This window comes from Leisingera aquaemixtae (genome assembly GCF_019801145.1).
In the GTDB taxonomy this organism is placed as follows: domain Bacteria; phylum Pseudomonadota; class Alphaproteobacteria; order Rhodobacterales; family Rhodobacteraceae; genus Leisingera; species Leisingera aquaemixtae_A.
Window position 1 is genome coordinate 56,313 of record NZ_JAHVJQ010000006.1, and the last position, 108,990, is coordinate 165,302.

The window sequence follows — 108,990 nt, forward strand, 5'->3', positions numbered from 1 at the left end:
GCGGTTCATGTCGGAATATGTGAACCAGGGCGTCTTCCCGGAGGATCCGTTCCATGTTCTGGACACTGACGGGGTCGGCGAGCTCCTGAAACTGGGGGTTCAGCGGGGCCGGGCGGAGAACGGTGACATCACGCTTTCGATCTGCGGCGAGCATGGCGGCAACCCCGAATCGATTGCTTTCTGCCGTGATGCGGGCTTTGATTACGTTTCCTGTTCGCCGTTTCGTGTGCCGGTTGCGCGGTTAGCCGCCGCCCAGCTGGCGATTGGCAGTAAAACCGGGCAAGTTGCGCCAACTTACACTAAATATTAGGAAAATTCAGGGAAATCCTCCGCCGGATGCCGCGATGGCCCAGTGAGTGCGTTAACCATGCTGTCGCAGCTTGGGGCGGCAAGCTGGACGTTTGGGGTCAATTCCATTAAGGGATGCGATCGCATGTGCCCGGGGAAACCGGGCATGGGCTGCTAGGACGGGGGAACCCTGAATGAAATTGTTGACTATGATTGCCGTGATGGCTGCCACCATCACGATGGGTAAGAGTGTTGCTGCCGAAACCGGTTTGGATGCGCTGATCGAGCGTGAGCAGGCCAGTCTCAACGCGGTACCTGCGCGGAAGTTCAGCGGATTTTTCGGATTCCGCTCCAATCCGTTCAAGAGCCGCAAATCCGGCACGCAACAGGTGGAGTACTCAAAAGCCTGGCTGGACGCCCAGCCCAAAGCGACCGGTGGCGAACAGTTCGCCTGCCTGGCCGAGGCGCTGTACTTCGAGGCGCGCGGCGAGACCGTGAAGGGCCAGTTCGCGGTGGCCGAGGTGATCCTGAACCGGGTCGAGAGCGAACAGTTCCCGAACACGCCTTGCGGGGTGATCAACCAGGGGACCGGGCGCAAGTACCAGTGCCAGTTCACCTACACTTGCGACGGCTACGAGGAAGTGATCCGCGAGAAGAAGGCGTATCAGCGGGTGGCCAAGGTGGCGCGTGCGGCGCTGGACGGGCTGAAGTCGGAACTGACCGCAGGCGCGACCTACTATCACACCACCGCAGTGCGCCCGCGCTGGAGTCGGACCTTCACAAACACTACGCGCATCGGTGTGCATCTGTTCTACCGAGACGATCGCTACCAGACTGCGATGAGCAACTGATGGCCTGAAGGCGGCATCAAGGTGCCGCTTTCTGCTACTGGCATGGCGTATGCGGGACTGTTAAGAAGGCGCCGAAAGTCTATTGTTAGGTCCCGTTACCCGACACAGCCAGCCAAAGGCCCGTTTCCCATGCCCTCAGAAATCCGCCTTGCCTTTGCGCACCCGTCAGAGCGTTCCATGGCCACAGCCGCACCGGGTCCGCTGGACCGTATTTCCCTGCGCGACCATACCGTAGAGGTGGAGATCGGCGCCTTTCAGGCGGAGCGCGGCACAACCCAGCGCATCTGTTTCAATGTGGTGGTCGAAGTGGCGCCGCTGCCCAAGGATCTGGATGACGACGTCGACCGGATCCTGTCCTACGACAAGGTGACCGAGGCCATCGCTCATGAACTGGCGGCGGAGCGGCTGAACCTGCTGGAGACACTGGCGGAGCGCGTTGCCGAGCGGATCCTGCTGGAGCACCAGGCCGTGCGCGCCTTTGTGCGGATCGAGAAACTGGACCGCGGCCCTGGCGCGCTTGGCGTCGAGGTGGTGCGCTCCAAGGATCAGATATCCCATCTGGCGGAAGAGCAGGACCGGCCGCATCCCCGGCTGATGTATCTGTCCAACGATGCCATCGACAGCGCCAACCTGACCGGTTGGATCGACCAGATGGAATGCCGCAAGCGGCCGCTGATCCTGTGCGTTGGAACCCATCCGCTGGCGGTGCCCACGACGGGCCACAAATGGACCCAGCGCCGGATCGATCTGTTGGCAATCGAACAGAACGCCTGGCGCCTTGCGGCCAAGGATGACCGCTGCGTGGTGGTCTCGACGCGTACCGAACTGGACTGGGCGATGAAGAATGGCCAGATCTGCGTCTGGGCGCCTTCGAAGATCGTGCTGGATGCAGTGGACGGGCCGTCGGCGCCGCCCTCGAACTCGGTTGCGCTGGCCGCCTGGTTCGCGGCAACCTTCCAGGCGGGGGAGATGATTGTGCTTGGCGGGGATTTGCCTGATAATCCCGGCGTCCCCCTGCGGGGCGTCAGCGTGGAGCAAGCACAACTGTGATTTATTACCGGCCGTTGGTTCAGCACGGAGAAGCGCGCCCTGAAGGCGCGCTCCCGCTGGCAGGCAGCGCCCTTTGGTTCACCGAAGTGGAAATTCTCAGCCGCGATGCGCCGCCGCGGATTGCGCCTGCGGGGCTGGTGCCTGAAATGGAGCGCCGCCGGCTGAGCGCGCGCCGCGCCTCGATCGCCGGTCTGGACATGACCCAGCCGCAGATCATGGGCGTCCTGAACGTGACCCCGGACAGTTTCTCGGACGGCGGGCGGCATGCTGGTATTGAGGCTGGCAAGGCCGCAGCGCTGCAGATGGCGGCAGACGGTGCCACCATCATCGACGTGGGGGGCGAATCCACCCGCCCCGGCGCCGAAGAGGTTGACGAAGCCGAAGAAATCGACCGCACCGCGCCGGTGATCGAGGCGATCCGAACCGAAAGCCTGGTGCCGATTTCGATCGATACCCGCAAGGCCAATGTGGGGATGGAGGCGCTGGAAGCCGGAGCGAACTTGCTGAACGATGTTTCCGGTTTCACCTTTGACCCGGCGCTGGCGCCGCTGGCGGCGCAGGCCAGCGTGCCGGTCTGCATCATGCATGCCCAGGGCGACCCGGCGACCATGCAGGCCGATCCTAAATACGCAAACGTGCTGCTGGACGTTTATGATTTCCTTAGCGATCAGATCGACCGGCTGGAAGCCATCGGTGTGGTGCGGGAGCAGATCGTCATTGATCCGGGCATCGGTTTCGGCAAGACGCAGGAGCACAACCTGACGCTCTTGCGCAATCTCAGCCTGTTCCACGGGCTCGGCTGCCCTATCTTGCTGGGAGTGTCCCGCAAGGGGTTCATCGGCAAGATCGGCGGGGAGCCGCGCGCCGAGGCCCGCGCGCCGGGTTCGATTGCGGTGGGGCTTGCAGCCCTGGCGCAAGGCGTGCAATTCCTGCGGGTGCATGACGTGGCTGAGACGGTTCAGGCCCTGCGTCTTTGGCAGGCCGTCCGTTAAGGCCTTATTGGCAGGAAAAGCATAATGCGGAAACTCTTTGGTACCGATGGCGTGCGCGGCACCGCCAATATTCACCCCATGACCGCCGAAATGGCGCTGCGCATCGGCGCTGCCGTCGGATGCTATTTCCGGCGTGACGGAACCGGGGTGCACCGGGTGGTGATCGGCAAAGACACCCGGCTGTCGGGCTACATGTTCGAAAACGCGCTGACGGCGGGCCTCACTTCGACGGGCATGAACGTGCTGCTGCTTGGCCCGGTGCCGACTCCGGCGGTCGGGCTGATGACCCGTTCGATGCGGGCGGATCTCGGTGTGATGATCTCTGCCAGCCACAACCCCTCCGAGGACAATGGCATCAAATTCTTTGGCCCGGACGGTTTCAAACTGTCGGACGGGGCCGAAATGGAGATTGAGGCGCTTGTCGAGGCCGGTGTCGAGTCGGCGCAGGCCGCCAACATCGGCCGAGCAAAGCGGATCGACGACGCCCGCTTCCGCTATGGCGAGCGGGTCAAGAGCTCGCTGCCGCGCAACCTTGGCCTCAATGGCCTGAAAGTGGTGATCGACTGCGCCAATGGCGCGGCGCACCGGACCGCGCCCGAGGTCCTGTGGGAACTGGGTGCCGAGGTGATCCCGGTGGGGGTGGCGCCGGACGGGCTGAACATCAACCGCGGCTGCGGGTCGACCCATCCGCAGACGGCAGCCGAAGCGGTTGTGGCGCATGGTGCCCATGTGGGTATCTGTCTGGATGGCGACGCCGACCGAGTGATCCTGATCGACGAGACCGGCACAGTGGCCGATGGCGACCAGCTGATGGCCTTGCTGGCCAGCCGCTGGGCGGAGGAGGGCCTCCTGACCGGCGGCGCGCTTGTCGCGACGGTGATGTCGAACCTCGGACTGGAACGTTTTCTGGAAAGCAAGGGCCTGGGTCTGGAGCGCACTGCCGTCGGCGACCGCTATGTGGTGGAGCGGATGCGCGAAGGCGGGTTCAACCTGGGTGGCGAGCAGTCGGGCCACATTGTGATGAGCGATTACGCCACCACCGGCGACGGGCTGATGGCGGGGCTGCACTTCCTGGCTGCAATGGTGCAGTCCGGCACAAAGGCGTCTGAGCTGGCGCATCAGTTCGCGACCGTGCCGCAGCGGCTGCGCAATGTGCGGTTCCAGGCAGGCCAGGCGCCGCTGGAGAGCGACCGGGTGCAAGAAGCAATTGCCGCGGCTGAGAAGATGCTGGACGGCCAGGGGCGGCTCTTGATCCGCAAGTCCGGCACCGAACCGCTGGTGCGGGTGATGGCGGAAAGCGAGGATGCCGGGCTGATGACACTGGCGGTCGACAGCGTGGTGGCCGCGGTCGAGGCGGCCGTCGCGGAGTGACGGGGAGGGGGCGTTCAGCCCCCTTTGCGGAACAGGCGGCTGAGCCTGCCGAACTGGCTGAGGCCAAGACCGCCCAGAATCATCGTCATTGCGAGAAGCATCGAGGGTGGCAGCTCCTCGCCCAGGAAAACGGCGCCCAAGACCACAGCCCAGACCGGCACCTGGTAATTGGTGAGGGTCATGAACGTGGGGCCTGCTTCGCGCACCACGATGACTCGCAGCAGGTTGGCGGCGGCTGTCGGGATCAGGCCGAGGATGGCGGCAATCAGCAGCGTTTTTGTGTCGGGCATCGCCGGCGGGCCTTCGGTTGCCCAGGCGGCCGGGAAGATGATGAAGCAGCCGATCATCAGCAGGACGGCGGCCAGCCCCACGGGGTCCACTGGCGGCAGGCGGCGGGTCAGGATGGAACTGACCGAGTAGCAGGCCGCGGCAGACAGGCAGGCGGCGCGGCCATAAGCCTCCAGCTCTGCGCCGCTTGTCTCAAACGCCTTGCCGCCGATCAGCAGCGCGACACCGGCAAAGCCGATGCAGAAGCCGATGAAGCGGCGCAGGGTCATCTGCTCTCCCGGCACAAAGACATGCGCCAAGGGCAGCACCATCAGCGGGATTGCCGCCATGCTGACGCCGGTAAAGCCGGAGGATACATGCTGCTGTCCCCAGGAGATCAACATGAAAGGCAGGGCGGTGCTGAGGATGCCGATGAGGATCAGCGAGGGCCAGTTTGTCTCAGCCTTGAACAGCTTGAACCCGCGCCAGCCCCAGACCGCGCCTAAGAGCAGCGCGGCAAAGCCGATCCGCCCAGCGGCCAGCCAGAACGGGGTGATGCCATTGAGCGCCAGCTTGATCAGCAGAAAGGTCGCGCCCCAGACAAAGCCCAGGGTGGCAATCATCAGCCAGTAGCGCGGTGCGATATCGGGCATAGGTCCCTCGTGCCGGTTCACCGCGCGACAAGACCCCGCCGGGCGGGCGGGGTCAATGGCAATTGCTTTGTTATGGAACGAAGCGATTATCAACTGTCCATCGCCCGGCGTTTCCGCCCGGAGACGGGCACTGCCCTCGGTGAACACGGGGCGGATGAAGGGAGTTTGCGGTTCGGTTCACACCACGCGCGGGCGGCGGCTGCGGCTGAGCAGGAGGCCGCCGAGGATCAGCGCCAGTGCGGCAAACAGCTGCGGCGGCAGGGTTTCCCCTAAAAGGGCCGCGCCGAAGATCACCGACCAGACCGGCACCTGGTAGTTCACGGTGGACAGGAATGCCGGGCCTGCGCTGCGGGCCACCTGCACCAGAAGTACCTGGGCGAGGGCTGTCGGCAGCAGGCCGAGGTAGATAACGGCACCCAGCGGCAGGGCGGCGGGCAGGTCCGGCACGCCCTCGGCCCAGAGCGCTGCCGGGGTCATCATGGCGGCGCCGCAGAGGAGAGCGGCGGCAGAGAGCGACAGCATGTTCACCTGCGGGCAAAGCCGGGTGATGATCGAGCCGATGGCGTAGCACAGCGACGCGCCGAGGCAGGCGAGGCGGGCGAGGGATTCAAAATCCGTTCCGACGGAGCGGAAAGCGTCGAGGCCGATCAGCACCACGACACCTGCAAAGCCGATCAGGAAGCTGATGGTGCGGCGCAGGGTCATATGCTCACCCGGCACCAGCAGATGCGCCAGCGGCAGCACAAACAGCGGCACCACTGCCATGCAAACCCCGGCAAAGCCGCTGGCCACGTAAGTCTGCCCCCAGCTAAGCAGGGTGAAGGGCAGCGCGTTGGTGAAGAACCCCATGCCGATGGCGCAGGCCCAGATGATGCGGCCCTCGCGGGAGCGCAAGGAGGGCAGGCCGATCCCCATCGCATAGACTGCCCCCAGCAGGCAGACCGCGCCGATCGAGATCCTGAGCGCGGCAATGGTCATCGGCGGGTGTCCCCTGAGTGCCAGCGACACCGCCATGAAGGAGGCGCCCCAGATCACGCCGAGGAACAGAAGCTTGGCCCAATTGGCAGCGCCGGGGGAAGTGGTCATTTCGCGTCCCTCATTCAAATTGCGGATCGTTGCCGTTGCGCAAGCTGCTGAGGGCAGCGGCCGACCCTGGGTGGGCGTGAAGCGCCCTCCCGTGGGGAGGGTCGGGCGCTGCCCGGCCTATCGGCCGAGTGAAAGGGCATCTAACAAAACCGAATAATTGAAAAGGGCGCCCCAAATCGGAGCGCCCTGCAGAGGTAAGGTCAGCGGAGGGTTCCGCGGGCGCCTTAGTTCTTCTCTTTGTCGACCATCTTGCCGGCCGAGATCCACGGCATCATGCCGCGCAGCTTGGCGCCGGTTTCTTCGATCAGGTGCTCGTCGTTGGCACGGCGGGAGGCTTTCAGCGTCGGCTGGCCAACCTGGTTTTCCAGCATGAAGTCGCGGACGAATTTGCCCTGCTGGATGTCTTCCAGAACCGCTTTCATGCGGGCTTTGGTTTCGTCGTACTTCAGGATGCGCGGGCCGGTGACGTACTGGCCGTACTCGGCGGTGTTGGAGATCGAGTAATCCATGTTGGCGATGCCGCCTTCATAGATCAGGTCAACGATCAGCTTCACTTCGTGCAGGCACTCGAAGTAGGCCATTTCCGGTGCATAGCCGGCTTCGACCAGGGTCTCGAAACCGCAGCGGATCAGCTCAACCAGGCCGCCGCAGAGAACCGCCTGCTCGCCGAACAGGTCGGTTTCGCATTCTTCGCGGAAGTTGGTTTCGATGATGCCGGAGCGGCCGCCGCCGATGGCGGAGCAGTAGGACAGGCCGGTTTCCAGCGCTTTGCCGGTGGCGTCGGTGTGAACCGCAACCAGGCAGGGCACGCCGCCGCCTTTGGTGTATTCGCCGCGCACGGTGTGGCCCGGGCCCTTGGGCGCCATCATGATGACGTCGACGCCTTCTTTCGGCTCGATCAGGCCGAAGTGCACGTTCAGGCCGTGGGCGAATGCGATGGCTGCGCCCGGCTTGATGTTGTCGTGGACGTATTTCTTGTAGGTCTCAGCCTGCAGTTCGTCGGGCATGGTGAACATGATCACGTCGCACCAGGCGGCAGCTTCTGCGATGCCCATGACCTGCAGGCCTTCGCCTTCGGCTTTCTTGGCGGAGGGGGAACCTTCGCGCAGCGCAACGACAAGGTTCTTGGCGCCGGAGTCGCGCAGGTTCAGCGCGTGGGCGTGGCCCTGGGAGCCATAGCCCAGGATGGCCACTTTCTTGTCCTTGATCAGGTTCACATCGCAATCGCGGTCGTAATAAACGCGCATGATCCACGTCCTTTCGTTTGGTGTTTGAGGGCATCATAGGCATGTGGGCAGGGAAGGCGATTGCTATTGCGCATGAATTTCGCAGTTTCTTTGCGGTAGTCATTCGTCATTTTGCCTGATAGTGATTAAATCATGCTTGATGATCTCGACCGGCGCATTCTGCGCTATATGCAAAGCGACCCGGAGCAATCGATTCCGGATCTGGCCGAACGGCTGGGGCTTTCGGCTTCGCGCCTGTCGCGGCGGCTGGAGAAGCTGCGTGAAGGCGGCGTAATCCTCGGCCAGCGCGCGGTGATCGACTGGCGGGCCCTGGGGTATGAGGTCGAGGTCTCGCTGCGGGTTACGCTCGACAAGACCAATCCGCGCGCCTTTGACGAGTTTATCGAGGCCGCCCGCGGTATTGCCGAGGTGATCGAGATCCAGACCTTTCTGGGGCAGGTGGATGTGCGGCTTTCGGTGATTGCGCGGGACATGCCGCACTACCAGCAGATCTACCGCGCGGCCATTTTGAACCTGCCGCATATCACCGATATCGAAGCGCTGATGCATGTGGCGCGGATCAAGTCGGACGAGGTGCTGCCGGTATGATTGGAGAAAGTTTCCGCGACGATTGGAAAATGATCTATCCGGACGTCCCTCCGCTCGGCCATATGCTTCGCGCCTTTCGCTTGGAAATGTGGACAAGGTTTCACGCGCTTCCTGAGTCCAAGCGCTATGCCGAGACGCAAGCCGAAGGCCAGACCATCCTGGATCGAGCAAATGCAATTGCCGGGTTTCTGTTTGAGCCGGGGCAGGAAGTTTGGTTGGCGAATTGCGACATACATTATGAGGATGAGCCAAGGCGCACCTCGAAAGCCCTACCGGGAATAGCCTCCCCATTGCGTTTTGAGTTCTCCAGCGATGAAAGCGTGTATTTCGAAGAGCAAACAAGAGTCGAAGTATTCGCTGCTAAAACAGTATGGAAGCCTGGCCGATTTGATGAGCTTCTGAGCGAAATTGCAGAAGACAGGGAAAGGGCGGTTTGGTTCGACCCCGTTTCCGGGCGCGTATTTGCGCCCTACGATGGCGGCTTTGACATTGTTTTAGAAGACAGCCGTTTGGTGCCTGAAGTCGAAGCAGAGTTTAGGCAATGGATGTCGGCATCGGACAGTAAGTTATGAGCGCGCTGGACGAACTGGACTTTGCCATCCTGGGGGCGCTGTCGGAGGATGCCACCCTGTCAGCGGGGGCGCTGGGGCGGCAGCTGGGCCTTAGCCAGCCTGCCACCTGGCGGCGGATCAAGAGGCTGCAGGAGACGGGCATCATTGCGGGTCGCAAGCTTGAACTCGACAAGGAGAAGCTGGGGTTTGGCGTCACTGTCTTTCTGGGGGTGAAGCTGGCCACCAAGGGGCGGGTGTCCTTGGAGGATTTCGAGCGCGCGGTTTCCGCCATTCCCGAGGTGCAAACGGTGGAGCATGTGCTGGGCATGTATGACTACCGCCTGCGGGTGACGGCGCGGGACATTTCCGACTTTGAGCGCGTCTTGCGCCGCCGGGTGATGACCCTGCCGGGGGTGGGGAATGTTGAGGCCAATGTGCTCTTGAGCGAGGAGCGGCGGCCGGGGCCGCTGGGGTGATGGGGAGACCGGACCTGCATGGCAAGAACGGAAAGCCGGTGAAGGCAAAGCTTCCGGAGGATCATGAGTTCGCGGAGCTGATTGCGGAGGCCTACAGGGTTTTTACAGCGCCCAAGCCTGCGGAGACAGGCGTCTGCAAAGGCTGCTGCATGGAACCGGCCATCGAGGCGGATTTCCTTGTGCCGGATATTGAGGGTCTGCCACTTCACTACCTGCATGACTGGTATTTTGCAGCTGTTTCCGATGCCTTCGATCAGAACATCTGGCGGTATCTCCTGCCGCGCGTTTTGGAGGTGCTCGCTAGCGGAGAGGAGCTGGCCTATGTCGGGCTTGAGGTCAGCCTGAGCCGTTTTCCAACCGGAGATGCCGCGCGCTGGAAGGCAGAGGAGTGGGCGGTGCTCGACCGGTTTCAACGGATGTATCTGGACCGGGTTGTCCGGCAGGGCGAGGACTGCCTGGATGATGTGCTGTGCATGTTTGGGATCGCCGGATGGCAGCTAGAGGATTTGTTTGAGCAGGTGCTGGACGTTCCGGCAGATACGCTTGCGGAGATGCTGTGGCGGGACTGGTGCATCGGGCGCGGGTCGATCTGGATCACCGCTTTCTGGGACAACGGCGGCAATTCTGAAGTCTTTGCCTTTTACACTTCGCCGGAGCTTTACAAGCGCATGGCGGATCTGGCCTTGGATGGCCAAACCCCGCCAGAGATCGCTGAAAAGGCGCTGGCGGTGGCCGGGGTGATCGAGCAGGCGGTCGCCTGGGACGCTGGGAACTGATGCCTGGGCGGCCGGTGGTAGGGTCGCAGCAGGGTGTTTGTTGCCGATCCGAAACCCGCTTGGCGCAAATCCGGGTGTTTTCTGTCGTGCTTGGGCTGTCTTTTCCCCTCCGTTCCGCCAGTATCACCCTTCGGAGAACGGCGGCGGCACTGTATGCCAAGGTAGGCTTTGCCAAAGCCTGCGGCACCGGCTAGCCGTTTTATGAGGAATACAAGGGAGGCCCAGATGGCACTGCTCGACACCGTGGACCCGCAGGGTCTGGATGAATTCTCGGTGGTTTTCACCGACCGCTCGCTCAATCACATGTCCAAGGCCTTTCAGCAGGTGATGCTGGACATCAACGCGATGCTGAAAGAGGTCTATAACGCCGAAGCGGTGGCGCTGGTGCCCGGCGGCGGGACCTATGCGATGGAGGCGGTGGCGCGCCAGTATGCCCGCGGGGCAAATGCGCTGGTGGTGCGCAACGGCTGGTTCTCCTACCGCTGGAGCCAGATCTTTGAGGCGGGCGGCTTCACCGCGTCCTCCAACGTGATGAAGGCGCGCCGCACCGGCAATGAATCGGCGTCGCCGTTTGAGCCCGCGCCGATTGCGGATGTGGTGGCTGCGATCAAGGAGCAGAAGCCGGACATCGTCTTTGCCCCGCATGTGGAAACCGCTGCCGGTGTGATCTTGCCGGATGATTATGTGACCGCCATGGCCGCAGCCGCGCATGAGGTCGGCGCGCTGATGGTTCTGGACTGCATCGCTTCCGGCTGCGCCTGGGTTGATATGAAGGCGACCGGCGTCGACGTGCTGATTTCCGCCCCGCAAAAGGGCTGGAGCGCCTCGCCCTCGGCTGGTCTGGTGATGTTCTCAGAGCGTGCGCTGGCGCGGCTGGAAGAGACAACTTCGGACAGCTTTGCCATCAACCTGAAGCAGTGGCGCACCATCATGAAGGCCTATGAGGACGGCGGTCATGCCTATCACGCCACCATGCCCACCGATGCGCTGAAGGCTTTCCGCGACACCATGCTGGAGACCAAGGAATATGGGTTCGAGAAACTGCGCGATGCGCAATGGGCGTTGGGCAACGGCGTGCGGGCAATGCTGAAGGAAAAGGGCATCACTTCGGTTGCTGCTGACGGTTTCGGCGCGCCGGGCGTGGTGGTGAGCTATACCAGCGATCCGGACGTGCAGAACGGCAAGAAGTTCCTGGCGCTGGGCACGCAGATCGCGGCCGGCGTGCCGCTGCAGTGCGACGAGCCTGCGGATTTCCGCACCTTCCGCCTGGGCCTGTTCGGCCTCGATAAGCTTTATGACGTGGACGCCACCATCGCGCGGCTGAAAACCGTCGCGGACCAGGTGCTTTAACGCAAAATCCGGATTGGGCTGCGCAAGGGGATATTGCTTGTGCGGCCCAGCCCGTGGCGCAGGGTGAGCCAGATCACCCCGAGGCTGATTGCCAGCCATATCCCGCCCCACAGCATGGTCGCGCCGCCGAATTCCTCGGCCATCATCCGCGCATCGGAGCGCAGGTAAGAACGCGCAATGGTGTCGTCCCAGATGTCTATGGGCGCATAGATTATGCTGCTGACCCCAATCATCCGCAGGATCATGTCGTTGATATTGAGGCTGAGGTAGCGGGACGCGGCGAGCATCAACGCGCCGGTGGCAAGGGTGAAGCCAAGCGCGAAGAGGTCGCGGACATAGAAGGCGGCAACGGCCAGGGTGAGAACGCCAAAGACGGCAAGAACCCTGCGGTCCCAGTCGGTGCGCAGGGCAATCACGAACAGGGCGGACCCGATCAGCAGCGAGCCGGTGTAGCCTGCCGTGAGCGTCAGGAACCGGCTGCCGCCGCGCGAGACCACCATGCCGCCCTCATAGGGGTCGACGGTGAGGCTGACCACATCGCCGCCGGTCAGCAAGGTCATGGCAGCATGGGATAACTCATGCAGGAACACGGTCAGGATCCGCAAGGGCAGCAGCGCCGGGGTCTGCCAGAGGGCGGCAATCAGCAGGGTCAGGCAGAGGAGCTGCCAGTGGCCTTTGAGGAAGCGTCCGGCAGCCCGCATGTTATTTCACGCCCATCATTTGACACCCAATCCCATCTGCATCAGCGTCTTGCGCACCGGCGCCAGGGAATACAGCGCATTGAGGCCGAAGGCGCGCAGGTCGCGCAGCGGGCGCGGCGCCAGCATGGAAGTGCGATTGAGCAGGTCGATTCCCTTCACACGCAGCAAAATCTCATTATGGCGGGCCTTGTGATAGGCGGTCAGCATCTGGGCATCACCCAGGCCTTCGGGGCGGGCTTCGGCCAGTTCCAGCAGGCTGCGCAGATCGCCCAAGGACATGTTAAGGCCTTGCGCGCCGATCGGCGGCACCACATGGGCGGCTTCGGCCATCAGCGCCAGCCGCTCGCCGTTCAGCCGCTCCGCCGACTGGCTGATGATCGGCCAGATGGTGCGGCGCGAGGCCAGTTTCAGATCGCCGAACAATCCGCAGCTGCGCTCGGTCATCGCGGCCTCAAAGGCTTCGGGCGCCAGGTTCTGCAGTTCCTGTGCCCTGGGGCCGCGCTCCATCCAGACAATCGCGGAGGACGGCTGGCCCTGGTAGTCGGGCAGCGGCACCAGCGTGAACGGCCCGCCGGAGCGGTGGATCTCGGTGGAGACGTTGTCATGCGGCACCGGGTGTGTAACGGCAAAGGCCAGCGCCTTTTGCCCGTAGCGGGTGGTTTTCACCGGAATATTCGCGGCCTCCCGCATCGGCGAATTGCGGCCGTCGCAGGCGACCACTAGTTTTGCGGTGACCTGGCTGCCGTCGCTGAGGCTGACGCGCGCCTCATCCGTGCGGGTGAACAGGCCTGTGGTGCCGGTGCCAAAGCGCAGGTCGACGTTCGGCAGTTTCGCCAGCCGGGCAATCATCTCGCGCCGCAACAGCCAGTTGGGCAGGTTCCAGCCAAACGGCTGGTTGGAGATGTCTGCGGCGTTGAAGTCCTTCACCACCCGCGGTTCGGGCCGGGCGCCGCCCGCATCGACAATGCGCATGATCTGCAAGGGGGCGGCGTGGTCCGCCAGCCGCGCCCATATCCCGCAGCGCTCCAGCAGGGCTTGTGCGGGTTGCAGAAAGGCGGTGGTGCGCAGGTCGGAGCCTTCGGCGTCGCGTTCGGTGACCGGCGGGGCGGGGTCGGCGCAGATCACGCGGAAGCCGCTGGACGCAAACGCGGCGGCTGCGGTCAGTCCCGCAATGCCGCCGCCGGAAATCAGGATGTCGCAGGTCTCGGCCATGGTCTCAGCCCTCCGTTGTTGCCCTGAAATAGGCCCGGACGGAGGGGGAAGACAAGCGGCAACCTGCTGCGCGGGGAATTAGCCGCGGGTGATGGAGAGCAGAACCAGAAACATCACCGGCACCATGCACAGCGCCGGGATATAGAGGCCCGGAATGCCGAACAGCATGATCGAGCAGCCCCACAGGCTGACGAAGGTTGCGAGAGCGTAATAAATGTTTTCCTCGGGGCCATAGACGACCTCCTTGATCAACCGCCCCAGGATCGGCAGGGCAAACAGGATTCGCTGCCACAGGGTCAGGCGGGCGGGAAGGGCATATGCGCTCATCGGTCGGGCTCCTTAAGGTCGTTTCGCGGCGCATATAAGGAGGAAAAGATGCGGCAAACAGGTATATTTTGCCGCAGTTGCAAAGAATTGCCGGAATGCCGTTGTACACAGTCTGTTATGCGGCAAAGGGCGCTCGATTGCGCCTTTCGCAGCGGGAGGAAATTAGTTCAAAGCGGCCAGAAAACCCGCCAGATCATCGGAATGATGATGGATATGCGCGGCGCTGACCGGCTCCGGCGCCACATGCACAGTGCGCATGCCCATCTCATGCGGGGCCGCCAGGTTTCGCGCGTCATCCTCGAACATCGCAGCCTGCTGCGGCACCACACCCGCGCGGGCAAACACGCGGTCAAAGGCGCGGCGTTCCGGCTTGGGGTGGTAGTCGGCGTGTTCGACGCCGTAGACCGCGTCAAACAGCCCCGACAGCCCGCGCGCGGCCAGAACCCGTTCTGCATAGGGGGCGGAGCCGTTGGTGTAGACGATCTTCTTTCCCGGCAGGTTGCGGATCGCAGCTGCCAGCGGCGCGTCCTCCTCCAGATGGTCCATCGAGATGTCGTGCACCGCCACCAGATAGGGTTCCGGGTCCAGGTCATGCTCGCGCATCAGACCGGCCAGGGTGGTGCCATGCTCGCGCCAGTAATGGCTGCGCAGGCGGTCGGCCTCTGCCTTGTCCACCTTGAGCGCGTCCATAACATAGGCTGTCATCTTGACCTCGATCTGGTCGAACAGCCGCGCGGACGGATGATAGAGGGTGTTGTCCAGATCGAACACCCATTGGCAGACGTGGGAAAAGGCTTGTTTGGGCATGACGCCCAAGTAGGCGCCCTTTGCCGCTTTTGCAATGAAAAGCGCATTTTGCCTGCGGGTTTTCAGCACATTAGCGCCATCAGGGTTGATTGCTGAGGGATGCGCTGTAGAGATTGTCGGATCGGAACAGACGAGGGGCGACCATGAGCCAGAGCCGCAGCAACCAGAAAGATGCCTATGCGCTGATCCTCGAGGCGATCGACTCCGGGATCTACAAGCCGGGCGACCGGCTGGTGGAAAGCGATCTGGCGGAACGCTTTGGCGTCTCGCGCACCCCGATCCGCGAAGCGCTGCAGCGGCTGGAAACGCAGTCCCTGCTGGAACGCGACGGGCGGTCGCTGATCGTGGCCTCGCTGGATCACAACCAGATGGCGGAGCTGTACGTGGTGCGGCGCGAACTGGAGGGGCTGGCGGCGCAGCTAGCGGCGCGCCACGCCACCGAAGAAGAGATCAAGGTGCTGAAGGAGATGGTGGAGTCCGACGACAAACTGGTCGGTGATCCGGCAGCATTGTCCAAGGCTAACCGCCGGTTCCATGAGCAGATCCATCTGGCCTCGCACAACCGCTATCTGGTGCAGCAGCTTGACCTGGTGCACCGCACCATGGCGCTGATGGCGACCACCTCGCTGGCGGCGGAGGGCCGCAGCGAGATTGCACAGTCGGAGCACAAGGGCATTGTTGATGCCATCAGCCGCCGCGACGAGGCGGCGGCGGGCGCAGCGCTGAAGGAGCACATCTCGATTGCCTTCATGACCCGGCTGAAGCAGGACGCCAGCGGGCGGGGATAACCCGCCAGCGGCGGCGCTTGGCGGCGGGTTTGATGCCATGCGCCGTCTTGTCCCAGAAGAAAGGGCAGGCAAGCAGCTCATAAGCCGCCTTGGCCACGGCTATGCCCCCCATCGGGAAGTAGAGGATCATGGCGGGCGCCCAGACTGCCAGCCAGGGCCGTCCCATGGCGCGGGCCGCGGTCGCGCTGATGACAAGGCCGAGCAGTTCGAAGAACACCAGTGCCGCCGCCGCCAGGGTCAGCAGCGGAGACGGCACAATCCCCGCGCTGGGATGCGCAAGGCCCAGGGTGAACAGCCAGAACGACCACAGCACCGGGGCAAACAGGAATTGCCCGATGGTGCCCAGAAAGAATGCCTGAAAACCCAGGAAGCGCTTCCAGCCCAGCTCTGCCCGCAGCCGCAGCGGCTGCCGCATGTGCACCAGATAGGTGACCATGAAGCCCTTGAGCCAGCGCGAGCGCTGCTTGATCCAGGGCCAGGGGCGCCAGTTCGCCTCCTCATAGGTGGTGCTGGGCAGCATTTGCGTGCGGTAGCCCGCGCGGTAGAGCCTGACGCCCAGATCGGCGTCTTCAGTGACGTTGTGGGCATCCCAGCCGCCCAGTTCCTCCAGCACCTCGCGGCGGATAAACATGGTGGTGCCGCCCAGGGGCACCACCAGGCCAAGCCGTGCGATCCCGTTCAGGACAACGCGAAACCAGCTTGCATATTCCAGCGTGAAGCAGCGGGAAATCCAGTTGGTGCCCGGGTTGTAATAGTCGAGCACCCCCTGAAAACACGCCGTGCGGGCGTCTGCCCCGGCAAAGGCTCGCGCCGCCTGATCGAGCTGATCCGCCTGCGGAGCGTCCTCGGCGTCCCAGACACCGATGATGCTGCCGCGGCAAAAGTTCAGAGCATAGTTCATCGCCCGCGGTTTTGTGGTTAGCCCGCCAAAGGCCGGAGCTTCAATCACCCGGACCCAGGGTGGAAGGCGGGTCCTGGCAAGGGCGGCACGGGTGACGCTGTCATGCTCCTCCAGCACCAGCAGCACATCGGTGAGCGCCCGGGGATAGCTGAGCTTGCGGATGCGGGTGAGCAGCGCGCGGCTGATCTCCGCCTCCTTGTAGAGCGGCACCAGCACCGAAATGACCGGCCGCTCGCGCGGGTTTTCCTGGCCGGGCGGCGGCGCTTGGCGGCCCTGGCGGGCGCGGCCGCTCCAATAGGCGGCGAGGCCGCAGAGTTTCAGGGCGGAGAACAGCAGCACCGAGAGCAGTGCCATCAGGCTGAGGGTGGTGAACACCGCCGCGGGCGCTGTCCAGAACAAGTACAGAGCAGGCAGCGCACAAGCGCTGAGCAGGGCGCGGCCCCGGGCGGGCTGCAGTGTGCGGCAACTGTGCTGCGGAGCAACGCTGCAGCTGGCCTGGCGCGCCAAGGCGGGGCGGAAATGAGAGGCCAGCAATGCGGTAATCTGCGCCTCGCTGGCCAGAACCGGGGTCACGCTCTCGAAGCTGTCCTGCAGTTCGCGCTGCAGCGCCTCGAACCGGTCGGGATGGGCAATGGCGATGGTGACGGTCTGGCCCAGCTGCATCCAGGGGGCTGCGCAATGGCGCAGCCAGAACCGGGCGGGTTTGCGCGCGAGCAGCCGGGCGCTGGGCGTTTGTCCGGACAGATCGGCCCTGGGCATCCGGTACTGCCGGGACAGGGTGTCCTGCACTTGGTCTTCGCTGACCAGCCCTTCGGCCACCAGCACCCGCCCCAGCGCCGCCTTCTGATGCTGGCGCAGCACCAGCGCCTTCATCATGCTGCGGCCGTCCGCTGGCGGCGGCCCTGCCGCGGGCTGGCCGCGGCGCGGCGGTGCTCCGTTCTGCGGCGGCCGGAACTGCCGCAGCGGCTGTGACACTATACCCATCATACGCCTGCAACACTGAAACCAGAGGCGCTCAGGCTGGCGGCGGGGGTTTAAGAATTGGTAAACGCGGCATTAACCATGCCGCCGGGCGGCATGGTTAACCGGATATTTTACGCAGATTTGCGCTCGGCCATTGCTTCGGCAAAACGTTCGAACAGGTAGTAGCTGTCCTGCGGGCCGGGGCTGGCCTCGGGGTGGTGCTGCACCGAATAGACCGGGCGGCCGGAAATGCGGATGCCGCAGTTGGAGCCGTCAAACAGCGACACATGGGTCTCTTCCACACCTTCCGGCAGGGTTTGCGCATCCACCGCAAAGCCGTGGTTCATCGAGGTGATCTCCACCTTGCCGGTGGAATGCTCCTTGACCGGGTGGTTGGCGCCGTGGTGGCCGTGGTTCATCTTGACGGTCTTGGCGCCCAGCGCCAGCGCCAGCATCTGGTGGCCCAGGCAGATGCCGAACACCGGCAGGTCGGCCTTCAGCACTTGCTGGATCATCGGCACCGCGTATTCGCCGGTGGCAGCCGGGTCGCCGGGGCCGTTGGACAGGAAAACGCCGTCGGGATTGTGCGCCAGCACTTCCTCGGCGGTGGCGGTGGCGGGCAGCACGGTGACGTCGCAGCCGGCAGAGGCGAGGCAGCGCAGGATGTTGCGCTTGGCTCCGTAATCAACGGCCACAACCTTGTGCTTGGGCGCTTCCTGGCGGGCATAGCCGTCGGGCCAGGCCCAGCGCATCTCGTCCCAGCGGTAGCTTTGCGCGCAGGTGACGTCCTTGGCCAGGTCCAGGCCGACCAGGCCGGACCAGCCGCGCGCCTTGGCGACCAGCGCCTCGACGTCGAAGTTGCCTTCGGGGTCGTGGGCAAGCGCCACATGCGGCGCGCCCTGCTGGCGGATCGCGCGGGTCAGGCGGCGGGTGTCGACACCGCCGATGGCGATGCGGCCGGTGCGGGTGAGCCAGTCCTTCAGCTCTTCTGTCGCGCGCCAGTTGGATGCCAGGGTCGGGTCCCATTTCACGACCATCCCGGCCGCAACCGGATCGCCGGTTTCGTCATCCTCGGGGGTGACGCCGGTGTTGCCGATATGCGGGAAGGTGAAGGTCACGATCTGGCCGGCATAGGAGGGGTCGGTCATGATCTCCTGGTAGCCGGTCATCGCGGTGTTGAAGCAGAGCTCGGCCACGGTGTCGCCGGTGGCGCCGAAGCCGGTGCCGTAAAAGACGGTGCCATCAGCGAGCGCCAGGCATGCGGTGGGCTTGGTCGGGGCGGAAGCGGCCATTGCGCGAGTCTCCATGCGGGTGAAATTCATGGGCTTGTAAGGGGGGCGCGGCAGCGGGTCAAGCCTGCAAGGGGCGGGCAGGCTGACGCGGGGTCCGGAATTGAAAGTTTACTGTAAACTTGCACAGAAGCACCAGAATGGATAACCATCGGTGTCCGGCAACCATGGGGATGCTTTTGAATATGGATACGCGCACACGGGTCAATCAGGCCCTGAAGCAGGCGATGAAAGACAAGGCCGCCGACCGGCTGGCCACGCTGCGGCTGATCAATGCTGCCATCAAGGACCGCGAGATCGCTGCCCGCGCCGATGGCGAGGAAACCAGCATCGGCGACGGCGAAATCCTTGCCATCCTGGGCAAGATGACCAAGCAGCGCAAAGAAAGCGCCCGCGCCTACGAGGAAGGCGGGCGGCTGGATCTGGCGGAGCGGGAACTGGGCGAAATCAGTGTCATCGAAGAATTCCTGCCGCAGCAGCTGAGCGACGAGGAAGCCGCTGATGCTGTGAAGGCCGCGGTGGCTGAAACCGGCGCCGAATCGATTCGCGACATGGGCAAGGTGATGGCCGCGCTGAAGGCGAAGTACACCGGCCAGATGGATTTCGGCAAAGCCGGCCCGATGGTCAAGGATCAGCTCTGCAGCAAGGGCGACTGCTGATCTGCAGCAGCCGGGCTGATACCGCGCTGGCGCGCGGTGCCTGCGGCGCGGGTATTTGGCCAAGGAAGAAGTGGAGAGGCCCGCATTGCGGGCCTTTTTCATGTTTGCTTAGCTAGACAAAGCGGATTTCAGATCGCCGTAGAGCGCTACCCGTTCCTCTTCCGACAGAAAGGCGCCGATCTCCACCTCGCGGCCGCCGCCCTGCAAGGTGACGTAATGGGGCACCGGGCCGTCATGGTCGTGCATCTCGACCCGGGCCCAGTAACGGTTGCAGTGCCAGCTTTGCCGCCTGCCATCAGGGTTGATCCGCTCCAGATGGGCGTCGTCGCGGCTGATGGTCAGCACCTCCAGGATCTGGTGATCGCGGCGGCTGCGGTCCAATGCCCATTTCATGCCGAACAGTGCCAGCAGCAGGAAAGGCAGCAGCCCCCACAAGAGGACCGAGCCCAGCACCGGGATCAGCGGCACGCAGATCAGCACGGCAGTGAGGCCCAGGAACCGGACATAGCCCCGCGGCGGCAGCGATTGATGCGGCCAGAGGTGCAGCTCGCGCTCGGCGCCGGCGTGCGGTCGGGTCCAGTTGTAGGGCATCTGCGGGTGCCTGCTGACGTGAAGGATTCTCTATTAAACATGTGCCGGAAAGGCAGAATTTCCACTGCGGTTTTGTACCGCAGCGCGGGCCCATGAAAAAGGCCCCGGAGCATCAGCGCCGGGGCCTTTTGTATTTCGGGGTTTCAGCCGCTTAGTGCGAATGCGAGCGGTCCCATTCCTCCTGCTTGGGCAGGATTTCGAAGGTGTGCTCCGGCGGCGGGGAGGGCAGGGTCCACTCCAGGGTGTCCGCGTATTCGTTCCAGTAGTTGTTCTGGGTGACGCGGGCGCCGCGCAGCAGCGAGTAGATCACCACGCCGAAGAACAGGATGAACGAAGCAAAGGACAGGAACGCGCCATAGGACGAGATCTTGTTCCAGTAGGCGAACCCTTCCGGGTAGTCGATGTACCGGCGCGGCATGCCCTGACGGCCCAGGAAGTGCTGCGGGAAGAAGGTCAGGTTGGCGCCGATGAAGAACAGCCAGAAGTGGATCTGGGCGCCCAGCTCGTTGTACTGGCGGCCGGTCATCTTGCCGAAGTAGAAGTAGATGCCTGCGAAGATCGCGAACACCGCACCAAGCGACATCACGTAGTGGAAGTGTGCCACCACATAGTAGGTGTCGTGATAGGCGCGGTCGACGGAAGCCTGCGACAGCACCACACCGGTCACACCGCCGACGGTGAACAGGAACAGGAAGCCGAAGGCGAACATCATCGGTGCCTTGAACTCGATGGAGCCGCCCCACATGGTGGCGATCCAGGAGAACACCTTCACGCCGGTCGGAACCGCGATCACCATGGTGGCCAGCATGAAGTAGGCCTGCTGGTTCAGCGACATGCCGACGGTGTACATGTGGTGCGCCCACACGACAAAGCCGAGGACGCCGATCGCGATGATCGCCCAGACCATCGGCAGGTAGCCGAACACCGGCTTGCGCGCGAAGGTGGCGATGACGTGGGAGATGATGCCGAAGCCCGGCAGGATCACGATGTACACTTCCGGGTGGCCGAAGAACCAAAGGATGTGCTGGTACAGGATCGGGTCGCCGCCGCCTGCCGCGTCAAAGAAGGTGAAGCCGAAGTTGCGGTCCATCAGCAGCATGGTGATGGCGCCTGCCAGAACCGGCAAGCTCAGCAGGATCAGCCAGGAGGTGACGAAAATCGACCAGGAGAACAGCGGCACCTTGAACAGGGTCATGCCCGGGGCGCGCATGTTCAGGAAGGTGGTGATCATGTTGATCGCACCAAGGATCGAGGAGGCGCCGGAGACGTGCACGGCAAAGATCGCCAGGTCCATCGAGTAGCCGCCTTCGTTCACGGACAGCGGCGGGTACAGAACCCAGCCCACACCGGAGCCCAGCTGGTCATTGCCGCCCGGGGAGACAACCGAGAGAACCGCCAGCGAGGTGCCTGCGACATACATCCAGAACGACAGGTTGTTCATCCGCGGGAACGCCATGTCCGGCGCGCCGATCTGCAGCGGCATGAAGTAGTTGCCGAAACCGCCGAACAGCGCCGGAATCACCACGAAGAACATCATCAGGATGCCGTGGGCGGTGATCATCACGTTCCAGAGGTGGCCGTTCGGAGTACATTCCGCAGAGGCGTCTGCGAACATGCGCGCACCCTCCAGGCACATGTACTGAACGCCGGGATCCATCAGCTCAAGCCGCATGTAGACGGTGAAGATGACAGAGATGAGACCTGCGATCGCCGAGACGATCAGGTAGAGAATGCCGATATCCTTATGGTTCGTGCTCATGAACCAGCGGGTGAAAAAGCTCCGCTCGTCCTCGTGGCCGTGACCATGAATGGCTGCGTCTGCCATTTAAGGTGCCTCCTGTTGCATAACGAAAGGCCCCCGGAGACGGACTCCGGGCGGCCTGGATTCCTTGCGAGTTTTAGTGTGGCCCGCCGGGGCCTTCAATGGCGGAGTTTGATCTGGATCAAGATTTATTGCCGCAGGGGCTTGAATGCACAACGGAATGCCCAGCCCCGCGGTGCTTGACCTGGCTCGCGGGCGGGCGCACAACCAGAGCAGCAGAACAAGGAGGCCAGATGCATGCCCGCTTATGATCCAGACAACATCTTTGCCAAGCTCCTGCGGGGCGAGATCCCCTCCACCCGCGTTTTCGAGGATGACGATACCCTGGCCTTCATGGATATCATGCCGCGCGCGGATGGCCATTTGCTGGTGATCCCCAAAAGCGCCTGCCGCAACATTCTGGATGCCAGCCCGGCGCAGCTGGCGGCGGTGATGCAGACCGTTCAGAAACTGTCGCAGGCGGTGATCAAGGCGCTTGGTGCGGATGGTGTGACCGTGCAGCAGTTCAACGAAGCAGCCGGCGGGCAGGAGGTGTTCCACCTGCACATGCATGTGCTGCCGCGCTTTGAAAGCGACCGGCTGCGGCCGCCGGGAAAAATGGGCGACATGGACCTGATCCAGGCCCAGGCGGAAAAGATCCGCGCGGCGTTGGCGGACAGCTGACAATCTCCGCGGCCTTGCTTTTTGAAATACGAAAACACCGCGGCGGTTTCTGCGGTGTTTTTTGATGCAAATTTGTGCATTTGAAATAAATGTTGAATTTTAGTTGAATTTGATCATAGCTGTTTCGCAAATTGGTTGAAGGTCAGAGAGGGCGCACGCGCCCAGGCGTATGGGAACCCAAGAATTGGGGTAGGCCGGCGCGGTATGCCAGCCCCGCACAGGGCGGCATCAGCCGGGCATTTTCAGTTTACAGGCAGGCTGCCTGAAACCTGCGGGCCAGAAGGCCTGCAGCCACTCGTGTGATTGCGGCATATTTGCCGGGCGCTGGGGCTCATTGACGCTGAAAGCTGTATTGGAGGGGCGGGGGTGACGCTCTTGAGCCGTATTCAGGCCTTGTCGCAAGACCAGGTGGTGGCCGCAATTTATGAAACTATGATCCGGCCGGAGCAGTTCGACCGGTTTACTGCCGCGCCGCAGGACAGGGCGGGTGAAGCGGCGGTACAGGAGGGCTGGGGCCAGCGGGACCGGCTGCAGGCGGCACCGGTGTTTCAGGCGCATTTTTCCAGGGCCGCAGACATCCAGGAGCAGCAGTGGGTCCGCGCGGGGCGGCCGCATCCTGGCGGCTATTCCGGCGATTGCAGCCGGTTCTGGCTGCTGGCGGAAGCTGCGCCGGGCGGCAGCGTGCTGAATGCCTCGCAACGGGCGGCGCGCCAACTGACCGGCGGCACGGGGCTGCCTGCCGCGATGGGCCTGACGGCAGCGGCGGCTGAACGCTGGCAATGCTATCTGGCGCAGGCGGGGGCGGGAGATTTCTCCTGGAGCGACGTGCTGCTTCTGGGCGCCTGTGCAGGCGGCGAGCAGTATCTTTGCCGCCCGGTCCCGATGAAGGGCGGCGGTGGAGCGCATGTGGCGGTGATGGCCGAACGTCTTGAAGGGGCATGGAACGGCGAGGCCGCGGGCCCTGTCGCGGCAGCCCTGGGCCTGCAGGAGCAGGATTTCGAGCCGTTGAAGGAGGCCATGAATGGCGCTGGCGGCAAGGTGGATCGCAGCCTGCAGCAAATCGCCTGGAGGACAGGTGTGCCGGGCATCGCCGAACTTGTCCGGCTGACTTCCTTCCTGATGAACGAGCACAGCCGCGATCTGGCGATTGCCCGCGGCGACCGGCTGCCCGCGTCAGAGACGTTTGAAGATGGCAGCGGCCAATGCAGCCAGTTCTTCCGGCTGGGGGCGGAAACCGGCCAGCCGGTGATATTCGTGCACGGGATGCTGGACGGGATAGCGCCGTTGCAGCGTCTTCAGCCGCAGCTGCGGACGCTGGGTTTCAGGGTCTATGCTCCGATGCGCCGCGGGTATGGCAGCTCCTCCGCGCTGCAGCGCGGCCAGGATCCGGCCGATGCCTTTGTGTGGCAGCTGGAGGCGCTGATGGCGCGTGAAAACCTGCAGCGGCCGGTGCTGCTGAGCCACCGCGGCGGGGCGCTGTACGGCCGTGTTGCGGCCAGCCGCCTTCAAAGCAAGATCGCTGGGTTGGTGTCGGTAGCCTCCAACTGCGCAATCAGCTCACCGCGGCAGTTTTCCGGCCTCAGCGGCTATGCCTGGCTGGTTGCGCTTGGCGCTGCGCGGGCCAACTGGATGCTGCCCGCGCTGATGCGGGGCTGGGCGGCGGCCCTGCACTGGTACGGCCACAAGACGCTGCTGCAGATGCAGACCCGCCGCGGCAGCAGGGAGCGGGCCATGCTGCACCAGCTGGAATTGCTGCCGCTGCTGCAGCAGAGCCAGATGCTGTTCCGGCAGCAGGGCGGGGCCGGTTTCCTGGCGGATGTGCAGATGCTGCGGCAAGGGGGGCAGGATGCGGCGCTGGCACGCAGCGCGCGGGTTGTGTTCGTGCATGGCGCCGAAGACCGCGTTGCGCCGCTCGAGACTATCCGTGATGCGGCCGGCAGCGCGCCTGACGCCCGGCTCTGCGTCAGCCAGGAGGCAGGCGCGCTGCTGTTCTATATGTTCCCGGAGCTGGTGTTGACCGCGCTGCAGGATCTCGCAGGTACTGCGGATCCCTGGTCCTAGCCACTGAAAACCTGCTCAAAGCTGCGCCTGAGGGCGACATCCACATCCGCCAGCGTGACCGGCAGGCCCAGGTCCACCAGGCTGGTCACCCCGTATTCGGTGATGCCGCAGGGCACGATGCCGGTGAAATGCTCCAGCTCCGGCTCGACGTTGATCGAAATGCCGTGGAAGCTTACCCATTTGCGCAGCCGGATGCCGATGGCAGCGATCTTGTCCTCGGCCATGGCGCCCGAGATGGTGCGAGGCTTGTCCGGCCGCTCGACCCAGACGCCGACCCGGCCGTCGCGGATGTGGCCCTTGATGTTGAATTCTTCCAGCGCCGCGATCACCCAGGTTTCCAGCTGCTGCACGAAGCGGCGCACGTCATGGCCGCGCTGGCCGACATTCAGCATCACATAGACCACCCGCTGGCCCGGCCCGTGGTAGGTGTACTGGCCGCCGCGCTTGCTTTCATAAACTGGAAAGCGGTCCGGGTCGGTCAGGTCTTCGCGCCTGGCCGAAGTGCCGGCAGTGTAAAGCGGCGGATGTTCGACCAGCCAGATGCATTCCTCCGCCGATCCGGCTGCAATCGCCGCCGCGCGCTCCTCCATGAAGGCAACCGCTTGATCGTAATCGACTAAACCGTCCGATGTGATCCACTCAACCATGGCTGTAGCCGTCCTTTTCCATCACGTGCGCGGTTTCCAGGAAAATTTGACCTGAAAACCCTAGGTGCCAGCGCTCCCTGTGGAGTATCCTGATTCCGTAACCAGTATCCATAGGGGGCGAGTATCATGTTTACCAAGCCGCTCAAGCCGGCCCTGACAGCCGCTTTTCTGGCAACCTCCGCCACCGGTCCCGCAATTGCAGATGAGCTCGGCGCTGCAATTGCCGGCGCTGTGATCGGCGGCGTCATTGTCAATGAGGTTCATAAGAACAAGCAGCGCCAGCGCAATGCCGCGACCACCTACCGGCGTGCGCCCGTTTATTCCGCGGCGAGGGCGGAAAACCGCGAAACGCAGGTGGCTCTCAACTATTTCGGGTTCAACGCGGGTTCGCCGGACGGGGTGCTGGGGCGGCGGTCGCGGGCGGCCATCACCCAGTACCAGATCCACATGGGCTATCCGGCCACAGGCCACCTGACGCCGTATGAACGGAATTTCCTGGTCAGTTCCTACAACCGCGCGCAAGTGGGCGGCCCGGAAGTGATCAGGGCGATGCAAGGGCCGAATGGCGTGCGCGCAGTGCTGCATACCTGGCGGGATGAGGCCGCGGGCATCCGCTCGGCAGGCAGCAGCTATGCCGGCGGCGGCTACGGCGGGCTTCCGCCCGAGGTCAGCCATGCGGTGGACGAGATTGCGGCAAGCTCCGAGCCGACGGGCGAGCAGTTGCTGCAGCGCACCGGCTTCCTGCAGCTGGCAGACCTGAATGGCGACGGCCGCAACGACTATGTGCTGGATACATCGGTCTCCGGCAGTTCCTTCTGGTGCGGTGCATCGAATTGCTCGGTGATGGTCTTTGCCTCGACCCCGCAGGGTTATCAGCGCAATGATTTCCTGGCCCGCGGCGTGACCCCGGCCAGCTTTGCCTGCCATCAGGGCAACTGCCGGATGACGGATACCGGCGCAGAGGCCCCGGTTCAGGCGGCGCAGCAGACCCGCAGCACCGTCACGGCCTTTGCCGGGCAGGAAAATGCGTCGCTGGGCGGCATCACCCTGTTCGATGAGCCTGAGCAAAGCGCTTCTCTCACCAGCTATTGCAGCAAGGTGAGCCTGCTGACCAGCTCCAACGGCGGCTTCACGACGGTGGACAGCATGAACGACCCGGAACTGGCGCTGGGCGAGCAGTTCTGCTTGGCGCGCACTTATGCCATCAACGCAGGCGAAGCCCGCGCGACCAAGGTCGCAGGGGCCTCGCAGGCGCAGATCGACAGCCAGTGCGACGCCTTCGGGCCTGCCTTGAAACCCTATCTTGCCAAGCTGGGCATCTCTGGCAGCGGCGAAGTGATGGGCGACGTGCAGAAATTTGTCCTGCAATCCGGCATGTCGCTGGAGCAGCTCTCCAATACCGCGGGGATCTGCCTGTTTTCCGGCTACCGGCGCGACGACATGGATGTTGCGCTGGGCGCGGCACTGATCCTGACCGGCACCGGCCAGCGGCCCTATGCGGAACTGATCGGCCATCATCTGGCGCTGGGCTTCGGCGCACCGAACGCGGTGAAGAAGGCGCAGGAATGGTACAGCATGGCGGTGATTGCGCTTGAAAGCGGCGCCGAACCCGTCTTTGCGCCGGGCCAGTCCGGGCGGGCCGAGCTGATCAAGACGGCGTCGAGAGAGCTGGCGGGCGGCCGGGTGCAGCCGGTGCAGGCCTCCGGCGGCGCAGCGTCGCTGCCGACCTTCGGCACCGACTGAAGCTTTCGCGGAAGCAGCAGAAATCAGGCGGCCGGCAGCATTGCCGGCCGTTTTCCACAGCGTATCTCAGCGCTGGACCGGACCTGACAGCAAGTGCCTCAGCCGGAATCCCCCTCTGTTTTCCTGCGCTTAGAAGCGGGCGGGCGGCAGCCGGAACATTCTGCGCAAAAAAGATGATTTTCGGCTTCACATCGCAACCGCGCTGGTCTATACGCCGCTACACCAAGCCTAAGACAGTGCGGTCGTGGCGGAATTGGTAGACGCGCAGCGTTGAGGTCGCTGTTCCTTAACCGGAGTGGAAGTTCGAGTCTTCTCGACCGCACCAACTTTTCCCAAAATCACCCGAAGATCTGTGCACCGTATCCTCCAGGGCGATGCCGTTCCTGTTGCGGGAATATCAACTGGCAGCGGCCTTGCGGGTCGTCTGCGGCGTTTCCCGGTTTCTGCAAGTACAGGCGTCAGCTATAAGGTTGCTGCTCCAGGTTTCAGCAGGCCCGGGGCCAAAAATGCCTAACGTGATGCAGCAGTATGCCGACTTCAGACCCCGGGGCTTGCAGCAGCAGGATCCTTGAACGCGAACTGAGCGCGCTGACCCTGGCGGGGAGGCGCCTGCTCGACGCCGTGGAGATGACCGCGCCGGAAGGCCGGTTTGCCCGGCTGTTCTTCCGGTCCGGCACCGCGCCTGCGGGCATCAGTGTCCCCAAGGGCAGCAAGGCGGTTCTGCACAATTTCGGCGGGGCGCCAGTCCTGGATACCGGGATCGGGACGGCAGGCGCGCCGGCCGCGGTGGTGTTGGATGGCACCTTGCACAAGGTTGCAGTGCATCTGGATGAAACGGCGCTTTTTGCCGGGCTGAATGTTCTGGCCGCGGTCCGCAATGGCGAGACGGCGGAAACTGCGGCTGACTGGCTGCGCTTTCACGTTCAGCAGCACGGCATGCAGGGGGCAGTCATCTTTGACCGGGCGCCGCCGGAAGACAGCCGCAGCTTCATCCGAAGCTTGCGGGCGCAGGCTGAAAACTTGGACGGTCTGGAACGTGTAGTGGTGGTGCACGCCGGGCTGCCTCTGGGCAAGGAGGGGCTGCCGGAGGAAGCGCATCCTTTCAACGTGCCGGGCGCGCCGGGCAAGGACCGGATGGAGATCCCGCCCGCCGATCCCTGGCGGGCGCCGCTGGGCGAGGTTCTGATCTACGAGATCCTGCGCGCCCGCTTCCTGGCGCGCGCGCGTGCGGCGGCCAATATCGACCTGTTCGATCTGCTGGCCCCGGGGGAGGGGCCGAATGTATTTGACCGCGCGGTCGCCGCGCCCTCGGGCTGCGTCCGCCTCGGCGGGGTGCAGGCCTATCCCTGGCGGGTGCGCAAGGGCGATACGCCAGCCTTTGCGGATCACATTTGCACCCAGTTCGACGCATCTGGCGAGCGCCCGCGCTGGTGCCTTGCGCCTGCCAAGGCCGGGCCGGACTGCATCTGGCGGCTGATCCGGGTGGTGGGCGCGGAGCCTGATCCCGGCCAGGACGTGCGCTTTTACCGCTGCATGGCGCTGCGGCATCCGGCCGATACCGTTTCCAAGCTGGTGCCGAAAACCAGCCTGGTGGAAACCCCGGAGCTGCTGAAACTGGCCACCGGCCACTTCAACGCCAAGCCCGTGCGCATTCCCGAGGAGAAGGCCGTCAAGCCCGGCTGCGACAAACAAAAAACCACCGTGGTTACCACGATGAAGAACGAAGGCCCCTTTATCCTGGAATGGCTGGCCTATCACCGGATGATCGGGGTGGATGACTTTCTGGTCTACACCAACGACTGCACCGATGGCACCGACACCATGCTGCAACTGCTGCAGCGCAAGGGACTGGTGCAGCACCGCGAAAACCCCTTTCGCAATACCGGTCTGAAGCCGCAGCACGCGGCGCTGCAGGCGGCTGATAACGAACCGGTCATCCAGAATGCCGACTGGGTGGTCTGCATGGACGTGGATGAGTTCATCAACATCAAATGCGGCGAAGGACGGCTGGCGGATCTGTTCGAGGCTGTAGGCGACGCCAACATGATCTCAATGACCTGGCGGCTGTTCGGCAATAACGATGTGCGCGACTTCAGCGGCGATCTGATCCTGCGCGACTTCACCCGCTGCGCCCACGAAGTCACCCGCAAGCCGCATCAGGCCTGGGGCTTCAAGACGCTGTACCGCAACACCGGCATCTTCAAGAAGCTGGGGGTGCACCGCCCCAAAGGGCTTAAGCCGCAGCTGTGGGAGGACATCCGCTGGGTCAACGGCTCCGGCCGGGACATGCCGCGGGAGATGTTTCGCAACGGCTGGCGCTCGTCGATGAGCACCTACGGCTATGACTTGGTGCAGCTCAACCATTACGCCGTGCGCAGCGCCGAAAGCTTCCTGGTCAAGCGCGACCGGGGGCGGGTCAACCATGTCGACCGCGACCAGGGCCTGTCCTACTGGTTCCGGATGAACAACAACGCCGAGGAGGAGCGCTCGATCCAGCGCATGATCCCGGCGCTGGAGGCCGAGATGGCGCAGTTGCTGGCGGACCCGGACATCGCTGCCGCGCATGAACATTCCTGCCGCAAGCACCGGGAAAAGATCGAAGAGCTGAAGACCCGCGATGACATGATTGCGCTATTCAGCGAACTGACCAGCGGCAAACTGAGAAAGCTGTCCCGGATGCACGCGCATTTCGGCGCCAACGTGTTCCTCAGCGGCCCGGGCGTGGTCCCGGACGAGATCGCCGAAAAGGAGCCAGGCGACGATTTCTGGTTCACGGTGGCGCGCGGCGAAACCACACATTGAGCCTTCCAATCCTGGGCAGATTGACAGGCTTTCTGACGGCGGGCTAAATTTCGGTAACAAAAAGGCCGCTTAAGCGGCTTCTGTATTGAGTGCAACAAGGGGCAGAAATCATGGCGCTTCCGGCCATTGCGTCACTATGGGTGGGCGCCGAACTCAGCTGGCTGGAACAGCTCTGCCTGAAGTCCTTTCTCGACAACGGACACGAGGTGGTCCTGTTTACCTACGGCGAGGTCAAGGGCGTGCCCGATGGCGTGCAAGTGGCTGATGCCAATGAGATCCTGCCTGCCGACAACATCATCCGCCATGCCAAAACCGGCAGTCCGGCCTATCATGCGGATGTGTTCCGCCTCCATATGCTGCGCCAGACCAATTATGTCTGGGCCGATACCGATGCTTATTGCTGCCAGCCCTGGGACATCCGGGGCAAACACTTCCATGGCTGGATCTCGGACGACAAGCCGATGGTCAACAACGGGGTGCTGCGGCTGCCCAAGACTTCCAGGACGCTGAAGGCGATGCTGCGGTTCACCAGCGATGAATACCCCATCCCGCCGTGGTACTCTGCAGAGAAGCAGGCGGAGCTTCAGGCGCTGAAGGACCGGGGCGAAGGGGTGCATGTCTCGCTGCTGCCCTGGGGGGTGTGGGGGCCTGATGCGCTGACGTGGTTCCTGCAGGAAACCGGCGAGATATCCCGCTCGCAGCCCGGCCATGTGATTTACCCTGTGCCGTTTAAGAACGCAGGCGTTGTGCTCAACCCGAACCGGCCTGTTCAGGCGGCCAGGCTGATCCGCGACGACACTTTGTCGATCCACTTCTGGGGCCGCCGCTTTCGCAATATCGCCGCCAAATACGGCGGCGTACCGGCCGAAGGCTGCTATGTCCACGGACTGCTGGCCAAACATGGCATCGATGCGGAAAAGACCCGGCACCTGCTGGCGCCGCCGCCGCAAGCGGAACCTGCGACAGCAGACCCGGTCGATCCGGCCTCGCTGGATTTCTCGATGTTCACGGATCAGGACGTGGCCAATATCCTGCTGCAGCGCTCTGAACTGGCAAGCTCCGGCCAGACCATCAGGGACTGGCTGGCGGGCGATGAACAGCTTCTGCTGGATGAAGCCCGCGGGCAGCGGGAACATATTCTTCGCGGGGCGGTGGGCATCGCCGGGCGGGAATGCGGTTTCTTCCTGAATTCCACGGACAGCATCGCCCCCGAACGGGCCGCAGATATCGGTTGCGGATATGCTTTTGCCAGCCTGCTGCTGCACCGCCGCTACGGCTGCAGCATCTTGCTGATTGATATCGAAGAGGGCAACGAACGCCATTTCGGCTTTGAGGGGGAGGGCGCGGGTTACAGCAGCCTGAAAACCGCCCGCGCCTTTCTGGAGCAGAACGGCGTGCCGTCCGAGAAAATCACGACGGTCAATCCGAAGACGGACGATACCGCCGCGCTGGGCGCCTTTGACCTGGTCATCAGCCTGGCGTCCTGCGGCTTCCATTACCCGGTCAGCACTTACGAGGATCTGTTCCGCAGCCAGATCAGCGGCGGCGGCGGCATTGTCCTGGACATCCGCAAGGGGTCGGGCGGTATCGGCGCCATGAAGAGTTTTGGCACTGTCGAAGTCCTGGCCAAGCATGGCAAATACTCCACCGTTCTAACCCGCAAGGGACAGCAGAAATGACGGAAATCCTCGAAACCCACGGGGTGAAGATCCCGCTGAACCCGGATGTCATCACCTCTAAGATCGAACGCGCAATCCGCAAGGACCGCTATGAGCTGGACGAGGTCTCCGGCACGCCGAAGTTTCTCGAAAAAGACGACCGGGTGATCGAGCTGGGAGCCGGGATCGGGTTCATTTCCTCGTTTCTGGGCGTCAATCTGGGGGTCGAAAACGTGCTGTGCGTCGAGGCAGACCCATCGCTCTGCGCTTTCATCCGGAATGTCCACGAATTGAACGGCTTGTCCGCGGCACAGGTGCGCAATTGCGTCGCCCTGAATGATGCCGGGTCCGAAGGCCCGGTTTCATTCTATGTCCGCGAGCAGTTTTGGTCTTCTTCCCTTGATGGGGAGGAGCCTTTTGAAAAAGCCATCGAAGTGCCGGGCGTCCGTCTGTCGAAAATGATCCGGGATTTCAACGCCAACACCCTGATCGTGGACATCGAGGGCGGAGAGCGCGATCTGTTCGCGCCTGCGGATCTGAGCGGGATCGACAAGATCTTCTTGGAGATCCATACGCGAAAAATTAAGAAAATTGGGATAAAACAATGTTTTGACGCGCTGTCACAGAGCGGCTTTTGCTACGACCAGCAAGTCAGCCGCGGCGGATCTGTTCTGTTCCGGCGCATCCCAAGATGGCAGCTAAAGCAATATGCTGGGTAACAGCTTCGACTTCCAAACGGTTCTGCCCGCACTGGATGCGGATGAGGTCAGCACTATTGCGGATGTGAACGGCCAGGCACCCGGGCTGGCGGCGCTGCTGCACCAGCGCTACGGCTGCGGGATCGACGTTATCTGCCTGGACAGCACGGGGGGCTTCGCGCCCTTGCCGGAGGCGCAGCTGGCGGAATACATGTCAGCGCTGGACCGCGGCGGGGTCGACCGGGAGGCCGTCCGCGTGGTGGCCCGTCCGCGCCGCCTTGGCCAATATGATGTGCTGATTTCGCTGAACGGCTTTGGCGCCGTTCACAAGCCCCAGAACCTCAAATACGTGCTGGACCGTGCGCTGCATCCGCTCAGCCGGGCGGTAATCGAGATCCGCAAGGGCTCCGGCAGCTATCCGTTTCTGAAATCCTACGGCGGCTGCAACACGCTGAAGCTGCCGGAGGAAGGCGCCAACGGGCTTGCGGTGCTTTCTGTCGAGCCGCAGGAGGATGCAAAGCCGGCTGAGGGCTGGGCGCAGACGGCACAGGCGCTGGCGGGCGAGGAGGGGTTCTTTTCCGAGCTCAGCGAGCATTCCTTCCTGTTCGTTCCCCGCGGCGGCACCCTTGTCGTGACCTTTGACAACCTCGACATCGCAATGACCAAGCGCGCGGAGCGGCGGCCCTGGGGGTATGGCTTCATCGAGGCGCAAGGCTGGTCGATGCTAGGGGTCATGGCCAACGGCTGGACCTGGTTCCGCCACCAGGAGGTTATCCGCAAGTTCGAGGAGCTGCGCGACAGCGGATTCTTCGCGCAGTTTTCCCGGGTGGTGTTCTACGGCGCGTCGATGGGCGGCTATGCGGCGGCGGCCTTTGCCGCGGCGGCGCCAGGGTCAACGGTGTTCGCGATCAGCCCGCAATCCACCCTCGACAAATCTCTGGTGCCCTGGGAAACGCGCTACAGAAAAGTCTGGGAGCGGGATTTTTCCGGCCCCTTCGGCAATGCGGCGCTGGCCAGCCGCGGGGCTGGGGATGTGCATATCATGTACGATCCTTATGTGGCGCTGGACGCTGCCCATGCGGCCCGGTTCACCGGCGCCAATGTCACCTTGTGGCGCTGCCCGCTGCTGGGGCACCGGCTTGGGTCCTCGCTGCAGCAGATGGGGGTTCTGCAGGAAATCGCCTGCGGCGCCATCGCCGGCGATCTGACGCCGCAGCGTTTCCACCAGTTGCTGCGCAAGCGCCGCGGCTTTCCCCGGTTCCAGCGGGAGCTGGCGAACCTGGCACTGGACCGCGGCCATCCGGGGCTTGCGAAACAGGTCTGCACGTATATTTTGCGCCAGCGGGACGACCGGTTCTTCCGCCGGTTGAAGGACCGTCTGTGATCTGTGCAGAGGGCCGCGCGGCAGGCTGCGATCACGCCGCCAGGATTAACCCGGACAGGGGCTGGACAGAACGATGAGCCAGGCAGGCACTGACATGCAGGACATCACGCTCGCCTTTCACGTCGGGGCGCCCAATACCGACAACGGCCAGCTGACATGGTCGCTGCGCAAGGACGCGCAGCAACTGCTGGAGCGCGGCGTCATGATCCGGCGCCCGGGCACCTACATGGGGGCGCTTACCCAGGCGCTGCGCAAGCAGGACCAGGAATTCGTGACGGAGCAGGAGCGCGAGATGCTGCTGGCGGGCCTCGTCAAGGATCAGGCCGTCTCACGCATCATTCTGACCAACTCAAGCTTTCTGGGGGTGCCGGGCTGGATGCTGAGCGGCGGGCGGTTGTATCGCAACGCCGGTAAGAACACCGCGGCCTTGCGGGGCCTGTTTCCCGGCAATCCTTGCGAGTTCTTCCTTGGCCTGCGAAACCCGGCCACCCTGATCGGGCCGGTGTTCAAATCGCAGACTGGCCGGGCCTGGGAACAGTTCGCCGCGGATACGGATTTTCTGAGCCTGCGCTGGTCCGAGGTGGTGGAAGACATTCAGGTCCGAAACCCCGGCTGCCGCATCACCGTCTGGTGCAACGAGGAAACACCGGTGATCTGGCCCAGCATCCTGGGTCATGTATCCGGCCTTGGGGACAGCTTCCGGTTCAGCGGTGAGCTGGACATCACCCGCGGCATCATTTCGGAGGCAGGTTATGAGCGGCTGGAGTCCTATCTGGCAGGTCGCCCCGGGCTGTCCGAGGACCAGCGGGAGCGGGTGCGAGCCCTGTTCCTGAGCTACTTCCACGACGAGGAGGAGATCGAGGAGGAGATCGATCTTCCCGGCTGGTCGCAGGCGCTGGTGGACGACATGAGCGAAACATACATGGCCGACGCCGAGCTGATCCGGCATATGCCGGGTGTCACCTTCCTGTCCTGAGCGTCGCGCGGCTAAAAAGCGGCTTCATCAGGATGGCGGTCAGATACATCGGGATTTGGTAGCAGCCGAGGAAGATCAGCAGCGGGTCGGTGGTGGCCGCGGGCAGGGCGATCAGGAAAAGCGCGAAGTTCCGGTTTCCGGCGACCACGGATACGGGCACCACGCCGCTGCCCGCGCGGTGGCGCAATACTGTGAACACCATCACCTGCAGGCCCAGGTTGGCAGCCAGCGCAAATCCCAGCCATTGCAGAACCAGCACTGGGTCGGTCCGCAGCGCAGGCCCCAGCGCGGCCATCAGCCCCACCACAATCACCGCCAGCGCAATCACGGTCAGCCCGTCTATGGCCCTGGCCTGGTCGTCCCGCATCTGCGGCAGGGTCAGGCGGCGCAGCAGGAAGGCTGCCACCACGGTGAGGCCGATCGCGCCTATCAGCCGCCCGGCGGCGCGCAGCACCTCGCCCAGATCACCCAGGCTGGGTGCCAGCAGGAACACCGGGATCACCGTCAGCGGCATCAGCGCAGTCCCGGTGATCAGCAGGCGGAAGGCAGGTTCCGGCGCGTGCCCCATAAGCGCGGTGATATTGGGGCTGCCGGTCACCGAGGGCGCGCTCAGCATCAGGATCAGTGCGATGGCGGCCGGGGTCTGCGCAACGCCGAACAGCGCGGCGATCCCCAGCGCCAGCAGCGGCAAGGCGACTTGCAGGAGGGCGATGGCCTTCAGTGTGCCGATGCCATCTGCCAGCCCGCCTGCGGCTTTGCGGAGGCCGATCCGGTAGGCGTTCAAAAACAAAAGCCCGGCCACCATCTGAGGCAGCCAGGGCTGAAGGGAAGCGGCGAGGCCGGGCAGCAAAAGCCCGGCCGCAAGCCCCAGGACCAAAGCGGCCCGCCCATGCCGGGCGGCAAAGGCGAGCGCGCGAAGCATAGGTCTAGACCGGCCCCGGCCTGAGGTTATTGGGCAGGTAAGTTGCCAGTTCCGGGAAGGCGATCAGCACAAACACCATCAACACCATGATCAGGAACATCGGGATCGCGGCACGGGCGATATAGCTCATCTCGTGGTGGGTCATGCCCTGCATCACAAACAGGTTGAAGCCGATCGGCGGGGTGATCTGCGCCATCTCGACAACCACTACGATGAAGATGCCGAACCAGATCAGGTCAATGCCTGCCTGGCGGATCATTGGCTCCACCACCGCCATCGTCAGCACCACCGAGGAAATACCGTCGAGGAAGCAGCCGAGCACGACGTAGAAGACCAGCAGCACCATCAGCAGCTCGAACCGGCTCAGCTCCCATCCCGCAATCAGATCTGCCAGCCCGCGCGGCAGGCCGGTGAAGCCCATCGACAGGGACAGAAAGGCGGCGCCCGCCAGGATCAGCGCAATCATCGCGCTGGTGCGGGTGGCGCCCATCAGGCTTTCGGTGAAGGTTTTCCAATTCAGCGAACCTTGCGACAGCGCCAGCAGCAGCGAGCCGATGACGCCGAACGCCGCCGCTTCGGTTGCGGTGGCAAAGCCCAGGTACATCGAGCCGATCACCACGATAATCAGCGCAATCACCGGCGCCAGGAAGCGGGAGTTCTTCACTTTCTCGGCAAAGCTAAGCTTGGCCTCCGGCGACGGGTTCCAATCCTTGCCGACCTTGGAATAGATCGCCACGTAGCCCATGAACATTGCCGCCAGCACCAGGCCGGGGAGAATGCCCGCAAAGAACAGCTTGGTGATCGATTCATTGATGGTGACGCCATAGACGATCAGTGTCAGCGACGGCGGGATCATCAGGCCCAGGGTGGCCGCTCCGGTCAGGGTGCCGATCACCATCCGCTCCGGGTAGTTGCGCTTGCGCAGTTCCGGGATCGACATCTTGCCCACCGTGGTCAGCGTCGCGGCGGAGGAGCCGGAGACCGCGGCAAACACCGTGCAGCCGACGATATTGGTGTGCACCAGCCCACCGGGCAGGGGCGCCATCCAGGGGCTGAGGCCCTTGAACATGTCCTCCGATAATCGCGTCCGGTAAAGGATTTCGCCCATCCAGATGAACATCGGCAGCGCCGTCAGGGTCCAGCTGGAGGATGCTGACCAGACCGTGGTCAGCATCACATCGCCCACTGGCCTTGTGGTGAACAGCTCCATGCCGACCCAGGCCACACCCATCAGCGCCAGGCCGACCCAGACGCCGGTGCCCAGAAGGGTGAACAGCACGAAGAGGAAGAGGATGATGACTGAGATGTTTTCCATGGGCCCTTACTCCGCGTGGCTCTGATCTTCGAGATCCCGGGTGATGCGGTGGTCGCCGCGGAAAATCACGTGGATCAGGTGGTCGGTGAGGGCGATGGCCAGGATGACCGCGCCGATCAGCATGGCGCTTTGCGGCATCCACAGCGGTGTGCGGTCTTGGCCCTGGCTCACGTCGTTGAACTTCCAACTCCAGTAGACAAAGCGGTAGGCGTAAAAGCAGAAATACCACATCACCGCGGTGCCGATGCCAAAGCACCAGATCTCCAGCACCCGGCGGAAACCTTCGGGCACGACGTTCAGCAGGATCGACACCCGGATATGGCTGCCGCGGTTCAGCGCATTGGCGAAGGCCAGGAATGACGCCGCCGCCATCGCATAGCCTGCGTAATCCGGCGCGCCGGGGAAGACTTCACCGGTCCAGCGGGCCAGCATCTGGACAACGATCAGCCCCAGAATGGCAATCAGGCAGAGGGCGGCCAGCACCCCTGCCGCAAGGTATAGAAAATCCAGTCCGGAGCGCAGCCCCCTGAGCACAGTCATAGCATCCCCATCGGCATTATTCTTATGAGAATACGGGCGGCACCAGCCGCGCCGCCCGCATCACCTTGTCTGATTACTCGGCGCGGAAGGCTTCGACGATGGCCTTGCCTTCTTCGCCGGCCGCTTCCAGCCACTCATTGGTCATGGTGACGCCGATTTCCTTCAGCTCGCCCACCATCTGATCGGACGCCGGACCAACGGTCATGCCGCCATCGCGCAGGCCCTGCAGGGTGAAACCGGTGTATTCCTTGGCGCGCCAGTTGCCCGCGTATTCGGCCAGCTTGGCGCAGCCCTTGATCACGTTCTGGTTGGCCTCGGAGGTGCCGTTCCAGACATCGGAGTTCACGAACACATAGTTGCGCGGCAGCCAGGCATCCACTTCGTAGAAATAGTTCAGGCTTTCCCAGACCTTGCGGTCATACCCGGTGGAGCCGGAGGAGACCATCGACTCCGCCACGCCGGTGGCAAAGGCCTGGCTGATCTCGGCCGCCTCGATGGTCACCGGCAGCATGCCGGTCAGCTCCGCCAGGCGGGATGTGGCGTTGTTGTAGGAGCGGAACTTGATGCCCTTCATCTCGGCCACCGAGTTCACCTCGTTCTTGAAATACAGGCCCTGCGGCGGCCACGGCACCGCATAAAGCAGGGTCAGGTTCTGTTCCGCCAGCAGCTTCTCAATCGCGGGCTTGGCCGCCTTCCACAGCTTGTCGCTGTCGTCAAAAGAGGTCGCCAGGAACGGGATCGAGTCAAATCCGAACAGGGCGTTTTCGTTCTGGTGGCCGGACAGCAGGCGCTCGCCGATCGGCGCCTGGCCGGTCTGCACCGCGCGCTTGATGTCGGCGCCCTTGAAAAGCGAGCCCGACGGATGCGTCTTGACCTCGATCTCGCCGCCGGTGCCGGTGGTCACGCATTCGGCAAACTCCGCGCCGGTGGCGGAGTGGAAGTTAGACGCCGAATAGGCCATCGGCATGTCCCAGGTCTCCGCTGCAGCCGGCAGGGCGGCAGCCGCGGTCAGCGCGGTGGCAGCCAGCAGTCTGGTCAGTTTCTTCATGGTCTTCTCCCTGTTTTGTTAGCGGCCCCTTCAGGGGCACTGGTTGGTTTCAAATCGCATAGCGCGCCGGGTCATAGGCGCTCATGTCCATGTTCGGGGTGCGGCCCGAAATCATCTGCGCCAGCAGGCGCCCTGTCTTCGGCCCGCCGGTGAGGCCGATGTGATGGTGGCCAAAGCCGGTATAGGCGCCGCTGAGGCCCGGCACTTCGCCAATGACCGGGATCGAATCCGCCGGGGCAGGCCGGGAACCCTGCCAGTCCTCCTCGTGCTTCCAGGTGACACCGGGCAGGATGCGCCGCGCGTTCTTGCGCAGCAGCTCAAGCGGCCCCTTTGACGGCCCGGCCTCCAGCCCGCCGAATTCCACAATGCCCGCAATCCGGATCCGTCCCTCCATCGGGGTCACCACGCACTTGGCTGCTGCCACCATGACAGGCGCCTTGGGCATCGCCGAAGGCTCCCATAATTCAAGATGATAGCCGCGTTCTGCTTCCAGTGGTACGGAAATTCCCAGTTTCTCAGCCAGCGGCTTGGACCAGACACCGGTGGCCGCCAAAACGGCGTCGCAAGGGATGGTCTCGCCGCCGGCCCTGACACCGGTCACCTTGCCGTTTTCGCGCGCCACATCCTCCGCAAAGGCCTGGATCAGCCGGCCGCCATTTGCAACCACATGGGCCGCCAGGTCCTTCACGTATTGGCCGGGGTCGGTAATGATCCCGTGGTCTCTCAGCCGGGCGGCAAAGCCGAATTCTTTGGCATAGATATCGTCATAGGCCCGGAAATCCGCGCCCTCCAGTTCATCCCAGCGGAAGCCGTGCTTGCGGCGCAGGCCCCAGCCGAATGCGTCCTCGCCGAAATGCGCACGGTCATTGTAGAGGAACAGGTAGTCCGAGGGCCTCAGGTGCCGCTCCGCTCCGGTCCCGGCCGCCAGCGCCTGATGATCCGCCAGAGAATCCCCAACAATGGGCGCCAGCGCAGCGGCAATGCGGGCGGTATCCGCTGCATTGGCATGGCCCATGTATTTCATCAGCCAGGGCGCCAGTTTCGGCAGGTACCCCCAGCGCATGAACAGCGGCTGCTCCGGGTCCAGCAGCATCTTCGGCGCCCTCTTCCACAGCCCCGGCCCTGTGACGGGCACGATGGAGCAGGAGGCCAGAATGCCGCCGTTGCCGTGGCTGGTGCCTTCACCCGGCCCCTTGCCGTCAATCAGGATCACCTGATGCCCGTCGCGCTGCAGCTCAACCGCTGCCGAGACACCGACAATGCCGGCGCCGATAATGGCAACGGTTTTCTTCCCTGCCGTCATGCCGCAACCTTTTTGGACATCGCGTAACGGTCCAGCTTTTCAACATCCGGCTTGATCCCCAGCCCCGGCCCGTCCGGCACCACCACTTGGCCGTCCCTGACCTGGAAGGGCGTCTCCAGGATGTCCTCCTTCAGGAAGTAGCTCGCCTGGTAGAACTCGCAGCCCAGCCGGATCTCGGGCGTTGCCGCAATCATATGGGTGCCCGCCAGATGCGCCACCCCGGCCTCGAACATGTCGCCGCCATAGGCCGACAGCCCGTTGGCCGCAGCAATGCGCGCCACTGTCTGACCGCGGCTGAGGCCGCCGGATTTCATGATCTTGACCGAAACGCCATCGCAGATGCCCTCGCGCGCGGCGCGCACCATGTCCTCCGGGCCAAAGACGCTTTCGTCTGCCAAGAGCGGCACATCAATCATCTGGCGCAGCCTGGCCATCATGCCAAAGTGATGGAACCGCACCGGCTGTTCTATGAAATCCGGCTTGAATTCCGCCGCATCGCGCACCTGCGCGGGCGCGTCCTCGATGCTCAGGCCCTGATTATAATCCACCCGCACCCGGAACTCGGGGAAGTCCTTGGCGATCCGCTCCAGCCGCATGATGTCAAAGGCATGATCCTTGAACCCGGTCTTCAGCTTAATCAGCCCCACCTTGTCGGCGCGCAACCGGTGCAGGAGGTCCACGTCCTTCTCGAAATCCGGATCGGCAATCGAACAGCTGAGCGGGATGGTATCGCGGCATTTGCCGCCCAGCAGCGCCCAGACAGGAACCCCGGTGATGCGCCCGGTCAGATCCAGCAGGGCGGTTTCCAGTGCGGCCTTGGCCTCGGTGCAATGGGCCACCGCCTTGGCCGCATCTTCCATGATCGCTGCCCTGTCCGCCACCCGGCGGCCTTCCACCAGCGGGCGGATGTAGCGGTCCAAGGCCGCCAGACTGGCTTCAGGCGTGCCGGTGAACACCGACCAGGTCGAAGCCTCGCCAAACCCTTCGGCGCCGCCTTCGCTGCTCAGCCGGACAATCACAACTTCGCAGGAGCCCTCAACAGACCCGATCCCGTGGTCGCGGCGCGACAAGACGGGCAGCGCGAGATGCCAAAGGTCCATCCCGGCAATCTTTTGTTCCAGCACTTCGATCTTCCTCCCAGGTGCGGGAAAAGCCTGCCTTGACTGGATCATCATTGCCAATACAAAGAATTGGGCAAGGTATCATGAAAAGTGATGATCTGACATGTCTCTCCGCTTCCGCCAGCTGCAAGCCTTCCACGCTATTGTCGAAACCGGCACCGTCACCGGCGCGGCAGAGCAGCTCGGCATCTCCCAGCCCGGCATCTCCAATCTGCTCTACCAGCTGGAGCGCCAGACCCGCCTCAAGCTGTTCGAGCGCAGCAAGGGCCGGCTGATCCCGACACCGGAGGCAGGGGTGCTGTTTCAGGAGGTCGACACGGTGGTGCGCGGTCTAGACCACGTGGCGCAGGCGGTGACGGATCTGCAGAACAAGCAGGCGGGCCAGTTGCAAGTTGCGTCTCAGCACTCCATGTCCTTTGGCTTCATGCCCGCCCTGATCGCCCGTTTCGCCCGCACGCGCCCGGACATGTCGATATCATTCCAGGCGCAGTATTCGCTGAAGATCCAGGAATGGGTGATCGCAGGCCTGTTTGAGATCGGCGTCTGCGAGATGCCGCTGATCCACGACGGGCTGGAGGTATATCCGGTCAGCGTCGAAACACGGCTGGCGATGCCTGCGGACAGTCCGCTGGCGGAACACAAGGTGCTGACACCGGAGCTGCTGGAGGGTGTGCCCTTCATCGTCATGGGGCCGGAGCACATGACCCACCGCCGCACTCGTGAAGTCTTTCAGCAGGCAGGGATCCCGCTGAAAACCCGCGTGCATTCGCATATGTTCAAGAACCTCCTGAGTTTTGTGCAGGAGGGAATGGGTGTTTCGCTCCTCGACCCCTTCGTACTGGGTTTCGAGAGCGGCGGCGGGTTTGTTTCCCGCCCGTTCCGGCCGCGGATTATGATGGATATGGCGGTGATCACTTCCAAGTCGCGGCCGCTGTCAGCGGTAGGACAGGAGTTTCTGGCGCTGCTAAAACAGGAGCTGGCACCTTATTCCGTATCTGTAGAGGCGTCCTGAAATTCTTGCCGGAACTGTATTGCCCGGCCGATAGGCCGGGCAGCGCCCGACCCTCCCCACGGGAGGGCGCTTGTGCGCCCACCCAGGGTCAGGCGCTGCCCTTTGCATCTTGGGACCAATTGGTCATGGGGCAGGGAGCTGAAGAGGTGCCCTCGGCGGCCTTGGAATATTGTATGCAGTTTCGAATTCAATCTTGTCAAGAACCGGGCGCGGCCGTAACGTGCACCGCGGATTGAACGATCGGCGGGAACATGGCCAAACGTGAAAGCAATGTGGACAGGGTTTATGAGGCGCTGCGCCGGATGGCGGCGGATTTTGCCTTCAAACCCGACCAGCGGATCAACGAAAGCGCTCTGTCCGAGGTGCTTGGCGCCAGCCGCACGCCGCTGCGCGAAGCGCTGAACCGGCTGGTGGCCGAGGGGTTCCTGACCTTCCAGAACAACCGCGGCTTCTTCTGCCGCCCGCTGACGCCCAGCTACATCATGGACCTTTACGAGGCCAGGGTTGCGGTGGAATGCGAAGCCGTGCGGCTGGCCTGCACCCGCGCCGCAGATGAGGACATCGCAGCGCTGGCGGATTACCTGAACCGGATGGAACCGGAATACGAAAGCGCCACCGACCCGGAAGAACTGCTGGCGATGGACGAAAGCTTTCACGCCCGGCTTGCGCAGCTGTCGGGCAACAGCGAATTGCAGCGCATCCTGAACAACCTCAACGGCCGGATCCGCTATATCCGGCTCATTGACCTCAAACGGATGCGCGACCGGGCAGGGGGCAAGGCGCCGGGCGACATCTCGGCCCACCGCCAGATCGTCGAAGGCATTGCCGCCCGCAACACGGAGGCTGCCGTATCGGCCATGCGCAGCCATATCGAGAAACGCCGGGAGGAGGCGACCGAGGCGGTCCGCATTGCCTTTTCCCAGCTCTACGTTCCTGACGAGTAGGGGAGTCTCATGGAACACGGCGGCAAGACAGTCTTTGGCGCGGCGGTTGGCATCCTGATGTTGGAAACGCGCTTTCCCCGCATTTATGGCGATATGGGCAACGCGATGACCTGGGACTTCCCGGTTCACTACAAGGTGGTGCGCGGGGCCAACCCTGAAAACGTGGTTCGCGGCAACCCCAAGGAACTGGTGGACCTGTTTGTCGAGGCCGGCCGCGATCTGGTCGCCATGGGGGCGGATGGCATCACCACCAACTGCGGCTTCCTTGCGCTCATTCAGGATGAGGTGAAGCAGGCGCTGGGCGTGCCAGTGGCGACGTCCTCGCTGATGCAGGTGCCGATGGTGCAAAACCTGCTGCCCGCGGGCAAGCGTTGCGGCATCCTGACGATCTCCAAGGCGACGCTGACGCCCGCGCATCTTGCGGCCGCAGGTGTTGCGCCGGATTCGCCCATTGCCGGCACCGACGGCGGCCGCGCCTTTACCCGCGACATCCTGGGCGACGCACCCTCGATCGACTTCGAGGCCTGCCGTCTGGACATGATCGACGCCGCCCGCGCGATGGTTGCGGATATCCCGGACCTTGGCGCCATCGTGCTGGAATGCACCAATATGGTGCCCTACGCCCGTGACGTGCGGAAGGTGACCGGGCTGCCGGTGTTCTCGATCTACTCCTTCATCAACTGGTTTCAGGCCGGTCTGCTGCCCAAGGGGTTTCCGCTGGAATTGGATGATCCCCGGCTTTGACGGCGGTAACCATCTGGTGGAAAATTGCTAATAAAATATGAAGGATAAGGCCACGCCCGCTGTCCAAATGTATCCTGTGCGAAACATTGCGGCAGAAGCGCTGACCCTTTTCTTCAGCTCAAAACCAGCAGCCAGAACCACACGGTCAGGATGCTTGACCCGGTGGCGATCAGCACCGACGACGCCGCCACCCGTTTGGCCCGCCCGTACATATTGGCAAAAATATAGCCGTTGAACCCGGTCGCCATCGCGGCGTTCAGAACGCCGGAGCGGAACAGGTCCTGCGGCAACTCCAGCGCCGATCCCAAGGTCCAGACAATCGCCGGATGGATCATCAGCGAGGTAAAGCAGACAAACAGGATCGCCCGCATATCGCCTTCGGGGCGGTACTTCACCAGCACACCACCGAGGGCAAACAGCGCCGCAGGCAGCGCCGCGCGGATCAGCAGCGACAGCGCCTCATTTATCACCAGCGGAATTGCGAGCCCCGACAGGTTGACCGCAAACCCCAGTGTAATCCCAAGGATCAGCACATTACGGAACATCGCGTTCAGAACGGATGTGACAGTCTTGATGCCGCCCGCCCCGCGGTTGCGCACGATCTCCATCGCGGTGATGCCGACGCCGTAGCAGAACGGCGAATGGAAGGCGATGATCGCATAGTTGCCGGTCAGGTTGTCCGGGCCAAAGGCGCGTTCGGTGATCGGCAGCCCCAGCAGGACCGAGTTGGAGAACAGGCAGCAGAAGCCGATGGCGATGCAGTCTTCCCACTCCCGCTTGAACAGCAGCCGGGCGCCAAACAGTCCGATCAGAAAGCAGGTGAAGGCGCCGGTGTAGAAGCTTGCCAGCAGCTGCGGGTTGAAACTGGCGGAGAGATCCAGTTCCGCCATCGCCTTGAACAGCAGGCAGGGGATCGCGAACCCTTGGGAGAACTTCATCACGCCGTCGACATGCGCCTGATCCAGCACGCCCCGCGCGGTGGCGGCATAGCCCGCGCCGACAACCAGGAACACCGGCAGGATGACGTCAATCAGGCTCTGAAACAAATTCCGTCCTCAAACCGCGCGAATGAAAAAGGGCGCTAATGCGCGCCCCTCAGATCTCCATCCGGATCACCATCCCGTCATAGGCCGGGGTGATGTGGTCCGGTGTCTCAGCCTCGATCGTGGCGTAATCCATGTCGATGTGCATGTTGGTGATGATGCCGCGTTTGGGGGCCATCTTTTCGAACCACTCCAGCGCGTCCTGATAGCTGAAATGGGTCGGGTGCGGCGTCCGGCGCAGACCATCCAGGATCCAGATGTCCAGCCCCTCCAGTTCCGGCAATGCGGCGTCCGGGATTTCCTTCACGTCCGGCAGATAGGCCAGCCCGCCGATACGGAAGCCAAGCGCGTCGATGGAGCCGTGGTTCACCTCAAACGGACGGAAGCTGATACCGCCGCCGGGGCCGCTGATGGTGAACGGCCCGCCAATGGTCTTCAGGTCCAGGATCGGCGGGTAGGGGGAGCCTTCGGGCTGGGCAAAGGCATAGCCGAAGCGGTTCAGCAGGGCGTCCTGGGTGGCGCCGTCAGCGTAGACCGGAATGCGCTGGCGCATGTTGAAATAGACCATGCGCAGGTCGTCGATCCCGTGCAGGTGATCGGCATGTGAATGTGTGTAGACTACTGCGTCCAGCCGCGTGACTTCGGCATCCAGCAGCTGGTTGCGCATGTCCGGCGGGGTGTCGATCAGCACCGAAGTGGTGCCGCCCTCATCCACGCGCTCCACCAGCATCGAGCAGCGGCCGCGGCGATTCTTCGGGTTCGCCGGGTCGCAGTCGCCCCAATAGCCGCCAATCCGCGGCACGCCGCCGGACGAGCCCGAGCCGAGAATGGTAAAGCGCATCTCAGCCATCAGGCGGCGGCCTCATACTGCGCGGCCTTCCAGAACAGCCGGTCGAAATTTGCCTGGGTCTGGGCCGCGAAACCGGCGTAGTCCATGCCGAACACTTCTGCGCCCACCTTGGCGGTAAAGGCGGTGTAGGCCGGCTCGTTGCGCTTGCCGCGGTAGGGCGGCGGCGCCAGGTAGGGGGCGTCGGTCTCGACCAGGATGCGCTCCACCGGGGCGGCGGCGAAAATGTCGCGCAGCTCCTGGCTCTTGGGGAAGGCGGCTATGCCGGACATCGACAGGTAGAACCCCAGATCCAGGGCAGCCTTGGCCAGCTCTGCGGAAGACGAGAAGCAGTGCATCACGCAGGAATAGGCGCCGTTCTTCATCTCCTCGCCCAGGATGCGCGCCATATCGTCGTCCGCAGCGCGGGCATGGATGATCAACGGCAGGCCGGTTTCGCGTGCAGCGGCGATGTGGATGCGCAGGGATTCCTTCTGCACCGCGGCGCTGTCGGCAGTGTAGTGGTAGTCCAGCCCGGTCTCGCCGATGCCGACAAACTTCGGGTGCTTTGCCAGCGCCACCAGTTCGTCAACGCTGACCAGCGGCTCGTCCGCGGCGCTCATCGGGTGGGTGCCTGCGGCGTAGAACACCGGCGCGTGGGCCTCGGCGATGGCGCGCACGGCGGGTTCGTTCTTCATCTTGGTGCAGATCGTCACCATCCGGGTCACGCCGGCCTCCGCCGCGCTGGCGATCACCTCGTCCAAGCGGCCTTCGAAGTCCGGAAAGTCCAGGTGGCAGTGGCTGTCCGTAATCTGGGGGGGCGTCTCGGTCATGAATCCTCTGGTGCCGCTTGCGCCGCGCCAAAACCCTAGCGCGACGCGGTTTCCTGCATCTTGAAAACCGTATCTAGGACAAGCGCGGCGGGGTCAAGGTTCACCGCCTGCCCGTGGCGGGTCCGGGCGGTCACTTCTGCCGCGAGGTCGGCCCAGGCGCGCGCCTTGCGCGGATCGGGCGACAGGCGCTGCAGCATCGCCGCTTCCTGCGGCGCCGCTTCCGGCGCTGGCGGAGCGCCGGTGGCGCCGGTGCGCGCCAGCCGGGCCAGCGCCATCTCGGTCAGCGACAAAAGCAGCTCAAAACGCTCCGCCGCACCGCGCTGGGCGGCGGCCTCGGCCAGGGCCATCGCCCGCTGCCGGTCCAGCCGCGGCATCGAATCGAGGATCTGCACCAGCTCGGCATAAATCTTGAGCCCGCCCAGATTGATCAGCCGCAAAGCGGCGCCGACGGAGCCGCCTGCCAGGGCCGCGAGATTGTCCATGTTCTGGGGCAGCTCGACACCCGACTGCGCCAGCGCCGCTTCCATGTCCGGCGCGCTGAGCGGCCCCAGCCGCAAGGTGCGGCAGCGCGAGCGGATGGTCGGCAAGAGGCGCGATGGCTGGTGCGAGATCAAGAGGATCGTGGTGCGCGCAGGCGGCTCCTCCAGCATCTTCAGGAGCGCATTGGCGGCGCTCACGTTCATGTCGTCGGCGGCGTCCACGATCACCACCCGCCGCCCGCCGTCGGTGGCAGACAGGCCAAAGAAGCGGTTGAGCTTGCGGATGTCGTCGACCACGATCTGGCTGCGCAACTTGCCCTTGTCGTCGTAGGAGCGGGTGATCGGTGCCAGACCAGGTTCGGCCAGCGCCTGAATGCGGTGTGAGACCGGGTGCTCCGGGTCAATGTCCAGCGTCTGCGGCGGGGGCGGGGCACCAAACAGGCCGTCCTCGGCCGGAGGGGTGGCCAGCAGGAAACGGGCGATCCGCCAGGCCAGCGTTGCCTTGCCCACGCCCTGCGGGCCGGTCAGCAGCCAGCCGTGGTGCAAACGGTCGGAATTGTAGGCGGTCAGGAAATCCTGCTCTGCCGCGTCCTGGCCGATGAGGCGCAGGGTTTCGCGCGGGTGCGGCGCGCCCTCGGCCTGATCGGCGCGGGGCAGCTCGTCGTCAGCGCTCATACCCCGGTTCCTTTCAGGGCCGTTTCCGCCAGTTCCCGGACATCTGCGGCGACCTCCTCCACCGGGCGGGCGCCATCGACCACGCGGAAGCGGTTTGCAAATTCCTGCGCCAGAGCCAGGAAACCCGCGCGCATCTTCTCTTGCAGCTCGACGCCGAAATCCTCGAAACGCTCTTCCTTGCCCTGCCGCCCCTTGGCGCGGGCCAGGCCCTCTGCCGGGTCCATGTCAATGAGCAGGGTCAGATCCGGCTCGCGGCCGATCATCAGCTTGTGCATCTGGTCCACTGCGGCGCGCAGATCGCCGCGCGACAGCCCCTGGTACATCCGGGTGCTGTCGGCGAACCGGTCGCAAATCACCACCTTGCCGGCCGCCAGGGCAGGCTCGATGGTGCGTTCCAGGTGGTCGCGCCGCGCTGCCATGAACAAGAGCAGCTCTGTCTCAGCCGACCAGCGGTCGGGATCGCCCTCCAGCACCAGGCGGCGGATCTCCTCGGCGCCGGGGGAGCCGCCCGGCTCCCGCGTCAGCACCACATCGCGGCCCTCTGCCTGCAGCGCTTCGGCCAACAGGCGGCATTGGGTGGACTTGCCGGACCCGTCGATGCCTTCAAAGGTGATGAACAGGCCGCGCCCCGTGCCAGCTGTCACAGCGCCCCCTCGGGACCGGTCAGGAATTGCTTGATCAGCACCTGCGCCGCGGTTTTCACGCGCACCACAAAGCCGCCCGCAGGCACATCGCTTTCCGCCACCAGCGGCAGCCGCACCTCCGGCAATTCCTCCGGCTGCAGCACCAGCTCCGCCAGGCGCTGGCCCTGTTTGACCGGTGCTTCAATCGGGCCGCTGTAGACAACTTCGCCCTCGATGGTGCCGCCCGACAGCGACGGCAGCAGGATTTCCAGATCCTCGGCCGGCACCAGGCCTACCGATCGCTCGGCCCCCCGCCAGATTTCGGCTTCGGCGATGGGGATGCCCTCCTTGGCAACGGTTTTCTTGGTAAATTGGCGAAACGACCAGTTAACGAGGGCTTCTGCCTCCTCTGCGCGCGCACGCTCGCTGTCGAGGCCCGAGACCACGAAAATCACCCGCCGGTCGCCCTGCTTGGCAGAGCCGACCAGCCCATAGCCCGCTTCCTCAGTGTGGCCGGTCTTCAGCCCGTCAGCACCAATGCCCAGCTTCAGCAGCGGGTTGCGGTTGCGGACATTGGAGGGCGCGCGGCCGTCGAATTCGAACTTGGTCTCGGCAAACAGCGGGTAGTATTCCGGGAAATCCTCGATCAGCCGCTCGGCCAGGACCGCCAGGTCATGCACCGACATCCGGTGACCGGCGGCGGGCCAGCCGTTGGAATTGGCAAAGGTGGAGGCGGTCATGCCCAGCTCTTGGCCGCGCTTGGTCATGTAGCGGGCAAACCCTGCCTCGGTCCCATCCGGACTCAGCGCTTCGGCGAGCACCACGCAGGCGTCGTTGCCCGACAACACGATGATGCCGCGCAGCAGATCCTCAACCCGCACCCGGTCCAGCGTGTCCAGGAACATGGTCGAGCCCTTGTAGCTCATCGCGTGCTCGCTGACTGGCAGTTCCTCGTCCAGGGTCAGCCGACCGTCGCGCAGGGCCTCGAACGCGACATACAGCGTCATCAGCTTGGACATCGAGGCCGGCGGCAGCGGCACATCGGCGTTCTTGGACAACAGCACGGTGTCAGTGCCCGAATCCAGCACATAGGCTGCGCGCGCCTTGGTATCAAAGGCGGCGGCGGACAGCGCCGAAAGGCTGACCGCCAGCCCGGCAGCCAGGCCCATGCGCAGCGATGATTTCAGGGCACGCGCCAGGCGTGCGGTTCGGGGGTCAGTTTGAGACTGCATAGGCATCCGCGAATCCGGTTTCCTTCACGCTCTGCAGCAGTTGGCTGCGTTCGGATTTGTTCTGTGCGGGGCCGACCAGCACGCGCCAGAAGGTCTTGCCGCTGGCCGACTGCTCGCGCAGTTCCGGAACCATGCCGGCACTGCGCATCATGTTGGCGGTGCGTTTGGCGTTGGCCTCGACGCTGAAGATGCCGATCTGGATGAACGGCTTGCTCAGCGAAGATTTCTGCGGTTTGGGCGCAGGGGCGGCGGCAGGTTCAGCCTTGGCGGGTTCTGCTGCGGGTGGTGCGGACGGGGCAGAGGCCTCAATTGCGGCAGCAGCACCGGCAATCGGGTCCAGCGGGGTTTCAGAAATCTCGCTGGCTGCCAGGGCGGTTTCGGTGGCTTCCGTGCTGTCCGGCGGGGCACCGTCTTCGGCGGCTGCCTCTTCCGGCTGCGGCGCCGGATCAACTTCCTCGCGCCGCAGGGCGGTCACGTTCAGCTCCGCCGGGGCGCCTGCCAGCAACCCGAGGGCCGCCGCCGCGTCAGAGGAGACCTGCAGCCGCGGTCCCGGGATCTCGCGCTCGCGCCGGAACAGGGCGCCGATCACGAACTGGCCGTTGGCATTGTTGCGGATGATCACCCGTTCGGGATCCTTGGTATCGGGGTGCGCCACCCAGACGCCGCCGATCGAGGGGCGGCCGTCCCACAGGCCCGCTTCGGTCACCTGGAACACATCCGGCGCTTCCACGTCCCGTTCGACCAGTTTGGTGCTGCTGGAGGCCTTGACCTCTCCCTCGGCCTTCGGTTTCGGCGCCAGAAATCCCAGTTTCTGCCCGTCCTCGCACGCCGCCAGAACCAGCAGGCCCAAGGCCGCCACGGCGATCCGCGGGGCCTTTCTTGCTCTCGCCAGGGTATCTTTCATGCTCTCATCCTTGCCTGTGCCCGCGGCGCTTCTGCGCCCCCGCCGGAATGCCCGGTCTTCTTGATTTGGCGGCATGATAGCCTGCGCTTCCGGCCATGAAAACCCTGCCGGTCCGCGGCACAAGGGAAAGCCGCAGCGGCGGCGTAATTCCGCGCGTTTGGCGCAGGCCTGCGCTTTTCTCTTGCCGCACGGATTTCCCCTTGCCTCGCACCGCGTTGCATCCTAAACCGCTGACGGACCGGGGAGGTGGCAGAGTGGTCGAATGCGGCGGTCTTGAAAACCGTTGAACGTGAGAGCGTTCCCAGGGTTCGAATCCCTGTCTCCCCGCCACTCAATCACCCCGCAGGCTGCAACGACCGGACGTGCCGAGGGCAGGCTTGCCCTCAGCCCTTGCGCAGCAGATAGATATCCATGATCCAGCCATGTTCCGCGCGCGCCTTGGCGCGGGTTGCGATGATCTGCTCCGTGACCTCTGCCAGCGGGCCGGACAGGGAAATCTGGTTTTCCATCCCCGCGTAAGCGGTCCAGAAGATTTCCACCCCCTCTGGCTCGACGGACTGAAAGGAACACTCCCCGTCCAGCATGATCACCAGCGTATCGGCGCTGTCCGGCCAGCCGTTCTCGCGCAGCTGCCGCCCGGTGGTGATGGTGAAGGGGGCGCCGATCTCGTTGACCGGAATGCCGTGCGCCGCGGTCAGCGCCTGGATCGAAGTGATGCCGGGGATCACCGTCAGCCTGATCTCGGCCAGCGTCTTCAGCCGCTCGGCAATCCGCATGGTGCTGTCGTAAAGCGACGGATCGCCCCAGACCAGGAACCCGGCCTTGCCGCCCTCTGGCAGGTTCTCGGTGATGTTTTGCCACCAGATTTCCGCGATGGCGTCGTGCCAGTCGTCGACCCGCTTGCGGTAGCTCTTGGTGGCCTCGTCGCGCACCGGCAGGGCAAATTCCACGATCTTCGGGCCGTCGTCCCGGATCGCCCGATTGCAGATCTCGCGCCTGAGTCCCGCCAGGTCGTCCTTGCCCGCCCCCTTGTTGGGGATCAGGATCAGATCCTGCGCGTTCAGCGCCTCGATCGCCTGCAGCGTCATGTGCTGCGGGTTGCCGGTGCCGATTCCGATCAGGGAAAGCTCAATCATGACGGGGCCTTTCACATGAAAACACGGCCCCCTATGGGGCCGTGCCGAGGGTCTTGCAAGGGGGCTGTTGCGCTCAGGAGCCTTCGCCGCCTGCCGGCACGGTGAGTTTTGCCTCCACCGGCTGGCCTTCCACCAGCAGCGCGCTGTGGCTGTTGGCGTTGAGCGAGACCTTGACCTCAGCTCCTTCGGGCAGGGCAGGGATATGCATCCAGTTGGCGTAGAGCCGGGCGAGTTTCTCGCCGTTCACATAGACATGCGCATGACCTTCGCCTTCCACGTCTGCGGCAGAGGCGTGCTGCGGGGCAAAGCGGAAATTCTGCGGTGTCACCTGCAGGTTCCAGCCCGCCATCGGGTCCTCGTGCAGCTGGATGGCGACGCTGGGCGCATCGGGGCCTGCTGCCAGGCTGACGGCCTGGGAGTGATCATGGGCGGCCATTTCGCCGTGACCGCCGCCGTGGTGCGCCGGGTCGCCATGATCATGGCCTTCGAAGGTGACGCCGTTGCCGGCCGCAATCACGAAACCGGCACCGCCGCCGAACACCAGGCCGATCGCAAACAGGGCAAGAGAGCGGGACATCTGTTCATCCTCTGAAAAAAGAAATTCCCCGCCGGATGCGGCCGGCGGGGAGGGTCAGGGAGCCGGATCAGGCTGCGGCTTCCGCGCGCTTGCCTTCGGCCTGCCAGAAGTATCCGGCAAAGCTGCCGAGAAGCACCCAGGCCGCCATGCCGATGCCGAACGCACGGGCGGCAAACAGCGCGCCGATCTCGGTCGGCACCGGTCCGGAGAAGCTCTCCGGTTCAGGCGCGCCGACGATATGCGGGGCCAACAGCAAGAGGGCCGCGATCAGGATACTCACCAGGTTGCCGCCAAAAGCGATCAGCCACATGGCAACGCCTGCGGCGGCCACGGTGATGGTCCACCAGATCTGGCGCGCGCCCACGTCGGCGGCAGCAACACCCGGCACCTCGGGCGCCAGCGACAGGCCGGGCGCGAAGTGGAAGGTGATGAAACCCGCCAGGCCCCACAACAGCCCAGTGCGCGCGTTGATCTCATGGCCCTGGCGTTCGGCCACCGACATCAGCGCCGCCATCACCAGCGCATAACCGGTGTAGGTCAGCATGGTGAAGATGATGCTGAGGCCATCGCGCATCGGCTCGGCGAACATGCCGGGCAGGTCGGGGTGCGCGGTTACGGGATCAGCGCCGAAATGCACCAGCTCGCCGCCCTCGTAAAGTTCGGCGTGGAGCAGCACGGGCTGCACGAAATACAGCTGCAGCAGGGCGGTAATCAGCCCTGCTGCAGCGCCAGCGAACAGGCCGCTGGTCAGAATGCGACTGAACATGGCCTTAGTGGCAGGGGAAGCCGGTTGCGTGGCGCACGTCATGAGCAGCGTCGTGCAGGGCAGATGCCTGAACATGGCCAGTCAGCGTGATGATCCCCAGCCCCAGAACCACTGCAAACAGTGCCGGAAGAACACTGGTGCCAGCGGCGGAAGCCTTAAGCGTCTTGGTCGTCATTTCTAGTCCTCCTAACCGTCACACCCGACGGCATAAGTTGCGTTTCCACACGGCCGGTCTCCTGACTCGCGGGTCGCTGCTGCCTTCCTCCTTCCCGGCTCGCGCCAGTGGTTTTTGGAAGGCCGCTCGCCGCTCACAGTCGCGGGGGCGGTTGAGGCTTCGGTGCCGCGATTTGGTCCACCGTCCTCATTCCCGTTTCAGTCCCAGTGCTTAGGCACCATCAGACACCGTATCAGACGGTAATGCCCCGCGCGGCTGAGTCCGGTCAAGGAAGAATCCGCCAATCTGGAGCGCTTCAGCGTCATGGGGATAGCTAATGCAAGTCAGGCGGCTGCGATCAGGGAAGCCTGAGAGTTGCAAAATTTGCCCGAAAATACGCGCGGAAATTCGCGACTACCTGCCGCAGGCTGATCACGCCGGATCAGCCGGGATGCGGGCAATCGCCTTGAACCGCAGCTGGCCCAAGGGCCGGGCATCGGCGAAATCGCCGTTGGCGCTGTCTTGGTACATGCGCAGAAAGGTGAGGATGTCCGGCAGATCCTTGGCAGTGATTTCCCCGAACAGATAGGCGGTCTTGCCGCTTTGCCGCACCGCCAGCGTCTGCGGCCGCTTGCAGCCGGACATGCAGTCCACCTGCTGCAGTCGCGCCGCCACCCCGGCCTCCTCCAGCGCCGCGGCGACCTGCCCGAACAGGGCAGGGTCCGCGTCGCGGCAGGTGCGGCACAGGGTGAGGGTCGGCAGGCTCATGCGTTCGGCAGGTCTTGATCGGCCAGCGGCCCGTAAAGGATCAGCACCGGCGCCTTGGTCTCCATCGCGCGCAGAACTGCGGGCAGCTCGCCCACGTTGTGGCAGAACAGTTTCTGTTCCGGGGTGGAGACGCCAAGCGCCACCAGCGCGTGGGTGTCCGCGGGCAGGCCCGCTTCCATCAGCTTCTCCGCCAAGTCGGCAAAGGTGCGCTTGCCCATATAGACCACGGTGGTGGCATGCGGGTCGGCCAGCGCCGCCATGTTCAGGTCGTCCGGCAGCCCGCCGGTCACGTCGTGGCCGGTGATGAACTGCAGCCGCCGCGCCGTCAGTCGCCGGGTCAGCGGAATGTTGGCTGCCGCCGCCGCAGCCGAGGCCGCGGTGACGCCGGGCACGATCTCAAACCCGATGCCCGCCTCGCGCAGTGCGGTCATCTCTTCTTCCAGCCGTCCAAAGACGCCGGAATCCCCGGACTTCAGCCGCACCACGTTGAGGCCGCTCTGGGCGTAGTCGACCAGCAGCTGGCTCACATGGTCCTGCTTGGGCGAGGGGCGGCCGGCGCGTTTGCCCACCCCCACCAGGTCGGCATCGGCGCGGGCATGGCTCAGGATCGGGCCGGAGGACAGGTCGTCGAACAGGATCGCATCCGCCGCTTCCAGCCGTTTCACCGCCTTGACGGTCAACAGCTCCGGATCGCCGGGGCCGGAGGAGACAAAGCTCACAAAACCGCTCATGCCTGTTCTCCCGTGATCAGGTGGAAGAAGGTGCCAGTGACGTGGCCCTTGATGGAGCCGGTCTCCGGCACCGGGCCGCCGTCGGCGTCCATCACTTGCGCCAGCGGCGCGTCGGGTTCTTCCAGAATGGTGGAGTAGTGGAACTCATGCCCGCGCAGCGCAGTGCCTGCGTCAAAGCCAGGCATCCCTGCCTGCAGAATGGCGCGGCGGTAGCCGAGGTGGAACTTGCGTTTCTCGTAAGACGTCACAAGGCCCAAGAGGCCCAGCATTTGGTGGCGGTTGCCCTCCTTGTCGATCAGCGCCTCGCCCAGGGCCATGTAGCCGCCGCATTCGCCATGCACCGGCTTGGTCTCGGCGTGCTTCCGGACACCGGCGCGGAAGGTCTCCGCCGCCGCCAGCGTGCCGCCATGCAGCTCCGGGTAGCCGCCGGGCAACCAGACCAGATCGGCATCTGCCGCCGGGGCTTCATCGGCCAGCGGCGAGAACGGCAGGATTTCTGCCCCCGCCGCGCGCCAGCCGGTCAGCAGATGCGGGTAGGTAAAGGAAAACGCCGCATCCCGGGCCAGCGCAATCCGCTGCGCAGGCGGCTTGGGCAGGCTGGCCGGGGCGGGTGCCTGGCCCGCCAGTGCCGCGGCCTTGATTGCCTCCAGATCCACATGCTCGCGCAGGAAGGCGGCATAGCCTGCAATGGCGGCTTCCAGATCGGGATGCTCCACCGCCTGGATCAGGCCCAGATGCCGCTCCGGCAGGGTCAGGTCGCCGCGCCGCGGCAGGGAGCCCAGCACCTTGATGCCTGCCTTCTCCATTCCCAACCGGGTCAGCCGCTCATGCCGCGGGCTGGCAACCCGGTTCAGGATGACGCCTGCAAAGGGTAGCTCAGGGTCATAATTCTTGAACCCCAGCGCGGTGGCCGCCGCCGATTGCGCCTGGCCGCCGACATCAACCACCAACACCACCGGCCAGCCCATCCGCTTGGCGGTCTCGGCGGAGGAGCCGAAGCCCGACTGCCCGCGTGTCGCCACGCCATCGTACAGTCCCATCGAGCCTTCGCCGACGCAGATTTCCGCGCCCACCGACTGGCCCGCGACCGCATCCAGCAGACCGCCGTCCATTGCCCAGGTGTCCAGGTTGAAGGATGCACGTCCAGCCGCCGCCAGGTGGAAGGCCGGGTCGATGTAATCCGGCCCGCTCTTGTAGGGCTGCACGGTCAGCCCGTCCTCGGCCAGCGCCCGCAAAAGGCCCAGCATCACGGTGGTTTTGCCGGTGCCCGAGGAAGGCGCCGAGATCATCAGTCCGGGAGGGTTCATGCTTGTCATGGCCTTAGTCGTCCCCATGGCTCCAGCTCGACCACGGGCTGTCGGCGCTTTGCGGCCGGTAGCGGCGGTCGTAGTCGGTGGAATAGAGGCAGCTTTCGTCAAAGCCTTCGCCCTTCAGCACCGGCCCCACCAGGATCAGCGCAGTGCGGGAGATCTTCTCGTCCAGCGACTCTTTCAGCGTTTCCAAAGTGGCGCGGATGATCTGCTGGTCCGGCCAGCTGGCGCGGTAGACCACCGCCACCGGGCAGTCCGCGCCGTAATGCGGCGTCAGGCTGTCGACCACATGGTCCAGATTGCCGATCGACAGGTGGATCGCCAGCGTGGTGCCGGTTTTGGCGAAATTCTCCAGCGACTCGCCTGCAGGCATCGAGGACGCGCGGCCCGGGGTGCGGGTCAGCACCACCGACTGGCCAAGGCCCGGCAGGGTCAGCTCGGTCCCCAGCGCGGCAGCGGCAGCGGCAAAGGACGGCACGCCCGGGGTGACGCTCACCGGGATGCCCTCGGCCTTCAGGCGGCGGATCTGCTCGCCCATCGCCGACCACACCGACAGGTCGCCGGAATGCAGCCGCGCCACGTCCTGGCCTGCCTCATGCGCCGCCTTGATCTCTGTCACGATGGCATCCAGGTCCATCGCCGCGGTGTTCACGATCTTTGCATCTGCCGGGCAATGGCTCAGGATTTCCTCCGGCACCAGCGAGCCCGCGTAGAGGCACACCGGACAGGATGCGATGATGTCGCGCCCGCGCAGGGTCAGAAGATCGGCAGCGCCCGGTCCGGCGCCAATGAAGTGAACGGTCATGGCTCAAGTCTTTCTGCTATGGCCGCGGTGGCAAGCCCATCCGCGGTGACAACTCTGGGGGCGAGAAGGCGCGCCCTGGCGCCCGGCACCCCGTGGCGCGCCCCAGCCAGCGCCGCGGCTTCCGCCAGCGACCCGGTGCCGAACCGCGCCTTGATCCGGGGTGAACAGGTCAAAGTCTGCTCCCCGGCAATATCCTGATTTTCAAGCGCAATCACCGGCAGGCCGATGCTGCGCGCAAACTCCTGCATGGCGGACGCCCCGGCCTTCTCCGCGATGGAAGCAACGGCATCCACCCTTTCGCCGGTCAGCGCCAGCGCCGCCTGCAAATCTGCCACCGTGGCAGCGCTGCGAAATCCGATGCCCGCCACCTTCATCGCGTGACGCTCCACTGGATTACGGGTCGCGCCCGGCGCCAGTCGCGCATGGAGCCCAGCGGCCCGGCCTCGGCAATTTCCGCTTTCAACAGATGCCCACCGCGGTCCGAATGGGCCTGCATCAGCAGGGTCTCGGTTTCCAGCGTGACGCCATTGGCTACCAGCCGGGTGCCTGCGGGCAGGATGTCCCACAGGTGGTCCAAAAGCTCTTGCGAGCCGCCGCCGCCGATGAAGACGCAATCGGGCAGGGGCTGGCCGTCCAGCACTGCCGGCGCCTTGCCGAGCACCGCTGTCATCCGGTGGTCCAGGCCAAACGCCGCCGCGTTGGCGCGGATGTTCTCCAGCCGGCTCTCGCGCGGCTCAAAGGTAATGGCCTGTGCGCCGGGGGCGGCCAGGCACCATTCTACCGAGACCGAGCCGGAGCCGCCGCCGATATCCCACAGCAGCTCACCTGTGCGCGGTGCCAGGGCCGACAGGGTCAACGCCCGGATCGGCCGCTTGGTGATCTGCCCGTCGCTTGAAAAGAGATCATCCGCGAGGCCGGAGGCTTGCGGCAGGCCCTTGTGGCCTGCGGCCTCAACGGCCACCGCCACAGGGGCCTGAACATCCTGCAGTTCAAACCCTTCAGCGGCGGCAGAGCGCACCCGCTGCCGCGGCCCGCCCAGGCACTCCATCACCGTGAGGTGCGAGGCGCCGAATCCCTCTGCCGTCAGCCATCCCGCCAGCTCTGCAGGCGCCGCGCCGTCGCGCATGGTGCAGATCACACGGGCACCAGACCCCAGCAACGGCCGCAGCCGCGCATAAGGCGCCGCATGCAGGCCGATGCACAGCACCTCTTCCAGCTTCCACGCCAGATGGTTGGCCGCCAGCGCAAAGGTGGATGGCACAGGGCAGGAGACCCATTCGCCATCTTCCAGATGCCGCGCCAAGGAGCCGCCGGCGCCATGCCAGAACGGATCGCCGGAGGCCAGGACAACAACGCGCTGCCCCCGCGCCGCCAGCACCGGCCCGATGGAGAACGGCACCGGCCAGGGCTGGCCCTTGCTGCCGGCCGCCGCCAGCTCCAGATGCCGCGGGCCGCCAAAGATCACCTCGGCCTGCTCCAGCGCCTTCCGGCTTGCATCGCTGAGGCCTTCCAGTCCATTTTCGCCCAGACCAACGATTGTGAGCCACGGATCAGACATGACACGCATTCTCCTGCTGGGCGGCACCACCGAAGCCTCGACGCTGGCCAAGACCCTGGCCGAAACAGATATGGATGCGGTGTTTTCCTACGCGGGCCGCACGGCCAAACCGGTCAGCCAGCCGCTGCCCACACGCATTGGCGGCTTTGGCGGCGTGCAAGGGCTGGCGGCCTATCTGCAGGCTGAAGGCATCACCCATGTTGTCGATGCCACCCACCCGTTCGCAGCGCAGATGAGCCGCAATGCGGCGCACGCCTGCGAATTGGCGGATGTGCCGGTTTGCGCTTTTGAACGCCCGGTCTGGCAGGCGGGCGAAGGCGATCAATGGGTGCACGTGGACAGCATCGAAGAGGCTGTGGAAGTTCTTCCCAGCCCTCCGGTGCGGGTGTTTCTGGCGATCGGCAAGCAGAACCTCAGCCAATTCGCGGCCAAGCCGCAGCACCACTACCTGCTGCGCCTTGTGGACGAACCCGAGGCGCCCCTGCCGCTGCCGCACACAACGGTCGAAATCGCCCGCGGGCCGTTTGATGCGGCGGGCGACACCGCGCTTATGCAGCGCCACGGCATCACCCATGTGGTCGCCAAGAACGCAGGCGGCGCGGGGGCCGCGGCCAAGCTCTCTGCCGCGCGCGACCTTGGCCTGCCGGTCATCATGATCGGCAGACCGCAGGTGCCCGAACGGCCCGTCCTGGGCAGCGTGGCAGAGGTTATGGCCTGGCTGTCCCATTCCCCGGCTTAGGCCTCGGCTGCGTAGCGGGGCGTGTAGACGTAATTGCCCACCCGGCGGGTGTCGTGGTTGCCAACGATCACCACTGTGCGCATGTCCGCCATCTCGGGCGTTGCGTCCTTCAGCGGCACGGTCAGCAGTTCCTGCCCGGGCTTGGTCACGTCGCGGGCAAAGGTGATCAGCGTGTCCGCGCCGCAGGCCTCGCGCAGGATATCAAGCGCGCGGGCAAACTGATGCGGCCGCGACTTGGAGCGCGGGTTGTAGAACGCCATCGCCAAGCCGGCCTCGCCGACCAGCTGCAGGCGCTTTTCGATCAGGCTCCAGGGCTTCAGGTTGTCGCTGAGGTTGATGGCCGCGAAATCATGCCCCAGCGGCGCGCCGATGGCGGCAGCGGCGGCCAGCATCGCGGTGATGCCGGGCAGCACCCTGATGTCCAGATCCAGCCAGTCCGGGCGGTTTTCCGCGTTGGTTTCCAGCGCTTCGAACACGGCAGAGGCCATCGCGAACACACCTGGATCGCCGGAGGACACCACGACAACCCGTTTGCCCTCGGCGGCCATTTCCAGCGCATGGGTGGCGCGGTCCACTTCGACCCGGTTGTCGGTGGCGTGCAGGGTCAGGCCCTCGCGCGGCTCGATGCGCTTTACATAGGGGATATAGCCAACGATATCAGTTGCTTCTCCGATGGCGTCACGCACTTCCTGCGTCACCAGAGCCTCATTGCCGGGGCCAAGCCCGGCGATCACCACCCAGCCGTTTTGCGATGGTTTCATGGCCGGCGCCCCTGTCCGTGGATCAGCACGATGGAGAAATACGGGACCTCGCCGTCGATTTCGGTCAGTTTCTGAACCGTTTGCCGGGGCATGGTGCCGCGCTCGACCAGCCAAGCGTCTTCCAGCCGGCCGGCGCGTTCCAGCGCGCGCAGCAGTTTCGGCAGGTTGCGGCCGATCTTCATCACCACCAGCGCGTCCGTGTTGGCGGCGCGGGCGGCCAATTCATCCTCGCTGAGGGTGGCCATGGCGACCGTCAGCACATCATCGCCCCATGTGATCGGCTGGCCGGAGGCATGCCAGCAGCCGGACATGCCGGTGATGCCGGGCACGATCTCCTGCTCGGCGCGGCCCTGCAGACGGGTGTAGAGATGCATGTAGGAGCCGTAGAAGAACGGATCGCCTTCGCAGAGCACAACCACATCTTCGCTTTGGGCGATTTCCGCCAGCGTGTTGGCCCAGCGTTCATAAAATTCCGCAAGGATCCGGTTGTATTCGGGATCCGACAACGGAATTTCGGTCGTGACCGGATATTCCATCGCGTGCTCGGTCACACCCTCGGCCAGCATGCCTTCCACGATCGAGCGGGCCTGCCCCTTGCGGCCGGCCTTGCGGAAATAGGCCACATGGCGTGCTTTCGAGATCAGCCGGTGCGAGCGGACGCTCATCAGGTCGGGATCGCCGGGGCCAAGCCCTGTGCAGATGACTTTACCCATGGTTACTCTTTCCAGCTCGCCAGCGCGTTCACCGCCGCAACGGTGATGGCGGAGCCGCCCAGGCGGCCTTTCACGATCATTGACGGCACCGGCAGGTCTTCCATCAGCGCTTCCTTCGATTCCATCGCGCCGACAAAACCCACCGGGCAGCCGATGATGGCGGCGGGGCGGGGGCAGGACGGGTCTTTCAGCATGTTCAACAGGTGGAACAGCGCGGTGGGCGCGTTGCCGATGGCGACCACGGCGCCCTCCAGTTTCGGGCGCCACAGTTCCAGCGCGGCGGCAGAGCGGGTGTTGGACATTTCCTTGGCCATCTCCGGCACCTTCGGGTCGCGCAGGGTGCAGATCACCTCGTTGTCCGCAGGCAGGCGCGGGCGGGTGATGCCTTCGGACACCATATAGGCGTCGCAGAGGATCGGCGCGCCGTTTGCAAGCGCTGCGCGGGCGGTTTCGGCCATGCCCTCGGAAAAGCGCACGTGCTCTTCCAGCCCCACCATGCCGGCGGCATGGATCATGCGGACGACGACGCTTTCCTCGTCCTTATTGAAGCGCGCCAGGTCGGCCTCGCGGCGGATGGTGGCAAAGCTTTCGGCGTAGATCGCGGCGCCGTCGGTTTCATAGGTGTGGAGCATGTCAGCTGCCCTCTGTCAGAAGTTCGGGAGCGGCGCGCAACGCGTCGGCGCTCAGGTGGGTCTTTAGCGGCTGATCCGCGGCAGTGCCATTGCGGATCAGGGAGAATTCATCGTCGCCGGTCGCGGTCAGGGTCAGGGGTGCGGCGCCCGGGCAGGCGCAGCCCTTGGCGCAGCCGGAAACATGCAGGCGGGTTCCCGCGGGGACATGCGGCGCCAATTGCCTTGCCAGGTCGCGGGTGGCGGAAAGCGCCTGCAGGCAGCCGGGGGCTCCGGTGCAGGCGACCACTTGCAGGCGCGGATCCGCGGCGTCCAGGATCAGGCCGGGCAGGGGCGGCAGGCTTTCAGCACCTTCCACCAGCAGCATGCGCCACGGGGTGAGGCGGATGTCTCCGCAGTCTGCCAGCTGCGCGAGCGCAGCGGCGGGCATCTGGCCGAACTCCAAGGCGGCGAGTGTCCCCGCGGGGACAGGTCCAGGTTTTGCGGTGAAGTTGGCGCTTATTGTTAGGGTTGTGTGGTGCGCGGGCAGCGGGATGCCTTTTGCAACATGCGGCTTCATCCGGCCGCGGCCATTGGCGGCACCGCCGGTTTCTACGAACCAGCGGGCGAGGGCGAGGGCTTCGGGCACGGCGGATTCACGTGTGACGGGCTTGCCGGTCTCAGAACCGTCCGCGCGCAGGATCAGGCTGCTGCCAGAGCGTTCGATGCGGATATCGGCAGCAATGTCCTGCAGCACCGGAGCCGCGCCGCAGTCGACGGCGAAGCCGAATTTCCCGGGCAGGGTGAGGTCCGTTGCCGCCGTCAGCGCGGCGCTCAGGTCGGTGGCGATCGTGTGGGTGTCATCGCCCTCAGCCCAGAACGGGGCGAGCAGGACATTGCGGCGGGCTTCGGCGTTTGCGTCCGGGTCGATCAGCCCCAGTTCGCGCAGGCCTGCAATCAGGTCCTCATGCGCGTCTTCTCGGATGCCGCGCATCTGCAGGTTGGCACGGGCGGAGATATCCAGCAGGCCATTGCCGAATTCCTGCGAAAGTCTTGCAACACCGCGCGCTTGGTTAACGGACAGTTTACCAAGCGGCGCGCGCACGCGGACAACCAGCCCGTCGCCGGACATCATCGGGCGCAAAGCACCCGGACACCAGCCGTAGACCTTGGGTTCAGCGGCGCTGCTCATGCCGCGCCCTCCAGCTCTGCCATGATCGAGTTGCGTCGGGTGCTCCAGAGGCCTGCATCGTACAAGGCGCGGAAGCGGTCGCGCATGGCCTGCAGCGCCTCCGGGTTTTCGCGCTCCATGAACTCCACCAGATCGTCGCGGCCCAGGGTGGCCTCAAAATAGAGGTCAAACAGATGCGGCTGCACCACCTGCGCCAGATGCGCAAAGGCAGCCATGTGATCGAGCGTGGCGGCGATCTCGGCTGCGCCGCGGAAACCGTGGGACATCATCGAGGTGGCCCAGTCCGGATTGGCGGCGCGGGCGCGGGTGACGCGGGCGATCTCCTCGCCCAGGGAACGCGCCTGCGGCTTGTCGGGGCGGGTCGCGTCGAGGTGGTAGAGCACCGGTGCGGTCTGGCCGATGCGGGCCATGGCTGCGGCAAAGCCTGCCTCATGCGCGGCGTAATCGGACGCGATCAGCAGGTCGGTTTCAGGCAGGTCCTGCAGGTGGACAAAGCTGTCGGCCCCCTGCAGGCGGGATTCCAGTGCCTCGCGGGCGTCGCTGATAGTGCCCTTGGCGTCGATGGCATGGGAGGAGGCGTTGAGCCAGGCCTCGCCCGCCGCCTGGCGCGCCGCGTCGGTGTAGTCGTCCAGATGCGGGTTCATCGAGAGACCGTACTGGCCCGGCTTGGGGCCGAAGACGCGCGGGGTCTCGGTGAGATAGGGGTTGTCGGCCTGGGTCTCCTCGCGGGTAGCCAGTGCGGCGGCGGCACTTTCAAACATCTGGGCAAGGCCCGGGAAGACATCGCGGAACAGGCCGGAGACGCGCAGGGTCACGTCGATGCGCGGGCGGTTCAGCATCGACAGCGGCAGCACCTCAAAGCCTGAAACGCGTTCGGAGCCTTCGTCCCACTGAGGCGCGAGGCCTGCGAGGTGCAGCGCCATGGCAAATTCCTCGCCCGCGGTGCGCATGGTGGCGGAGCCCCAGAGGTCGATCACCAGCCCCTTGGGCCAGTCGCCGTGGTCCTGAAGGTGGCGGCGCAGCAGCTCTTCCGCCAGCTTGACCCCTTGCGCATGCGCCGCCCGCGACGGCACCGCCCGCGGGTCGGTGGTAAAGAGGTTGCGGCCGGTGGGAATCACATCGGCGCGGCCGCGGAACGGCGAGCCGGAGGGGCCGGGGGGGACGATTTTCCCGTCCAGCGCGGCAATCAGCCCGGCGCGTTCCTCCGCTCCGCATTGGCCGGTGCCGAAGATATGCAGGCCTTCGCCGTACTGGCTTTCCTTGATGTCGCAGACAAAAGCGTCGATGCGGGTGATCGCCTCAGCCGGGGAGGTGTCGGGGGTGAGGCCGAGGTCGGCTTCGACGCCGGTGCCCTGCGCCTCGGCGCGGATGTCATTGATCAGCCGGTCGCGGCGGGCGGGATCAAGGCCGTCGGCAGTGGAATATTCGTCGAGAAGGCTTTCGAGCCGCGCCATGCCCTCGGGCAGGTTTGTCTGCGCCAGCGGAGGGGGCAGGTGGCCGATGGTCACGGCACCGATGCGGCGCTTGGCCTGGGCGGCTTCGCCGGGGTCGTTGACGATGAAGGGGTAGGCGACCGGCAGCGGGCCGGTCAGAACTTCGGGCCAGCAGGCGCCGGAGAGCGCCACCGCCTTGCCCGGCAGCCATTCAAGGGTGCCGTGGGCGCCGATGTGGATGAGGGCGTCGTTTTGGCTGCGCAGCCACAGGTAAAAGGCCACATAGGCGTGGCGCGGGGTGCGGTCGAGGTCGTGGTAGTCATCGACCCGCGTTTTTACTTCGCCGCGTTCCGGCTGCAGCGCGACCAGGGCGTTGCCCGCGCGTAAGGCGCTGAAATGAAAAGCGCCATCGCGGCAGTCGGTGTCTTCTTCCGGGGCGCCCCAGGCCGCAGCCAGGGTGTCCTGCAGGTCTTGCGGCAGGGTGGCGAGGGCCTGGCGGTAGTCCTCCAGCGGGATGCTGAGCGTCTCTTCCATCAGCCGCAGGCCGGTGTTTTCCAGCGCTTCGACGGCGTAGCCTTGGGCGGAGAGTTCGCGCAGGATCTCGTCGCAGGAGGCCAGCGCGTCCAGCCCGACGGCATGGGCAAGGTTGTGGTCGCGGCCGGGGTAGGTGGAGAGGATCAGCGCCAGACGCTTGTCTGCATTCGGCAGCTTGGCGAGGCGCAGCCAGCCCTCCACACGGTCCACAGCAGCCTTGATGCGGTCCGTATCGGCGCGGTGGGCAAAGCGGGAGTACTGCAGATCCGGGTCCTTCTTGCCCGGCGATTTGAAGCTGACGACACCGGCGAAGATGCGGCCGTCAACCTCCGGCAGGACGACGTGCATGGCGAGGTCGGCGGGCGACAGCCCGCGGTCGGCCTCACGCCAGTCTTTTTTGCGGGCTGTCGAGAGGGCGACCTGGAACACCGGACAGCCGGTGGAGCTAAGCGGCGAGGCGCTGCCGTCGGTGCCTTGGGCGGAAAACGCGGTGGCATTGATGATGGCGGCCGGGGCCAGTTCCGGAAGCTTTTCGCGCAGCCAATCGGCGGCTGCAGGCGCCTTGAGGCTGGCGGCAAAGACGCCAAAGGCCGCGTAGCCGCGGGCGCGCAGCTCTTCGATCAGCGCATCCACCGGGGCGGTGTCGGCGGCGGTGAGGTAGGAGCGATAGAAGCTCACCAGCACCAGCGGTTTGTCCTGCGGCGGCAGGTCCGCGAGCACGCCCTTGGCCGGGTCGTAGAAGCCGTGCTCGGGCATCGTCTTGAGGCCGAGGACGGGGCCAGCGTAGAGGCCTGCTGCCAGCGACAGCTGCGCAAGCGCAGCCTGGGCCGCGACAGCGCCGCCGGCGTCGCACAGGGATTGCAGGCGGCGCAGGGTGGAGACGGGCAGGGTGGAGAGCTCATCGAGCCGCGCATCCTCGCGCCCGTCGGCCGGCAGGATTGCCAGCGCGATGCCCTTGCGGCGGGCAAGGTCCTGCAGGGTGGCAAGGCCGTAGGACCAGTAGCTTTCGCCGCCGATCAGGCGGACGAGGACGCCTTTGGCGCCTTCCAGCGTCTGTTCCGCGTAGACGTCGACCGACAGCGGGTGCTTGAGCGCCACCAGGTTGGCGAGACGCAGGGAGGGCAGTTTGCCGTCCGCGCGGTGCCAGCCCGCCGCGAAGGCGCCGAGATCGCTGTCGGAGAACGACAGCACCACCAGATCGCCGGGCGTCTGCCCGAGGTCCTGCGGGGTGTCGGTCTCGTCAAGGCCGTGGCTTTCGCGGAAGACGACGTGCATGGGTCAGGCTCCTTGCCTGAAGGGGCGTATGGAAACGGGGAGGGCAGCGCCCGGCCCGGCGGGGCAGGAAGCGAAGCGCCCGCCCCGTGGGGGGCGGGACGGGCGCTGCCCGGCCTTCGGCCAGGCGGTGCCGTCAAAAAATTGACGCTTCGCTACCATTGGCTTCAGGCCCCCAGCTCGGCGCGGATGGCCTGTTCGTCGATGTCGTCATGCTCCGCGATGACCACCAGCGCGGTCTTGCGCGGCTGCGCGCCCCAGGGCTGATCATACTGGGCGCGCAGGCGCTCGCCCACGGCCTGAACCAGCATCCGCATCGGTTTCCCCTCCACCGCGACATAGCCTTTGACGCGCAGGATGTTGCGCTCGCGGGCGAGTTTCACGATGGCATTCTGCAGCGCTTCCGGGTCAGAGACTTCGCCCATTTCGACAACGATGCTTTCAAAATCGTCATGCTCGTGGTCGTGGTGGCCGTCATGGTGGCTGGGACGGGCTTCCAGATCATCCTCGGCAGCGGCGTTCAGGCCCAGGATGATGCGCGGGTCGATGACCCCCTCGCTCATCGGCAGGATCGGCAGCTTGCGCGGCGCCTCGGCCTCGATCACCGCGCGGGCTTTCTCGACACCTGCATCGCCGGCCAGGTCGGCCTTGGACAGCAGAACGATGTCGGCGCAGGAGATCTGATCCTCGAACACTTCGCTGAGCGGGGTTTCGTGGTCGATGCTGTCATCGGCCTCGCGCTGGGCCTGCACGGCGTCCAGGTCGGGGGCGAACTGGCCCTTGGCGACCGCCTCGGCATCGGCCAGCGCAATCACGCCGTCGACGGTGATGCGGGAGCGGATCGCCGGCCAGTCGAAGGCCTTCAGGAGCGGCTTGGGCAGCGCCAGGCCGGAGGTTTCGATCACGATGTGATCCGGCTTTTCCGGCAGCTCCATCAGCTGTTCGATGGTGGGGATGAAGTCATCGGCAACGGTGCAGCAGATGCAGCCATTTGCCAGCTCCATGATGTTCTCCGCCGGGCAATTCTCGTCCGCGCAGGACTTCAGGATGTCGCCGTCGACGCCGGCGGTGCCGAATTCATTGACCACTACCGCCAGCCGTTTGCCCTGCGGGTTCTGCATCAGGTGGCGGATCAGCGTGGTTTTGCCCGCACCGAGGAAGCCGGTGATGACGGTGACGGGGATCTTGTTGAGGTCGCTCATGTTTACTCCTCGGAAAAGAACTTGGCCGGCGGGATGCGGGCAACGGATTGCTTGCGGAAAGTCTGCGGGCGCTCGCGCCAGGGCACGACGCCGTCCGCAGTGGCGGCATAGGCGGCAGCGCCTTCCAGGATCTCGGGGACATGCTGGTCCGGGTCGAGGTCGCCGTAGACATAGGTCCAGCGCTCCTCGCCGCCGACCAAGGCAACAGCACAGCCTCGTTTGCAGGAGGACAGGCATTCCACGCCCCGCAGGCGGACGCCTTCGGGCATCCCGGCCTCTGCCAGCGCGGCGTGCAGGATGGCGCCGGGGCGGGCACCTTCCGGGTCAGCGCCCTCGCGGCGGCAGGTGAGGCATACGGTCAGCGTGACCGGTCCTGGGGGGTTGGCAGCTTTGCCTACCAAATCGTCAGCCATCGGCGCGTCTCCTGTCGCGGCAGGCTTGCGGGATGGCCAGACAGGGGCCAATCGTGCAAGCCCCTTACCCGGTCGCAGAACACCCCGTCTGCCCGTTGATCTCTCTCTCGCTGGCAGGTCTCCCGGCTTGCGGATGCCAAGGCCTGGGCCTTGCCGGCCATCCTGCCTTCCCGGGATCTCTCCCAGTGGCATGGCGGCCTCATCCGGTCACGGTCGCGGGGGCGGCTGTGCTTGAGCTTTTTGAAAGCCTTCACATTCCCTCTTCGCCTGTTTTCACAGGAACCAGCGGAACCCCCTTGCGCTATGGCGGGCTTCTTTGTCAAGACATGGGGTCAAACAGCTGGAGAGCCCCCATGAGCGAAAAGTCCGAAACCGGCATTTCAGAAGAAGAAGCCGCCCGCCACGCGTCCAAAATGGCCAAGAAGAAGGCGGCACGCGACCGGATGATGAAGACCAAGGAAGGCGAGAAAGGCCTGATCATCGTCCACACCGGTCCGGGCAAGGGCAAATCCTCCTCGGGGTTCGGCATGATCATGCGCTGCATCGCTCACAAGATGCCCTGCGCCGTGGTGCAGTTCATCAAGGGCGCTTGGCAGACCGGCGAGCGTACCCTGATCGAGGAGAACTTCAGCGATCTGTGCCAGTTCTATGCGATGGGCGAGGGCTTTACCTGGGAGACCCAGGACAAGGCGCGCGATATCGCTGCCGCGCAGAAGGGCTGGGAGAAGGCCAAGGAGATGATCCTGGACGAGAAGAACACCATGGTGCTGCTCGACGAGATCAACATCGCGCTGCGTTATGAGTATCTGGATCTGGAGGAGGTGCTGGAGTTCCTGGTCGAGCAGAAGCCGCCGATGACCCATGTGGTGCTGACGGGCAGGAACGCCAAGGAAGAGCTGATCGAGATCGCCGATCTGGTGACCGAGATGGGGCAGATCAAACACCCGTTCCGCGCCGGCGTGAAAGCGCAGAAGGGCGTCGAGTTTTAACGCTCAGGGCTGCGTCCGAGCCTGGGTGGGCGCAAAGCGCCCTCCCGTTTTGCTGAAAGCAAACCTCCGGTTTGACGGGGAGGGGCGGGCGCGGCCCGGCCTATCAGCCGGGCAAGGCGGTCAAGGCGGTCAAGCCGCGAGCTGAGCCGCTTTTCCCTGAATGTAGTCATCCACTGCGGCGCGCTGGGCTTCATCCAGACGCAAGCCCAGCTTGGTGCGCCGCCACAGGTAATCCTCACCAGTGCGCGCCCATTCGCGGGCAATGGCCCAATCCAGCTCCTGCGCGGTGATCGTCGCGCCGAAGTCCTGGCCGAGGTCTTCTGCGGATTTGGCCTCGCCCAGCACCTCCCAGGCCTCGGTGCCGTAGGCGCGGATCAGGCGGCGGGTCCCGTAGGGCGATAGGAAGGGGTAGTCCGCCGCCAGTTTGGCGCGCAGCATTTCCACGTCCGCCACCGCGAAGTCACCGCCAGGCAGGGCAACGCCTGCGGTCCAGTCTGCGGGCAGCTGCGGAAATACTTCGCCGATCTTGGCCAGCGCGGCCTCGGCCAGCTTGCGGTAAGTGGTGATCTTGCCGCCGAAGACATTCAAGAGCGGCGCCTGCGCCTGATCCAGCGTCAGCACGTATTCGCGTGTGGCCGCGGTGGCAGAGCTGGCGCCGTCGTCATAAAGCGGGCGCACCCCGGAATAGGTCCAGACGATATCCTCGCGCTTGAGCGGCTGATTGAAGTACCCGGATGCGAAATCAATCAGATAGTCCTGCTCGGCCGCGGTGCATTCGGGCGCGGTCTCCGGGTTTGGGTGGTCGGCGTCTGTGGTGCCGATCAGGGTGAAATCCTCCTCGTAGGGGATGGCGAAGATGATCCGCCCGTCCGTTCCCTGGAAGAAATAGCAGCGGCCGTGATCAAACAGTTTCGGCACCACGATATGGCTGCCGCGCACCAGGCGGACGTTTTCACGGCTGTTCTGGCCCAGCTTCTGGTGCAGCACGTCGGCAACCCAGGGGCCGCCCGCGTTGACCAGCATTTTTGCGCGGCGCTGATGGGTGTCGCCGGTGGCCTGGTCCTGCAGGGTGATCACCCAGTGGTCCGCGTGGCGTTCGGCGGCCAGCACCTTGGTCCGGGTCAGGATCTCGGCGCCGCGGGTCTCGGCGTCGCGGGCATTCAGCACCACTAGGCGGGCGTCCTCGATCCAGCAGTCGGAATACTCGAACGCGGTGTTGAACTTGTCCTTCAGGGGGCGGCCTGCCGGGTCGGCGGCCAGGTCCAGTTTCGCTGTGCCGGGCAGGATGCCGCGTTTGCCGAGCGAGTCGTACAGGAACAGCCCCAGCCGGATTAGCCAGGCCGGGCGGCGGCCCTTCATCCACGGCATGAAGGCAGTGAGCAGTTTCGATGTCGGCGTCTCGCTGTCGAACCGCATGTCCTTGTGGAACGGCAGCACAAATCGCATCGGCCAGGAAATATGCGGCATCGCCTTCAGCAGCACCTCGCGCTCGATCAGCGCCTCACGCACCAGCCGGAACTCGAAATATTCGAGGTACCGCAGGCCGCCGTGGAACAGTTTGGTGGAGGCGGAGGAGGTGGCGGAAGCGAGGTCGTTCATCTCTGCCAGCGTCACCGACAAGCCGCGGCCGGCCGCATCGCGGGCGATGCCGCAGCCGTTGATGCCGCCGCCGATGATGAAAAGGTCCGTTACAGGCGTGTCAGTCATTTTCGCTGCTTTCGTTTTGTCCTGCGGTCAGGATACGGGTGCCGGCGGCCTGCGCGGCCTCGGCAAATTCTGCGGGGACCGGGCGGTCAGTGATCACCACGTCCAGGTCTGCCACGTCGCAAATGCGAACCGGGGCGGAGCGGTCGAACTTGCTGCCGTCGCAGACCAGAACCTTCTGCCGGGCGTTTTTCAGGATGGCGCGGGCGACCGAAACCTCGCGGGCGTCGTGGTCCATCACCGCGCCGTCGGTGTCCAGCGCGGAGGCGCCAATGACGGCAAAATCCACCTTGTAGCGGGAAAAGAAGTCAACCGCGTCCTCGCCCACAATGGCGCCGTCGCTTTGCCGCACGGTGCCGCCTGCCAGGATCAGTTCCTTGGCCTGCCCGCCCATCATCATGTTGATAATGTTAATGTTGTTGGACATCACCGTCAGGCCGCTGTGGCCGGACAGCGCCCTGGCGACCTGTTCGGTGGAGGTGCCGATGTTAAGCGAAAGCGAGCAGTTGTCGGGGATCAGCTCTGCCGCCAGGGCGGCCATCGCCAGTTTGTTGCCGGCGTTCAGCTTGCGCCGGTCGTCGTAGCCCTGGCTGGCGGCGGAGCTCACGCGGACGGCACCGCCATGCACACGGGACAGCGCGCCACGCGCCGACAAGTCGCGCAGGTCTGCGCGCACGGTCTGCAGGGACACGCCGAAGCGGCGGGAGAGATCCTCGACCTCGACCCGGTCCTGCCGGTTCAAGAGGGAGATGATTTCGTTCTGACGGCCGGTGGCATCCATTTGCTTTCCTTTCGCTGCGATTCTGTAGCGCATCACACGGAGGAAGTCACTATTCGTTTTCGTATTGGTTTCGTTTGATTTGAAAACGAAAAGGGCGCGCCGTGGCAGGCGCGCCTTGTGAAATGCCTGGCTGTTTTGCTTCAGTAGAGCGGGATCAGGTGATTGTCCCAGGCCAGGTCCGTGCGGTTCAGCGGCTGCTGTCCGGTGTCAGAGACCGCAATGAACTGGCCGGTGCCGGTGCTGGCAGTGAAGCCGTCGGCGGAGGGCGCCAGCCCGCAGACGTCACTCATTATGTGCTCTGCCAGCAGCGCGCCGCTGACTGTATCCATCACCTGCAGCACCCCGCCGCGCGGCGAAGTAACGCCAAGCCGGCTGCCATCGGCGCAGAAGGTGATGGAGCCGCCGTAGCCCTGCATGTTCAGCACCCGCGCGTCATCTTCGGCCAGCAGGAACGGCACGGCGCCGGGGCGGTGAAGCCCGGCAGTGGGGACCTGTTCGCCCAGATCGCCCTGCCATTGCATGGCGAAACCAACGGTGCCGTCGGCGCGCATGGCAAGGTGGCGGATCGAATTCAGGCGAAGTTCCTGCGGCAGTTCCATCTGGTCCTGCAATTCGCCGTCTAAGCTCAGGTAGCTGAGGTTGGGGCGCATGTCCGGCAAATTCAGCTTGGCGCGGCCGCTGTCGGGGTGGGTCTCGATGCCGCCATTGGCCACCGCCAGCCCCGGCGCGCCGCGGCGCAGGAGCATATCATGCGGGCCGATGCCGCCGGAGGAGAAGGCATTGATGCGGCGGTAGCCGTCTGCGGCGTCCCAGACACCGATCACACCGCGGGCGTTCTCATAGTCGTTTTCGGTGGTGAACAGGCGGCTGCCGTCCGGGGAAAAGGTGCCGTGGCCATAGAAATGGTGCCCTGCGGGCGGCTCCAGCCGGGCGAGGGCGGCACCGGTCCGGCAGTCGATCACATCGGCAAACCGGCCTGGGCGGCGGGCAAAGGCGACGGCCTCTGGCCGCATGGGATGAGCCGCTGCCGCGTGGCCGCGGCCGGGCAGGGGATGGCGGAACAGGACCCCGCCCGTTTCGGAGAGGCCTGCCAGCAGGAAGGCACCGCTGGCGTCCTTGCCAGCAGACAGGAAGGCGGGGCTGCCCGCAGCGGCCCAGCTGGCCTGCGGGGCAAGGGCGGAGGCCATCAAGCCTGCCAGAAATCCGCGGCGGGAGGTCATGGCGGGTCCTTTCCGTTAGTCGCCGTCGAGCGAATTGAAACCTGTCGCCACGCCGAGAGCCGGGCCAAGGCGTTCAGAGACAAGCGCGCGCGATTCCTTCACCTGCTGGCGCAGGGCCTCGATCCGGATGCGGGCGGCGGGGTCGGCGATGCCTGCAAAGACAGGGTCGTCTAGGGCTTCGGCGCGGCTGCGGACGGTTTCAAACCCGCGGGAAAGGTCCGCCTTCAGAGCGGCGTCAGCCTGCGCCAAGGCCAGCGCCAGCGGCTCCATCGCGTTCAGCGACAGCAGCACATGATGCAGGCTGCGCCCTGACCGGCGGGCCTCGGCACGGTTGGGGCGAGGCTTGTCATAGGTGCCAAGCGGGCGGCCCAGGCGCATGTCGTCCAGCACCTGCAAACCGGTGGTGAGCGCTTTCAGCAGTTCCTGGGTAATTTCCGCCTCGCTGCGGTAGCGGGTTTTCGGCGCGCGCATTTCGGCGGCGTAGCTGTCCGCCCAGTCCCGGCTGATGGCCTCTGCGGTTGCAGCAATATCCGTGCTGATGGCGCGGGTCAGGGCGCAGCGGTAGTCCGCGCTGCCTGCGGCGGTCAGTTCAGGGTCATACAGAAGATATTCCAGCGCATAGAAGCCGCGGGCGGCAATGGAATAGCTGGCGAAAGCCGCCGGGTCGGTGATGCCGGCGTCCTCGCTGCGGATCAGATTGGCCAGCGCCTTGGGCGTCTTGCCGCGGCTGTCGGGCCAGAAGGCCAGCGCAAAGGCGCGGCTGTCCGTTTCCGTCGGCCCGAAACGGAAGTGGCTGGCGGCAATCCAGGCGTCGAAGGCCGCGCCGTAGGCTTCGCGCAGGGCTTCGGATTGCGGGTTGCAGTCGGCCTTGGCTGTGTCCGCCAGCGCTGCCGCATCTGCTGCCAGCTCCGCAAACGCCGGAAGGATCAGCTGATCGGTGATGCTGCTGGAAAGCTCCGACGCTGCGGCGGGGCCGGCCGCGAGGGCGAGGGCCAGGGCAAGAGCGCGCATCAGAGGCTTTCCAGAAAGGTGATGAGGGCGGCGCGGTCCTGCGGTGCGAGGTCCACAACGCTGGTTTTCGCGGCTTCGGCTTCGCCGCCATGCCAGAGGACGGCTTCCAGCAGGGTGCGGGCGCGGCCGTCGTGCAGGAAGCCGGCGCGCGGCGAGACCTGCTGCGTCAGGCCGATCCCCCACAGCGGTGCGGTGCGCCATTCGCGCCCGGTGGCGCGGGCCTCGGGCCGGTTGTCGGCCAGGCCCTCGCCCATGTCGTGCAGCAAGAGGTCGCTGTAGGGCCAGATCAGCTGGAAGCTCTGCTCCGGCCTGTCTGCCAGCCGGTGGGTCACGTATTTCGGCACGTGGCAGGAGGCGCAGCCGCTTTCGTAGAATATCTGCTTGCCGCGCAGCACTTGGCGGTCGTCAGCGTTGCGGCGGGCGGGCACGCCAATGTTGCGGCTGTAGAAGGTGACCAGATCCATATTGGCCTGGTCGATCTCGGTTTCACGGGAATCACCGCCGCCGTGGGGGGCGGACAGGCAGGCGGTCTGCTGACCGGTGCATTCACCCGCATGGGCCGGGAACAGCGGTGTGGAGATGCCGATGTCGCCGGAGAATGCGCCTGCGGATTGTTCGTGCACGGTCGGCATTCCGGCCTTGAGGCCGAAGCGGCCCAGCATGATCCGGTTGAACTCCCGCGACCAGACCAGGTTGGCGCGCCCGGAGATGCCGTCGCCGTCGGCGTCGTCTTCATCCGCATGGGCGAGGATGTCGGCGGCTGGGATTGCCTCCAGGAGGCCCAGGCCGATCATCGGCGGTGCGACGCGGGGGCTGAGCATGGCGCCCTCTGCCAGCGGGCCGTAGCCGAGGTTTGCCGCGGTGTGGCTGGGGCTGCGCAAGGTAGCGGTCTCACCGCCGTTCAGCGCGACCAAGATATCCTCGTAATCCACCTGCAACTTGTACTCCGGCGCAATGCCGGGGGCAGAGAAATCCTGCAGCTGGCTGCCATAGTTCGGATCGGGCGCTGTGCCGATGTAGTCGCTGACCGCTTGCATTTGCGGCGGCACCGGGCCGGGAACGGAGACGCGCAGGAACATCGAGGCGGAGGCATAGTCCGGCTGCTCCGGCACATGGCCGCGGCCGTCCTTCAGGTGGCAGCGCTGGCAGGAGCGGGCGTTGTAAAGGGGGCCAAGGCCGTCAGAGGCCTTGGTGGAGGCGGGCGAAAACACCCAGATCTTCTTGAACAGCCCGTTGCCGAGCTTGAAGCCCATCTCCTGCTCAAAGCTGAGATTGGCTGAATGCTGGGAGAATGCCTCGTCATCCGTGCGGGCGCGTACTGTCGCGGCGCCGGCGGGCAGGTCCTCGAACGACTCCGGTGCGGAAAAACTGGCGGCGGGTGCTGTTACCGCCGCGATCCGCTCACGTTCGGCATCTGTGCGGGGGAGGGGGGAGAGATGCGGCTCAGCCTGGTACTTGCCGGCCAGGTCCAGTGCCGCAAGGGGCGTGGCTGCCGCAAGAGCGGCAGCCAGCGTGATGTTAGTCTTCAACCTCTGCCATCTTGGTGGCGTTGAGCTGGGCATAGTTTTCGGCACCGATCCGGTCGTGCAGTTCAAGCTGCGTTTCGAGGAAGTCGATATGGCCTTCTTCATCCGCCATCAGCTCTTCAAACAGCTTTTGGGAAACATAGTCGCCCGCCTTGTTGCAGGCGTCTCGGGCTTCCTTGTAGAGCGCGCGGGCGTCCACTTCGGCGGCAAGGTCGCATTCGAGGGTTTCTTTTGGCGTCTGGCCGATCCTGAGCGGGTCAAGCTTCTGCAGGTTCGGGTGGCCGCCGAGGAACAAAATCCTTTCAATCAATTTGTCCGCGTGCTGCATCTCCTCGATGCTTTCCTCGCGGCTTTTCTTGGCCATGCTGCCCAGGCCCCAATCGTCCTGCAGCCGGTAGTGCAGCCAGTACTGGCTGACCGCCGTCAGCTCATGCCGCAGAGCCTTGTTCAGATAGTCGATAACCTTGGCGTCGCCCTTCATTATACTTCTCCCGAATTGATCCTGCGCGTAAATTCGCAAGCTGCGCAGGTACTTCCAGCTTACTGCTGGCGCGCATGGTGTCGAGGAAAAGGGGCATGCAGCCGCCGCAATCGGCGGATTTTCCCAGCGCGTGATAGATCTTGCCGGGGGTGATTATCGTTTCAGGGTCGGCGCTTCGCATCCAATCGATGGCAGCGCGGATGTCGTGATCCGAGATCTGTGTGCAGTGGCAAACGATCATGCTGACTGCGTCCTTGCCTGCTGGCCGCAATGGCCAAGTGATTCCGTTGGGAAAATATATCTGACAGAATTACTGGGGAATCAAGGGTTATTCAGAGCAAAACACTTGGGTAATGCGGTGTTGCAAATAAACGGGCCGCAGAAACTGCGGCCCGAAACTGCGTGGTTGCCTGTTTCTTACTGGAAGACTGCCGAGGGGTTGTCGAGGCTGTCGGAGCCTTCGATGGCGACGCCGTCCAGCTTCAGAACGGACACCACGCGCTCGATCGAGCGGGTCTGGTCAATGAGTCCGTTGACGCCGCCCATCACCAGCGCCTCGCCGGCTTCATTGCCCTGCGCCAGCATCTGGTCGTAGGACAGGCCCGCCTCAGCCGCGGTCTTGATGCGGCCAAGCGCCTGCATGGTGGTGGCAAGCTTGCCGCGCATCTCGGTGTCCAGATCCGCATCCTTGGCGGCAACCAGATCCGACAGGGAGGGGCCGGAGACCAGCGCGCCGGTCACCCGCACGTATTCGCCGAGATAGACGTTCTGCACGCCCAGCCCGTCATAGTAGTGGCTGTTGTGGGTGTTGTCGGAGAAGCAGTCGTGCTCTTCCTCCGGGTCGTTCAGCATCAGGCCCAGGCGCATCCGCTCGCCTGCCTGCTCGCCATAAGACAGCGAGCCCATGCCGGTCAGCATGGCGGTGATGCCAGCGTCTTCGTCCGCCAGCAATGCGGTGCGGGCTTCGCCGGCTTCGCCCCATTGCGCGGCGATCCACTCCAGGTCAGAGATCAGCAGATCAGTCGCCGCCTGCAGGTATTCGCTGCGGCGGTCGCAGTTGCCGCCGGAGCATGCATCGCCTTGGGCGTAATCGGTCCACGGGCGGTCGCCCGCGCCATGATCGGTGCCTTTCAGGTCCTGGCCCCAGAGCAGGAATTCGATGGCGTGGTAGCCAGTTGCCACATTGGCCTCGATGCCGTCGGCCTCATGCAGGGCGCCTTCAAGCAGTTCCGGCGTGATCTTGGCTGCGTCGATCGACTTGCCAGACAGCTCAAAACTGGGGTTGGCGATCACATTCAGCGCCGCCAGGGTGTTTTCTTCGGTCGGGCCGCCATAGGAGGCGTCGACATAGTCGATCAGCCCTTCGTCCAGCGGCCAGGCGTTCACCTTGCCTTCCCAGTCATCGACGATGGCGTTGCCGAACCGGAACACCTCGGACTGCTGGTAGGGAACGCGGGCGGCGATCCAGGCGGCGCGGGCGGCTTCCAGGTTTTCTGCGGAGGGATGGCTGATCAGTTCATCCACCGCTGCCTTCAGCACTTGGGCGGTGGCCAGGCTGTCCTGGTATTTTGCCTCTGCAATATTGGCGTAGGTGTTCAGAACAGCGGCTTTGTCGGCAGCAAATGCGGCGGTGGCGCCAAATGCGAGACCGGCGAGGGCGGTGCCCGTGAGAAAGACGGATTTCATCAGCTAAGTCCTTGAGGGTGCTATATGTTCAATGAAGGGTGGCGGTTGCAGGCCGGGCGGATGGCATGGGCGGTTGCACGCCCAGAACTTGCCGCATGAGCAAACCGCAGTCGGATGCGAGTTGCGTGAGTTCCGATGCCTTGCGCGGGGTGACAATCAGCGACGCAAGGATTTGCGCATCGTCCTGCTGGCCTTCGGCGGCCGAAGCCAGCAGGTTAGCAAAGCAGTTCTCGTCCGCGCCCAGGCAGTTGCAGGCCATGCCGTGGCGCACCAGCGGTCGGCGGCTATGGGCGGCGCAGAAATTGCATAGGCAGCCAAAGGCCTCAAAGGCGGCCCCGGCCATTTCGGGTCCGAAGTTCACTTCGAAGTCGCGGCGCATCTGCTCGCGGGTCTCGGCCCCGGAGAACCAGTGGCGCAAATAGATCACCGCGCCGGCTTCCAGCACCGGCAGCTCCGACAGGGTGCCGACAGTGACCCCGCCGCGAGACTGTGGGGCAGCGGCGCTCATTTGGTCAGGATCAGCTTGCCCGCGCGGGTGATGCGCAGCGAATAGATCTGGCCGTTCAGCAGGATACGGGCCTGCGCGCCGCCGCGGGTCAGGTCCTCGGCATGGTAGGTGGGGAAGACCTCGGCGGTGGCCTCAGTGGGGACAGGTTTGGAAGTGATCTGGTTCATGACTTGCGCCCATTGCTGAATTCCGCCCTGTCCAGAAGCCATTCCAGGCAAAAACCGGACAGCGCGCCGGACGGCGCAAAGACCTGCGGCCACAGGTGGCGCATGTCCTCAGAGTCCGGTTCCTTGATTTCAGGGCCGCAAAGGCGGCGCGCACTGGTCGGCATGGGGGCGATCTCGGTTGATACTATGTCACTCGGGCTCGCCCGATCCGAGTCAGGCTGGCTGGAATGCCGTATACCTGATTTATTTACTCACCTATGTCAATCCGAGTTTTTTAGTCGGAATTATTTTTTGTGCCGGGTCAAGAGGATGGCAAAAGAAAAGGCCGCCCTTGAGGCGGCCTTTGCGTCAATCAGTTCCAGAGGGATCAGGCGCGGGTGCCGGAGAAGCGTTCCTGCCATTCCTCGCGCTGCTCGTCGGTGATCTTGGCAAACAGCACTTCCGGCACGGTGAAGCCGTGGCCTGTGGGCAGGGCAGACAGGGCGGCGGCCGCGTCTTCGGGCCAGCTGCGGTCGTCCGAGTTCAGGGCCGCCATCAGCGTGTCCGACGCATGTGGGATGAAGGGGGCCGACAGCACCGCATAGAGCCGGATCAGATTGAGGCCCAGGCGCACCTGCGCAGCGGCGCGCTCGGGGTCTTCCTTGAACACCGACCAGGGCGCCGCGGACTGCAGGTATTCGTTGCCGGCAACCCAGATCGCCCGCAGCTCCTGCGCCGACTTGCGGACATCCATCGCTTCCATGTGGCCCTCATAGGCGCGGATGCGGGTGGTGAGTTCATCGATCAGCGCCAGTTCCTGCGCGCCGTATTCGCCGCCGGCCGGAACCTCTTCGCCGAACTTGGAGCGGCAGAACTTGGTGATGCGGCTGACGAAGTTGCCCAGAACATCCGCCAGATCCTTGTTCACGGACTGCTGGAAGTTTTCCCAGGTGAATTCGGAGTCGGAGCTTTCGGGTGCATGGCTCAGCAGCCACCAGCGCCAGTAGTCGGCGGGCAGGATTTCCAGCGCCTGGTCCATGAACACGCCGCGGCCCTGCGAGGTGGAGAACTGGCCGCCGTCATAGTTCAGGTAGTTGAAGGACTTGAGGTGGTCGACCATCTTCCACGGCTCGCCGGAGCCAAGGATGGTGGCCGGGAACGACAGGGTGTGGAACGGCACGTTGTCCTTGCCCATGAACTGGACGTATTTCACATCCTCCGCGCCCTTGTCGGTGCGCCACCAGCGCTGCCAGTCGGCGTCGCTCTTGCCGTGCTTCTCGGCCCACTCGCCGGCGGCTGCAATGTACTCGATCGGCGCGTCGAACCAGACGTAGAAGACCTTGCCCTCCATGCCCGGCCAATCCTCGCTGCCTTTTTTGACCGGCACGCCCCAGTCCAGGTCGCGGGTGATGCCGCGGTCCTGCAGGCCGTCGCCGTCATGCAGCCATTTCTTGGCGATGGAGGTGGTCAGCACCGGCCAGTCTGTCTTGGTGTCGATCCAGGCGTCGAGCTGATCGCGCATTGCCGACTGGCGCAGGAACAGGTGCTTGGTCTCGCGCACTTCCAGGTCGGTGGAGCCGGAGATGGCCGAACGCGGATTGATCAGGTCTGTGGGGTCCAGCTGCTTGGTGCATTCCTCGCACTGGTCGCCGCGGGCCCGCTCGTAACCGCAGTTGGGGCAGGTGCCTTCGATATAGCGATCGGGCAGGAAGCGGCCGTCGGCATTGGAATAGACCTGCTTTTCGCTGACTTCCGAAATCAGCCCGGCCTCGGCCAGCTTGCCGGCGAAATGCTGGGTCAGCGCATGGTTCTGCGGGCTGGAGGAGCGGCCGTAATGGTCGAACGACAGGCCGAAGCGGTGCGCGATGTCGGTCTGCACTTCGTGCATTTCGGCGCAGTAATCGGCAACCGGCTTGCCGGCTTTGGCCGCCGCCAGTTCCGCCGGTGTGCCGTGTTCGTCGGTGGCGCAAAGGAACAGGACCTCATGCCCGCGGCCGCGGTTGTAGCGGGCGTAAAGGTCAGCGGGCAGCTGGCTGCCTATCAGGTTGCCCAGATGCTTGATCCCGTTGATGTAGGGAAGCGCCGAAGTGATCAGAATGCGTGCCATGCCGTCCATCCAGGTAATGCGTCAGAGGCCCGTCTAGCCTATGCGGCGGGCGGCGGGAACCCCGTGTGCGTATTTCGTTGAAAATTGGGCGGCGGCGGCGCTACCGCCCCTCGCGCGAGCGTTTCAGCAGGCGGCCGATGGTGAAGGAGGTGCGCGGCGCATAGACGTAATGGGTGCGCTCTTCCGGCACCGGGCGGGCGCGCATCCGGTTGAGCCCGAAGACGATCAGCAGCAGGTGGCCGCAGGCGACATAGGCAAACAGCGCAGGCGGGCCGAAGCTGTCGATCAGGGCCGAGGAGACAAAGGGCGAGGCGATGGCGCCAAGCGCGTACCAGAACATCAGCGCCGCCGATAGCTCGACCCGTTCGGCGGAGGTGGCGAAGTCGTTGGCGTGGGCGGCGGAGACCGAGAAGATCGGGAAGGTTGTGAAGCCGAAGAAGCTGGCGGCCAGCATCACGCCGAGGGTGCCGGTGCCGCTGGCGGCGATGGTGACGGTGCTGCTGACGATGGCGGCCACCGACAGCCAGATCAGCACCCAGCGGCGGTCGTACTTGTCGGCGAGCCAGCCGAGCGGGTACTGCGCCAGCGCGCCGCCCAGAACAAAGGCGGCCAGGAAGAAGGCGATCTGGCCGACTTCCAATCCGACTTCCTGGCCGTAGACCGGGCCGACCATCCGGAAGGAGGCGGAGCTGAGCGCCGAAACGATGACGCCCGCCACCGCCAGCGGCGAGCAGCGCCAGGCCAGCTTGGGGCGCAGCCGCGGGGCATCGGGAGTTTCCGGCTGGCTGGACCGGGTCAGGGTCAGCGGCAGCAGCGCGGCGCAGCAGAGGATCGCCAGCAGGTTATAGGAGATATAGGCGGCCGGCGGTAGCACCGCGATGATCAGCTGCGCCGCCAGCGAGGCGCTCATGTCGGCAATCCGGTAGGTGCCCATGGCGCGGCCGCGGGTTTCGTTGGTGACCTTGGCGTTGAGCCAGGCCTCGATCACCGTGTAGCAGCCGGCGACGCAAAGGCCGGAGGCCATCCGCATCGCCGCCCAGGCATAGGGGTTTTCGGTCAGCGTGTGGCCCAAGAGGCCCATGGCGCCAAGCGCGGTGCAGACTGCAAAGGCGCGGGAATGGCCGACGTTGCCCATCAGCCGCGGCGCCCACCAGCAGCCGATGAAGAAGCCGAAGAAATGGCCGGAGCCCAGGAGGCCGATCTGCTCCTTGGTGAAGTTGAGCGTCAGGCCGGAAATGGCATCGAGCGGGCCGACGCCTCCGGTCGACAGCTGCAGCAGGATGACAGAAAGGAACAGGGCGGCAAAGGAGACGATCAGGCGCATAACGGTGCGACCATGACAGGCTGGGACGGCATTGCCAGCCGGTTTCCGCCACCAGCGTGTCGTATTTTTGCGGGGCGGTGTTTTTTGGCACCGGCGCGGCGCGGGCCGGCGCTCAGCCTGCCTGGCGGATGCGGGCCCTGACATTGAGGCTGACCCGGTCGGCCACTAGATCCGCGTAGCCTGAGGCGCCAAAGGCGGCGCGGCTGATCTGGCCGGAGAGATGCACATCCAGTTCCTGCAGGTCGTCCGGGGCGGTGCCGGGGCGGCGGTAGAGCGCGGCCTGCAGGGTGACCGGCCGGGTGGCGCCTCGTAATGTCAGATCACCGGTGATTTGCGCACCGCCGGACAGCCGCCCGTCCGGCCCCAGGCGGACCCGGGTGGAGCGGAAGCGGATCTGCGGGAAGCGGGCGGTGTCCAGCAGGCCGGGGCCTTTGAGCGCTTCGGTGGCAAACACCAGCCCGGTGCGGGCGCGGCGCGCGTCCAGGGTGATATCGGCCTGGCTGCGGGCCAGATTCTGCGGGTCGATGCGGATGCGGGCAGCGGAGACGGGGACCCGGCCGTGCTGCGGCTGGCCGCCAAGCAGGAAGGTGAAGCGCACATCCGTGGCCTCGGGGATCAGGCGGTAGGGCAGGAGGGCGGCCAGCAGCGCCTGCGGCGCCAGCAGAGCGGCTCCGAGGTCGGCCAGCAGGGCGCGGCGCGGCATCCTGGAGTTGCCCATGGGTGCGGTTCCTTCCGTGTTTGCTGGCCCGTTTTTCCTGTGCTGCCGGACGAGTTTAACCGGATTTGCCGCTGCGGGCCGCTCACTTTTGCTTGCGCGCCTGTGAAACCGCGGGGGGCTCCCGCCAGGCGCCGGCGTTTGGGGCAAAAGCCTCTGCCTGTTGGGCCGGGAACCGGCCTGCGTCCGGTGCCCGGCCCAAAGCCGCTAAGGCCGCGCTGGCGCAGCCAGCGGTGACGGCGGCTGCGCCAGCGCCGCGGGCAGGCGGGCCGCAGCCGGGCCGCAGGCGGCGGGCGGCAGCGGGGCTGCCTGCAGCGGGCTGCCGGGGCCGGTGCGGGTGATCTGCCAGCTGCGGGGCGGCAGGGTGCGGGCGCGCAGCCGCTGCAGGGTCCAGCAGCCCGGGAAACCGGGGCGGTCGCGGGCGGGGGGCGGGCTGCCGCCGGGCCGGGGCGCATGGGCCGGGGCCAGGTGCCAGCGGCTTTCGATGCCCTGGGCGCCGCCTGTGCCGGGGGTCAGCAGCAGGCCCAGCGGCGCCGGGCCGAAGCGCCCGCCAGCCTCTGCCGCCAGATGCAGCCGCCGCACCGGGGTCATGGCGGGCGGCTCTGCCAGCTCTGCCACCACCAGCGGTGCCGCGCCGCTGCGCAGGGCTTCCTCCATGGACCAGAGCAGATCTTCTGTCCGGGCGGCCTGCACGAACAGAAAACGGGCAGGGCTGGCGAATTCCGCCATCCCGCCGGGGTTCAGCCGGGGGCCGCCCTGGGCCGCAGACAGCCACAGGACGGATCCCGGGGCGGCGGCCTGTGCGGCGGCGGCCAGCCAGAGGGCAAAGCTGTGGCGGGCCGGGCCGCAGGCCTCATGCACACGGGCTTGCTCCAGCGCGATCCCCTCCATCAGGGGCAGCGCCGGACGGGGTTTGTGGCTGCGGCGGGTAAGCAGGTGAGTCGGCATGCCGTCAAAGTAGCATGTTCGCTATTTGTTCTCAATCGGGTGCTGCGGCGGGCAGTGCCGCCGGCCTGCAGGATTGGCCGGGCCGCGCGTGATGCGCGGTGCGGCTGGCCTCAGCTCTCGCGCGGGACCACCGGGCCGCCCTGTTTGGCCCATTCGCTGAAGCCGCCTTCCAGATGCACCACCGGTTTCAGCCCCATCTCCATCGCCGCCCTGGCACTGAGCGCCGAGCGCCAGGCGCTGGCGCAGTAGAACACATAGGTCTTGTCCTGGTTGAACACCGGCTTGTGATAGGGGCTGTCCGGGTCGATCCAGAATTCCAGCATGCCGCGCGGGCAGGAGAAGGCGCCGGGGATCATGCCGCTGCGCTGCAGCTCGCGGATGTCGCGCAGATCGATGAAAACATAGCCCTCATCCAGCACCTTCTGCTTGGCTTCTTCGACGGTCATGGTTTCGACAAGGCTGTTTGCCTCGGCCAGCAGCGCCTTGACGCCTTTGGTGATCTGTTGCGGCATTCTGCGCCCTCCTCAAGTAACACGGGAGGCAGGCTGCAGCGTTTTGCGCCGGGGTGCAAGCGGCTGGGGGCAGCTCAATGAACCTGCTGCTGATCAAGCGCCGCCACGCTGCCGCCGCCGGCAAGCCAGGCATCCATGCCGCCGTCCAGGACGAAGACCTGCCGCAGGCCCATATGCCGTGCGCTTTGGGCGGCCTGGGGTGCGTGCAAGCCATTGCCGCAGCAGAATACAAAAATCTTCTCATCGGCAGGACTGGTGCTGCTGACGGGGCTGCCGGGGCCGATCCAGAGATCCGTGAGCCCGTGGGGGCAGGGAAAAGCCCCCGGAATGATCCCGGTTCTTTTCATTTCCTGCGCCATGCGCAGATCAACGAACACGGCGCGGCCGCGGGCATGGGCCAAGCGTGCCTGGGACGGCGGCAATCGCAGTACAGGCGCTTCTACTTCGATAGCGCGATCTTCACCTATTTCATGCACCGCGAATGTCATGGGCCACTCCTTGTAATTCAATTTGCGACAAATTTGAGCGTATCACATTTTAGGCGAATCGCTTTCAGGTTGTTCTTGGATGGTTAACGCCGGTCTACCGGTGTGCTGCCGCGGCTTGCACTTGCCGTGCTGCCGGCTAGGGTCGCAGGCAAATCCGGAACAAGGGAGCGCGAGATGAAAATGAACCCGTTGGGCCGCACCGGCATGAGGGTGTCCGAACTGTGCCTGGGCACGATGACCTTTGGCACCCAGACGCCGGAGGACGAGGCCCATGCGCAGATTGATATGGCGCTGGCGGCTGGCGTGAACTTTGTCGACACCGCCGAGATGTATCCGGTCAATCCGGTCAGTGCTGAAACCCTGGGCAACAGCGAGAGAATCATCGGCAACTGGAACGAAAGGACCGGACGGCGAGGCGACTACATCCTGGCGACCAAACATTCCGGTGAAGGGATGCGGCATGTGCGCGGCGGGGCGCCGATCTCGTCCAAGACCATCGCGCCCACCATCGAGGCTTCGCTGAAGCGGCTGAAGACGGATTATATCGACCTCTACCAGTTTCACTGGCCGAACCGGGGCAGCTACATGTTCCGGCAGAACTGGACTTATGATCCTTCCGGCCAGAACCGCGAGGAGGTGCTGGCCAACATGGAGGACTGCCTGGAGGCGCTGCAGCGCGAGGTGGAGCGCGGCACCATCCGCGCCTTTGGCCTGTCCAATGAGAGCGCCTGGGGCACCGCGCAATGGCTGCGCATCGCCGAGGTGCGCGGCTGGCCGCGGGTGGCCTCGATCCAGAACGAATACTCGCTGGTCTGCCGGATGTATGACACCGACCTGGCCGAGCTGAGCGTCAATGAAGATGTCGGGCTGATGGCGTTCTCGCCGCTGGGCACCGGATTGCTGACCGGGAAGTACCAGGACGGGGCGGTGCCGGAAGGCTCGCGCAAGTCGATCAACCCGGAACTGGGCGGGCGCCACAGCCCGCGGGTCTATGATGCGGTGGCGGCCTATCTGAAGATCGCAGAACGCCACGGGCTGGATCCGGTGCATATGGCGCTGGCCTGGTGCCGGGCCCGGCCGTTCATGGCGTCGGCGATCTTTGGCGCCACCCATCTGCCGCAGCTGGAGCATTTGCTGAAGTCGGTGGAGCTGGAGCTGAGCCAGGAGGTGCTGGACGAGATCAACGCTGCCCACCGGGCGCATCCGATGCCGTATTGATCCAAGGGGCGGAGGCTCTCCCGCCCGGCCTGCGGGCATGGACATGCCCTAGGCCGGTTGGGCCGGGCGCTGCTGGCGCAGCGCGGAGAAGGGTTTGCTCAGAAGCGTTCAGGGGCAGGTCTGCCCCTGAAGCGCCTTTGCAATTCTGTACAAGGGTTGCGCGTCAAGGGTGAACGGTGCTGCGCACCGCCGCTGCGCGGCCCTTGACCCGCGTTGTGTCAGTGAGCCGTCGGGCGTGCCTGTTCCTGGCGCAGGTCGCGGGCTGAGGTGCCATGCGCGGTGCGGAAGGCGCGGGCAAAGCTCGATTGCGAGGTGAAGCCGGTGGCCATTGCCACCTCCATCAGCGGCATTGCGGTGTCGGTGACCAGGCGGCGGGCCTCGGCCAGGCGCAGCTGAAGGTAGTGGTCCTGCGGCGTGGTGTTGAGCTTGAGCCGGAACTGCTGCTGCAGGCTGCGCGGGCTGGTGCCCAGCGTCTCGGCGATCTGCGCCAGCGGCAGCGGCTCATCCAGCGAGGCTTCCATCAGCGCGTTTGCCTTGGCGGTCAGGGCACTGTGGGCGCGGCCGCCCAGTCGGCTTTGCGGGCGCGGCAGGGCAGAGGGCCCGTCGAACAGGAACAGCCCCGCCACGCGGGAGGCAAAGCCTGCGCCATGGCGGCAGCTGATGATGTGCAGCATCATTTCAATTGCCGGCGTCGCGCCGCCGGAGGTCATACGGGCCTCAGACACGGTGAAGCGGTCGTTGCGGGCGTCCACGTCGGGGAAGCGGGCGGCGAAGTTTTCCAGGTCTTCCCAGTGGGTGGTGGCGGGGTGGCCGTCCAGCAGCCCTGCCTCGGCCATCAGCCAGGGCCCGCCGTCGATGCCTGCGATGGTGGCGCCGGTGGCGGCGATGCGGCGCAGGCCGGCCAGCAGGCTGGGGGTGGCATGACGCGCCAGCTGGAAGCCCGCGACGATGATCAGCAGTTCGCAGCCCTGCAGCCGGGCCAGCGGAAAGCTCGGCACGGTGAGGCCGCTGGTCAGCATCGGCGGCTCTGCCGTGGCGCTGACATAATCCCAGTCGAATGCCGCCCGCCCGGCCAGCCGGTTGGCGGCGCGCATGGGGTCCACTGCAGCGGCAAAGGACAGCGTGTTGCATTCATCCAGAACCAGCACCGCTGTCTTCAGCGGCCGGTTCTCGGGCTGCAGGATGTTTTTTGCGGATTTCATCAACTTCGATTCGCCTGGTGTAAACTGTGCCGTAAAAGGCTGCGGCAGAGTCGCTGTCAGCGCAAATCAGAATCTGGGGAGGAGCCTGGGGATAACCCGTGGCAAAACCCTGTACATCGAAGGGAAAAGAAAAATGCCTCTGGAAATGAACCGGGAAGTCTTCATCACCTGTGCCGTGACCGGCTCCGGCGGCACCCAGGACCGCAGCCCGCATGTGCCGCGCTCGCCCCAGCAGATCGCCGACAGCGCCATCGCCGCGGCCAAGGCCGGCGCCGCAGTGGTGCACTGCCATGTGCGCGATCCTGAGACCGGGGTGCCGTCGCGCCGACTGGATCTTTACCGCGAGGTGACTGACCGGATCCGTGATGCCGAGGTGGATGTGGTGCTGAACCTGACCGCGGGCATGGGCGGTGATATGGTGTTTGGCGACACCGAGAACCCGCTGCCGCTGAAGGAGGCGGGCACCGACATGGTTGGGGCGACGGAGCGCGTTGCCCATGTGGCGGAATGCCTGCCCGAGATCTGCACCCTGGATTGCGGCACCATGAACTTTGCCGAGGCCGACTACGTTATGACCAACACGCCCGGCATGCTGCGGGCGATGGGGCAGATGATGACCGACCTGGGCGTGAAGCCGGAGATCGAGGCGTTTGACACCGGCCACCTGTGGTTTGCCAAGCAACTGGTGAAGGAAGGCGTGCTAGAGCCGAACGCGCTGGTGCAGCTGTGCATGGGGGTGCCGTGGGGCGCGCCGGACGACCTCAACACTTTCATGGCGATGGTCAATAATGTGCCGGACGACTGGACCTTCTCGGCCTTTGCGCTGGGCCGCAACCAGATGGCCTATGCGGCGCAATCGGTGCTGGCGGGCGGCAATGTGCGGGTCGGGCTGGAGGACAACCTGTGGCTCGATAAAGGCGTCCTGGCAGAGAACTGGCAGCTGGTTGAACGTGCGAACACCATCGTGTCGAACATGGGCGCACGGGTGATCGGTCCGCAGGAAGTGCGCGAGAAGCTGGGCCTGACCAAACGCGCGCCGGCGGCGAAGTAAGCGAGTATTCGCGGGGTGCCCTGCGTGCACCCCCTGTACAGTCCTTGTGCACTGGGTGGAGTCAATTCAGGGTTGAAGCCCGAGAGGGGATGGGATTACTTGAGTGAATGATATTCTTTCCGTTCTTCGCGGCTTCGATGCTGTCGCTCACCGCTTTCCTGCAATCAGAAGCGGCTTGGTGGAAAGGGCCGCTTGCGGCGCTGGCGTTGTTCTTCGCCGGGTTTGGAATTGCGCTGGGCCTCTCCGACGCAATGCTGGAGAACACCATTGTTCCACCGGTGATTGGATTAGCGGCCGCAGCTTGGCTTGGCGCCGGGGTCATTGGCCTGGGGGCAGCCCTTGCATTGGTACTGCGGAAGTTTCTGTCTCCGGGCCGGATTGCTGGCGCTGCCTTCCTTTGCGGTTTCATGGTGTTCAGTGTCCTGCCGTTCCTGATCTGAAGCGGAGCGCAGCGCACGCGCGCGCAGCGCGTATTCACTCAATGAAAATAATAGCTGCCCGCTTGCTCGCGGGCGGGGACGTCGTGGGCGCCTAGCCGGCGCTATGTGCTCGTGCTGTTCACGAGCCAATGTGTTTTGGAGAATGAAACGATGAAAACAGCAGCAATCATCGGCGGCGGGGTTATCGGCGGCGGCTGGGCCGCGCGGTTCCTGCTCAATGGCTGGAACGTGCGGGTGTTCGACCCGGACCCGGAAGCGGAGCGCAAGATCGGCGAAGTGCTGGCCAACGCCCGCCGGAGCTTGCCCGGCCTGGGCAATGTGGCATTGCCTGCCGAGGGCAGCCTGACCTTCCATGAGACCATCGCGGAGGCCGTCGAGGGCGCCGAGTGGATCCAGGAGAGCGTGCCGGAGCGGCTGGACCTGAAACAAAAGGTCTATGCAGAGCTGCAGGCGCATTGCGCGCCGGATGCGGTGATCGGCTCCTCCACTTCCGGCTTCAAGCCGTCGCAATTGCAGGACGGACGCGAGAACCCGGGCCAGATCGTGGTCGCGCATCCGTTCAACCCGGTCTATCTGCTGCCGCTGGCCGAGCTGGTCACGACAGAGGCCAACCCGGCGGGCGTCATCGACCGCGCCAAGGAGATCATCACTGCCATCGGCATGTATCCCCTGCACCTTAAGAAAGAGATCGACGCCCATGTGGCCGACCGTTTCCTGGAAGCGGTCTGGCGCGAGGCGCTTTGGCTGGTGAAGGACGGCATCGCCACCACCGAGGAGATCGACAACGCGATCCGCTACGGCTTTGGCATCCGCTGGGCGCAGATGGGTCTGTTTGAAACCTACCGGGTGGCTGGCGGCGAGGCGGGCATGAAGCATTTCATGGCGCAGTTCGGCCCCTGCCTCAGCTGGCCCTGGACCAAGCTGATGGATGTGCCGGAATTCACTGATGAGCTGGTGGAACTGATCGCGGGCCAGTCGGATGAGCAATCCGGCCAGTATTCGATCCGCGAGCTGGAGCGGCACCGGGACGACAACCTGGTCGGCATGATGCGGGCGCTGGGCGCAAACAACTGGGGTGCCGGTGCGCTGCAGAACGCCCATGACCTGAACCGCGAAGGCGAGGCCGGGCTGGTGCGCACGATCGGGGACTTGGAAGACCTGAGCCAGCCGGTGCTGACCCAGAGCCGCGTGGTGCCGCTGGACTGGACCGATTACAACGGCCATATGACCGAGAGCCGCTATCTGGACGCCTTTGCGCAGTCCACCGACCGGCTGATGATGATCATCGGCTGCGATGCGGAGTATATTGCCAACGGCGGCAGCTACTTCACCGCCGAAACCCATATCCGCCATATCGACGAGGTCCATGCGGGCGATCCGATCCAGGTGAAGACCCGGGTGATCATGGGTGCGGGCAAGAAGATGCATCTGTGGCACGAGATGTTCTCCGGCGAGCGGCTGCTGGCGACCGGTGAGCATATGCTGCTGCATGTGGACCTGAAGACCCGCCGTTCGGCGCCGCCTGCGCCGCATATCGAGGCCAACCTGGTGAAGCTGGCAGAAGCCCATGCGGTGCTGGCGGCGCCGGAGGGGCTGGGCCGCGCAGTTGGTGCGCCCAGATGAGCCGGGTTTTGGTCACTGCCGGCGGGTCTGGCATCGGTCGTGCGATGGCCGAGGGCTTTGCCGCCGCCGGCCATCAGGTCTGGGTCACGGATGTGAGCGCCGTAGCGCTGGCGGACGTGCCGGAAGGCTGGCGGACAACGGCGGTGGATGCCACCGATGAGGCGGGCGTCAAGGCGCTGTTTGCGGAAATCGCTGAAGTTTGGGGCGGGCTCGATGTGCTCTGCGCCAATGCGGGCATCGCCGGGCCTACGGCGCTGATCGAGGATATTGCGCTGGAGGACTGGCGCAAATGCGTGAGCGTCAATCTTGAGGGCTGCTTTCTGGCCGCCAAATACGCGGCACCGGTGATGAAGGCGGCCAAGGCGGGATCGATCATCGTGACATCCTCCACCGCAGGGCAGTACGGCTATCCGAACCGGGCGCCTTATGCTTCGGCGAAATGGGCGGTCATCGGGCTGATGAAGACCTTGGCGATGGAGCTTGGCCCCTTTGGCATCCGCGCCAATGCGATCTGTCCCGGCGCGGTGGAAGGGCCGCGGATGGAGGGCGTTTTGGAGCGTGAGGCGGCGGCCAAGGGCATGACCCGGGACGAGGTCTATGCGGGTTATGCCGCGGGCACCTCGATGGGGCGGTTCGTCGAGGCGAGCGACATTGCCAATATGGCGGTGTTCCTCGGCTCGGACGCAGCGCGGCTGGTGTCGGGGCAGGTGATTGCCGTTGATGGCCATACCGAGAACCCGGACCCGAAAGTGTGAGCGCCTAGATCAGGAAGTCAGAGGGCAGCGTTCGGCCCAGCGGGGTGGGAAGCGAAGCGCCCGCCCCGTGGGGGGCGGGACGGGCGCTGCCCGGCCTATCGGCCGGGCGGAAGTTCTGTTTGAAACGATTTAACTGCTGATCGCCGCCCTGAGCGCCCTGAGCCGTCCGGGCAATTGCCGGGCGGTGATGTCGGCTTCGCGCACCAGATTGTCAAAATGATTGGTGAAGGTGGCGATCCGCTCCTTGTCGCGGAAGGCCAGATAATGGGTGCCGGCGTAAAAGACACACAGAAGCGGCCCGAAGATGGTGATCGGTGAGGAATAAAGCCGCTTGGCATCGAACAGGTAGATGCGCAGGCGGGGGTAGAGCTGCTCGCAGAGGCGCTCGAACTGATCAAGCTGTTCCAGCCGCACGTCCAGCGGCAGGCCCTCGTAATAGCCAACCGCATGGGCAAAGCTGTCGAGCTCGTATAGCGGCAGGGCGATTTCGTAATCAGACGGGGACTGGCGCATCCAGGTGAGCCGGTCTTCGGAGGCGCCGATGGCCTGGCCGGCGGTACGGCCCAGATGGGGGGAGTATTCCCATTCCAAGAGCGCGCGGGTTTTCAGCATGTCGGGCAGGGCAGCGGGAACGTGGCGGATCTTGTAGCCCTCGGCCTCCTGGTGCCAGTCGAAGATCCGTTCATCGACCAGCGCGCGGGGGGCCTCGGTAAGGGTGAGGCTGGAGGCCAGCAGTTCGGCGGCGCTTTCGGGCCGGTCAGACAGGCTGAGGAGCCAGTCGGCGGAAACCCCCAGAGCGCCGGCGCAGGCGCCGACCAAATGGGCATTGGGCAGCCGCGCGCCCTCGTCCGTCAAGAGCTGCGAAATGGTGGAGCGGTCGACGCCGACGGCGCGGGCCAGGGCGCTTTGGCTGAGGCCGCTGTCGCGCAAGGCTTTGTTCAGCCTTTGCCGGAACTGCTCTGCGCGCACCCGTTTGTCGATGTTTTCTATCATGTGTTTCCAAATATCACGGTTGATGGATTTTGTTAACTGCATTCGGAATTCTGCACAGTCTGCGGCTGCGGTAGTTTGGAAACAAGCACTTACCAAAGAATTTCAGGAGGAAAGATGGAAACGCGCAGGCGCTCCATAGTTAAGGCAGTGATCTGGAACATCCTCGGGCTGGCGACGATGACGCTGGTGGGGTTGATTGCCACCGGCTCGGCCAAGGCAGGCGGCATGATGGCGCTGGTCAATACAGGGATCGGCTTCACGGTCTACCTTTTCTATGAACGCGCCTGGGCAAAGATCAGCTGGGGGCGCGGCCATGTCTGAGCGCTGCAGTGAATACATGCCGCGGGGCGTGGAATGGGGCACCCTGGCGCTGATCCTGGGCTGTTACGGCGGCTGGCTGGCTGCGCTGTGGCTGCTGCCGCAGGTCAGCCTGTTGCTGACGGTGATGGCGCTGGGCGTGATGGCGGCGCTGCATTCCTCGCTGACCCATGAGGCGCTGCATGGGCATCCGTTCCGCAGCCGCTGGCTGAATGAGGCGCTGATGTTCTTTCCGCTGAGCCTGGCGATCCCTTATGGCCGCTTCCGCGACACCCATCTGGCGCATCACGAGGATGAGGCGCTGACCGACCCCTATGACGATCCGGAAAGCAATTTCCAGGACCCGGGCGTTTGGGCGCGCTTGCCGGGTTGGCGCAAGGCGCTCTTGCGGGTGAACAACACGCTATTGGGCCGGGTGGTGCTGGGGCCGCTGATCGGGCAGCTCTGCTTTATGGCGGGCGACTGGCGGCTGATGCGCAGGGGAGAGCCGGGGATTGCCCGCGACTGGGCGCTGCATGGCCTTGGCCTGGCGGTGGTGATCTGGGTGGTGCTGCAGTCGCCTGCGCCGCTTTGGGCGGCGGTTGCCGGGGCCTATCTGGGGCTGGCGCTTTTGAAGATCCGCACCTTCCTGGAGCACCGCGCGCATGAAACCGCCCGCGGCCGCACCGTGGTGATCGAGGACAAGGGGCCGCTGGCCTTCCTGTTCCTGAACAACAACCTGCACATCGTGCACCACATGCATCCGGGCGTGCCCTGGTACGCGCTGCCGCGGCTTTACCAAACCCGCCGGGCAGAGTTCCTGGCGGCCAACGACGGCTATTTCTACCGCAACTACCTGCAGATTTTCCGCAACTACCTGTTGCGGGCCAAGGATCCGGTGCCGCATCCGCTCTGGCAGCAGGGGGAATAAGGGCGCATAAGCGGGGGCATGTTTGCCTGGATCCCCGTTTCCATAGCCGCTGCCAGCTTTCAGACCGTGCGCTTCATGCTGCAGAAGGTCCTGAGCAGCGTGACGCTGTCGCCGGGCGGAGCCACCTTCGCCCGGTTTGTCTATTCCGCACCCTTCATTCTGGCCGGGCTGGCAGCCTATCTGGCGGTGTCGGGGCGGAGCCTGCCGGAACTGGGGCCGAAGTTCTGGATGTTTGCGGCCATCGGCGGCACCGCGCAGATCCTGGCCACCGTCTGCGTCGTCGCTCTGTTCAAGCAGCGCAATTTTGCGGTCGGCATCACCTTCAAGAAAACCGAAGTAATCCAGACCGCCATCGTCGGGCTGGCGGTGCTGGGCGATCCTGTCAGCCTTGGCGGCTGGGCGGCGATCCTGATCGGGCTGGCCGCCGTTCTGGTGCTGTCCAAGACCCCGGATGCGGCAGGCCCCTGGTGGCGGCATCTGACCAACCGGGCCTCGCAGCTGGGGCTGGGGTCGGGGGTGCTGTTTGCCTTTTCCGCGGTCAGCTACCGCGGCGCGTCGCTGCAGCTGGCGGAGCTGGAGCCGATGTTCCGCGCAGGCGTGACCTTGGCTGCGGTGGTCAGTCTGCAGACGCTGTTCATGCTGGTCTGGCTGGGCCTGCGCGAGAAGGGCGAGATCGCCCGGGTCTGGCAGGCACGCAAAGTTGCGGTTTGGGTGGGGCTGACCAGCATGGGGGGCTCATTCTGCTGGTTCTGGGCCTTCACGCTGCAAAACGCAGCCTATGTGAAGGCGGTGGGGCAGGTGGAGCTGCTGTTGTCGCTGCTGGCGTCGGTGCTGTTCTTCAAGGAGAAGGTCACGCTCCGCGAACTGGTGGGCATGGGGCTGCTGATCGTGTCGATCCTGGTGCTGGTTCTGGCCCTGTAGCCGGAAGCGTCAGCAGATGGGCAGCCGGAATTATGCGATAATTCCGGCCCGGAAAGCACGGGTTTCAAAGGACGTTTCCCGCGCCGGGAAACGTGATCCTTCAGCCGTCGGCGGGCATCGGGTAGCCCTTGAGGCGCAGGAACAGGCTGGCCTCGTCGTTGTTGTGGAAATAGGGCACGCTTTGCGGCGGCTCGGCGTCGCGGACGCGGGCGGTGACTTCGGCCAGCACCACCTCAGTGATGAAGGGCAGGTCGAAGCTGCGCACCTGGCTGAGCGGGATCCATTGCAGATGCGACAGCTCATCCGCGGCGCGGGAGAAATCATCCAGGTCGCCTGTGATCTGATCGGCATCCACCAGAAAGAAGCGCGCGTCGAAGCGGCGCGGGCGGCCCGGCGGGGTCAGGGCTCGGAACACGAACTGCATCGCCCTGGCCGAAGGCACATGGCCGGTGGCGGCAAAACTCTGCCAGTCTTCGGGGATGTCTCCCTGCCATGCGCCGGGCTCGCCCAGGATCAGGCCGGTTTCCTCCCACAACTCTCGCACCGCGGCGACGCTGAGGGCATGGTGCACATCCCCGGGCGCCTTGTCGGCGAGGCGCTCCTGGCAGACTGCGGAAATGGGAGAGGCCAGCGGGACCTGCGCGTCGGCCACATCCACGGCACCGCCGGGAAAGACGAACTTGTTGGGCATGAACGCCGCCTTGGCGCCGCGCTGTCCCATCAGCACCTGCGGGTCGTCTGACATCCGGCCGCGCATGGCGATCACTGTCGCCGCGTTGCGGATTGCGGTCTTGTCGGTGGTGGTCTCGCCGCTGAGATACGTCTCGCTCATGGTGTTACTGCCCTTTTTCCGCCGGGGTGGCCTTGCCGAAGCCGTGCATCCGCCGCGCCCATTGGTAGGCGATGACGATCCCCTTCATCCGCGGCAGAAGATAGAGGGAAGATGCCAGGCAGCCAATCGTGAAAACCGTGAACATCACCAAGGGCTCCGGCCGCCAGGAGAAATAGACCACATGCATCAGGGGCGCCATGATGTGGCCGACGATCAGAATGGTGAGGTAGGCCGGGCCGTCGTCAGCGCGGGCATGGGTGAGGTCGAGGCCGCAGTGGCTGCAGCGCGCGTTCACCTTGAGATAGGAATGCAAAAGGCGCCCCTCGCCGCACTCGGGGCAGCGGCAGCGCCAGCCCTTGGCCAGGGCGGGCATGGTGGGGCGGTCGGTGTCTGCGCCGGGGGCTGCCGCGGCGGGGGACTCGGTCATGGCAATATCCTGTGTGCTGGGTACATCTTTGCGCGCTTCAGGAGGGCGCGAAAGGGGAAAGCAAGGTTCGTGCGCCGGTTTGCCGCAACGGGACGGCGGCAAAAACTTTTTTTGCATTTCTGCGACGGAAGCGCCGGGCTGGGGCGTTTTTCCTGTGCATCGGGCAGCAAGAGGCTGCCGCTGAACAAAGGAAAGACGACATGAAACACGTCAAGTTCATCGCCCTGATCGTGGCCGCCGCAGGCATGACCGCAGGCAGTGCCGCGCTGGCCAAGGGCTTTGGCCTTCATGGGCCGAAGATGTCCTTTGAGGAGATCGACACCGACGGCAGCGGTGAGGTGACCAAGGCGGAAATCCAGGCGATGAAGGATGCCCATTTCGCCAAGGCGGATGCCAATGGCGACGGCAAGCTGACGCTGGAGGAAATGCAGGCGCGGGCGCGGCAGCACGCAGACGAGCGGGCCGCCAATATGCTGGAACGCTTTGACAAGGACGGCGATGGCGCGTTGAGTAAGGACGAGATGCCGCAGCCGCGCCGGGCGGGCAAGATGTTCGACCGGATGGATGCCGATGGCAGCGGCGGAATTTCCAAGGCGGAATTCGAAAATGCCCGGATGCACCGCGGCGGAATGCACGGCCATGGCCAGGGTGCCGGGAAGCAAATGGAGCAGAACTGATCGCTGAGGCGTGCTGCATAACGCGGAAATATCGCGGCGCCGGGCCCTTGGTGCGGGTCCGGCAGCCATGAGCGCGGCGGCGGAGGAGGTCTCCGACGATGCGCTTCTGGTGCTTTATGCCAATGGCGACAGCCGGGCGGCGGCGGAGCTGACCGCGCGGCTGGGGCCGCGGGTCTTTGGCGTGGCGATGCGGGTGATGGGGATCCGCGCCGAGGCCGAGGACGTGACCCAGGAGGCGATGCTTCGCCTGTGGAAGATGGCGCCGGAGTGGCGGCCGGGGGAGGCGCAGGTGTCGACCTGGCTTTACCGGGTGGCGATGAACCTGTGCATCGACCGCAAGCGGCGCGCCCGCGGCGGCCATGTGGATCTGGACGCGGTGCCGGAGCCGCCGGACCCGGGCCGGTCGGCGGCGGAGCAGATGCAGGACGGCGCGCGGCAGGATGCGCTGCAGGCGGCCTTGATGCAATTGCCGGAGCGGCAGCGTCAGGCGGTGGTGCTGCGGCATCTGGAAGAGCTTTCGAACCCGGAGATTGCCGGGATTATGGACATCAGCACCGAGGCGGTGGAGAGTCTCACCGCCCGGGGCAAACGGGCGCTGGCCGCGGCCCTGGCCGGGCGGCGCGAAGAGTTGGGGTATAACGATGGCTGACACAGACAAGGCGAACCAGGAACTGGAAGAGCTGTTTGCCGCGGCGCGCCGCGACCGGCCTGCGCTGCCGGAGCATCTGAGCGCGGCCATCCTGGCGGATGCGGGCCGGGTGCAGCAGGGGCGCCATGCGGCGGGCCCAGCCCGGGCAGCCAGGCAGCCGCTGTGGCGGCAGCTGATCGAGGCGGTGGGCGGCTGGCCTGCCATGGGCGGCCTTGCGGCGGCCAGCGCCGCGGGGCTGTGGATCGGCCTGGCGCCGCCCTCCTTTGTGCCGGACCCGGTGGCACTGGCGGGATATGAGGACAGCGGCAATGCGGTGCCCTACGACAGCTATGACATGGCAATGGTGCTGAGCGAGGACCTGCAATGAGTGCGGAGGGCAAACCCGGAATGAAGCTGTGGCTGAAGCTGCTGCTGGCAGGATCGCTGGCGCTGAACCTGGCCGTGATCGGCATCGCGGCCGGGGCGGCCTGGCGGTACAGCGGCAAGGACCAGCACTGGCGGCGGCCGCCGGACATCGGCGCGATGATGTTCCGGGAACTGGACCGCGACACCCGCAAGGCGCTGCGGCAGGAGGCAGGCGGCAGCCACGGCAGCTATGTCAAGCGCCGCCAGGCGGAAGGCATCGCGGTGATTGCGGCGCTGCGCAGCGAGACCTTTGATGCCGCCGGCATGCTGGCGCTGATGCGGGCGCAGGCGGATGCGCATCATGCGTTTCACACCAAGGTGCAGGCCGCCTGGGTGCGCAAGCTGGAGGCAATGACGCTGGAGGAGCGGGTGGATTTTGCCGACCGACTGGAGGAACGGATGCAGCAGCGCGTCCGGCGCTGGCACGAGCGGCGCGAACAGCGGCAACAGCGCGACTAGGGGTTGCGGCCGGTAGAGCGGCATCTGCTGAAGCGCAAAGGGCAACCGGCGCCGGCTGCCCTTTTTGCTGGTAAACATGCCAGACCGGCTGGGGTCAGGCCGCTTCGGTGCACTCGGCTGACAGGGTGACCTGATTGCGGCCCGCGTTCTTGGCATTGTAGAGCGCCTGGTCGGCTTTCTCGACCAGCGCGGAGGCGCTGCTGTCCTTGCCTGCCCCGCCCATCACCGCGCCGATGCTGATGGTGACCTTGACCGGCTCTGCGGCGCCGGGCACCTGGAACGGCGTGCCGTTGATGGCGTTGCACAGGGCGATCGCGGTCAGGCCTGCCTCTGCCTCGGTGGCGCCCGGCAGGACGGCCATGAATTCCTCGCCGCCGACACGTGCCAGCAGGTCCGCAGGCCGCAGCACCGCCTGCATCCGGCGGGCGGCCTCCACCAGCACGGCGTCGCCTGCAGGGTGGCCATAGAGATCGTTGATCCGCTTGAAATGGTCGAGATCGGCAACCATGACCGCGAATTTCTCGCCGGTTTCCGCCGCCGAATGCGCCACCCGGTCCAGGAAGGGCCTGGCATAGCGGCGGTTGTAGAGGCCTGTCATCGGGTCCAGCACTGCCGCGCGCAGCCCGTTGCGGACGCTGTCGCGGAGCCGGTCCTTGCGAATCTTGTGCTGCAGCTGGCTGTTCAGGCGCAGCTCCAGCTCCTCGACATCGAAACCGGTCTGCAGCACGTCATGGGCGCCGCGGTCCAGCGCTTCGGCCGCGATGTTGGGGTCGGCCGGGTTGGGCACGGCAATCACCACCGATTTGCGGGTGGCGGCGCGGGCGCGCAGATCCGCCAGCAGGCGCAGGCCGGGGCCTGCGGAGGCCTCGTTCAGCTCTATGATGATGGCATCGGCCACCGGCGCCTGCATCAGGCCCTGAATGTCGCTGATGGCGTGGGTGCGAAGCGCATAGGGCAGGCTGGACGAGAGACGGTCGCGCCAGGCCATGGCAGTGCGCGGATCGTCTGCCACCAGCGCAACGGTGGCATTGCGCAGATCCTCGGTGCAGGCGCGGTCGCTGAGCGGCAGGATAAAGCCGTGCGAGGCGTCGCGCTGCAGGTTCAGCTCTTCGTTGGCGCTGCGGGCGCGCAGGAGGCTGCGGATGCGGGCCTGCAGGATCACGTCGTCCACCGGCTGCTGCAGCACATCGTCAATGCCCGCGGCCAGCGCCTGCAGCCGGGCCTTGTGCCCCTCCCAGTCGGAGACCGCGATCACCGGCAGGTCGGCCAGCGCCTCATCCCCTGCCAGCGCGCGCTTGACGTCGGCGGCGGTGCCGTCGGGCAGAGACATCGCGGTGAGCACCAGATCGGGACGGCAGCTGCGCGCGGCCTGCAGCACCTCTGCCACGCTGCCGGCCTGGACCGCATCGTAATAGGCAGCCGCGAGCTGCACCTTCAGCATGATGCGGTTGGTGGAGACGCCGTCGATGACCAGGATAGTGCCTTGCACGCGGTATCCTTTCGCCCCTTGCAAATCCTATGGCTTACAGTTTTTGCTGAGACTGGTTAAAAAACCCTTTCGGATTTTTACTAAATTGGCCGCAATGCGGCAGGAAAGTGGGGAACATGCAGATTTCCGCCGATGGCGCTGAGACCCTGGCGCTGAAAGCCCTGGCCTGGCTGGCCGGGAATGATGAGCTTTTACCGGTGTTTCTGGGTGCCACCGGTGCCAGCGAGGCGGATTTGCGGGCGCGGGCGGCGGAGCCGGAGTTCCTGGGTTCGGTGCTCGATTTCTTAACGATGGATGACGCCTGGGTGATCCAGTTCTGCGATTGCGAGGGGCTGGCCTATGAGATGCCGATGCAGGCCCGGATGTCGCTTCCAGGCGGTTCCCAGGTGAACTGGACTTGAGATTGAACAGGGCTGTGCCTAGGGTCCTGACCGAATCCTGTGGAAAAAGGACCCGCCATGCCCGTTGATGCCTTTCTGTTCGACAAGGACGGAACCCTGTTCAACTTTGCAGCCACCTGGAACGGCTGGGCCGCTGAATTGCTGGAGGTCCTTTCGCAGGGGGACCAGGCTGCCAAGGAGGCGATGGCCGAGGCGATCAGCTTTGACCTGGAACTGGCGGCCTTCAATCCCGACAGCCTGGTGATTGCCAGCTCCAATGACGAGGTGGCAGAGGCGCTTGCGCCCTATGTTGCGCATATGAGCCTTGCGGAGCTGACGGATTACCTCGCCCAGAGCGCATCAGCTGCGGAGCTGGCGCCGGCGGTGCCGCTGGCGGAGTTTTTGGACGGCCTCCTGGCGCGCGGCAAGGTGCTGGGTGTGATGACCAACGACGCCGAATTCTCGGCCAAGAGCCAGCTGCAGCGGGCCGGTGTGCTGGACCGCTTTGCCTTTGTTGCAGGATGTGACAGCGGCCATGGCGCCAAGCCGGATCCGGACCCGCTGCTGGCGTTCTGCAAGGCGGCGGGCGTGGAGCCTGCACGCACAGCAATGGTGGGCGACAGCCGCCACGACCTGGAGGCCGGTGCCGCCGCAGGGATGCAGCGGATCGGTGTTCTGACCGGCATGGCGCTGCGCGAGGAACTGCTGCCGCACGCCGATACAGTGCTGCCGGATATTGGCCATATCCCCGGCTGGCTGGATCGCTGAACAGCTGGCCGGTTCAGGCTGATTCCTGCAGCTGCCGGCAGGCAGGTTTACATGGGCCGGCGCACGGAGCTTGTGCGCCGGCTTTTTTGTGCGGCATACTGGGCATAAGTGTACAGAAATCGGCTGTCCCGGCGCTTGATGCAGGAAAAACGACAGCGGGGGTCGGGAACTGACAGGTTCAGGCAGGCGGGATTGGCACAGTGGTTGACGATCAGCACTTAGGAAACGCGGACCCAGGGGAGGGCGGCATGGCAGACACAGGCGCACGAAAACGGCGGGGCGGGGGCAGGGCAGGCGCGGCGGCCCGGCGCGGCAGCGCGGTGCTGGAGCAGATGCCCTGGCAGATCCCGGTCAACATCGACCGCCCGACGGAACCCCTGAGCGAAGAGGGCATTCAGGCGATCCACGAGGGCGCGATGCGCATCCTGGAAGAGATCGGCGTGGTGTTCCTGAACCCCGAGGCGCTGGAGATCTTCAAACAGGCCGGCGTCAAGGTCGAGGGCGAGCTGGTCAGGATGGACCGCGATTTCGTCATGGAAATGGTGGGCAAGGCGCCGCGCGAATTCTCGATCACCCCGCGCAACCCGGACCGGACCATTCCGCTCGGCGGCAACCACATCCTGTTCGGCAACGTGTCCTCGCCGCCGAATTACTGGGACATGGAGCTGAACAAGAAAGTGGCGGGCAACCGCGAGCAGTGCCGCAACCTTTTGAAGCTGACGCAGTATTTCAACTGCATCCACTTTGCCGGCGGCTACCCGGTGGAGCCGGTGGACATCCACGCCTCGGTCCGCCACCTGGATGTGCTCTATGACAAGCTGACGCTGACCGACAAGGCGATGCACGCCTATTCCCTGGGCAAGGAGCGGGTCGAGGATGTAATGGAGATGGTGCGGATTGCCGGCGGGCTCAGCGATGAGGCGTTCGAGGCCAAGCCGCATATGTACACCAACATCAACTCGACCTCGCCCCTGAAGCACGACTTCCCGATGATCGACGGCTGCCTGCGGCTGGCGCGGCGCGGGCAGGCGATTGTGGTGTCGCCCTTTACCCTGGCCGGTGCAATGGCGCCGGTGACCATGGCGGGCGCGGTGGCACAGTCGATTGCCGAAAGTCTTTGCGCAATTGCGCTGTTCCAGTACGTGCGCCCCGGCACCCCCTGCGTGATCGGCACCTTCACCTCCAACGTCGACATGAAATCCGGAGCGCCGGCCTTCGGCACGCCGGAATACATGCGCTCGACCCAGATGACCGGGCAGATGGCGCGGTTCTACGGGCTGCCGATGCGCTCCTCCGGGGTCTGCGCTGCAAACGTGCCGGACGGGCAGGCGGTCTGGGAAACCTCGAACTCGCTGTGGGCGGCGGTGCAGTCGGGCACCAACATGGTTTACCACGCAGCCGGCTGGCTGGAGGGGGGGCTGATCGCCTCTCCTGAGAAATTCATCATGGACTGCGAGATCCTGCAGCAGATCGAACGCTACATGCAGCCCGAGATCTCTGCGACCGGCCCGGAGGAAATTGCCTTGGACGCGATCCGGGAGGTTGGCAACGACGGCCATTTCTTTGGCATCCAGCACACCCAGGACCGCTATGCCACCGCCTTTTATCAGCCGTTCCTGAGCGACTGGCGCAACTACGAGGCCTGGGAGCAGGCTGGCGCCACCTGGACCGCGGAGCGCGCGCACAAGATGTTCAAGGAGATCATCGGCTCCTTCGAGGCGCCGCCAATGGATGCGGGCATCCGTGACGAACTGGCGGATTTTGTCGCCCGCCGGAAAGCAGAAGGCGGCGCCCCCACTGATTTCTGAATTTCAGAAGCGGCGGAAAAGCGGAGGCAGGGCCTCCGCTTTTTTGTATCCGGGGCTGGCGGGTGACCGGGCGCCGCCGGATTGCGGCCGGTGCATGCCGCGGGCTTGCCTCTGCGGCCGTGACGGGCCACTAGGGGGCAACGGCGGCCGGAGTGGCAGTGATCTGCGGGCCGCGGGCCGGGACAAGGTTCGCCAGAAGTAAGTGGCCAGGGAGCTGGTTGCCATATTATGATCGCATTGCGCACGGGGCCGGTTGCGGACGCTGGGGGTGCAGAATTCGTGCTAAGGTTAAGTAAGGCGGCGGAATTGCTCGCTAATATTTCTGCAAATTTGCTTTGTTGTGCCTTTCTTAACCTGCAGGCGTCAAAACTGCTGCGTAGGCAAAGAGGGGCCATTGCATGCACGGTCTGATCAACAGGGCGATTCAGGCATTTGTGACGAGTACTTACGGCGCAGACCGCTGGGAGGAGGTCATGGAGGAGGCGGGACTCGGATTCTCCGAGTTCGAAGCCATGCTGTTTTACACCGAGGAGCAGTCGGGCCAGATGCTGGCCGCGATGGAGAAGGTTCTGGCGCGCCCCTTGCCGGAGATGCTGGAGGATATGGGCACGTTTCTGGTGTCAAATCCCCAGGTGGAGGCGCTGCGCAGGCTGCTGCGCTTTGGCGGCGTCAATTATGTCGAGTTCCTGCATTCCCTGGATGACCTGCCGGACCGGGCCCGGCTGGCAGTGTCGGATTTGCACCTGCCGGCGCTGGAACTTCTGGAGCAGGCGCCCGACCAGTTCGAGCTGGTCTGCCAGCCGGGCCTGCCCGGCTATGCTCATGTCCTGATGGGTGTTCTCCGGGCCATGGCCGACGACTACGGGGATCTTGTATTTCTGGATCACCGGGGCACGCAGGACGATGCCGAGGTGATCTCGATCACGCTTGTGGAAACGAAATTTGCCGCAGGCCGCGAGTTTGATTTAGGGGCGCATTCGTTATGATGACACTCCAGCAGCTGACCGGGATGGCGGGCGTGATTTGTCCGATGTACGCCATTGTTGACGGCAAGGGCCGCATCGTGTCCGCCGGGCCGACGCTGAAGAAGCTCCGGCCGCAGCTGGATTGGGAAGGGCGGCGGTTCTTCCGGGTGTTCGACCTGTCCCGGCCGCGGTCGGTGCGCTCGGTGGAGGATCTGCTGCGCACCTCGGGCAGCAAGCTGCATCTGCAATTCCGCGACGCTCCCCAGACGGGCCTCAAAGGAGTGTGCACGCCGCTGCCCGAAGGGCAGGGCGCGTTCATCAATCTGTCCTTTGGCATCTCCGTGCTGGAGGCGGTGAGGGACTATGACCTGACCAGCGCCGATTTTTCGCCCACGGACCTGACCATCGAAATGCTCTATCTGGTGGAGGCGAAATCCGCCGCAATGGAGGCCTCGCGCCAGCTGAACCTGCGCCTGCAGGGCGCCAAGATCGCCGCTGAGGAGCAGGCCTTTACCGACACCCTGACGGGGCTGAAGAACCGCCGGGCGATGGACCATGTGCTGGGGCGTCTGATCAGCAGCGGCCGCGAATTTGCGCTGATGCACCTGGATCTGGATTTTTTCAAGCAGGTCAATGACACCCTGGGCCATGCGGCTGGCGATGCGGTGCTGCAGCACGCTGCCAGAGTAATGGTGGAGTGCACCCGCCAGTCGGACACGGTTGCGCGGGTCGGCGGCGACGAGTTCGTCATGATTCTCGAAGGGGTGCTGGACACCGGCAGGCTTGCGGCGATCGCCAAGCGGCTGATTCAGCGCCTGGAGGAGCCGGTTCCCTTTGGCGGCCGGACCTGCCGGATTTCCGCCAGCGCCGGCACCACGCTGTCCACATGGCAGCAAAACCCGGACGCCCAGCAGCTGCTGAACCAGGCGGATCTGGCGCTTTATGCCGCCAAGCGCGCCGGCCGGGCGCAGCATTGCTTCTACCGCGAAGGCATGGAGAAGGCGGACGGCAAGGCGGATACGCCTGCAGCATCTTAACGGCAGGTCTGGCAGGCGTGCCGGTGCCCGCACCGGCGGGCGCCGGGGCTGAACATCATGTCATACTGCCCCAGTACGGCTTGCAGGCAGCGCCTGCGCAAACAGGTCATGGCCGCAGTGCCAAAGACGTGTGGCTTTTGACAGTTTTCCGCTGCTGTCAGCACTGGTGCATTGTCGGGGGAGAAGTGGCAGCCCGTAGGGGAATCGAACCCCTCTTTCCAGGTTGAAAACCTGGCGTCCTAACCGATAGACGAACGGGCCACTCTGTCTGTGAGGCGGTGTTTACTGATTGCGCCGGACGGGCGCAAGGGGATTTTTGCAGAAATGCGAAGTTTTTCCGCCCGCCTCATGTTTTCGCTAAAGGGCTGATGCAAAACAAAAAAATCACGCCAATTCGGCGTGTTCACGGTGCTTGCTGCGATGGGGTAAGTGGCAGCCCGTAGGGGAATCGAACCCCTCTTTCCAGGTTGAAAACCTGGCGTCCTAACCGATAGACGAACGGGCCACTCTGTGCGTGAGCGGGTATTTAGTTGTAAGCGCCGGAACCCGCAAGAGAAAAAATACGCCTTTGTGAAATTTCTTATCCACAGGGCCCAAGCCTTTGAAAACTCAGGCTTCGGCAGCGTCTTCCAGGCGCAGCTGCGGGCTTTGGCGGCCGCCCCAGGTGTTGATTTCCAGCCGTCCGGCAAAATGGAAGCGGGCACCGCCGTGCTCCAGCAGCCGGGGGCCGAGCGCGGTATCAAAGGCGCCAAAGCAGATCGCATCGACACCTCCGCCCATGCCGTCGCTGAGGGAGAGCTTGAGGTGGCTTTCACCCACTTTCTTGGCAAAGCGCACCTGAAGATCCGGCAGCGCATAGCGCGGGGCAGGGGCGCCGGCGCCAAACGGGCCTGCCTGTTCGATCTGCTCGATCAGGTCCACGCTGGTCGCCCCCGGCATCAGCGCGCCGTCGAGCTTCAGGTCGGCCGGGCCGCCCTGGCCTGCGCCCTGTTTGGCCAGCAATTCCGTCAGCCGCGCCATGGCCGGTTCCAGCTTGTCGCGCATCACGGTGAGGCCCGCAGCCATCTTGTGGCCGCCGCCCTTGACCAGCAGCCCTTCGGCCGCCAGCCGCTGGATCGAGGCACCGAGGTCGACGCCGGAAACGGACCGGCCCGAGCCTTTGCCCTCTGCACCGTCAAAGCCGATCACGATGGCGGGCCGGTTGGCGGCTTCCTTCAGGCGGGAGGCGACGATGCCGACCACGCCCGGGTGCCAGCCCTCGCCCGCGGCCCAGACCAGCGGGGCGTCCAGACCGCGCTCCTCTGCCTGTTCCAAAGCGGCGGCGCGCACGGCGTTTTCAATGTCGCGGCGTTCGGTGTTCAGCTCATCCAGCCTTTCTGCGAGTGCAGCCGCCTCATGCGGGTTGTCCGTCGACAACAGGCGTGCGCCGAGGTCAGCCTTGCCGATGCGGCCGCCGGCATTGACCCGCGGGCCCAACAGGAATCCGAGGTGGTACGTAGAGGGCGCTGAATCCATGCGGGAGACGTCGGAGAGCGCTACCAGCCCGGGACGTCTGCGGGCGCCCATCACTTTCAGACCTTGGCGCACCAGCGCCCGGTTGGCACCGATCAGAGGCGCCACATCCGCCACGGTGGCCAGCGCCACCAGGTCCAGCAGCGCCATCAGGTCCGGGCCCTTGGCGCCACCCTCGCGCATCTGGCGGCCTGCCTCGACCAGCATCAGGAACACCACGCCCGCGGCACAGAAATAACCCAGGTCGCCGCTTTCGTCCTGCCGGTTGGGGTTCACCACCGCCACGCAGTCGGGCAGTGTTTCGCCACCCAGGTGGTGGTCCAGCACGATCACGTCGGCACCCTTGGCGGCGGCAATGGGTTCGTGGCTGAGGGTGCCGCAATCGACGCAGATGATCAGGTCATGGGCGGCGGCAAGCTCCTGCATGGCCGGAACATTGGGGCCATAGCCCTCGTCGATGCGGTCGGGGATGTAAAGCGTGGCTTCCAGCCCCATCTGCCGCAGCCAGACCAGCAGCAGCGCTGCCGAGCTGCCGCCATCGACGTCATAATCGGCAAAGACCGCAATCCGCTGCTTGCGCCGCACGGCTTCCAGGAAGCGGGCGGCGGCGGCCTCCATGTCCTTCATCTCGCGCGGGTCGGGCAGCAGTTCTTTCAGCTTTGGTTCAAGAAACCCCTTGGCCTCCATCGCCGGAACACCGCGCCGCGCCAGCACCTGGCAGACAGAGCGGGGCAGGCCGGTCTGCTGCGCCATCATTTCGGAGGCACGGTCCACTTCCACCCCGGGGCCAACCCAGCGGCGGCCGGTCAAGGACTGCTCAACACCCAAAAAGCTCATGCGTCTCACCCGTAAGCAAAGGCCGGACCCAATTGGATCCGGCCCTTTCATCTTTCCTCAAATACTCCCGCCGGAGGCCGCGGCGCAAGCCGCTTCGCGGGCGCAGTGCCGGTTCACTTCTGGTGCGGTTCCAGCGGCGTGCGGTAGGACATGCGGCGCACCGAGCCGGTCTTGGAGCGCATCAGCAGGGTGGTGGTTTCAACCCAGCCCGGGGTCCGTTTGAGCGAGGGCAGCAGCGAGCCGCCGGTCACGCCGGTGGCGGCGAAAATCACATCCTGGGTGACCATCTCGTCGCGGGCATAGATCCGGTCCAGGTCGGTGATGCCGGCCTTGGCGGCGCGGGCTTTCTCGTCGTCATTGCGGAACAGCAGGCGGCCGAAGATCTGGCCGCCCATGCATTTCAGCGCAGCTGCGGCCAGCACGCCCTCGGGTGCGCCGCCCTGGCCCATGTACATGTCGATGCCGGTCACGTCGCTTTCGGCGCAGTGCATGACCCCTGCCACGTCGCCGTCGGTGATCAGGCGGATGGCGGCGCCGGTTTCACGCACTTCGGCGATCATCGCCTCGTGGCGCGGGCGCTCCAGAATGCAGACGGTGATATCGGAGGGCGCGCAGCCCTTGGCCTTGGCCAGCGCCTCGACACGCTCGCGCGGGGACATGTCCAGCGAAACCACGCCGTCCTCGAAACCCGGCCCGATTGCCAGCTTGTCCATGTAGGTGTCCGGCGCGTGCAGCATGGAGCCGCGCGGACCCATGGCGATCACGGTCAGCGCGTTGGGCATGTCCTTGGCGGTCAGCGTGGTGCCTTCCAGCGGGTCCAGCGCGATATCTACGCCGGGGCCTTTGCCGGTGCCGACTTCCTCGCCGATGTACAGCATCGGTGCCTCGTCGCGCTCGCCCTCGCCGATCACCACCACGCCTGCGATGTCCAGCAGGTTCAGCTGCTCGCGCATGGCGTTCACGGCGGCCTGGTCGGCGGCTTTCTCGTCGCCGCGGCCGATCAGCGAGGCAGAGGCCAGGGCGGCCTGTTCGGCAACGCGGGCGAGGCCCAGCGACAGCATGCGGTCATGAAAGGGCGCGTCTGGGGTGTTCGAAGTCATACCGGAAATCCTGTCTCAACGGGTCAGATGTGAATGGGCGTTTCAAGCCGAATAGCGCGGGGCGGGGCAGGCTCGCAAGGGGCGATAGGGGCTGCTGCGGCAGGAAAGCCCTGCCGCAGCGCTTAAAATTGCCGATTTTCACCGGATTGCCCCCGGCTCAGACCTCTTCGATGCGCAGCGCGACAGGAGTGCCGTCGACGACGTCAGTAGCGGTGAGGCCTTCAAGCGCCACGTCCAGGGTGGCGCGGGTGCATTTGTGGGTGACGAACAGCACCGGCGCCACCGGCGCCTTGTGGCTGTACTGGCGCATCCGGTCGATCGACACGCCGGCCTCGCCCAGAATGGCGGCTACTTTGGCCAGCGCGCCCGGTTTGTCGAGAAGCCCCATCCGCAGGTAGAAGGGCGCCGGCAGGCCGGTCTGGGCGGCGGGCGCCTCCTGCAGGGAGCTGGCAGGCTGGCCGAAGGTGGCAATGCGCAGGCCGCGGGCGAGGTCGAGGATATCACCCATCACCGCGCTGGCGGTCGGGCCTTCGCCGGCGCCGGGGCCGCGCAGCACCACCTGCTCAATCGAGTCGCCCTCGATCACCACCATGTTGGTGCCGCCTTCCAGCTGGCCCAGCGGGGAATCGTCGGGCACCAGGCAGGGCGACATGCGCTGTTCCAGCCCGCGGGCGGTGCGCTGCGCCACACCCAAGAGCTTGATGCGGTAGCCCATGTCGGCAGCGGCGCGGATGTCGTCCAGCTGGATGCGCTGGATGCCTTCCAGCTCCACGTTTGCAAAGGCCGGTTTGGTGCCAAAGGCGATGGAGGCCAGAAGCGCCAGCTTGTGGCCCGCGTCGATACCGCCCACATCAAGGTTCGGGTCGGCTTCCAGATAGCCCAGGCGGCCGCATTCCTCAAAGAGGGCGTTGTAGCCCTGGCCGGTGGCCTCCATCTGGGTCAGGATGTAGTTGCAGGTGCCGTTCATCACCCCCATGACGCGGGTGATTTCATTGCCGGCCAGCCCTTCGGTCAGGGACTTGATCACCGGGATGCCGCCGGCCACGGCAGCCTCGAAGCGGATCACCCGGCCCGCAGCCTCGGCCTGTTCCGCCAGTTCCTGACCGTGGATGGCCAGCAGCGCCTTGTTGGCGGTGACCACATCCTTGCCTGCGGCCAGGGCGGCTTCGGTCGCAGCCTTGGCGGCACCGTTATGGCCGCCCATCAGCTCGACGAACACATCAACGTCTTCGCGCACGGCCAGCGCCACGGGATCTGTCTCCCAGACGTAATCCTGCAGCGGCACGCCGCGGTCCTTGTTCGGGTCGCGGGCCGACACGGCGGAAATCACGACAGGGCGTCCGGTCCGCGCCTCCAGCAGCGCTGCGTGGCGGCGGATGATCTTCACCACGCCGATGCCGACGGTGCCCAAGCCTGCAATCCCTAGGCGAAGCGGTTCTGTCATGGCTGGAGGTCCTTTGTCCGAAACTTGTCCGCACCGCCTTAGCGGGTTCGGCGCAAGCGTGCAACGCCGCTGCGGAACAAGGCGGAGCGGTGCGGGCAGGAATGCCGCGGAGGGGTCAGAGTTCGGCGTTTTTGACGGCTTCGGCGCGGCGTTTCAGGCGGTCGCTGCGGGCGTCGAGCTCCTCCTGCAGATCCTCGCCGGCCTGCTGCGGCGGGTCCAGCGGTTCCAGCGCCTCATCCAGCGGCAGGAGGTCGGGGTAGTCCGCACCGCGCAGGTCGGGGGTCAGCCGGTCCTCCAGCTCTGGCACCCGGGTGCAGGCGGCGGCTGCCGTCACGGCCAGAAAAAATGCGATCCGTGTCCAAAACTGCATTGCCCAAACCCCATGCTCTGCTGGACCGGTTTTAGGAGGTCCGGCGGGCTGGCACAATTGAATTTCCGCGGCGGTTTGGGGATGTTGCCGCAGCCGCGGGCTGATAGAGGCATGGGGCGGCGGCATTCGCTCTTTTTTCTGAACATCTGTTCAGTTATTGTCGCCCCATGGCACGCACCCAAGGTTCCCACTCCGATATCACCGGCCCCCGCATCCGCGAGGCGGCCCTGCGGCTGTTTGCGCAGCACGGTTATGCAGCGGTCTCGATGCGCCAGATCGCCAAGGAGGTCGGGGTGCAGGCGGGCGCCCTGTACAATTACACGCCGGACAAGCAGAGCCTGCTGTTCAACCTGATGGCGGGCCATATGGCTGAGCTGCAGGCGGCCTGGGATTCGGTGCCACAGGCGGACAGCGCGCTGGAACGGCTGCGCGCCTTCACCGGCTTTCACATCCGTTTTCACCTGGAGCGCCCGGATGCGGTGTTCATCGCCTATATGGAGCTGCGCAACCTGACCGAGGAGAATTTCACCGTCATCGAATCGCTGCGCCGGGACTACGAGAACGGCGTGGAAGGGATCCTGAAACAAGGGGTCGAGCAGGGCGTGTTCGCCATTCCCGACACCAAGATCGCTACGCTGGCGGTGATTGCGATGCTGAACGGGGTCAACACCTGGTACCGCTCAGAGGGGCGGCTGTCGCTGGACGAGGTGGAGCGGGTCTATTGGGGCATGGTGCAGAAGGCGGTCAGCACATGAGCCTGCTGGATCTGAAAACCGGCCGTCTGCGGGCCGCCCCCTGGCAGGATCTGACGGCGGCGGAGCTGGCGGGCCTGTTTGCGCCGAAGGTGGTGCAATGGCTGCCGGACGGGTTTCAGGCACAGGGCAGCGATCAGAGCCGCCGCGAATTCCTGGCGGCGGTGTCGCAGCAGGCCGAAGTGGCGGCCCTTTGCACTGCGGCGGGCGAAGGTGTCGGGCTGATCATCCTGTCCTTCCCTGAAGAGGGCAGCAGCATCCGGAACCTGGGTTATCTCTTTGCCGAATCCGCCTGGGGGCAGGGGCTGGCCAGCGAACTGATTGGCGGATTGCAGGCGCATTTCCGCGGCAGCGGCGTCACGCTGTCCGGCGGGGTCATGCAGGAAAACGCGGCCTCGGCCCGGGTGCTGCAGAAATCCGGTTTCACGCCGGAGCGCGCGGGGGCGGAGACCGTGTACAGCTGGTATTCCGGCGCCTGACGGCCTGATCAGCTCAGCAGTCCAAGCATGTCGTAGTGGTCGATCTGGCGGCTCAGCACCATCGGGTCCTCTTCGGGCAGCACATGCGGCTGCTCCCAGTCCTCGCCGGCAAAGGCCTGCAGCGCCTCGACGCTTTCCCAGACCATCACCACGCAGAAGGTGGCGGGCGAATCCGGCCGCGGCAGCCCGGCGGTGACCGAAACAAGGCCCGGCTGGCGGCGCACGTGCGGCACAGCAGTATCGGTCAGAAAGGCCTTGAAGTCCTGGATCTTGTCGTCACGGACGGTGGCACGGAACACCCGGATAATCATCACTCCCCCCATCGGTCATTGGACAGGGGGAGTATAGCACATCAGGCGTGGGTTTGGCGGGCCGATCCGGATGGTGCGCGGGCTTGATGCGCCGCGCACAGGGAAAAGCGGGCACCGGTTTTCCCGTCCGGTGCGCGGGCTTGATGCGCCGCGCACAGGGAAAAGTGGGCACCGGTTTTCCCGGTCAGTGCGCGGGCTTGATGAATGTGCCGTTGCGCAAGTCGCGGAAGGCCTGGTG

113 protein-coding genes, 4 tRNA genes and 2 riboswitches (2 of these 119 running past the window's edge) are annotated in these 108,990 nt (G+C 64.9%); of the genes, 46 read left to right on the top strand and 71 right to left on the bottom strand.

Annotation, left to right across the window (positions count from 1 at the left end; all coding sequences use genetic code 11):
- From KUW17_RS15245 to glmM, 5 genes are all read left to right on the top strand, one after another.
- A protein-coding gene (locus KUW17_RS15245) for a putative PEP-binding protein (RefSeq protein WP_222480634.1) crosses the window boundary here: on the top strand, positions 1 to 310 show its 3' end. 2,267 nt of this gene lie to the left of the window's left edge; 310 of the gene's 2,577 nt are visible here — the last part of the coding sequence; the start codon falls outside the window, past its left edge; it ends in the stop codon at positions 308 to 310.
- Positions 311 to 482: 172 nt separating this feature from the next.
- Complete coding sequence (locus KUW17_RS15250; RefSeq protein ID WP_226430028.1) at positions 483 to 1,139, top strand: cell wall hydrolase; 657 nt, start codon at positions 483 to 485, stop codon at positions 1,137 to 1,139.
- 129 nt (positions 1,140 to 1,268) lie between these two features.
- On the top strand, positions 1,269 to 2,189 hold the full coding sequence (locus tag KUW17_RS15255; protein WP_222480635.1) for a dihydroneopterin aldolase: 921 nt from the start codon (positions 1,269 to 1,271) through the stop codon (positions 2,187 to 2,189).
- Complete coding sequence (gene folP, locus KUW17_RS15260) at positions 2,186 to 3,181, top strand: dihydropteroate synthase (protein WP_222480637.1); 996 nt, start codon at positions 2,186 to 2,188, stop codon at positions 3,179 to 3,181. Before KUW17_RS15255 ends, folP begins: the two co-directional genes overlap by 4 nt.
- 24 nt (positions 3,182 to 3,205) lie before the next feature.
- Entirely contained in the window at positions 3,206 to 4,552 is a 1,347-nt protein-coding gene (gene glmM / locus KUW17_RS15265; protein WP_222480639.1) for a phosphoglucosamine mutase, read from the top strand.
- A gap of 14 nt (positions 4,553 to 4,566) precedes the next feature.
- On the opposite strand, the gene KUW17_RS15270 is transcribed toward glmM, so the two are convergent.
- The 3 genes from KUW17_RS15270 to ilvC form a co-directional block, all read right to left on the bottom strand.
- A complete protein-coding gene (locus KUW17_RS15270) occupies positions 4,567 to 5,472 on the bottom strand; it encodes a DMT family transporter (RefSeq protein WP_222480641.1) in 906 nt (301 codons plus the stop codon).
- 177 nt (positions 5,473 to 5,649) lie between these two features.
- Entirely contained in the window at positions 5,650 to 6,558 is a 909-nt protein-coding gene (locus tag KUW17_RS15275; protein WP_222480643.1) for a DMT family transporter, read from the bottom strand.
- 224 nt (positions 6,559 to 6,782) lie between these two features.
- Positions 6,783 to 7,805, bottom strand: a complete 1,023-nt coding sequence (gene ilvC, locus KUW17_RS15280) for a ketol-acid reductoisomerase (protein ID WP_027236799.1) — start codon at positions 7,803 to 7,805, stop codon at positions 6,783 to 6,785.
- Positions 7,806 to 7,937: 132 nt separating this feature from the next.
- On the opposite strand from ilvC, the gene KUW17_RS15285 reads away from it, so the two are divergent.
- The 5 genes from KUW17_RS15285 to KUW17_RS15305 all read left to right on the top strand — a co-directional run bounded on the left by KUW17_RS15285 (position 7,938) and on the right by KUW17_RS15305 (position 11,546).
- A complete protein-coding gene (locus KUW17_RS15285) occupies positions 7,938 to 8,393 on the top strand; it encodes an Lrp/AsnC family transcriptional regulator (protein WP_222480646.1) in 456 nt (151 codons plus the stop codon).
- Positions 8,390 to 8,965 carry a hypothetical protein gene (locus tag KUW17_RS15290; RefSeq protein ID WP_222480648.1) on the top strand — a complete coding sequence of 192 codons (576 nt, stop codon included), beginning with the start codon at positions 8,390 to 8,392 and terminating at the stop codon, positions 8,963 to 8,965. The genes KUW17_RS15285 and KUW17_RS15290 overlap by 4 nt, the downstream gene beginning before the upstream one ends.
- The gene (locus KUW17_RS15295) at positions 8,962 to 9,420 is read left to right on the top strand and encodes an Lrp/AsnC family transcriptional regulator (RefSeq protein WP_222480650.1); all 459 of its coding nucleotides are present in this window, start codon (positions 8,962 to 8,964) and stop codon (positions 9,418 to 9,420) included. The genes KUW17_RS15290 and KUW17_RS15295 overlap by 4 nt, the downstream gene beginning before the upstream one ends.
- Entirely contained in the window at positions 9,420 to 10,196 is a 777-nt protein-coding gene (locus KUW17_RS15300) for a hypothetical protein (protein WP_222480652.1), read from the top strand. Before KUW17_RS15295 ends, KUW17_RS15300 begins: the two co-directional genes overlap by 1 nt.
- A 225-nt stretch (positions 10,197 to 10,421) precedes the next feature.
- Complete coding sequence (locus KUW17_RS15305) at positions 10,422 to 11,546, top strand: aminotransferase class V-fold PLP-dependent enzyme (protein WP_222480654.1); 1,125 nt, start codon at positions 10,422 to 10,424, stop codon at positions 11,544 to 11,546.
- Here the strand turns inward: KUW17_RS15305 and KUW17_RS15310 are convergent.
- The 4 genes from KUW17_RS15310 to KUW17_RS15325 all read right to left on the bottom strand — a co-directional run bounded on the left by KUW17_RS15310 (position 11,543) and on the right by KUW17_RS15325 (position 14,593).
- Entirely contained in the window at positions 11,543 to 12,247 is a 705-nt protein-coding gene (locus KUW17_RS15310) for a M50 family metallopeptidase (RefSeq protein ID WP_222480656.1), read from the bottom strand. The genes KUW17_RS15305 and KUW17_RS15310 overlap by 4 nt on opposite strands.
- Positions 12,248 to 12,262: 15 nt before the next feature.
- The gene (locus tag KUW17_RS15315; RefSeq protein WP_222480658.1) at positions 12,263 to 13,459 is read right to left on the bottom strand and encodes a UbiH/UbiF family hydroxylase; all 1,197 of its coding nucleotides are present in this window, start codon (positions 13,457 to 13,459) and stop codon (positions 12,263 to 12,265) included.
- 78 nt (positions 13,460 to 13,537) lie between these two features.
- Positions 13,538 to 13,786 carry a hypothetical protein gene (locus KUW17_RS15320; RefSeq protein ID WP_222480660.1) on the bottom strand — a complete coding sequence of 83 codons (249 nt, stop codon included), beginning with the start codon at positions 13,784 to 13,786 and terminating at the stop codon, positions 13,538 to 13,540.
- 162 nt (positions 13,787 to 13,948) lie between these two features.
- On the bottom strand, positions 13,949 to 14,593 hold the full coding sequence (locus tag KUW17_RS15325; protein ID WP_222480662.1) for a pyrimidine 5'-nucleotidase: 645 nt from the start codon (positions 14,591 to 14,593) through the stop codon (positions 13,949 to 13,951).
- A 143-nt stretch (positions 14,594 to 14,736) separates the two neighbouring features.
- Between KUW17_RS15325 and KUW17_RS15330 the strand changes: the two genes are divergently transcribed.
- Positions 14,737 to 15,381 (top strand): GntR family transcriptional regulator, encoded by a 645-nt coding sequence (locus KUW17_RS15330; RefSeq protein WP_222480664.1) that lies wholly within the window; start codon positions 14,737 to 14,739, stop codon positions 15,379 to 15,381.
- Here KUW17_RS15330 and KUW17_RS15335 read toward each other — a convergent pair.
- Together KUW17_RS15335 and carA are read right to left on the bottom strand one after the other, a co-directional pair.
- The gene (locus tag KUW17_RS15335) at positions 15,341 to 17,266 is read right to left on the bottom strand and encodes a glycosyltransferase (RefSeq protein WP_222480666.1); all 1,926 of its coding nucleotides are present in this window, start codon (positions 17,264 to 17,266) and stop codon (positions 15,341 to 15,343) included. The genes KUW17_RS15330 and KUW17_RS15335 overlap by 41 nt on opposite strands.
- 110 nt (positions 17,267 to 17,376) lie before the next feature.
- Complete coding sequence (gene carA / locus KUW17_RS15340; RefSeq protein WP_222481166.1) at positions 17,377 to 18,537, bottom strand: glutamine-hydrolyzing carbamoyl-phosphate synthase small subunit; 1,161 nt, start codon at positions 18,535 to 18,537, stop codon at positions 17,377 to 17,379.
- Positions 18,538 to 18,719: 182 nt separating this feature from the next.
- Here carA and KUW17_RS15345 point away from each other — a divergent pair, with 182 nt between their 5' ends.
- Positions 18,720 to 19,193: a GatB/YqeY domain-containing protein gene (locus KUW17_RS15345; protein ID WP_222480667.1), complete on the top strand. Its 474-nt coding sequence runs from the start codon at positions 18,720 to 18,722 to the stop codon at positions 19,191 to 19,193.
- 108 nt (positions 19,194 to 19,301) lie between these two features.
- Here KUW17_RS15345 and KUW17_RS15350 read toward each other — a convergent pair whose 3' ends face one another.
- Both KUW17_RS15350 and ctaD read right to left on the bottom strand, forming a co-directional pair.
- Positions 19,302 to 19,784 (bottom strand): DUF2244 domain-containing protein, encoded by a 483-nt coding sequence (locus KUW17_RS15350; RefSeq protein WP_222480670.1) that lies wholly within the window; start codon positions 19,782 to 19,784, stop codon positions 19,302 to 19,304.
- A 151-nt stretch (positions 19,785 to 19,935) separates the two neighbouring features.
- Positions 19,936 to 21,609, bottom strand: a complete 1,674-nt coding sequence (ctaD, locus tag KUW17_RS15355; RefSeq protein ID WP_222480672.1) for a cytochrome c oxidase subunit I — start codon at positions 21,607 to 21,609, stop codon at positions 19,936 to 19,938.
- 234 nt (positions 21,610 to 21,843) lie between these two features.
- On the opposite strand from ctaD, the gene KUW17_RS15360 reads away from it, so the two are divergent.
- Together KUW17_RS15360 and KUW17_RS15365 are read left to right on the top strand one after the other, a co-directional pair.
- Positions 21,844 to 22,269, top strand: coding sequence for an HIT family protein (locus KUW17_RS15360; protein WP_222480674.1), 426 nt, complete (start codon positions 21,844 to 21,846; stop codon positions 22,267 to 22,269).
- Positions 22,270 to 22,635: 366 nt separating this feature from the next.
- Positions 22,636 to 24,330, top strand: a complete 1,695-nt coding sequence (locus KUW17_RS15365; protein ID WP_315899404.1) for an alpha/beta fold hydrolase — start codon at positions 22,636 to 22,638, stop codon at positions 24,328 to 24,330.
- Here the strand turns inward: KUW17_RS15365 and lipB are convergent.
- Positions 24,327 to 24,977, bottom strand: a complete 651-nt coding sequence (gene lipB, locus KUW17_RS15370; RefSeq protein ID WP_222480678.1) for a lipoyl(octanoyl) transferase LipB — start codon at positions 24,975 to 24,977, stop codon at positions 24,327 to 24,329. The genes KUW17_RS15365 and lipB overlap by 4 nt on opposite strands.
- Positions 24,978 to 25,103: 126 nt before the next feature.
- Between lipB and KUW17_RS15375 the strand changes: the two genes are divergently transcribed.
- The 7 genes from KUW17_RS15375 (at position 25,104) to KUW17_RS15405 (ending at position 34,238) form a co-directional block, all read left to right on the top strand.
- Positions 25,104 to 26,720: a peptidoglycan-binding domain-containing protein gene (locus KUW17_RS15375; protein WP_222480680.1), complete on the top strand. Its 1,617-nt coding sequence runs from the start codon at positions 25,104 to 25,106 to the stop codon at positions 26,718 to 26,720.
- A 238-nt stretch (positions 26,721 to 26,958) separates the two neighbouring features.
- Positions 26,959 to 27,045 (top strand) — tRNA-Leu (locus KUW17_RS15380).
- Positions 27,046 to 27,248: 203 nt separating this feature from the next.
- Positions 27,249 to 29,522, top strand: a complete 2,274-nt coding sequence (locus tag KUW17_RS15385) for a glycosyltransferase family 2 protein (RefSeq protein WP_222480682.1) — start codon at positions 27,249 to 27,251, stop codon at positions 29,520 to 29,522.
- Positions 29,523 to 29,632: 110 nt separating this feature from the next.
- Complete coding sequence (locus tag KUW17_RS15390) at positions 29,633 to 31,201, top strand: class I SAM-dependent methyltransferase (protein ID WP_222480684.1); 1,569 nt, start codon at positions 29,633 to 29,635, stop codon at positions 31,199 to 31,201.
- Positions 31,198 to 31,899: an FkbM family methyltransferase gene (locus tag KUW17_RS15395; RefSeq protein ID WP_222480686.1), complete on the top strand. Its 702-nt coding sequence runs from the start codon at positions 31,198 to 31,200 to the stop codon at positions 31,897 to 31,899. Before KUW17_RS15390 ends, KUW17_RS15395 begins: the two co-directional genes overlap by 4 nt.
- Positions 31,889 to 33,262, top strand: coding sequence for a hypothetical protein (locus KUW17_RS15400; protein ID WP_222480688.1), 1,374 nt, complete (start codon positions 31,889 to 31,891; stop codon positions 33,260 to 33,262). The genes KUW17_RS15395 and KUW17_RS15400 overlap by 11 nt, the downstream gene beginning before the upstream one ends.
- Before the next feature lie 73 nt (positions 33,263 to 33,335).
- Positions 33,336 to 34,238: a hypothetical protein gene (locus KUW17_RS15405; protein WP_222480690.1), complete on the top strand. Its 903-nt coding sequence runs from the start codon at positions 33,336 to 33,338 to the stop codon at positions 34,236 to 34,238.
- Here the strand turns inward: KUW17_RS15405 and KUW17_RS15410 are convergent.
- The 6 genes from KUW17_RS15410 to KUW17_RS15435 form a co-directional block, all read right to left on the bottom strand.
- Entirely contained in the window at positions 34,222 to 35,160 is a 939-nt protein-coding gene (locus KUW17_RS15410; protein ID WP_222480692.1) for a hypothetical protein, read from the bottom strand. The two genes, KUW17_RS15405 and KUW17_RS15410, sit on opposite strands and share 17 nt — an antisense overlap.
- Positions 35,161 to 35,164: 4 nt before the next feature.
- Positions 35,165 to 36,475, bottom strand: coding sequence for a TRAP transporter large permease (locus KUW17_RS15415; RefSeq protein WP_222480693.1), 1,311 nt, complete (start codon positions 36,473 to 36,475; stop codon positions 35,165 to 35,167).
- A gap of 6 nt (positions 36,476 to 36,481) precedes the next feature.
- Complete coding sequence (locus KUW17_RS15420; protein ID WP_222480696.1) at positions 36,482 to 37,015, bottom strand: TRAP transporter small permease; 534 nt, start codon at positions 37,013 to 37,015, stop codon at positions 36,482 to 36,484.
- A gap of 73 nt (positions 37,016 to 37,088) precedes the next feature.
- The gene (locus tag KUW17_RS15425) at positions 37,089 to 38,063 is read right to left on the bottom strand and encodes a TRAP transporter substrate-binding protein (protein WP_222480698.1); all 975 of its coding nucleotides are present in this window, start codon (positions 38,061 to 38,063) and stop codon (positions 37,089 to 37,091) included.
- A 49-nt stretch (positions 38,064 to 38,112) separates the two neighbouring features.
- The gene (locus KUW17_RS15430) at positions 38,113 to 39,366 is read right to left on the bottom strand and encodes an NAD(P)/FAD-dependent oxidoreductase (protein WP_222480700.1); all 1,254 of its coding nucleotides are present in this window, start codon (positions 39,364 to 39,366) and stop codon (positions 38,113 to 38,115) included.
- The gene (locus KUW17_RS15435; protein ID WP_409996780.1) at positions 39,363 to 40,490 is read right to left on the bottom strand and encodes an enolase C-terminal domain-like protein; all 1,128 of its coding nucleotides are present in this window, start codon (positions 40,488 to 40,490) and stop codon (positions 39,363 to 39,365) included. Before KUW17_RS15435 ends, KUW17_RS15430 begins: the two co-directional genes overlap by 4 nt.
- Positions 40,491 to 40,590: 100 nt before the next feature.
- Here KUW17_RS15435 and KUW17_RS15440 point away from each other — a divergent pair, with 100 nt between their 5' ends.
- From KUW17_RS15440 to KUW17_RS15450, 3 genes are all read left to right on the top strand, one after another.
- On the top strand, positions 40,591 to 41,499 hold the full coding sequence (locus tag KUW17_RS15440) for a LysR family transcriptional regulator (RefSeq protein ID WP_222480703.1): 909 nt from the start codon (positions 40,591 to 40,593) through the stop codon (positions 41,497 to 41,499).
- Positions 41,500 to 41,750: 251 nt separating this feature from the next.
- Positions 41,751 to 42,443, top strand: a complete 693-nt coding sequence (locus KUW17_RS15445; RefSeq protein WP_222480705.1) for a GntR family transcriptional regulator — start codon at positions 41,751 to 41,753, stop codon at positions 42,441 to 42,443.
- Positions 42,444 to 42,452: 9 nt separating this feature from the next.
- The gene (locus KUW17_RS15450) at positions 42,453 to 43,187 is read left to right on the top strand and encodes an aspartate/glutamate racemase family protein (protein WP_222480707.1); all 735 of its coding nucleotides are present in this window, start codon (positions 42,453 to 42,455) and stop codon (positions 43,185 to 43,187) included.
- A gap of 113 nt (positions 43,188 to 43,300) precedes the next feature.
- Here KUW17_RS15450 and KUW17_RS15455 read toward each other — a convergent pair whose 3' ends face one another.
- The 7 genes from KUW17_RS15455 to KUW17_RS15485 are packed head-to-tail and all read right to left on the bottom strand — an operon-like array spanning position 43,301 to position 49,802.
- Positions 43,301 to 44,233: an AEC family transporter gene (locus KUW17_RS15455; RefSeq protein WP_222480709.1), complete on the bottom strand. Its 933-nt coding sequence runs from the start codon at positions 44,231 to 44,233 to the stop codon at positions 43,301 to 43,303.
- A gap of 49 nt (positions 44,234 to 44,282) precedes the next feature.
- On the bottom strand, positions 44,283 to 45,080 hold the full coding sequence (locus KUW17_RS15460; RefSeq protein WP_222480711.1) for an MBL fold metallo-hydrolase: 798 nt from the start codon (positions 45,078 to 45,080) through the stop codon (positions 44,283 to 44,285).
- Positions 45,080 to 45,889 carry a TatD family hydrolase gene (locus KUW17_RS15465; RefSeq protein ID WP_222480713.1) on the bottom strand — a complete coding sequence of 270 codons (810 nt, stop codon included), beginning with the start codon at positions 45,887 to 45,889 and terminating at the stop codon, positions 45,080 to 45,082. Before KUW17_RS15465 ends, KUW17_RS15460 begins: the two co-directional genes overlap by 1 nt.
- A 35-nt stretch (positions 45,890 to 45,924) precedes the next feature.
- Complete coding sequence (locus tag KUW17_RS15470) at positions 45,925 to 47,043, bottom strand: DNA polymerase III subunit delta' (protein ID WP_222480716.1); 1,119 nt, start codon at positions 47,041 to 47,043, stop codon at positions 45,925 to 45,927.
- Positions 47,040 to 47,687 carry a dTMP kinase gene (gene tmk / locus KUW17_RS15475; RefSeq protein ID WP_222480718.1) on the bottom strand — a complete coding sequence of 216 codons (648 nt, stop codon included), beginning with the start codon at positions 47,685 to 47,687 and terminating at the stop codon, positions 47,040 to 47,042. The genes KUW17_RS15470 and tmk overlap by 4 nt, the downstream gene beginning before the upstream one ends.
- A complete protein-coding gene (locus tag KUW17_RS15480) occupies positions 47,684 to 48,835 on the bottom strand; it encodes a D-alanyl-D-alanine carboxypeptidase family protein (RefSeq protein ID WP_261397232.1) in 1,152 nt (383 codons plus the stop codon). Before KUW17_RS15480 ends, tmk begins: the two co-directional genes overlap by 4 nt.
- 46 nt (positions 48,836 to 48,881) lie before the next feature.
- Positions 48,882 to 49,802 (bottom strand): SPOR domain-containing protein, encoded by a 921-nt coding sequence (locus KUW17_RS15485; protein ID WP_222480722.1) that lies wholly within the window; start codon positions 49,800 to 49,802, stop codon positions 48,882 to 48,884.
- 240 nt (positions 49,803 to 50,042) lie between these two features.
- Here KUW17_RS15485 and KUW17_RS15490 point away from each other — a divergent pair.
- Positions 50,043 to 50,132, top strand: a tRNA-Ser gene (locus tag KUW17_RS15490).
- A 53-nt stretch (positions 50,133 to 50,185) separates the two neighbouring features.
- Here KUW17_RS15490 and cobF read toward each other — a convergent pair.
- From cobF to cbiE, 10 genes are all read right to left on the bottom strand, one after another.
- Positions 50,186 to 50,938: a precorrin-6A synthase (deacetylating) gene (gene cobF, locus KUW17_RS15495; protein WP_222480724.1), complete on the bottom strand. Its 753-nt coding sequence runs from the start codon at positions 50,936 to 50,938 to the stop codon at positions 50,186 to 50,188.
- A 73-nt stretch (positions 50,939 to 51,011) separates the two neighbouring features.
- Positions 51,012 to 51,515 carry a hypothetical protein gene (locus KUW17_RS15500; protein WP_222480726.1) on the bottom strand — a complete coding sequence of 168 codons (504 nt, stop codon included), beginning with the start codon at positions 51,513 to 51,515 and terminating at the stop codon, positions 51,012 to 51,014.
- A gap of 67 nt (positions 51,516 to 51,582) precedes the next feature.
- Positions 51,583 to 52,281 (bottom strand): CbtA family protein, encoded by a 699-nt coding sequence (locus KUW17_RS15505; protein ID WP_222480728.1) that lies wholly within the window; start codon positions 52,279 to 52,281, stop codon positions 51,583 to 51,585.
- Between the two features lie 4 nt (positions 52,282 to 52,285).
- On the bottom strand, positions 52,286 to 52,456 hold the full coding sequence (locus tag KUW17_RS15510; RefSeq protein WP_222480730.1) for a CbtB domain-containing protein: 171 nt from the start codon (positions 52,454 to 52,456) through the stop codon (positions 52,286 to 52,288).
- Between the two features lie 33 nt (positions 52,457 to 52,489).
- Positions 52,490 to 52,703, bottom strand: a riboswitch (cobalamin riboswitch).
- A gap of 164 nt (positions 52,704 to 52,867) precedes the next feature.
- Positions 52,868 to 53,203 (bottom strand): DUF1636 family protein, encoded by a 336-nt coding sequence (locus tag KUW17_RS15515; RefSeq protein ID WP_222480732.1) that lies wholly within the window; start codon positions 53,201 to 53,203, stop codon positions 52,868 to 52,870.
- Positions 53,200 to 53,934, bottom strand: a complete 735-nt coding sequence (cobA, locus tag KUW17_RS15520; RefSeq protein WP_222480734.1) for a uroporphyrinogen-III C-methyltransferase — start codon at positions 53,932 to 53,934, stop codon at positions 53,200 to 53,202. The genes KUW17_RS15515 and cobA overlap by 4 nt, the downstream gene beginning before the upstream one ends.
- Positions 53,931 to 55,250: a cobyrinate a,c-diamide synthase gene (locus KUW17_RS15525; RefSeq protein WP_222480736.1), complete on the bottom strand. Its 1,320-nt coding sequence runs from the start codon at positions 55,248 to 55,250 to the stop codon at positions 53,931 to 53,933. The genes cobA and KUW17_RS15525 overlap by 4 nt, the downstream gene beginning before the upstream one ends.
- A 4-nt stretch (positions 55,251 to 55,254) precedes the next feature.
- Positions 55,255 to 56,049 carry a precorrin-4 C(11)-methyltransferase gene (cobM, locus tag KUW17_RS15530; RefSeq protein ID WP_222480738.1) on the bottom strand — a complete coding sequence of 265 codons (795 nt, stop codon included), beginning with the start codon at positions 56,047 to 56,049 and terminating at the stop codon, positions 55,255 to 55,257.
- Positions 56,046 to 56,423, bottom strand: a complete 378-nt coding sequence (locus KUW17_RS15535) for a cobalamin biosynthesis protein (RefSeq protein ID WP_222481168.1) — start codon at positions 56,421 to 56,423, stop codon at positions 56,046 to 56,048. Before KUW17_RS15535 ends, cobM begins: the two co-directional genes overlap by 4 nt.
- Entirely contained in the window at positions 56,420 to 57,607 is a 1,188-nt protein-coding gene (gene cbiE / locus KUW17_RS15540) for a precorrin-6y C5,15-methyltransferase (decarboxylating) subunit CbiE (protein ID WP_222480740.1), read from the bottom strand. Before cbiE ends, KUW17_RS15535 begins: the two co-directional genes overlap by 4 nt.
- Between cbiE and KUW17_RS15545 the strand changes: the two genes are divergently transcribed.
- Positions 57,606 to 58,346, top strand: a complete 741-nt coding sequence (locus KUW17_RS15545; RefSeq protein WP_222480742.1) for a cobalt-precorrin-6A reductase — start codon at positions 57,606 to 57,608, stop codon at positions 58,344 to 58,346. The genes cbiE and KUW17_RS15545 overlap by 2 nt on opposite strands.
- Here the strand turns inward: KUW17_RS15545 and cobJ are convergent.
- From cobJ to KUW17_RS15580, 7 genes are all read right to left on the bottom strand, one after another.
- Entirely contained in the window at positions 58,343 to 59,107 is a 765-nt protein-coding gene (cobJ, locus tag KUW17_RS15550) for a precorrin-3B C(17)-methyltransferase (RefSeq protein ID WP_222480744.1), read from the bottom strand. The genes KUW17_RS15545 and cobJ overlap by 4 nt on opposite strands.
- Complete coding sequence (gene cobI / locus KUW17_RS15555) at positions 59,104 to 59,820, bottom strand: precorrin-2 C(20)-methyltransferase (protein ID WP_222480746.1); 717 nt, start codon at positions 59,818 to 59,820, stop codon at positions 59,104 to 59,106. Before cobI ends, cobJ begins: the two co-directional genes overlap by 4 nt.
- 2 nt (positions 59,821 to 59,822) lie before the next feature.
- Entirely contained in the window at positions 59,823 to 60,452 is a 630-nt protein-coding gene (locus KUW17_RS15560) for a precorrin-8X methylmutase (protein ID WP_222480748.1), read from the bottom strand.
- 1 nt (position 60,453) lies between these two features.
- Entirely contained in the window at positions 60,454 to 61,620 is a 1,167-nt protein-coding gene (gene cobG, locus KUW17_RS15565) for a precorrin-3B synthase (protein ID WP_222480749.1), read from the bottom strand.
- On the bottom strand, positions 61,617 to 64,862 hold the full coding sequence (gene cobN, locus KUW17_RS15570; RefSeq protein ID WP_222480751.1) for a cobaltochelatase subunit CobN: 3,246 nt from the start codon (positions 64,860 to 64,862) through the stop codon (positions 61,617 to 61,619). Before cobN ends, cobG begins: the two co-directional genes overlap by 4 nt.
- Positions 64,863 to 65,026: 164 nt before the next feature.
- Positions 65,027 to 66,061 carry a cobalamin biosynthesis protein CobW gene (gene cobW / locus KUW17_RS15575; protein ID WP_222480753.1) on the bottom strand — a complete coding sequence of 345 codons (1,035 nt, stop codon included), beginning with the start codon at positions 66,059 to 66,061 and terminating at the stop codon, positions 65,027 to 65,029.
- Between the two features lie 2 nt (positions 66,062 to 66,063).
- Entirely contained in the window at positions 66,064 to 66,474 is a 411-nt protein-coding gene (locus KUW17_RS15580) for a DUF1636 family protein (protein WP_222480755.1), read from the bottom strand.
- A 94-nt stretch (positions 66,475 to 66,568) separates the two neighbouring features.
- A riboswitch (cobalamin riboswitch) is annotated at positions 66,569 to 66,776 on the bottom strand.
- 51 nt (positions 66,777 to 66,827) lie between these two features.
- Here KUW17_RS15580 and cobO point away from each other — a divergent pair.
- Complete coding sequence (cobO, locus tag KUW17_RS15585) at positions 66,828 to 67,463, top strand: cob(I)yrinic acid a,c-diamide adenosyltransferase (protein WP_222480757.1); 636 nt, start codon at positions 66,828 to 66,830, stop codon at positions 67,461 to 67,463.
- Positions 67,464 to 67,592: 129 nt separating this feature from the next.
- On the opposite strand, the gene glpD is transcribed toward cobO, so the two are convergent.
- The 16 genes from glpD to KUW17_RS15665 all read right to left on the bottom strand — a co-directional run bounded on the left by glpD (position 67,593) and on the right by KUW17_RS15665 (position 82,620).
- The gene (gene glpD / locus KUW17_RS15590) at positions 67,593 to 69,170 is read right to left on the bottom strand and encodes a glycerol-3-phosphate dehydrogenase (protein WP_222480759.1); all 1,578 of its coding nucleotides are present in this window, start codon (positions 69,168 to 69,170) and stop codon (positions 67,593 to 67,595) included.
- Positions 69,163 to 69,948: a DeoR/GlpR family DNA-binding transcription regulator gene (locus KUW17_RS15595; RefSeq protein WP_222480761.1), complete on the bottom strand. Its 786-nt coding sequence runs from the start codon at positions 69,946 to 69,948 to the stop codon at positions 69,163 to 69,165. Before KUW17_RS15595 ends, glpD begins: the two co-directional genes overlap by 8 nt.
- A 140-nt stretch (positions 69,949 to 70,088) precedes the next feature.
- On the bottom strand, positions 70,089 to 71,168 hold the full coding sequence (locus tag KUW17_RS15600) for a DUF1513 domain-containing protein (protein ID WP_222480763.1): 1,080 nt from the start codon (positions 71,166 to 71,168) through the stop codon (positions 70,089 to 70,091).
- 15 nt (positions 71,169 to 71,183) lie between these two features.
- The gene (locus KUW17_RS15605; protein ID WP_222480765.1) at positions 71,184 to 72,179 is read right to left on the bottom strand and encodes an imelysin family protein; all 996 of its coding nucleotides are present in this window, start codon (positions 72,177 to 72,179) and stop codon (positions 71,184 to 71,186) included.
- The gene (locus KUW17_RS15610) at positions 72,179 to 73,708 is read right to left on the bottom strand and encodes a di-heme oxidoredictase family protein (protein WP_261397233.1); all 1,530 of its coding nucleotides are present in this window, start codon (positions 73,706 to 73,708) and stop codon (positions 72,179 to 72,181) included. Before KUW17_RS15610 ends, KUW17_RS15605 begins: the two co-directional genes overlap by 1 nt.
- Positions 73,698 to 74,186: a bacterioferritin gene (bfr, locus tag KUW17_RS15615; protein ID WP_065269893.1), complete on the bottom strand. Its 489-nt coding sequence runs from the start codon at positions 74,184 to 74,186 to the stop codon at positions 73,698 to 73,700. The genes KUW17_RS15610 and bfr overlap by 11 nt, the downstream gene beginning before the upstream one ends.
- Positions 74,134 to 74,427 (bottom strand): bacterioferritin-associated ferredoxin, encoded by a 294-nt coding sequence (locus tag KUW17_RS15620; protein WP_222480770.1) that lies wholly within the window; start codon positions 74,425 to 74,427, stop codon positions 74,134 to 74,136. The genes bfr and KUW17_RS15620 overlap by 53 nt, the downstream gene beginning before the upstream one ends.
- Positions 74,428 to 74,603: 176 nt before the next feature.
- On the bottom strand, positions 74,604 to 75,872 hold the full coding sequence (locus KUW17_RS15625; RefSeq protein WP_222480771.1) for an imelysin family protein: 1,269 nt from the start codon (positions 75,870 to 75,872) through the stop codon (positions 74,604 to 74,606).
- Between the two features lie 28 nt (positions 75,873 to 75,900).
- A complete protein-coding gene (locus KUW17_RS15630) occupies positions 75,901 to 76,380 on the bottom strand; it encodes a hypothetical protein (RefSeq protein WP_222480774.1) in 480 nt (159 codons plus the stop codon).
- Positions 76,377 to 76,547, bottom strand: a complete 171-nt coding sequence (gene hemP / locus KUW17_RS15635; protein WP_222480776.1) for a hemin uptake protein HemP — start codon at positions 76,545 to 76,547, stop codon at positions 76,377 to 76,379. The genes KUW17_RS15630 and hemP overlap by 4 nt, the downstream gene beginning before the upstream one ends.
- A gap of 367 nt (positions 76,548 to 76,914) precedes the next feature.
- A complete protein-coding gene (gene metG, locus KUW17_RS15640) occupies positions 76,915 to 78,633 on the bottom strand; it encodes a methionine--tRNA ligase (RefSeq protein ID WP_222480779.1) in 1,719 nt (572 codons plus the stop codon).
- A gap of 100 nt (positions 78,634 to 78,733) precedes the next feature.
- Positions 78,734 to 79,957 (bottom strand): MFS transporter, encoded by a 1,224-nt coding sequence (locus KUW17_RS15645; protein WP_222480781.1) that lies wholly within the window; start codon positions 79,955 to 79,957, stop codon positions 78,734 to 78,736.
- Between the two features lie 112 nt (positions 79,958 to 80,069).
- Positions 80,070 to 80,675: a YceI family protein gene (locus KUW17_RS15650; RefSeq protein WP_261397234.1), complete on the bottom strand. Its 606-nt coding sequence runs from the start codon at positions 80,673 to 80,675 to the stop codon at positions 80,070 to 80,072.
- 204 nt (positions 80,676 to 80,879) lie between these two features.
- On the bottom strand, positions 80,880 to 81,620 hold the full coding sequence (locus KUW17_RS15655; RefSeq protein ID WP_261397235.1) for a hypothetical protein: 741 nt from the start codon (positions 81,618 to 81,620) through the stop codon (positions 80,880 to 80,882).
- A 110-nt stretch (positions 81,621 to 81,730) separates the two neighbouring features.
- On the bottom strand, positions 81,731 to 82,132 hold the full coding sequence (locus KUW17_RS15660) for a rhodanese-like domain-containing protein (protein ID WP_222480783.1): 402 nt from the start codon (positions 82,130 to 82,132) through the stop codon (positions 81,731 to 81,733).
- Between the two features lie 74 nt (positions 82,133 to 82,206).
- The gene (locus KUW17_RS15665) at positions 82,207 to 82,620 is read right to left on the bottom strand and encodes a rhodanese-like domain-containing protein (RefSeq protein WP_222480785.1); all 414 of its coding nucleotides are present in this window, start codon (positions 82,618 to 82,620) and stop codon (positions 82,207 to 82,209) included.
- 174 nt (positions 82,621 to 82,794) lie between these two features.
- On the opposite strand from KUW17_RS15665, the gene KUW17_RS15670 reads away from it, so the two are divergent.
- Positions 82,795 to 83,838, top strand: a complete 1,044-nt coding sequence (locus tag KUW17_RS15670) for an aldo/keto reductase (protein ID WP_222480787.1) — start codon at positions 82,795 to 82,797, stop codon at positions 83,836 to 83,838.
- 218 nt (positions 83,839 to 84,056) lie between these two features.
- Here KUW17_RS15670 and KUW17_RS15675 read toward each other — a convergent pair whose 3' ends face one another.
- A complete protein-coding gene (locus KUW17_RS15675; RefSeq protein WP_222480790.1) occupies positions 84,057 to 85,040 on the bottom strand; it encodes a GlxA family transcriptional regulator in 984 nt (327 codons plus the stop codon).
- Between the two features lie 133 nt (positions 85,041 to 85,173).
- On the opposite strand from KUW17_RS15675, the gene KUW17_RS15680 reads away from it, so the two are divergent.
- The 4 genes from KUW17_RS15680 (at position 85,174) to KUW17_RS15695 (ending at position 88,909) form a co-directional block, all read left to right on the top strand.
- Positions 85,174 to 86,091: a 3-keto-5-aminohexanoate cleavage protein gene (locus KUW17_RS15680; protein ID WP_222480792.1), complete on the top strand. Its 918-nt coding sequence runs from the start codon at positions 85,174 to 85,176 to the stop codon at positions 86,089 to 86,091.
- A gap of 107 nt (positions 86,092 to 86,198) precedes the next feature.
- Positions 86,199 to 86,531, top strand: a complete 333-nt coding sequence (locus KUW17_RS15685; RefSeq protein ID WP_222480794.1) for a hypothetical protein — start codon at positions 86,199 to 86,201, stop codon at positions 86,529 to 86,531.
- Between the two features lie 150 nt (positions 86,532 to 86,681).
- Positions 86,682 to 88,154, top strand: coding sequence for a carnitine 3-dehydrogenase (locus KUW17_RS15690; RefSeq protein WP_222480796.1), 1,473 nt, complete (start codon positions 86,682 to 86,684; stop codon positions 88,152 to 88,154).
- Positions 88,151 to 88,909 (top strand): SDR family oxidoreductase, encoded by a 759-nt coding sequence (locus KUW17_RS15695; protein WP_222480798.1) that lies wholly within the window; start codon positions 88,151 to 88,153, stop codon positions 88,907 to 88,909. Before KUW17_RS15690 ends, KUW17_RS15695 begins: the two co-directional genes overlap by 4 nt.
- Positions 88,910 to 89,038: 129 nt before the next feature.
- Here the strand turns inward: KUW17_RS15695 and KUW17_RS15700 are convergent, their stop codons facing one another.
- A complete protein-coding gene (locus KUW17_RS15700) occupies positions 89,039 to 89,902 on the bottom strand; it encodes a helix-turn-helix domain-containing protein (RefSeq protein WP_222480800.1) in 864 nt (287 codons plus the stop codon).
- 114 nt (positions 89,903 to 90,016) lie between these two features.
- On the opposite strand from KUW17_RS15700, the gene KUW17_RS15705 reads away from it, so the two are divergent.
- The 3 genes from KUW17_RS15705 to KUW17_RS15715 are packed head-to-tail and all read left to right on the top strand — an operon-like array spanning position 90,017 to position 92,051.
- Positions 90,017 to 90,223, top strand: coding sequence for a DUF2061 domain-containing protein (locus KUW17_RS15705; RefSeq protein ID WP_222480801.1), 207 nt, complete (start codon positions 90,017 to 90,019; stop codon positions 90,221 to 90,223).
- Complete coding sequence (locus tag KUW17_RS15710) at positions 90,216 to 91,130, top strand: fatty acid desaturase (RefSeq protein ID WP_222480804.1); 915 nt, start codon at positions 90,216 to 90,218, stop codon at positions 91,128 to 91,130. The genes KUW17_RS15705 and KUW17_RS15710 overlap by 8 nt, the downstream gene beginning before the upstream one ends.
- An 18-nt stretch (positions 91,131 to 91,148) precedes the next feature.
- Positions 91,149 to 92,051 carry a DMT family transporter gene (locus KUW17_RS15715; protein ID WP_222480806.1) on the top strand — a complete coding sequence of 301 codons (903 nt, stop codon included), beginning with the start codon at positions 91,149 to 91,151 and terminating at the stop codon, positions 92,049 to 92,051.
- A 100-nt stretch (positions 92,052 to 92,151) separates the two neighbouring features.
- On the opposite strand, the gene KUW17_RS15720 is transcribed toward KUW17_RS15715, so the two are convergent.
- On the bottom strand, positions 92,152 to 92,883 hold the full coding sequence (locus tag KUW17_RS15720; protein WP_222480808.1) for an NUDIX hydrolase: 732 nt from the start codon (positions 92,881 to 92,883) through the stop codon (positions 92,152 to 92,154).
- A gap of 4 nt (positions 92,884 to 92,887) precedes the next feature.
- On the bottom strand, positions 92,888 to 93,310 hold the full coding sequence (locus KUW17_RS15725; RefSeq protein WP_222480810.1) for a DUF983 domain-containing protein: 423 nt from the start codon (positions 93,308 to 93,310) through the stop codon (positions 92,888 to 92,890).
- Between the two features lie 200 nt (positions 93,311 to 93,510).
- Between KUW17_RS15725 and KUW17_RS15730 the strand changes: the two genes are divergently transcribed.
- The 4 genes from KUW17_RS15730 to KUW17_RS15745 all read left to right on the top strand — a co-directional run bounded on the left by KUW17_RS15730 (position 93,511) and on the right by KUW17_RS15745 (position 95,500).
- Entirely contained in the window at positions 93,511 to 93,987 is a 477-nt protein-coding gene (locus tag KUW17_RS15730; RefSeq protein WP_222480812.1) for an EF-hand domain-containing protein, read from the top strand.
- Positions 93,988 to 94,054: 67 nt separating this feature from the next.
- Positions 94,055 to 94,636, top strand: a complete 582-nt coding sequence (locus tag KUW17_RS15735; RefSeq protein WP_222480815.1) for an RNA polymerase sigma factor — start codon at positions 94,055 to 94,057, stop codon at positions 94,634 to 94,636.
- The gene (locus KUW17_RS15740) at positions 94,629 to 95,003 is read left to right on the top strand and encodes a hypothetical protein (RefSeq protein ID WP_222480817.1); all 375 of its coding nucleotides are present in this window, start codon (positions 94,629 to 94,631) and stop codon (positions 95,001 to 95,003) included. Before KUW17_RS15735 ends, KUW17_RS15740 begins: the two co-directional genes overlap by 8 nt.
- Positions 95,004 to 95,023: 20 nt before the next feature.
- On the top strand, positions 95,024 to 95,500 hold the full coding sequence (locus KUW17_RS15745; RefSeq protein ID WP_261397236.1) for a periplasmic heavy metal sensor: 477 nt from the start codon (positions 95,024 to 95,026) through the stop codon (positions 95,498 to 95,500).
- Between the two features lie 94 nt (positions 95,501 to 95,594).
- Here the strand turns inward: KUW17_RS15745 and KUW17_RS15750 are convergent, their stop codons facing one another.
- Positions 95,595 to 96,989, bottom strand: coding sequence for a diguanylate cyclase (locus KUW17_RS15750; RefSeq protein ID WP_222480821.1), 1,395 nt, complete (start codon positions 96,987 to 96,989; stop codon positions 95,595 to 95,597).
- Positions 96,990 to 97,105: 116 nt separating this feature from the next.
- Between KUW17_RS15750 and KUW17_RS15755 the strand changes: the two genes are divergently transcribed.
- The 5 genes from KUW17_RS15755 to KUW17_RS15775 all read left to right on the top strand — a co-directional run bounded on the left by KUW17_RS15755 (position 97,106) and on the right by KUW17_RS15775 (position 101,947).
- Complete coding sequence (locus tag KUW17_RS15755; protein ID WP_222480823.1) at positions 97,106 to 97,390, top strand: DUF3572 domain-containing protein; 285 nt, start codon at positions 97,106 to 97,108, stop codon at positions 97,388 to 97,390.
- Positions 97,391 to 97,447: 57 nt separating this feature from the next.
- A complete protein-coding gene (locus KUW17_RS15760; protein ID WP_222480825.1) occupies positions 97,448 to 98,137 on the top strand; it encodes an HAD family hydrolase in 690 nt (229 codons plus the stop codon).
- 248 nt (positions 98,138 to 98,385) lie between these two features.
- On the top strand, positions 98,386 to 99,945 hold the full coding sequence (locus KUW17_RS15765) for a trimethylamine methyltransferase family protein (protein ID WP_222480827.1): 1,560 nt from the start codon (positions 98,386 to 98,388) through the stop codon (positions 99,943 to 99,945).
- A gap of 398 nt (positions 99,946 to 100,343) precedes the next feature.
- Entirely contained in the window at positions 100,344 to 100,931 is a 588-nt protein-coding gene (locus KUW17_RS15770) for a heme NO-binding domain-containing protein (protein WP_222480829.1), read from the top strand.
- Positions 100,928 to 101,947: a GGDEF domain-containing protein gene (locus KUW17_RS15775; RefSeq protein ID WP_222480831.1), complete on the top strand. Its 1,020-nt coding sequence runs from the start codon at positions 100,928 to 100,930 to the stop codon at positions 101,945 to 101,947. The genes KUW17_RS15770 and KUW17_RS15775 overlap by 4 nt, the downstream gene beginning before the upstream one ends.
- A gap of 186 nt (positions 101,948 to 102,133) precedes the next feature.
- Here the strand turns inward: KUW17_RS15775 and KUW17_RS15780 are convergent.
- The 6 genes from KUW17_RS15780 to KUW17_RS15805 form a co-directional block, all read right to left on the bottom strand.
- Positions 102,134 to 102,208 (bottom strand) — tRNA-Glu (locus tag KUW17_RS15780).
- Between the two features lie 169 nt (positions 102,209 to 102,377).
- Positions 102,378 to 102,452: transfer RNA gene (locus KUW17_RS15785), tRNA-Glu, on the bottom strand.
- A gap of 104 nt (positions 102,453 to 102,556) precedes the next feature.
- Positions 102,557 to 104,296: a single-stranded-DNA-specific exonuclease RecJ gene (gene recJ, locus KUW17_RS15790; RefSeq protein ID WP_222480833.1), complete on the bottom strand. Its 1,740-nt coding sequence runs from the start codon at positions 104,294 to 104,296 to the stop codon at positions 102,557 to 102,559.
- Between the two features lie 113 nt (positions 104,297 to 104,409).
- On the bottom strand, positions 104,410 to 105,396 hold the full coding sequence (glpX, locus tag KUW17_RS15795; RefSeq protein WP_222480835.1) for a class II fructose-bisphosphatase: 987 nt from the start codon (positions 105,394 to 105,396) through the stop codon (positions 104,410 to 104,412).
- A gap of 157 nt (positions 105,397 to 105,553) precedes the next feature.
- Positions 105,554 to 106,840, bottom strand: a complete 1,287-nt coding sequence (locus KUW17_RS15800) for a homoserine dehydrogenase (RefSeq protein WP_222480837.1) — start codon at positions 106,838 to 106,840, stop codon at positions 105,554 to 105,556.
- A gap of 115 nt (positions 106,841 to 106,955) precedes the next feature.
- Positions 106,956 to 107,210 carry a hypothetical protein gene (locus KUW17_RS15805; protein WP_222480839.1) on the bottom strand — a complete coding sequence of 85 codons (255 nt, stop codon included), beginning with the start codon at positions 107,208 to 107,210 and terminating at the stop codon, positions 106,956 to 106,958.
- Between the two features lie 167 nt (positions 107,211 to 107,377).
- Between KUW17_RS15805 and KUW17_RS15810 the strand changes: the two genes are divergently transcribed.
- Both KUW17_RS15810 and KUW17_RS15815 read left to right on the top strand, forming a co-directional pair.
- Positions 107,378 to 107,965, top strand: coding sequence for a TetR/AcrR family transcriptional regulator (locus KUW17_RS15810; protein WP_039184136.1), 588 nt, complete (start codon positions 107,378 to 107,380; stop codon positions 107,963 to 107,965).
- Positions 107,962 to 108,441, top strand: coding sequence for a GNAT family N-acetyltransferase (locus KUW17_RS15815; protein ID WP_222480842.1), 480 nt, complete (start codon positions 107,962 to 107,964; stop codon positions 108,439 to 108,441). The genes KUW17_RS15810 and KUW17_RS15815 overlap by 4 nt, the downstream gene beginning before the upstream one ends.
- A gap of 8 nt (positions 108,442 to 108,449) precedes the next feature.
- On the opposite strand, the gene KUW17_RS15820 is transcribed toward KUW17_RS15815, so the two are convergent.
- A complete protein-coding gene (locus KUW17_RS15820; protein ID WP_226430105.1) occupies positions 108,450 to 108,752 on the bottom strand; it encodes an antibiotic biosynthesis monooxygenase family protein in 303 nt (100 codons plus the stop codon).
- Positions 108,753 to 108,936: 184 nt separating this feature from the next.
- Positions 108,937 to 108,990 carry the end of a pirin family protein gene (locus KUW17_RS15825; RefSeq protein WP_222480845.1) on the bottom strand. Its footprint extends 858 nt past the window's final position, so the window shows 54 of its 912 coding nt (coding positions 859–912); its start codon lies beyond the right edge, outside the window; its stop codon occupies positions 108,937 to 108,939.

Bases quoted from the DNA above. Each gene is read 5' to 3' on its own strand.
- KUW17_RS15755 (WP_222480823.1), top strand. From the start codon at position 97,106: ATGCAGATTTCCGCCGATGGCGCTGAGACCCTGGCGCTGAAAGCCCTG.
- cobF (WP_222480724.1), bottom strand. From the start codon at position 50,938: ATGATTGAGCTTTCCCTGATCGGAATCGGCACCGGCAACCCGCAGCAC.
- glpX (WP_222480835.1), bottom strand. From the start codon at position 105,396: ATGACTTCGAACACCCCAGACGCGCCCTTTCATGACCGCATGCTGTCG.
- KUW17_RS15465 (WP_222480713.1), bottom strand. From the start codon at position 45,889: ATGACCGAGACGCCCCCCCAGATTACGGACAGCCACTGCCACCTGGAC.
- KUW17_RS15725 (WP_222480810.1), bottom strand. From the start codon at position 93,310: ATGACCGAGTCCCCCGCCGCGGCAGCCCCCGGCGCAGACACCGACCGC.
- metG (WP_222480779.1), bottom strand. From the start codon at position 78,633: ATGGCACGCATTCTGATCACTTCGGCGCTTCCCTACATCAACGGGATC.
- ilvC (WP_027236799.1), bottom strand. From the start codon at position 7,805: ATGCGCGTTTATTACGACCGCGATTGCGATGTGAACCTGATCAAGGAC.
- KUW17_RS15595 (WP_222480761.1), bottom strand. From the start codon at position 69,948: ATGGATGCCACCGGCCGTCAGAACGAAATCATCTCCCTCTTGAACCGG.
- KUW17_RS15720 (WP_222480808.1), bottom strand. From the start codon at position 92,883: ATGAGCGAGACGTATCTCAGCGGCGAGACCACCACCGACAAGACCGCA.
- KUW17_RS15300 (WP_222480652.1), top strand. From the start codon at position 9,420: ATGGGGAGACCGGACCTGCATGGCAAGAACGGAAAGCCGGTGAAGGCA.
- KUW17_RS15810 (WP_039184136.1), top strand. From the start codon at position 107,378: ATGGCACGCACCCAAGGTTCCCACTCCGATATCACCGGCCCCCGCATC.
- KUW17_RS15630 (WP_222480774.1), bottom strand. From the start codon at position 76,380: ATGAGCGCCGCTGCCCCACAGTCTCGCGGCGGGGTCACTGTCGGCACC.
- KUW17_RS15295 (WP_222480650.1), top strand. From the start codon at position 8,962: ATGAGCGCGCTGGACGAACTGGACTTTGCCATCCTGGGGGCGCTGTCG.
- KUW17_RS15425 (WP_222480698.1), bottom strand. From the start codon at position 38,063: ATGAAGAAACTGACCAGACTGCTGGCTGCCACCGCGCTGACCGCGGCT.
- KUW17_RS15675 (WP_222480790.1), bottom strand. From the start codon at position 85,040: ATGAAATCCGCAAAAAACATCCTGCAGCCCGAGAACCGGCCGCTGAAG.
- KUW17_RS15740 (WP_222480817.1), top strand. From the start codon at position 94,629: ATGGCTGACACAGACAAGGCGAACCAGGAACTGGAAGAGCTGTTTGCC.
- KUW17_RS15545 (WP_222480742.1), top strand. From the start codon at position 57,606: ATGACACGCATTCTCCTGCTGGGCGGCACCACCGAAGCCTCGACGCTG.
- KUW17_RS15335 (WP_222480666.1), bottom strand. From the start codon at position 17,266: ATGGGTATAGTGTCACAGCCGCTGCGGCAGTTCCGGCCGCCGCAGAAC.
- KUW17_RS15700 (WP_222480800.1), bottom strand. From the start codon at position 89,902: ATGATAGAAAACATCGACAAACGGGTGCGCGCAGAGCAGTTCCGGCAA.
- KUW17_RS15710 (WP_222480804.1), top strand. From the start codon at position 90,216: ATGTCTGAGCGCTGCAGTGAATACATGCCGCGGGGCGTGGAATGGGGC.
- KUW17_RS15660 (WP_222480783.1), bottom strand. From the start codon at position 82,132: ATGCCGCAACAGATCACCAAAGGCGTCAAGGCGCTGCTGGCCGAGGCA.
- KUW17_RS15800 (WP_222480837.1), bottom strand. From the start codon at position 106,840: ATGACAGAACCGCTTCGCCTAGGGATTGCAGGCTTGGGCACCGTCGGC.
- KUW17_RS15605 (WP_222480765.1), bottom strand. From the start codon at position 72,179: ATGCGCGCTCTTGCCCTGGCCCTCGCCCTCGCGGCCGGCCCCGCCGCA.
- carA (WP_222481166.1), bottom strand. From the start codon at position 18,537: ATGGCCGCTTCCGCCCCGACCAAGCCCACCGCATGCCTGGCGCTCGCT.
- KUW17_RS15310 (WP_222480656.1), bottom strand. From the start codon at position 12,247: ATGCGGGCTGCCGGACGCTTCCTCAAAGGCCACTGGCAGCTCCTCTGC.
- KUW17_RS15360 (WP_222480674.1), top strand. From the start codon at position 21,844: ATGCCCGCTTATGATCCAGACAACATCTTTGCCAAGCTCCTGCGGGGC.
- KUW17_RS15325 (WP_222480662.1), bottom strand. From the start codon at position 14,593: ATGCCCAAACAAGCCTTTTCCCACGTCTGCCAATGGGTGTTCGATCTG.
- KUW17_RS15620 (WP_222480770.1), bottom strand. From the start codon at position 74,427: ATGATCGTTTGCCACTGCACACAGATCTCGGATCACGACATCCGCGCT.
- KUW17_RS15690 (WP_222480796.1), top strand. From the start codon at position 86,682: ATGAAAACAGCAGCAATCATCGGCGGCGGGGTTATCGGCGGCGGCTGG.
- KUW17_RS15415 (WP_222480693.1), bottom strand. From the start codon at position 36,475: ATGGAAAACATCTCAGTCATCATCCTCTTCCTCTTCGTGCTGTTCACC.
- cobG (WP_222480749.1), bottom strand. From the start codon at position 61,620: ATGAGCAGCGCCGCTGAACCCAAGGTCTACGGCTGGTGTCCGGGTGCT.
- KUW17_RS15315 (WP_222480658.1), bottom strand. From the start codon at position 13,459: ATGGCCGAGACCTGCGACATCCTGATTTCCGGCGGCGGCATTGCGGGA.
- KUW17_RS15655 (WP_261397235.1), bottom strand. From the start codon at position 81,620: ATGCCGACTCACCTGCTTACCCGCCGCAGCCACAAACCCCGTCCGGCG.
- KUW17_RS15715 (WP_222480806.1), top strand. From the start codon at position 91,149: ATGTTTGCCTGGATCCCCGTTTCCATAGCCGCTGCCAGCTTTCAGACC.
- KUW17_RS15515 (WP_222480732.1), bottom strand. From the start codon at position 53,203: ATGAGCCTGCCGACCCTCACCCTGTGCCGCACCTGCCGCGACGCGGAC.
- KUW17_RS15525 (WP_222480736.1), bottom strand. From the start codon at position 55,250: ATGACAAGCATGAACCCTCCCGGACTGATGATCTCGGCGCCTTCCTCG.
- cobO (WP_222480757.1), top strand. From the start codon at position 66,828: ATGAGCGAAAAGTCCGAAACCGGCATTTCAGAAGAAGAAGCCGCCCGC.
- KUW17_RS15405 (WP_222480690.1), top strand. From the start codon at position 33,336: ATGAGCCAGGCAGGCACTGACATGCAGGACATCACGCTCGCCTTTCAC.
- KUW17_RS15625 (WP_222480771.1), bottom strand. From the start codon at position 75,872: ATGAAATCCGTCTTTCTCACGGGCACCGCCCTCGCCGGTCTCGCATTT.
- KUW17_RS15485 (WP_222480722.1), bottom strand. From the start codon at position 49,802: ATGAAAGATACCCTGGCGAGAGCAAGAAAGGCCCCGCGGATCGCCGTG.
- cbiE (WP_222480740.1), bottom strand. From the start codon at position 57,607: ATGTCTGATCCGTGGCTCACAATCGTTGGTCTGGGCGAAAATGGACTG.
- KUW17_RS15350 (WP_222480670.1), bottom strand. From the start codon at position 19,784: ATGCCCTACAACTGGACCCGACCGCACGCCGGCGCCGAGCGCGAGCTG.
- KUW17_RS15600 (WP_222480763.1), bottom strand. From the start codon at position 71,168: ATGACCTCCCGCCGCGGATTTCTGGCAGGCTTGATGGCCTCCGCCCTT.
- KUW17_RS15390 (WP_222480684.1), top strand. From the start codon at position 29,633: ATGGCGCTTCCGGCCATTGCGTCACTATGGGTGGGCGCCGAACTCAGC.
- KUW17_RS15440 (WP_222480703.1), top strand. From the start codon at position 40,591: ATGTCTCTCCGCTTCCGCCAGCTGCAAGCCTTCCACGCTATTGTCGAA.
- KUW17_RS15420 (WP_222480696.1), bottom strand. From the start codon at position 37,015: ATGACTGTGCTCAGGGGGCTGCGCTCCGGACTGGATTTTCTATACCTT.
- glpD (WP_222480759.1), bottom strand. From the start codon at position 69,170: ATGACTGACACGCCTGTAACGGACCTTTTCATCATCGGCGGCGGCATC.
- KUW17_RS15505 (WP_222480728.1), bottom strand. From the start codon at position 52,281: ATGTTCAGTCGCATTCTGACCAGCGGCCTGTTCGCTGGCGCTGCAGCA.
- KUW17_RS15270 (WP_222480641.1), bottom strand. From the start codon at position 5,472: ATGCCCGATATCGCACCGCGCTACTGGCTGATGATTGCCACCCTGGGC.
- cobN (WP_222480751.1), bottom strand. From the start codon at position 64,862: ATGCACGTCGTCTTCCGCGAAAGCCACGGCCTTGACGAGACCGACACC.
- KUW17_RS15255 (WP_222480635.1), top strand. From the start codon at position 1,269: ATGCCCTCAGAAATCCGCCTTGCCTTTGCGCACCCGTCAGAGCGTTCC.
- KUW17_RS15460 (WP_222480711.1), bottom strand. From the start codon at position 45,080: ATGGCTGAGATGCGCTTTACCATTCTCGGCTCGGGCTCGTCCGGCGGC.
- KUW17_RS15650 (WP_261397234.1), bottom strand. From the start codon at position 80,675: ATGGGCAACTCCAGGATGCCGCGCCGCGCCCTGCTGGCCGACCTCGGA.
- KUW17_RS15345 (WP_222480667.1), top strand. From the start codon at position 18,720: ATGGATACGCGCACACGGGTCAATCAGGCCCTGAAGCAGGCGATGAAA.
- cobM (WP_222480738.1), bottom strand. From the start codon at position 56,049: ATGACCGTTCACTTCATTGGCGCCGGACCGGGCGCTGCCGATCTTCTG.
- ctaD (WP_222480672.1), bottom strand. From the start codon at position 21,609: ATGGCAGACGCAGCCATTCATGGTCACGGCCACGAGGACGAGCGGAGC.
- KUW17_RS15330 (WP_222480664.1), top strand. From the start codon at position 14,737: ATGAGCCAGAGCCGCAGCAACCAGAAAGATGCCTATGCGCTGATCCTC.
- recJ (WP_222480833.1), bottom strand. From the start codon at position 104,296: ATGAGCTTTTTGGGTGTTGAGCAGTCCTTGACCGGCCGCCGCTGGGTT.
- KUW17_RS15250 (WP_226430028.1), top strand. From the start codon at position 483: ATGAAATTGTTGACTATGATTGCCGTGATGGCTGCCACCATCACGATG.
- KUW17_RS15445 (WP_222480705.1), top strand. From the start codon at position 41,751: ATGGCCAAACGTGAAAGCAATGTGGACAGGGTTTATGAGGCGCTGCGC.
- KUW17_RS15500 (WP_222480726.1), bottom strand. From the start codon at position 51,515: ATGTCCCGCTCTCTTGCCCTGTTTGCGATCGGCCTGGTGTTCGGCGGC.
- KUW17_RS15450 (WP_222480707.1), top strand. From the start codon at position 42,453: ATGGAACACGGCGGCAAGACAGTCTTTGGCGCGGCGGTTGGCATCCTG.
- KUW17_RS15535 (WP_222481168.1), bottom strand. From the start codon at position 56,423: ATGAAGGTGGCGGGCATCGGATTTCGCAGCGCTGCCACGGTGGCAGAT.
- KUW17_RS15385 (WP_222480682.1), top strand. From the start codon at position 27,249: ATGCCGACTTCAGACCCCGGGGCTTGCAGCAGCAGGATCCTTGAACGC.
- KUW17_RS15735 (WP_222480815.1), top strand. From the start codon at position 94,055: ATGAGCGCGGCGGCGGAGGAGGTCTCCGACGATGCGCTTCTGGTGCTT.
- KUW17_RS15305 (WP_222480654.1), top strand. From the start codon at position 10,422: ATGGCACTGCTCGACACCGTGGACCCGCAGGGTCTGGATGAATTCTCG.
- KUW17_RS15820 (WP_226430105.1), bottom strand. From the start codon at position 108,752: ATGATTATCCGGGTGTTCCGTGCCACCGTCCGTGACGACAAGATCCAG.
- KUW17_RS15510 (WP_222480730.1), bottom strand. From the start codon at position 52,456: ATGACGACCAAGACGCTTAAGGCTTCCGCCGCTGGCACCAGTGTTCTT.
- cobW (WP_222480753.1), bottom strand. From the start codon at position 66,061: ATGAGCGACCTCAACAAGATCCCCGTCACCGTCATCACCGGCTTCCTC.
- KUW17_RS15665 (WP_222480785.1), bottom strand. From the start codon at position 82,620: ATGACATTCGCGGTGCATGAAATAGGTGAAGATCGCGCTATCGAAGTA.
- KUW17_RS15645 (WP_222480781.1), bottom strand. From the start codon at position 79,957: ATGCGCCTGATCGTCTCCTTTGCCGCCCTGTTCCTTTCTGTCATCCTG.
- KUW17_RS15765 (WP_222480827.1), top strand. From the start codon at position 98,386: ATGGCAGACACAGGCGCACGAAAACGGCGGGGCGGGGGCAGGGCAGGC.
- KUW17_RS15670 (WP_222480787.1), top strand. From the start codon at position 82,795: ATGAAAATGAACCCGTTGGGCCGCACCGGCATGAGGGTGTCCGAACTG.
- KUW17_RS15480 (WP_261397232.1), bottom strand. From the start codon at position 48,835: ATGGGCCTGGCTGCCGGGCTGGCGGTCAGCCTTTCGGCGCTGTCCGCC.
- KUW17_RS15760 (WP_222480825.1), top strand. From the start codon at position 97,448: ATGCCCGTTGATGCCTTTCTGTTCGACAAGGACGGAACCCTGTTCAAC.
- KUW17_RS15285 (WP_222480646.1), top strand. From the start codon at position 7,938: ATGCTTGATGATCTCGACCGGCGCATTCTGCGCTATATGCAAAGCGAC.
- KUW17_RS15400 (WP_222480688.1), top strand. From the start codon at position 31,889: ATGCTGGGTAACAGCTTCGACTTCCAAACGGTTCTGCCCGCACTGGAT.
- KUW17_RS15775 (WP_222480831.1), top strand. From the start codon at position 100,928: ATGATGACACTCCAGCAGCTGACCGGGATGGCGGGCGTGATTTGTCCG.
- hemP (WP_222480776.1), bottom strand. From the start codon at position 76,547: ATGAACCAGATCACTTCCAAACCTGTCCCCACTGAGGCCACCGCCGAG.
- cobA (WP_222480734.1), bottom strand. From the start codon at position 53,934: ATGAGCGGTTTTGTGAGCTTTGTCTCCTCCGGCCCCGGCGATCCGGAG.
- KUW17_RS15730 (WP_222480812.1), top strand. From the start codon at position 93,511: ATGAAACACGTCAAGTTCATCGCCCTGATCGTGGCCGCCGCAGGCATG.
- KUW17_RS15560 (WP_222480748.1), bottom strand. From the start codon at position 60,452: ATGCTCCACACCTATGAAACCGACGGCGCCGCGATCTACGCCGAAAGC.
- KUW17_RS15320 (WP_222480660.1), bottom strand. From the start codon at position 13,786: ATGAGCGCATATGCCCTTCCCGCCCGCCTGACCCTGTGGCAGCGAATC.
- KUW17_RS15430 (WP_222480700.1), bottom strand. From the start codon at position 39,366: ATGACGGCAGGGAAGAAAACCGTTGCCATTATCGGCGCCGGCATTGTC.
- KUW17_RS15685 (WP_222480794.1), top strand. From the start codon at position 86,199: ATGATATTCTTTCCGTTCTTCGCGGCTTCGATGCTGTCGCTCACCGCT.
- bfr (WP_065269893.1), bottom strand. From the start codon at position 74,186: ATGAAGGGCGACGCCAAGGTTATCGACTATCTGAACAAGGCTCTGCGG.
- KUW17_RS15680 (WP_222480792.1), top strand. From the start codon at position 85,174: ATGCCTCTGGAAATGAACCGGGAAGTCTTCATCACCTGTGCCGTGACC.
- KUW17_RS15395 (WP_222480686.1), top strand. From the start codon at position 31,198: ATGACGGAAATCCTCGAAACCCACGGGGTGAAGATCCCGCTGAACCCG.
- KUW17_RS15290 (WP_222480648.1), top strand. From the start codon at position 8,390: ATGATTGGAGAAAGTTTCCGCGACGATTGGAAAATGATCTATCCGGAC.
- glmM (WP_222480639.1), top strand. From the start codon at position 3,206: ATGCGGAAACTCTTTGGTACCGATGGCGTGCGCGGCACCGCCAATATT.
- lipB (WP_222480678.1), bottom strand. From the start codon at position 24,977: ATGGTTGAGTGGATCACATCGGACGGTTTAGTCGATTACGATCAAGCG.
- KUW17_RS15470 (WP_222480716.1), bottom strand. From the start codon at position 47,043: ATGAGCGCTGACGACGAGCTGCCCCGCGCCGATCAGGCCGAGGGCGCG.
- KUW17_RS15815 (WP_222480842.1), top strand. From the start codon at position 107,962: ATGAGCCTGCTGGATCTGAAAACCGGCCGTCTGCGGGCCGCCCCCTGG.
- KUW17_RS15805 (WP_222480839.1), bottom strand. From the start codon at position 107,210: ATGCAGTTTTGGACACGGATCGCATTTTTTCTGGCCGTGACGGCAGCC.
- KUW17_RS15410 (WP_222480692.1), bottom strand. From the start codon at position 35,160: ATGCTTCGCGCGCTCGCCTTTGCCGCCCGGCATGGGCGGGCCGCTTTG.
- KUW17_RS15695 (WP_222480798.1), top strand. From the start codon at position 88,151: ATGAGCCGGGTTTTGGTCACTGCCGGCGGGTCTGGCATCGGTCGTGCG.
- KUW17_RS15770 (WP_222480829.1), top strand. From the start codon at position 100,344: ATGCACGGTCTGATCAACAGGGCGATTCAGGCATTTGTGACGAGTACT.
- KUW17_RS15580 (WP_222480755.1), bottom strand. From the start codon at position 66,474: ATGGCTGACGATTTGGTAGGCAAAGCTGCCAACCCCCCAGGACCGGTC.
- KUW17_RS15375 (WP_222480680.1), top strand. From the start codon at position 25,104: ATGTTTACCAAGCCGCTCAAGCCGGCCCTGACAGCCGCTTTTCTGGCA.
- cobI (WP_222480746.1), bottom strand. From the start codon at position 59,820: ATGGGTAAAGTCATCTGCACAGGGCTTGGCCCCGGCGATCCCGACCTG.
- cobJ (WP_222480744.1), bottom strand. From the start codon at position 59,107: ATGAAACCATCGCAAAACGGCTGGGTGGTGATCGCCGGGCTTGGCCCC.
- KUW17_RS15275 (WP_222480643.1), bottom strand. From the start codon at position 6,558: ATGACCACTTCCCCCGGCGCTGCCAATTGGGCCAAGCTTCTGTTCCTC.
- KUW17_RS15705 (WP_222480801.1), top strand. From the start codon at position 90,017: ATGGAAACGCGCAGGCGCTCCATAGTTAAGGCAGTGATCTGGAACATC.
- KUW17_RS15745 (WP_261397236.1), top strand. From the start codon at position 95,024: ATGAAGCTGTGGCTGAAGCTGCTGCTGGCAGGATCGCTGGCGCTGAAC.